Source organism: Rhodanobacter soli, from assembly GCF_040548735.1.
Classification (GTDB): domain Bacteria; phylum Pseudomonadota; class Gammaproteobacteria; order Xanthomonadales; family Rhodanobacteraceae; genus Rhodanobacter; species Rhodanobacter soli_A.
This window is the reverse complement of sequence record NZ_JBEPSD010000001.1, coordinates 1124798-1238735: the sequence shown is the minus strand read 5'-3', so window position 1 is coordinate 1238735 and position 113938 is coordinate 1124798. Positions and strand designations below refer to the sequence as shown.

The window sequence follows — 113938 nt, the reverse complement described above, 5'->3', positions numbered from 1 at the left end:
TCGATGTAATCGAGATCGAGCACCGGCACGCCCTGGTAGATGCCCACCGACACCGCGGCGACCGCGCCGACGATCGGGTTGCGCTTGAGGTTCTCGCGCTTCATCAGCAGGTTCACCGCGTCGACCAGGGCCACGTAGGCGCCGGTGATCGCCGCGGTGCGGGTGCCGCCGTCGGCCTGCAGCACGTCGCAGTCCAGCGTGATCACGCGTTCGCCCAAGGCCTGGCGGTTGACGCAGGCGCGCAGGCTGCGGCCGATCAGGCGCTGGATTTCCATGGTGCGGCCACCCTGGCCGCCACGCGCGGCTTCGCGCTGCATGCGGGTGTTGGTGGCGCGCGGCAGCATGCCGTATTCGGCGGTGATCCAGCCCTCGCCCTTGCCGCGCAGCCAGGCCGGCGCGCGATCCTCGATGCTGGCGGTGCACAGCACGCGGGTATCGCCGAAGCTCACCAGCACCGAACCCTCGGCGTGGCGGGTGTAGTGGCGTTCGATGCTGACGGCACGCAGCTGGTCGCTGGCGCGGCCGCTGGGGCGGGTGACGGGTTTCATGGGTTATTCCTGGCGTCGCTTGGCCGGATTGGGCAAGGCGGGACCGGAGAGTTTACCATTGCGCTCTTTCCCCACGTCCGGAAGGCGCCGATGATCCGCAGCATGACGGCTTACGCCAGTGCCGAAGCTACCGGCCCCGCCGGCACGCTCAGTTGCGAGCTGCGCACGGTCAACCACCGCTACCTGGAACTGAGCCCGCGGCTGCCGGACGAGTTGCGCGGTTTCGAATCGCAGTTGCGCGAACGCGTCGCGGCGAAGCTGTCGCGCGGAAAACTCGACCTGACCGTGCGATTGCGCGGCGGCGAGGCGCGTGGCGATTCGCTGCACGTCGACACCGCGCTGCTGTCGCGCCTGTCGGAACTGAACCTGGACATGGCCGCGCTGTTTCCCGGGCTGCAGGTGCAGTTCACCGAACTGTTGCGCTTCCCCGGCGTGATGCAGCAGGCCGAGGTCGATCCGGAAGCGCAGCAGGCCGCGCTGTTCGAGGTGCTCGATCGCGCGCTGGATGCGCTCACCGCCACCCGCGAGCGTGAAGGCGAAAAGCTGGGCGAGATCCTGCGCGACAAGCTGGACGCGATCGAACGCGTGGTCGCCGCCGTGCGCGGCTGGATGCCGGAGATCCGCGCCGCGCTGCGCGCCCGGCTGGAAACGCGTCTGGCCGATTTGAAGCAGCCGGTCGAGCCGGGCCGGCTGGAACAGGAACTGGTGCTGCAGATCACCCGCACCGACGTCGATGAGGAGCTCGACCGGCTCAGCACGCACATCGGCGAGACGCGCCGCGTGCTGGGCCTGGCCGAGCCGGTCGGGCGCCGGCTGGATTTCCTGATGCAGGAGTTCAACCGCGAGGCGAACACGCTGGGCTCCAAGTCCGTCGACGCGCGCAGCACCAATGCCGCGGTCGAGCTGAAGGTGCTGATCGAGCAGATGCGCGAGCAGGTGCAGAACATCGAGTGAGGTTCCGCGCCGCCCGGTGACCTACCGGCGGCGCATTCGTGGTTCAGGCTACGGCGTCGCCGCCTCGTTCTCCCAGCCACCACCGAGCGCGAGGAAGATGCGCACGCGATCGGTCGCGAGGGTGGCATCGGAGGCGGCGAGTGCGGCTTCGGCATTGGCGAGGCTGCGCTCTACATCGAGCGTTTCGAGGCTGGACACGGTGCCGCCGCGCAACAGCTGCTGCTGTAGCCCGGCCGCCGTGAGGCTCTCATCGCGGGCCACACGCAACTGCGTGTTTTCGTCGAGGTGACGCGCGTATAGCGTCAGCGCAGTTTCGGCTTCGCGCAACGAGCTCAGCACCACGCCGTCGAAGTTCGCCAGGGCGGCGCGCTGGGCGGCGCCGGCCTCTTCGATGCGGGCGTGGGCGACGCGGGTATTGGGGAAGCTCCACGAAATCAGCGGGCCGACGTTGAAGCGCAGGGCAGAGCGGTCGAGCAAGGTGCCGACCTTGCGCGAGGTGGTACCGAGCGACGCACCCAGGCTCACGCTGGGATACAGGTCGGCGGTGACCACGCCGATATCGGCGGTGGCGGCGGCAAGCTGGCGGTCGGACTGGCGGATATCCGGGCGACGGCGGATCAGCGCGCTGCCATCGCCGACCGGGATCGGCTGATCGAGTGTGGGAATCGTCGTGCAATTGGCCAGCTCGGCGGGAAACGCGGTCGGTGCGCGGCCCATCAAGACGGCGAGCCGGTATAGCGCGGTCTGCCGCGCGCCGTCGAGCGGCGGTAGCGCCGCGTTCAACTGCGCCAGCAGCGCACGCGAGCGACTGAGGTCGAGCGGCGAATACAGGCCGGCCGCGGCGCCGTGTTCGCTCAGGCCGAGGCTTTGCCGCTGCAGTGCGGCCGAATGCTGCGCCACCTGCAGGCGGGCGCCAGAGGCGCAGGCGTCGGTGTACGCACCGACCACGTTGGCGACCACGGTGATGCGCGCCAGATCGGCGGCGGCCGCCTGCGTTTGCGCATCCGCGCTGGCGGCTTCGATCTCGCGGCGTATGCGGCCGACCACGTCGACCGCATAGGACACGCCGAGGCCGGCGTCGATCGCAGGATGTGTGCCGCCGGAAGGGCCGACGCCGCCGGTGGACGTCTGGCCGAACGAGACGCCGCCGCCGAGCGAGGTCTGCACGCCGGCACTGGCGCGCGTGCCCTGCACCACGGCCTCGGCCCGTTCGAGATTGGCCACCGCCACGCGCACATCGGTATTGGCGATCAGCGCCTCGCCGATCAGCGCGTCGAGCCGGGGGTCGTTGTACAGCTGCCACCAGCGCGCTGGCAGCGGCGCGGTCGATAACGCCGCGGGGCGGTTTTCAGCGAACGCCCCCGGGGGATGCGCGGCGAGGCTGCCGGGCAAGGGGGGCGGCGCGTAATTGGGGCCGACACTGGCGCAGCCGGCGAGCAGGCCGAGCAGCGCCGCTGCCAGCGGACGCAGGTGCCGGTTCATAGTTCGCGGCCTACGCCGAGCACGTCGTCGGCGCCTTCAAGCGTTACCGTGACCGTGCGGCCAGCGATCAGGTCGAAGCCGTCCGGAACATGGTCGATCGCGATCCGCACCGGCACGCGCTGGGCCAGCCTGACCCAGTTGAAGGTCGGGTTGACGTTGGCCAACAGCGTGCCAGACGCGGTGCTGCGCTCGCGGTCGTCGATGCCGGCGGACATGCCGACGACATGGCCGGTGAGCGGCCGGGCTTCACCCATTACGTGGATCGTCACCTTCGCCCCGGCATGGATGCGCGCGAGCTTGGTTTCCTCGAAATAGCCGGCGACGTAGAAACTGTCGCGGTCGATCAGCGTCATTACCGGTTGGCCGGCGCTGGCATACGCACCCGGGCGCAGCGAAAAGTTGGTGACCACGCCATTGACCGGCGCACGCACGTCGGCGCGGTCGAGATTGATGTGGGCGAGATCGCGATCGGCGCTGGCCTGATTGAACTTCGCCCGCGCCTGCTCCGCGGCCGAGCGGCGGTCGTCCTGCTGCTGTTGGGGGACCACGCCGGCCAATGCGCGATAGCGGCGGTCCTCGCGCTCGGCGGCGTTCAACGTCGCCTGCGCGATGGCGACTGCGGCCTCGCCCTGCTCCAGCGCGTTCGCCAGCCGCGCGCGGTCGATGCGGAACAGCAGTTCCCCGCGCTGCACGTGCTGGTCGTCATGCACGTAAACCGCCTCGACGCGGCCAGAGACATCGGCGGCCAGCGGCACCACGTCGGCGCGGATCTTGCCGTCGCGCGTCTGCGGCGCGTAGGTGTAATAGCTGTAGAGGTGCCACAGCACCATCGCCCCCAGTACGGCAAGGGTGGTGGTGAGGGTAACTTTCGCGATGCGTGGCAGCGCTTTCCGGATCGAGGTCATGGTCGGTATCAAGGGGTTGTGGCGATGCGCAGCACGAGGAAGGCCGTGCCGACAAGAAGAAAAAGCAACGAGGTATCGAATAGCGGTCGCTGCCACACGAAGCGGTAGAAACCCACCGCCTGCAGCAGCTTCGAGAGCAACAGCCGCGCCACGAAACCGATCAGCAGGCATAGCAGCAGCGGCGAGATGAAGATGCCCGCGATATTGATTTCGCCGATCATGTCGCGGGCTGCCAGGCCGGAGCGGAGCCGAACAGCGCCAGGCGCAGGCCGGTCAGCGAACGCAGCAGGTCGTGATGGGCCGGATGCGGCGCGGCGCGCCACACGGTCGACAGCGCATGGTCAATCAAGGGCAGGATCCTCGGTGGCGAATTCGCGTCGATGTCGCGGCGGATGCCGTTCAGCAGGTCTTCGGAGGCCTCGCGCACATCGCCAGACAGGGTCGCCGAGGTCATGCGCAGGTTGGCGACATTGACGCCGGCGCGAAGTTGGATCAGCAGCCGCGCACTCTGGTCGACGTCGCCGTCCTTGAAGCGCAAGACCATCGCGGCGATGCGGTCGAGTGCGCGCTGGATATACGCGTCGCGGGCGTAAGGGCTGGCCTGGCGGCTGAGCCGGAGCACATCGGCCCGCTCGCGCCCGGCCAATCGGATCAGCGCATGGGCCGGGCCCAGCGTGCGGAACAGGTTGCAGCAAAAGAAGGCGACGTAGATGCCGACCAGGGAGCCGAACATGGCTTCGAGGTAGAAACCGAAATCGTACGGGTTGTAGAAACCCTGCAGGTTGATCGAGCTCAAGCCCATCGCCAGCAGCAACAGCGCCATCGGATTGGAGGCCGCCCAGAAACCCAGCGGCAGCATGAAGATGCCCATCGCGATCATGAACGTCGGAAAGTCGTGGGTGAGCGGCAGCAGTCCGTAGCAGAGGATGCCCACCGCCACATACGCCACCAGCACGAAGCTGCCGAACTTGGCGATGATCGGCCGCGGGTCGTCGCCGGCACCGAAGAACGCCAGCGCCACCGTGCCCAGCAGCACGGCGCCGGGGCCTTGGCTCCAGCCGGTCGCCCACCACAGGCTGCAAAGAATGACGTAGGAAACCAGGATGCCGCCGGCCAGACGCAGGGCGAGGCTCCAGTCGGGCACCAGCGGAAACGCGGCGGCGCGCTGCAACTGCTGCTCCAGCGCGGGTTCCAGCGTGCGGTCGTCGTGCAGCGCGGCATCGAGGCGGCGCACTTCGCGCCATAGCCGCAGCGCATCGGCGACCAGATCGGCCAGGGTGTCGCGCACCAACCGATGCCAGTGCGCCTGTTCATCCTCGGCTACCGGCAGTTGGCGCAGACGCGCGACCAGCTCGGCCGGGTCATAGGCCGCATCGTCGAGGCGCGCCTGCGCCTCTTCCAGCAGTGGGTCGATGATTGCCCGCTCGGCGGGCGCGGTATGGGCGATGCGGACGGCGATGGCGGAGATAGCGGGAATCAGCCGCAGCAATCGCTGCTGGATTGCCAGCGCGAGCTGCAACTCACGCGGCGACACCATCGGGTCGTAGCGAAGCTGGCCGGTCAGGACGGACAGCGCGGTGATGTCGGCAATGATCTTCAGGCGGTCGTGTTCGGCCTGCGCATCGACCAGCCGGCCGGTCAGCGCATCGTTCATCCAGGCCTCGACATCCGGCAGCCAGCCTTGCAGCCGGCGGCGCAAGGTGGGGCCGAGCGAGCGCGGCACGATCAGGCTGTCGACGATGGTGGTGACGATGATGCCCAGACCGATTTCGCAGACGCGGGCGACCGCGGTGTCGAACATCGCCTGGGCGTGGGTGGCGCCGGGCACGGCGACCAGCATCAAGGTGATGCCGAGCAGGCCGTAGCCGTAGCTGCGCGGCGTGCGGTCGAGCACCGAACAGGCGAAGGCCACCGCCGCCACCAGGCCGGAGGCGACGACGAGCAGCAGCGGAATGCTTGCGAACATCGCCGCCAGCACCAGGGCGACGATGCCACCGCAGATCGTGCCGACAAAGCGGTAGACCGCCTTGGAGCGCAGCGTGCCGGTGAGCGGATTCATCACCACGCAGCAAGTCACGACGCACCAATAGGGGTTGGGCAGGCCGATCTTGTCGGCGATGACAAAGGCAATCATCGCGGCGATAAACAACTTGACGGAGAACAGCAGCGGCAGCGCGACTTTCACTCGGTGTCGGCCGCGGATTCCCCGGCATGGTCGCGCGCGCGATCGCCCAGGGTGCGCAGGACGCAGGTGGCCGTCTCGAGGTCGTCGAGGGGAATATCGGCCAGCAGCGTTTCGCGTAACACCCCCACGGCGCGCTCCATCTGCGCGGCGAGCCGGCGCCCGTCTGCTTGCAGATGGATCGTCTTGATCCGTCGGTTGGCCGGCGCGTTGCGTCGCTCAAGCAACTGCAACTGCTCCGCCTGATCGAGCAGGCGTACCAGGGTCGCCGGATGCACGCCCATCTCGTCGGCGAGCACGCTTTGCTGCGCCCCGTCACCCAGTCGCGCGACATGCAGCACCAAGCGCGCCAGCGGCTGTGACACGCCCGGTTCGATCAACACCGTGCTAGCCGCCTGCTGCCAGGTGCGGCGCACCGGTTGCAGCGCATTGGTGAGGGCGTACAAGGCGTCGGATCGTAAAGTCATGAGGATTCTGGCGTATGCAGTCTATAAAGATAACTAGGCAATTGTTGTCTTGTCAACGATTATTCGTGCCGCCGCCGTGGCGGCAGACAAAACGGTCGGGATGGATCGGCCATGCAGGCCGTCCGAGGGGACAGCCTGCATGTACGCCGTGACAGGTGGCGCGCTGGCTTGCGGACTCAGGCCGGGTTGTCTTCCAGAATCCGGTCCGCCGCCAGCCATGCCAGCGCCATCGTCGGTGCGGTGGTGTTGCCGGCGGTGATGGTCGGGAATACCGACAGGTCCACCACGCGCAGCCGCTGCACGCCGCGCACGCGCAGCCGCGGATCGACCACGTCGTCGGCGTTCGGTCCCATCGCGCAGGTGCCGACCGCGTGATAAGCGGGCGAGCCTTGCGAGAACGCGGTGTCGAGCAATTGCGCCGGCGTCTGCACGCCCTTGCCCGGCACGCGCTCCTTCACGATCTGTTCGGCTAGCGGACTGCGGGCCATCCATTCGCGGATCTTCGGGATGATGCTGACGGTGACTTCCCGGTCGATCGTGCTGCTCAGATAGTTCGGGTCAAGCACCGGCGCGGCGTCGGGGTCGGCGCTGCTGATATGGATCGAGCCTTCGCTGGTGGGACGCAGCTGGTAGCCCACTGCCATCATTCCCGCCTCCTTGGCGAGCGCGACCTTTCCCTCGGTGAGGCCGGCGGCCGCGGTGGATTGCGGGGCCATCAGCACCATCACATCCGGGCGCTCGAGCTCGGGCGTAGATTTGAAGTACGCGATGACGTCGTACCCGCCCACGGCGAGCGGCCCGTTACGCTGCAGCAGGAACTTCGCGCCGGTGATCGCTTGCCGGAACGTCGTATTGAGCAGGTGGTTGTAGCCCAACCCGTCCTTGAGCACGGCTTGCAAGTTGACGCCGCGGTGTTCGCGCAGGCGCTCGCCGACGTTCGGGCTCTCGATCCGCAGCGGCACGCCGGCCTTGGCCAGCACCGGCCCATGGCCGATCCCCGAGCGCTCCAGCAGCAGCGGGCTTTCCAGCGTGCCGCAGGACACGATCACTTCCTTGCGCGCACGGAACTCGACCGGCTTGCCGTCGCTGAGGGCGAGTACACCGACGACACGATTGCCCTCGAACAGCAGGCGGTCGGCCTTGGTCTTGATCACGATTTTCAGGTTCGGACGATGCTCGGCCGGGTGCAGAAAACCGCGCGCCGCCGCGTCGCGGGTGCCGTGCTTGACGTTGGAGGCCACGTAGCCGATGCGCTCGTCGTCGCTACCGTTGGGATCGGCGACGCGCTTCCAGCCCAGCTTCTCGCCGGCGCTGATCATCGTCTCGCAGGTGGGCTCGCGTTTGGTCGCTACCTCGACCTTGATCGGGCCGCCGACGCCACGCACGTCCGAGGCACCCAACTGGTGATCTTCCATGCGCTTGAACACCGGCAGGAAATCCTTCCAGCCCCAGCCCGGATTGCCGGCAGCCTCGATCGCGTCATAGTCCTGCGCCCAACCACGGTTCCAGACCAGACCGTTGATCGCGGTGGAGCCGCCGATGACCCTGCCGCGCGCCCACTGTTCGACCACGTGGGTCGGGCCGACCGGCTGGGTCGCGTAATGCGTGGCGACGCGCTTGTCCTGCATCGTGAAGAAAAATCCCTTGGGGATCGGGATCATCGGGTGGCGGTCCTGGCCACCCCACTCAAGCAACAGGACCTGGTTGGCGGGGTTCTCCGAAAGACGATTCGCCAGTACACAGCCGGCCGCGCCGGCGCCAATGATGATGTAGTCGTATTCCATGCCAGTTACCTCGAATCAGGGGCACCTAGGCCATCGCCTGCGACGGCGACGCGTGGCGAGGTGGTGGGGGAATGGGATCAAATCGACGGGTCTGCTGCGGCCGCCGAGCGCTCGATCGCCTCCAGGGTTTCATGCAGTGCAACGGCGTCACGGAAGCTCGGTGCCGAGCGCGTGCCGTCGCGGATGTCACGGGCGATCAACCCGTAGATGCGCGCCACGTTGCCCACCACCACATCGTCCGGCCAGCCCTCATGGGCGCTGGTGGGCGGCATTAACGGCGCAAGCTCGGTCGCAGCGCCGGTGGCGCCGCGGACCGACAACTGCACCATCTGGGCATGGCCGCTGGCGCCAGTCACCTGGATGACACCCTTGCTGCCGTTGATCTCCCACAACAGGTTGATGCCGCGGGAGACGCCGCCGCGGTAGTGGATCGAGAACGCGGCGCCGCTCTCGAGGGCGCCGTGGACGAGGACCTGGTCGGGCGTGGTCCTCGGGATGGTTTCCCCGGTGTCGGTGATGTGCGCCGTCTTGCGGCGGTTGATCAGCCGCGCGGACAAACTCCCGAAGTCACCCAGCACATCGCGAAAGCCGGCCAGCGTATGTCCGAGCGGAATGCTGAGCATGGTCGCACCATTGCGGCGGTCGTCGAGATACGCGTGCGCGGCATCCGTCTGCCCGCCCCACTGCCCGCCGCTGCCCACCAGCGTGGTCGACAACACCTCGCCGACGTAGCCGCTGGCGATGAGGTCGCGCAGGTGTTCGATCTCCGGCGCAACCCGCATCTGCGTACCGACCGCGGCCACCACGCCACGTGCCTCGGCGAGATCGGCCAGCTCGCGCGCCTCGGCCAGGCCGTTGCCGAGCGGCCACTCGCAATAGACGTGCTTGCCGGCCTTCAGCGCCGGCATCACCAGCGCATGGTGGTGCGGCACCTTGACGGTGACCACCACCAAGTCGATATCGGGCGAGTCCACCAGCGCCTGGGCGCTCTCGAAGGCATGCGGCAGCCCGAACGCCTGAGCGGCACGCCCCGCGCTGGCAAGGCTGGTGTTGGCGACGCCGACCACTTCGTAATCGTCGGGCAGGGCCGCCAGTGCCGGCATATGGGCCGAGGCGGCCCAGTGGATGCCAGGGTTGAGGCCGATCACGCCGACACGGATGCGCTTGTTGCTCATGAAGTTCTCCTGATGGCCAGATGAAATGAGGATCAGCCGGCTTTGATGAGGTCGGCGCCCTTTTCAGCAATCATCAGGGTCGCGACATTGGTGTTGCCCGAAACAATGGTCGGCATGACCGAGGCGTCGATCACGCGCAGACGATTCACGCCGCGCACGCGAAGCTCGGGATCGACCACGGCCAGGTCGTCGACGCCCATCCGCGCTGTTCCGGAATAGTGGAAGGCGGTGTCGGCGTTGGTGCGGATATAGTCGAGCAGTTCCTCATCGTCGACCGGCCCAAGCGTGGTCTCCTTCAGGTCGAACTGGCGGAACGGTTCGGCCTCGGCGATACGCCGGACCATCTTCATCGCATCCAGGATGGTGCGCACATCGGTTTCGGTGCTGAGGTGATTGAATTGCACCGTTGGCATGACCTTCGCGTCAGGCGAGGTAATGCGCACATGGCCGCGACTCTCGGGGCGGCTCTGATAGGCGGACAGGCGGATGCCAGATCCCTTGCCAAGATCCCAGCCCTTGTCACCGGGCGTGAAGGGAATGAAGTGGAGCTGGATGTCCGGCGCGACGACGTCCGGGCGCGTCTTGAAAAAGGCTCCGCCGGCTGCCGCGCCGACAGTGAGCACGCCGTTGCGCGGGCCGAGATAATAATTCATCCCCGCCAGCGCCTGGGCAAAAACGTTACGCACCCGCACGTTGAACGTGTCCGGGCTGGACGTCGAGTAGAAGCGGCCTACCTGCAAATGATCCATCAGATTCTCGCCGACACCTTCCAGGGCGTGGACCACCGGAATGCCGTTGCGTGCCAGCAGGTCGGCCGGGCCGACGCCGGATAGCTGCAGCAACTGCGGCGTCAACAGTGCACCAGCGCTGAGAATGATCTCGCGCCGGGCGGCGGCGCGATGGGTTTGGCCGCTCCGCTCGTAGACGACGCCCGTGGCCTCGCGACCGTCGAATTCGATCTTGCTGACCGTGGCCTCGGCGAGAACATGAAGGTTGGGACGATGCCGATTGGGCTTGATCATCGCCTCGGCGGTGGACGAACGGCGGCCACGTCGGGTGTTCAGCGGCCAGTAACCGGCGCCTTCGCGGGTCGCGCCGTTGAAATCGTCGTTGCGGGGAATGCCCAGTGCTTGTTGGGCGGAAGCGATGAAGGCTTCGGCCAGCGGCGTCCGCCAGCGTGCATTTTCCACCGCGATCGGGCCGTCACCACCGTGCAGAGCGTTGGCGCCGCCGATCCAGGTTTCATTCTTGCGAAAATAAGGCAGGACATCGTCATAGCCCCAGCCCTTGGCGCCCTGACGCTCCCAGGTCTGGTAGTCGTAGGGATCGCCCCGGACATAGACCAGGCCGTTGATCGAACTGGAGCCACCGATCACCTTGCCATGCGGCAGGCCGACGCGCCGGTTCTTGAGGCCCGGTTCGGGCTCGGACTCGTGATTCCACATGTAGCGTGGATTGAAGATGATCTTGGCGAAGCCGAGCGGGATCTTCGTCCAGTAGCTGCGGTCCTCGGGGCCGGCCTCAAGCAGCAGCACGGTCGTGTCCGGGTTCTCGGACAACCGCGCGGCGACGGTGGCGCCCGCCGAGCCGGCGCCAATGATGATGTAGTCGTATTCCATGGTAATTGCCTCGTATCAGAGAGCCCTTACACGATGGCTGCCCGTGGCCGGGGGAGGGCTGTGGGAAGTGGTGCCGCGCGCTGCTGGCCGCGGCACCTACCGATGGCCTTATGCGGCCACCGGAAGCACGATCGACTTGATGTTGGTCAGCGTGAGATATCCCTCGCGGCTGCCGACGTAGCCCCAACCGGACTGCTTCATGCCGCCATACGGCGCGATCAGCATGGGAAAGGCGCCGCCGATGCCGAACGAGCCCGAACGGACCCGGTAGGCGACGTCATAGGCGAGCTTCTCGTCGTTGGTCAGCACTGCGCCATACAGGCCGAAGCGCGAGTCGTTGGCGATGCGCACGGCATCGTCGATGTCGTCGTAGGGGATGACGCAGTAAACCGGCCCGAATACTTCGTTCTGCGCGATCTCCATGTCATTGCTGACGTTCACCAGCAGGGTCGGCTCGATGTAGAAGCCGCACTCGAAACCTTCCGGGCGCTTGCCGCCGGTGGCGATCTTTGCGCCTGCGGCCACCGCCCGCTCGATAAAGCCCTCGGAGCGGGCGCGCACGCGTTCGCTAACCATCGGCCCGAACTCGGTTTTCGGATCCTGCGGCGGGCCGATACGCATGGCCGCGAGCGCCTTCGAAAGCTTTTCGACCAGTTCATCGTGGCGCTTGCGCGAGACCAGGATGCGGCTGGTGGTGACACAGACCTGGCCCATGTACGCTGTCATGCTGCGCACCAGCTTGGGCACAGTCTCGTCCATGTCGACGTCGTCGGCCACGATCGCGGCCGACTTTCCGCCCAGCTCCAGCGTCACTCGTGCCATGCGCTGCGCGCAAACCGCGCCGACTTCGGCACCAACCTCATTGCCACCGGTAAAATGCACCGCATCAATGTCATGGTGGGCGACCAGGTATTTGCTGACTTCGGCACCGGCGGTAATGATGGTCAGCACGCCTTCGGGGAAGCTGGCCTGCGCCGCCGCATCGGCCATGAAGTGGCCAATCATGCGGTTTTCCGGCGGCAGCTTGACCACCACCGGGTTACCCGTGAGTAGTGCCGGGAACACGCTCATGCCCAGTTCCGCGAGCGGACCGTTGTAAGTGAGAATCGCCAGCACTGGGCCCAGCGGCTCGTGCCTGACCTCGACCCGACCAGCGCGCGTTTCGCGGATCTCGCTCAGCGGAATCTCGGTGGCCAGCCCCAGCACGTCGTCGATGCCGAACATAGACATGCCGTACATGGCCTTGACCGTGGTGATCGGCATGCCGCCCTCGATCGCCCAGGCCTTCTCGAAGCCTTCCATCGACGCCAATGCGTCGCGGAAACGGGTGGCGAATTGCAGGCGCTGCTCTACCGTCAGGCGCGGCCACTCACCCTGTTCGAACGCGGCCCTTGCCTGTTCCACGGCGTGCGCGGCATCGTCGATGGACGCGTCCGGAAGCTCGCAGATGACATCTTCGCTGTGCGCGGAGATCACCTTCACCAGCGAGGCCTCGCCACGCGGTTGTTGCCACCGGCTGGCGATGAAAACTTCGCGTGCATGCGGTACCTTGACTTGTTCGTTCATTCTTTATGCGCCTCTGGGGTATGGGTCGCGGCGAGTGCTTCCGGTCCAGTCCGCTACCTGGGGGATGTACTTGGGGAGATGAGGCCGTTGTCCAACAGTCCGTTCTTCAACCTCGGATTTATGCAATTATGTTTACACCTCAATTATTGACTAGTCAACTTTGATGGATGACAAGACGACCTGGAATGAGACCCTGACCTGGATCCTGATGCCGGTCGGGCGGCTGTGGTGCCGCGCCGTGGGCAAGGCTTTCGAGAGCCTTGGCGTGTCGCTGTCGGCGGGTGCGCCGATCCTGGCGGTAGCGGAAATCGGCGATGGCGTGCGGCAGAACGTCGTGGCCGACGCGATCGGCGTGGACAACGCCGCGCTGGTGCGTTCGCTCGACAAGCTGGAGGCGGTGGGCCTGTTGGAGCGGCGGGCCGACCCGGTCGATCGCCGCGCGCGGACGCTTCATCTCACCAGGGAAGGGCGCGCCCTGGCCAAGAAACTGAATGCCGCGCTGGCGACGTTTCGTCAGCAGGTGTTGGCGCAGATCAGCGAGAAAGATGGCGCGGCAGCCGTTCGCGTACTGCGCGCGATCGAACTGGCGTCACTGCAAAGCCTGGGTGAGGCGGTCGACCCCAACGACTGAGGGTAGTCAGCGCGTCGCATGTGTGTCCAGCCATAAAATAGGTGGCTTGCCGGGCCAGCGCGCGAGTGTCGGCCGCGGTCCCGGTATACTGGCTCGATGAAGCTGATCGCCCCGTTCTGTTGCAGCCGAATTTTCGCCGACCTGCCGGGGCGAGCTCGAGAAACGTCATGCGTGAAGGTTGGCCCAGGTTTGCCATGACTGTTCCCATCGAAGGCACGCTGTTCGTGGTCGCTGCGCCCTCCGGCGCCGGCAAGTCCACCTTGGTCAACGCGCTGCTCGAGCGCGAGAGCGCGATCTCGCTGTCGGTGTCGCACACCACGCGGCCGCCGCGGCCGGGCGAGACGTACGGACGGCATTACTACTTCGTCGAGCGCGCCGAGTTCGAGCGCGAGATCGCCGAGGGCGTCTTCCTGGAGCACGCCGAGGTGCACGGCAACCTGTACGGCACCTCGCGCACCACCGTGCAGGAACTGCTGGGGCAGGGGCGCGACGTGCTGCTGGAGATCGACTGGCAGGGCGCCCAGCAGATCCGCCGCAGCAAACCCGACTGCGTCAGCGTGTTCATCCTGCCGCCGTCGCGGGCTGAACTCGAACGGCGCCTGCGCGGTCGTGGTTCGGACAGCGCCGAGGTGATCGAGCGCCGGCTGCGCAATTCGCGCGGCGAGATCGCCCACGCGCACGAGTTCGACTACATCCTGGTCAACGACGTGTTCGACGAGGCGCTGGGCGGGCTGCAGGCGATCGTGCGGGCGGTGCGCCTGCGCAGCGCGCTGCAGTGGCAACGGCACGAGGCGCTGATCGGCGAGCTGCTGGCCGCCGGGGCCTGAGTGACCGCCCATCCATCACATGGCCTTCGAACAGCGCTTCCGCTACCTTGTCCGCTTCCCCATCGCTGCCGCCACCCATGACCGAACCCGTTCGCACCACGCCTGACGACCCCGCCCTGGTGCGGATCCGTGGCCTGACCACGGTGCTCAACGGCAAGACCATCTTCGACGCGCTGGATCTGGACATCCCGCGCGGCAAGGTCACCGCGATCATGGGCCCCAGCGGCACCGGCAAGACCACCCTGCTCAAGCACATCACCGGGCAGATGCGTGCCGACGCCGGCGAGATCCGTGTCAATGGCGAGAACGTGGCCGAGCTGTCGCGCGAGCAGTTGTACAAGCTGCGCGAGGGGATCGGCTACCTGTTCCAGAACTCGGCCCTGCTGACTGACTTCGACGTGTTCGAGAACGTGGCGTTTCCGCTGCGCCAGCACACGAAGTTGCCCGAGGTGCTGATCCGCGACCTGGTGCTGCTGAAGCTGCAGGCGGTGGGCCTGCGTGGCGCCGCGCGGCTGACCCCGAACGAGCTGTCCGGTGGCATGGCGCGTCGCGTCGCGCTGGCCCGGGCGATCGTGTTCGACCCGATGCTGATCCTGTACGACGAGCCGTTCGTGGGGCTCGACCCGGTGGCGCTGAACCAGGTGCTGAAACTGATCCGCACGCTCAACCAGACGCTCGGCATCACCAGCGTGCTGGTGGCGCACGAGCTGGCCGCCGTGCAGCGGGTCGCCGACCATGTGTTCCTGATCGCGAACGGCAAGGTGGTGGCGCAGGGCGACCCGAAGACCATAGCGAACGACGGTTCGGCGTGGACGCGCCAGTTCTTCGGCGGCGAAGCCGACGGCCCGGTGCCGTTCCAGTACCCGGCCGGCGATCTGGCGCAGGCCCTGGGCTTTGCCGGAGCGGCGAAATGAACGTGCGCGAGCCGCAACGCAACAACGTGGTGAGCCAGTCGCTGGCGCAGATCGGCGCCTGCGGCCTGTTCCTGCTGACCCTGCTGGCGGCGGTTCCGCGCAGCTTCCGCTACGTGCGCGAGACGATCCGCCAGCTGTGGTTCGTCGGCGCGATGAGCCTGACCATCATCATGGTCTGCGGCCTGTTCGTGGGCATGGTGCTGATGCTGCAGCTGTACCACGTGCTGTCGATCTTCGGCGGCACCTCGGCCAGCGGCATGGTGGTGGCGTTGTCGGTGTATCGCGAGCTGGGTCCGGTGGTGACCGCGCTGCTGTTCGCCGGCCGTGCCGGCACCTCGATCACCGCCGAGATCGGCCTGATGCGCGCCACCGACCAGATCGACGCGATGGAGATGATGGCGGTCGACCCGATCGCCTACGTCGCCACGCCGCGCTTCCTGGCCGGGCTGATCGCGATGCCGCTGCTGTGCTGCGTGTTCTGCGCCATGGCGATCTTCGGCGGCCACCTGGTCGGGGTGACCTGGCTGGGGGTGGACAACGGCACGTTCTGGTCGAACATGACCGCCCAGGTCGACGTGCATACCGACATCGTCAACGGCGTGCTGCTGAAGAGCCTGGCATTCGGCGCGGTGGTATCGCTGATCGCCGTGTTCCAGGGCTTCACCACGCCGCCGACCAGCGAAGGGGTGGCCTACGCCACCACGCGTACCGTGGTCGCCTCGTCGATCGCGATCCTGGCGCTGGACTTCGTACTCACCGCTTTCCTGATGTGACTGCCATGACCTATCGTTTCCCGAGGATTCTGCCGTGAGCCAACCGAGAAGTTCGTATGCCGTCGGCACCGGCCTGTTCATCGTGCTGGGCTTCGCCGCGCTGGCCTACCTGGCCACCCAGACCAGTTCGGTGGCGAACGTGCACCAGGGCGACAGCTACACCGTCGAGGCGCAGTTCACCAACATCGGCCAGCTGAAGGAGCGCGCGCCGGTGAAGATCGCCGGCGTGCGGGTCGGCCAGGTGCAGTCGATCACGTTGAAGCCGGGCCACGACGTGGCCGACGTGAAGCTGTCGATCGACAAGAACTACAACCGGATCCCGCAGGACTCGGTGGCGACCATCTTCACCAGTGGCCTGCTCGGCGACCAGTACGTGGGCATCCAGTACGGCACCTCGAAGCAGTTCGTGACGGCGGCTGGCACGCTGGCGCGAACCAAGTCGACCGAGCCGCTGGAAGAGATGCTCGGCAAGTTCTTCGGCGCCGGTGGCGTGGTCGACAATGTCGGCGGCAGCTACGCGGTGAAGGCGGCCTTCACCAATGTCGGCACGCTTTCGGCCGGTGCGCCGGTGAAGATGGCCGGCGTGGTGATCGGCAGCGTGCAGTCGGTGCATGCCGATCCGGTCAAGCTGAATGCCGAGGTCGTGCTGTCGATCGACAAGCGCTACGACGCGATTCCCGACGATTCGTCCGCCGCGGTGTTCACCAGCGGTTTGATCGGCAGCCAGTATGTTGCGATCCAGCCGGGCGGTTCGCCCGACTCGCTCAAGGACGGCGACGAGATGATCCTGACCCAGTCCGCGATGCAGCTGGAAGACCTGATCGGCAAGTTCCTGGTCAACGGTTCGCCCAGTGACAAGAAAGATGCCGGCAACGGCAACAAATAGCCCGCTATCCCCACCGGCTCGCTGAGCCGGTTCTGCTGAAGGAGTTACCCATGTTGCGCAGACTGGCTCTTGCCACCGCCATCGCGTTTGGCGCCGTCATTGCCGTTCCGGCGTTCGCCCAAGCGGATGCTGCTGCCCCGGCCACCGCCCAGCAGGCCCCGGTGGAGGTCGTGCAGGCCATCGCCGACCAGCTGGCCACGGCGATCGAGGGGCATCGCGACGAATTGAAGAAGAACCAGGAAAAGCTGATCAGCGTCATCGACGAGGTGTTCCTGCCGCACTTCGACATCGACTACGCCTCGATCCTGGTGCTCGGCCAGCATGCCCGCGAAGCCACCCCGGCGCAGCGCGAGCGCTTCGCGCGGGCGTTCTACAACTCGATCACGCATCGCTACGCCGAGGGCCTGCTCAACTACACCCGCGGCCGGGTCAAGGTGTTGCCGTTCAAGGGCGACCTCAACGACAAGCGCACCGTGGTGCGCACCCAAGTGGTGCTGGACGACGGCAAGCTGGTGTCGATCGACTATGCGTTCCGCAAGGGCCGCAGCGGCGACTGGAAGGCTTACGACGTGATCATCGAGGGCATTTCCTACGTCACCAACTACCGCAACCAGGTGGACGCAGAAATCCGCAAGGTCGGCATCGACCAGTTGATCACCAACCTCGAGACCCAGGGCTCCAAGGCGCTGGAGACGATGGCCAAGGACAACAAGGACAAGCCGTGACGGCGGCGGCCGGACACGGGTTCCAACTGGACACCGGCACGCCCGGCACCTTGGGCGTGCGCGGCGAGCTGAGCTTCGACACCGCGGCAGCGGCGCTGCAGGCGATCCAGTCCGCCCTGGCCGGCGGTGCCGTGTCGCATCTTGATCTGGCCGGCGTGCGCCACAGCGACAGCGCAGGGCTCGCCTGCGTGCTGGCGGTTGCGGCCGAGGCTGCCCGGCGTGGACAGGCGCTGCAGGTCGTGCACATGCCGGCCGGCATGCAGGCGCTGGCGCAGGTCTGCGAGGTCGATCGCCTGATCGCCTGATCGCCCACGGAGGGCAGCAACGAAGAAGGGGCCTCGCGGCCCCTTCTTCATGTCGGTTCGGTACCCGCCTATGGCTGCTGGGTCGCCTTGCCCGGATGCTTGCTTTCCCACTGGTGCTGCTGGTCCAGCAGTTCCTCGGGGTCGAAGTTCTGCTCGTCCAGCCCCTGCATCTGCTGGATGATCTCGACCGGTGGGTTGCCGTCGTAGATCTTGTACAGGCGCTGCTGGCGGTACGCGTCGCGGATGAACACGTAGGGATCGTAGGCGGACTGCAGGAAGCCCTCCGCGTCGATCGCGCGCGAGCGGATCGTCACCAGGTACATCATCTGCGGCATGTACTGCAGGCCGTTGTAGTGGTGGTTGTTGGCGAACAGGGTCAGCGGATCGAAGAAGTAGCTGTCCACTGGACGCTGCCAGATGTCGCGCACGGTGCTGGGGCCGAGGAGCGGCAGCATCAGGTAGTCGCCTTCCGGGGCGCCCCAGCGCGCCAGGGTGACGCCGAAGTCGTTGTCTTCCAGCGGCAGGCCAAGCTGGCTGGCCGGGTCGAAGAAGCCGCCGATGCCCAGGGTCAGGTTCACCAGGAAACGGCCGGTGCTTTGCAGCGCCTGCTTCGGGCGTGCCTGCAGCAGGTCGTTGGCGACCGTGACCGGCATGCGGATGTTGGTGAAGAAGTCGCTGAACGAACGCCGTACGGGCGGGTTGGTCACCTTGCGGTAGCCCAGCGCAACCGGCCGGATCACCGCCTTGTCCACCGCGTCGTTGAATTTGTACGCGCCGCGGTTGTACTTCTCCAGCGGGTCGTCGGTGCGCGGCTTGGCGATGGTGCAGCCGGCCAGCAGCGCAATCGCGAGTACGGGCAACCAACGGCTCAATAAGGGAAATCGAAGCGGTGAGGGCATCGGTGCGGGGATTCGCGTCGGGGGGACAGTAAGTGTACTGTCTGGTTTTATATCGTGCACGGCTTTCAGCCTGCTTCCATGAGGTGCGTGCCGGCCCGTGGCCAGCCCACCATGATACGCGTCGCGCGCATTGCCAGCAAAGCACCCGCTGGCTACACTGTCAGATCATATAAGTCACTATTCCCTAAGGATTTCGCATGGCACGTATTACCGTGGAGGACTGCCTCGAGGTGGTCGACAACCGTTTCGAGCTGGTATTGATGGCGACCAAGCGCGCGCGCCAGCTGGAAAAGGGCGCCGAACCGGCGGTCAATCCCGATCATGACAAGCCGACCGTGCTGGCGCTGCGCGAGATCGCTGCCCGCCGCATCGACCAGGCCACGATCGACCAGATCGACAAGGCCGAACGCGAGCGCGCCGAGCGCGAAGCGCTGGAGTGGGCCGCGGCCGAGGTCGACGACGACCTGTCCAAGGGCGGCGACGACTGATGGACGGCGGTTGCTGTAGCACGCGTACCCGTCGCACCGGCACGTCCGGTGCGACGGACTGCGCGCATTTGGCAACCGTTGGAAGTTCCTGCAACGAGGTGAGCGCCTGACCAGGCGCAAGGCCCCGATGACTGCGGCCAGCCACCCCGCCACGGTCGACCTGTCCGCGCTGCCGCCGTACGCGCTGGCGCTGAAAGAACGTATTGCCTACCTGCCCGACGCGCAGGTCGAGCGCGTGCTGCGCGCGTTCCAGATCGGCGCACAGGCGCACGCCGGGCAGGAGCGCAAGAGCGGCGAGCCGTACATCACCCACCCGGTCGCGGTGGCCGGGATTCTGGCCGAACTGGGGCTGGATGCCGAGACGATCATCGCGGCGATCCTGCACGACACCCTGGAAGACACCGAGCTCAGCCGCGAGGCGCTGGCTGCCGAATTCGGCGAGGTCGTGGCCGAACTGGTCGACGGCGTCACCAAGCTGGACAAGATGCGCTTCGGCAGCCGCCAGGAGGCTGACGCGGAAAGCTTCCGCAAGATGCTGCTGGCGATGGCACGTGATATCCGCGTGATCCTGATCAAGCTGTCCGACCGCCTGCACAACATGCGCACGCTCGGCGCCAAGGATGCGCCCTCGCGCCGCCGCATCGCGCGCGAGACGCTGGAGATCTACGCGCCGATCGCACAACGTCTCGGCATGAACAAGTTCAAGGCGGAGCTGCAGGACCTGGGCTTCCGCGCGCTGTACCCGGACCGCTACCGGGTGATCAGCGAGCGCATCCGCGCCGCGCTGGGCAACCGGCGCGAGGCGATGGGCAAGATCGAGGCGGCGCTCTCCGCGCGGCTGGCCGCCGACCACCTGCCGGCGCGCGTGGTCGGCCGGATCAAGTCGCCGTGGAGCATCTATTCGAAGATGCGCGGCGATCACAAGAGCTTCGCCCAGTTGATGGACGTCTACGGTTTCCGCGTGGTCGTCGACAGCGCGATGAGCTGCTACATGGCGCTCGGCGTGGTGCACGCGCTGTACAAGCCGGTCGATCGCCGCTTCAAGGATTTCATCGCCATCCCGAAGGCGAACGGCTACCAGTCGCTGCACACCGTGCTGCTGGGTCCGTTCGGGGCGCCGATCGAGGTGCAGATCCGCACCGCCGAGATGGATTCGGTGGCCGAGCGCGGCGTGGCCGCGCACTGGGCCTACAAGACCGATTCGGGCCCGGCCAACAGCGCGCAGGCACGGGCACGCGAATGGTTGTCCTCGCTGGTCGACAGCTCGGCGAGTACCGTGTCGTCGTCGGAGTTCATCGAGAACGTCAAGATCGACCTGTTCCCCGACGAGGTCTACCTGTTCACCCCGCGCGGCGACATCCTGTCGCTGCCGCGCAACGCCACCGCCCTGGATTTCGCCTACGCCGTGCACACCGACGTGGGCGACCATGCGGTGGCCGCGCGGGTCGACAAGAAGCTGCTGCCGTTGCGCACCAGGCTGGAGTCGGGCCAGCTAGTGGAGATCATCACTGCGCCGTCGGCGGTGCCGAACCCGGCCTGGCTGGAAGTGGTCGTCACCGGCAAGGCGCGCACCGCGATCCGCCAATACCTGAAACACCTGCAGCACGAGGACGCGGTGGACTTCGGCCACCGCATGCTCGACCGCGCGCTGGACGCGCAGGGCAGCAGCCTGGACGGCATTCCTGCGGCGGTGCTGGACCGCTTCCTGGAAACCTCCAAGTTGAAGCGGCTGGAGGAGCTGCTGTCCGACATCGCGCTGGGCAACCGCATGCCCGACGTGGTCGCCAGCCAGTTGCTGGCGTCGCGCGGCAAGAAGGCGGGCAAGCCGCACGCGTCGGCGCACGCGCACGAGAAGATCCGCATCACCGGCGCCGAGCGCGGCGTGCTGAGCTTCGCCAACTGCTGCCATCCGCTGCCGGGCGACGACATCATCGGTTACCTGTCCTCGGGCAAGGGCATCGTGGTGCATCGCGAGGAGTGCCCGAACGTGATCGAGCTGCGCAAGTCGCCCGAGCGGTGCGTGGCGATCGAGTGGGATCGCGACGTGCAGGGCGACTACCGCGCCGAGCTGCGCATCGAGGTGATCAACCGCCCCGGCGTGCTGGCCACCGTGGCCGCCGCGATCGCCGCCGCCGACTCGAACATCGAGAACGTGGAATACGTCGAGCGCGATTCCGCCGCCGCGACCTTGCTGTTCGCGATGGAAGTGAAGAGCCGCAAGCACCTGGCCGACGTGATCCGCCGCGTGCGCCGCACCGGCGTGGTCAGCGGCGCCTACCGCTATCCCTTGTAGGAGTGAGTGGAAGGAAGCGGGAAACGGCAGACTGGTAACATACCCACTCGTTTTTCACTTCTCTTCACTGGCCACTCGAGGCAATACCATGTCCCGCAGCATCATCTCCACCGAGAAAGCCCCCGCCGCGATCGGTCCGTATTCGCAGGCCGTGCGTGCCGGCAATACCGTGTACTTCTCCGGCCAGATTCCGCTGGACCCGGGCACCGGTGCGCTGGTCGAGGGCGACATCACGGCGCAGACGCGGCGGGTATTCGACAACCTCACCGCGGTGGCCGCGGCGGCCGGCGGTTCGCTGGCGCAGATCGTGCGTGTCGGCATCTACGTCACCGACCTGACGAACTTCGCCGCGGTCAATGCGGTGATGGCCGAATACTTCCAGCAGCCGTATCCGGCGCGTTCCACCATCGAGGTGTCCGGCCTGCCGAAGGCAGCGCAGGTCGAAGTCGACGCGGTGATGGTATTGGACTGAGTCCGGTCGGCGCCCCACGCCGACAGCCGGTGTCGGCGTTCGGCTTACGACAAGAGACGGCGCTCGGTTAGGCTTGCAGGTCATGGCCACCCGCACCGCCCGTCCCGCTTCCGCCGTCGGTACCGATCCGGGCATCACGCCGGTTGGCGCGCTGCCGGGTGTCGGCCCGGCGCTGGCCGCATCGCTGGCCCGGCTCGGGCTGGAGCGGGTGCAGGACCTGTGGTTCCACCTGCCGCTGCGCTACGAGGACAAGACCCGGATCACCGCGATCGCCGACCTGCGCGTGGGCGAACGGGCGCAGGTCGAGGGTGTGGTCGAAGCGGTCGAGCGCGGCTTCCGCTATCGCCCGCAACTGAAGGTGGCGATCGGCGACGCCAGCCGGCAGACCCTGCTGCTGCGCTTCTTCCACTTCAACCGGGCACAGGCCGAGCAACTACTGCCGGGAACGCGCCTGCTCTGCTATGGCGAAGTACGGCACGGCGCGCAGGGCCTGGAGATGGTGCACCCGAACTACCAGCGCCTGAGCGGCGACGTGGCCGCCGCGGTCGACGAGTTGCTCAGTCCGGTCTATCCGACCACCGAGGGGCTGGGCACGAAACGGCTGGCCGGGGTGATCGGCAAGGCGCTGGCGTTGCTGCCGCCGGCCGCGCAACTGGAGCTGATCCCGCCCGAGCTGTGCGCCAGGCACGGCCTGACGTCATTGCGCGATGCGCTGCTGTACGTGCACCGGCCGCCGCCGGACGCCCACCTGGGCCAGCTCATGCTGGGCCAGCATCCGGCACAGCAGCGACTGGCGTTCGAGGAATTGCTGACCCAGCACCTGAGCCTGAAGCGCATGCGCGCGGCGCTGCGGCGTCGGCATGCGCCGAAGCTGGAGGGTAGCGGCGCTCTGCGCCAGCCGTTGCTTGCCGGGTTGCCGTTCCGCCTGACCGCCGCGCAGCAGCGGGTCAGCCGTGAAGTCGAGCGCGACCTGGCACAGTCCCGGCCGATGCTGCGGCTGGTGCAGGGCGACGTCGGTAGCGGCAAGACCGTGGTCGCGGCGCTGGCGGCGCTGGCGGCGGTGGAATCGGGACATCAGGTTGCGCTGATGGCGCCCACCGAACTGCTGGCCGAACAGCACCTGCACAATTTCCGGCATTGGCTGCAGCCGCTCGGCGTCGAGGTGGAATGGCTGGCCGGCAAGGTCACCGGCAAGGCGCGCAAGCAGGCGCTGGCCCGGGTGGCCGAGGGTGCGCCGGTGGTGGTCGGCACGCATGCGTTGATGCAGGAGGGCGTGGCGTTTGCGCGGCTCGGCCTGGTGATCGTCGACGAGCAGCACCGCTTCGGCGTGCAGCAACGGCTGGCGCTGCGCGACAAGGGCAAGGATGGCGAGATGGTTCCGCACCAATTGGTGCTGACCGCCACGCCGATCCCGCGCACGCTGGCGATGAGCGCGTATGCCGACCTCGACGTCTCGTCGATCGACGAACTGCCGCCCGGACGCACGCCGGTGCAGACCATCGCGATCTCGAACGCGCGGCGGATCGAGGTGATCGAGCGCATCCACGCCGCCTGCGGCGAAGGACGCCAGGTGTACTGGGTGTGCACGCTGATCGAGGAATCCGAGCAGCTGCGCGCGCAGGCGGCCGAAGTGGCGCACGCGGAACTCTCCGCGGCGCTGGCCGGCTTCAAGGTCGGCCTGATCCACGGCCGCATGAAGCCGAAGGAAAAGCAGGCGGTGATGGACGCGTTCAAGGCCGGCGCGCTGGCCGTGCTGGTGGCGACCACGGTGATCGAGGTGGGCGTGGATGTGCCGAACGCCAGCCTGATGGTGATCGAGAACAGCGAGCGGCTGGGGCTGGCCCAGTTGCACCAGCTGCGCGGGCGGGTCGGCCGCGGCGCGGTGGCCTCCAATTGCGTGCTGCTGTACCAGCCGCCGCTGGGCCAGCTGGCGCGCGAACGGCTGCAGGTGATGCGCGATACCAACGACGGCTTCCGCATCGCGGAGAAGGATCTCGAACTGCGCGGCCCGGGCGAGGTGCTGGGTACCCGCCAGACCGGCCAGCTCAGCTTCCGCATCGCCGACCTCACCCGTGACGCGCACCTGTTGCCGGCGGTGCAGCAGGTCGGCGAACACATGCTGGCCGAACACCCGCGGCAGACCGGGCAACTGATCGAGCGCTGGATCGGCGGCGCGGCGCGCTACGCGCATGCGTGATGGCTGGCTCCCATCGAATACACTGAGCGGCTAAACCCATAAGACACGCCCATGAGCAAACCGCAACTCCTGATCGATACCGACCCAGGCGTCGACGACGCGCTGGCCATCCTGATGGCCTACGCACATGCCGACATCGCCGGCCTCAGCATCGCCGCCGGCAACGTGGGCCTCGCCCATACCGTGCGCAACGCACGCACCCTGGTCGACCTGGCTGGCGCGGCCACGCCGGTATTCGCCGGCTGCGCCGCGCCGCTGGTGCGCGCCGCGGACGAGGACGCCGCGTTCGTGCATGGCCAGGATGGTTTTGGCGACATCGGCTTCGCCGAGCCGGCGGCTGCGCTGGCCGACGAGCCAGCCGCGCTGGCCCTGCTGCGGCTGACCCGCGAACGGCCGGGCGAGCTGACCCTGGTGGCGCTGGGCCCGCTGACCAATCTGGCGCTGGCGTTGCGGCTCGATCCGGGCTTGCCCGAGCGGGTGGCGCGGCTGGTGGTGATGGGCGGCGCGGTCACCGGCCACGGCAATACCGGCAAGGTGCCGGCCGAATTCAACATCGGCTTCGATCCGGAAGCGGCGCACGTGGTGTTCGAGGCGTTTCCCGCGTTCGATCTGGTCGATTGGGAGGCGACCCTGCGGCATGCCTTCGACGATGCCGAGTTCGATGGCTGGCTGGCCGCCGGCGATCGGCGCGCGGACTTCTTCGGCAAGATCATGGGGGCGGCGCGCCGCTACAACGCTAAGCACGACCGTCGTGGCGTGATCGCCGCCGACGCGCTGGCGATGGCGGTGGCGCTCGATCCTTCGATCGTCACCCGGCGCGAAACCCGGGCGGTGGCCGTGGAACTGGACGGCCGCCTGACCCGTGGCGCCACCGTGGTCGACTGGAGTGCGCGCTTGGGCCGGCCGGCCCAGGCGAACATCGTGCTGGAGGTGGACCAGGCCCGTTTTGCCGCGATGGTGCGGCGTGCGCTGGGCGTGCCTGGCTGACCGCCGACTTGCAGGGGCAGCCGGTTCCTCGTTACAATACCGCTCTTTTCACCACCGCTTTAGAGCCAGCCATGAAGCCTGATATCCATCCGAACTACATCCCGGTGGTGTTCCAGGACCTGTCGTCCGACTTCGCGTTCCTGACCAAGTCGACCATGTCCAGCAAGGAAACCATCAAGTGGGAGGACGGCAACGAGTACCCGCTGATCAAGGTGGATATCTCCAGCCATTCGCACCCGTTCTATACCGGCAAGCAGAAGACGCTGGACGTCGGCGGCCGTGTCGACAAGTTCCGTCGCCGCTATGCGGGTTCCGTCAAGGAATAAGTGACGGCAGCAGCCGGCGCCTGACGCCGGTCGCGCAGATCCGATTCAAGACACGGGGCAGGCGCAGGCTTGCCCCGTGTCTTTTCGTGCCCGGCATTCGACCATTCGCCATCGAATGCACACGGGACCTTGTGCGATAATGGTCAGTGAACTGACGTCACCGCGTCCGTTGCATCGCGTGTTTTCCCCGGCACGCCATGCCCAAGCATTCCTTCGCCGGCCGGCGCCGCCATCGCGGCTCCCGGCGACGACGACCCACATGTAAGGAGGTTTCCGTGTCCGATCCCAAGACCGTCAAGCTGGTGGATGAGTCGAACAACCGCAGCAGCGAACTGCCGCTGGTCAGCGGCACGCTCGGTCCGGCGTGCATCGACATCGCCACGCTGTACAAGGACACCGGCCACTTCACCTACGACCCGGGCTATGGCAGCACCGCCAGCACCAAGAGCGCGATCACCTACATCGATGGCGACAAGGGCGTGCTGCTGTACCGCGGCTACCCGATCGAGCAGCTGGCGGAGAACTCCAGCTTCCTCGAAGTGGCCTACCTGCTGCTCAACGGCGAGCTGCCGAAGCCGGCCGAGTTCGCCACGTTCGAGCACGACGTCGCGCATCACACGATGCTGCACGAGTCGCTGAAGAACTTCTTCCAGGGCTTCCACCACGACGCGCATCCGATGGCGATGCTGGCCGCCGCGGTGGCCTCGCTGTCGGCGTTCTACCACGACGACCTCAACGTGGACGATCCGGCCGACCGCAAGCTCGCCGCGATCCGCCTGATCGCCAAGATGCCGACGATCGCCGCCGCCTGCTACCGCTACTCGATCGGCTGGCCGATGCGCTATCCGCGCAACAACCTGGAGTACGTCGACCGCTTCCTGCACATGATGTTCGAGGTGCCGAGCGAGCCGCTGCAGATGAGCCCGGTCGCGGCCAAGGCGCTGGACCTGCTGTTCATCCTGCACGCCGACCACGAGCAGAACGCGTCCACCTCGACCGTGCGCCTGGTCGGCTCCACCGGTGCGAACCCGTACGCGTCGATCGCCGCCGGCATCACCGCGCTGTGGGGTCCGGCGCATGGCGGCGCCAACGAGGCCGTGCTCAAGCAGCTGCAGGAGATCGGCACGCCGGACAACGTCGAGTCGGCGATCCTGCGCGCGAAGGACAAGAACGACAGCTTCCGCCTGATGGGCTTCGGCCATCGCGTGTACAAGAACTTCGATCCGCGCGCGAAGATCATCCGCGAGATGTGCCACAAGGTGCTGGCCGAGCTGGGCGTCAACGACCCGCTGCTGGAAGTGGCGATGAAGCTGGAAGAGGCGGCGCTGAAGGACGACTACTTCGTCGAGCGCAAGCTGTACCCGAACGTCGACTTCTATTCCGGCATCATCTACAAGGCGCTGGGCATCCCCACCGAGATGTTCACCGTGATGTTCGCGATCGCGCGCACCGCCGGCTGGATCGCGCACTGGATCGAGCAGCACGAAACGCCCGGATCGCGCATCGGCCGCCCGCGCCAGGTCTATACCGGTGCCGACGTACGCGATTACGTGACGACCGCGAAACGCTGATCGCGGCATCCCGCGGGGATAAAAAAGCCCCGGCCATGGCCGGGGCTTTTTTGTGCGATGGCAGTCCGGCTCAGCGCAATGCCGCGCCCAGTCGCTGCTCGAACGCTTCGTCGGGGCCTTCGTCGAGCAGCATTTCCACCTGGGCCAGCGACGCGCGCCGCATCGGCCGGTCGTCGGCGCGGTCCAGCGGGGCCTGGCGCAGCGCATCGCGCGGCAGCACGGTGAGATCGAACGGCAGCTCGTCGGCGGCGAACAGCAGCACCGGGTATTCGGGCTGGTCGTCGCGGCTGTAGCGCAGTCGGCGCACCTGGGTATCGAACGGCACGCCATGTTCGCGCAGGTACAGCACGACCGCCTCCGGATCGTCGCTGTACACGTGCAGGCAGACTGCCGAATGCGCGTCGGCGGTGCCCTCGAGCACGGCGCCGACCAGGCGCGGTTCGAACGCGGCGAGGAAACGCATCGCCTCGACCGCCGCCTCGCGTCGCTGCCGCAGCAGCTGCGGCTGGCTGTCGGCGAGGAACAGGCGCTGGTGCTCGCGCAGCGCCTGCTCGATCTCCAGGTTGCGCGGCAGCGCCTGGGTGTCGAGGATGCCCAGCCGCTCGGCGGCCTTCAGCTTGGCGTGGTGGAAGTCGCGGATGCCGTGCTCGCTCATCAGCCGCGCGGCTTCCTGGGCCACGCGCAGTCGGTTGCGTTGCAGGCGGTCGTGCGCGTGGATGCGGTGGTGGTCACCTCGGGACATGGCGCGCTCCTCATCGATCGGTAACCGGCAGCTTCCTTGTGCCGGAAGCTGCGTCGAAGGCTCAGAAGATGTCGTAGGCGTGCTGCTGGTCCTGCTCCTTCTGCTGGGCGGCCTGGCTGCGCAGGCGGTCGACGTCTTCCACCTTGAACATCTCGTTGATGCCGTCCGGATCGCCCGACGCGGCGGGCAGGCCGCTGTAGCGGTTGATCAATACCGTACTGATTCCCGGCGGCATCGGCAACGTACTCGGCGGCGTGTCTTTCAGGACGCTGCCCATGTAGGACATCCAGATCGGCAGTGCGGCCTTGGCGCCGAACTCGCCGCGGCCGAGCGAGCTGTAGTCGTCGAAACCCATCCACACGGCGGTCGACAAGTCGCCGTTGAAGCCGACGAACCAGGCGTCGCGGTGATCGTTGGTGGAGCCGGTCTTGCCGGCCAGGTCGTCGCGCCCCAGCGCGCGCGCGGCCGAGCCGGTGCCGCGCAGGATCACGTCCTTCATCAGCGAGGTCACCAGGTAGTCGTTGCGTGCCTCGATTACCCGCGGCGCGAGCACCGGCGGGTGTGCGCCGTCGCCGTGCGCGTCGGCCGGCAGCACCGCGTCGCCGACGCCGTCGACGCTGCTGGATTCGGCGGGGGCCACGGATGACGCGCTGGCCAGGTTGTTGGCGGGGGTGGGGTTCATCTCGGCCGGCGGCGGGCCGGGTGGCCGCGTGTCGAGCAGGCGCTCCTGGCAGTTGCGGCAGGCGCGCGCGGGGTTGGCCACGTACACCGGCTTGCCGTTGCGGTCGTCGATCTCGTGGATGAAATACGGCGTGACCAGGTAGCCGCCATTGGCGAACACCGCGAAGCCGCGGGCCATGCCCATCGGCGACACCGAGGCGGTGCCCAGCGCCATCGACAGGTTGGCCGGGATCGCGTCCTGCGAGAAGCCGAAACGGGTGGCGTATTCGCGCATGTAGCGCACGCCGATGGCATCGAGCAGGCGCACCGAGACCAGGTTCTTCGATTGCACCAGCGCTTCGCGCAGGCGCATCGGCCCGGCGAACTTGTCGTCATCGTTGGAGGGCGTCCAGATGCCGTTCGGGCGCGACGGGTCGGGCAGGGCGAGCGGCGCGTCGTTGATGATCGAGGCCGGGGTGAAGCCGCGCTCGAACGCCGCCGAATACAGGTAGGGTTTGAAGCTGGAGCCGGGCTGGCGCGCGGCCATCACGGCCCGGTTGAACTTGCTGCGCACGAAGTTGAAGCCGCCGACCAGGGCCTGGATCGAACCGTCCTCCGGCTCGATCGAGGTCAGCGCGGCCTGTGCAGCGGGGATCTGCGCCAGCTGCCACTCGCCCTTGTCGTCGCGCGCCAGCCGGATGATGTCGCCGCGCTTGAGCACGCCGTCGACCCGGGTCGGTGCGGCGCCGACGCGGTCGTCATTGATGTGCGGGCGCGCCCAGCTGACCCCGGCCAGGTCGAGGATCGCGCTTTCATGGCTGGACAGGTAGACCGTCGCCTGCTTCGCGTCACTGGCCGTGACGATGCCCGGCTGCATGCCGGAGACGCTGCCGTAGTTGGCCAGCAGGTTGTCGAAATCCGCTTCGCCGGCGCCCGCCGGCAGGTCCTGGTGGGCTTCCGGTCCGCGCCAGCCATGCCGGCGGTCATAGGCGATCAGCCCGTCGCGCACTGCTTCCACGGCAGCCTGCTGGCGGCTGCTCTGCACCGTGGTCCTGACCACGTAGCCTTCGGTCAGCGCATCGTTGCCGAAACGGTCGAGCACCTGCCGGCGCACCATCTCGGCGAGGTAGGGGGCGTCCACCTCGATCGGCTGCTCATGCGGGTAGGCATGGTTCGGCTCGGCGATCGCCTGCTCGTACACGGCCTTGGTGATGTAGTCGTGGCGCAGCATTTCGCCCAGCACCCAGTTGCGCCGGGCGATCGCGCGCTTCTGTCCGTTGATCGGGTTGACCACCGACGGCAACTGGAAGGTGGAGGCGATCAGGGCGCATTCGGCCACGGTCAGCTGGTCCAGCGTCTTGCCGTAGTAGTACTCGGCGGCCGCGGCCACGCCGTACGAGCGGTGACCGAGGAACATCTTGTTGAGGTACAGCTCGAGGATCTGGTCCTTGGTGAGTTCGTGCTCGATGCGCAGCGCGATGAAGATCTCGGTGAGCTTGCGCGAATACAGCTTTTCCGGGCTCAGGAAGAAGTTGCGGGCGACCTGCTGGGTGATCGTCGAACCGCCGGGGCCCTTGTCGCCGCCGGTCACCACGACATGCCAGCCGGCCCGCACGATGCCGTGCCAGTCCACACCCGGGTGGTGGTAGAAGTCCGCGTCCTCGGCCGACAGCACGGCATGCTTGAGCCGGTCCGGCACCTTCTCGATGTCCACCGGGATGCGCCGGGTCTCGCCGAAACTGGCGATCAGCTTGCCGTCGGCGCTCAGCACGCGCAGCGGCACCTGCATCGGATAGTTCTTCAACTCGGCCACCGAAGGGAGCCTCGGGGCGATCAGCCAATACGCCACACCCACCGCGACAATTGCCAGGAGCAAACCGGAAAAGGCCAGGATCAGAGCCCAGCGCAACAAGCGTTTGAAAATTTGCATGGTGTGGGGATAGCGAGACCTGAGTCAAAACATGACAGAGTATAGATGTAGGAGTATTCCCCACATGAGCAGCGGTCGACCAATACAAAAACCGGCCTCCAAAGCAAGGGTCGGGCCAACAGGGGGTTTGCCTTAAATGTGGCGGGCATCACGCCAATCACATGAGAAAGTTCCCGTAGACCGTTGCCATTACGTTATTTTTTCGATTTAATGCCATTGCGCACCCCGCCAGGATTCTGGCTACGGGCGTCAGCGGCAAGGGGGAAACACCGTGGGGCTCTTTACACCGAAGAAGCCGGCGCTGATTGGTGTCGACATCAGTTCGACTGCCGTCAAGCTGCTGCAGCTAAGTCAGGCGGGCGGTCGCTATCGCGTTGAGCATTACGCGGTCGAGCCGTTGCCGCCGAACGCCGTGGTCGAGAAGAACATCGTCGAGATCGAGGCGGTGGGCGATGCGATCCGTCGCGCGCTGGCACGCTCGGGCTCCAAGCTCAAGCACGCCGCTGCCGCGGTGGCCGGATCGGCCGTGATCACGCGCATCATCCCGATGACTGCCGAGCTTTCCGACGATGATCTGGAAGGCCAGATCCAGGTCGAGGCGAACCAGTACATCCCGTACCCGATCGACGAAGTCAGCCTCGACTACGAGGTGCTCGGTCCGGTCCGCGACAACCCCGACATGAACAACGTGCTGCTGGCGGCCTCGCGTACCGAGAACGTCGACATGCGCGTGGCCGCGCTGGATCTGGGCGGCCTCACCGCCGCGGTGATCGACGTCGAGGCGTTCGCGATGGAGAACGCCTTTGCGATGATCGCCGACCAGCTCAACGTCGGTCGTGACGCTCTGGTGGCGGTGGTCGACATCGGCGCCACCATGACCACGCTGTCGGTGTTGCGCAACCAGCGCACGATCTACTCGCGCGAACAGGTCTTCGGCGGCAAGCAGTTGACCGACGAGATCATGCGCCGCTTCGGCCTCTCCTACGAGGAAGCCGGCCGCGCCAAGCGCAAGGGTGGCCTGCCCGAGTCCTACGAGACCGAGGCGCTGGAGCCCTTCAAGGAGTCGCTGATCCAGCAGATCAGCCGCCTGCTGCAGTTCTTCTTTGCCGGCAGCGAATACAGCAAGGTCGACCAGGTGGTGCTGGCCGGTGGCTGCGCCTCGATCGAGGGGCTGGGACCGATGCTGGAAGAGCAGCTCGGCGTGCCCTGCATCGTCGCCAATCCGCTGGCCCGCATGTCGCTGTCGCCACGGGTACAGGCACAGTCGCTGGCGCAGGACGCTCCCGCATTGATGATTGCGGTCGGCCTCGCCTTGAGGAGCTTCGACTGATGGCACACGTCAATCTACTTCCGTGGCGCGCCGAGCGGCGCAAGCAGCGCGAGCGCGAGTTCTACATGCAGCTCGTTGCCGCCTTCGTGGTGGCGCTGGGCGTGCTGCTGCTGTGGGTCTTCTGGATGGGCCAGCGTATCGACAACCAGAACGAGCGCAACGCCTACCTGCAGACCGAGATCAAGCAACTCGACGTGCGCATCGCGAAGATCAAGGACCTGGAAAAGGTGCGTGAGCATCTGCTCGCACGCAAGCAGATCATCGAGCAGTTGCAGGCCGACCGCTCGCAGATGGTGCATCTGTTCGACGAACTGGTGAAGACGATTCCCACCAGCGCGCGCCTGTCCGGCCTGAAGCAGAGCGGCCAATCCATGTCGCTCGACGGCGTAGCCCAGTCCAATGCCAGCGTCGCCGAATACATGCGCAACATCGAGACTTCGCCGTGGATGGGCCATGCCGATCTGCGCAAGACCGAAAACACGCATAACGGCACCCGCATGCCGTATGTGTTCGGCCTGAACGTGCTGCTGAGCAAGCCGAAGTCCGACGAAATCGACGGCAAGACCCCGGTGTTGCCGGCCGGCGCCAGCTCCGGCGCGGCTCCGGCGGTGCCGGCGGCGCTTGGTGCGGCAGCCAAGGCGGCCACCTCGCCGGCGAAGCCCGCGACAACGGCTACCCCGGAAGCCCATCCGGTGAGTGTGCCAGCCGCCACGGGAGGTGCCGGATCATGAGTTTCTTCAACGATCTCCAGAACCTCGACCGCAACAACGTCGGTGGTTGGCCGCAATCGGTCAAGATCTTCTTCACCGCCCTGCTGATGGGTTTTGTGCTGCTGATGGGCTGGTACTTCTTCGTCAGTGACCAGCAGGACAGCCTGAAGACGCTGGCCGGCAAGGAGGACCAGCTCAAGCAGGAGTTCTCCACCAAGCAGGCCAAGTCGGTCAACCTGGAGGCGCTGCAACAGCAACTCGACGAGATGCAGGACATGCTGCGTCAGCTGCTGCGCCAGTTGCCCAGCAAGACCGAGATGCCCGAACTGCTGACTGACATCTCGCAGACCGCACAGTCCGCCGGCCTGGAGACCGATCTGTTCCAGCCCGGTGCGGAAACACCGAAGGACTTCTACGCGGAGAGGCCGATCGCGTTGCGCTTCACCGGTACCTACCACCAGTTCGGCATGTTCATCAGTGGCGTGGCCTCGCTGCCGCGAGTGGTGATCCTGACTCTGCATGACGTCTCGCTGACGCCAAAAACGGCCAGCAAGGGCGATGGCACCTCGAACGGTCAGCTGGTCCTGCAGGGCACCGTGAAGACCTACCGCTATCTGGACGACGAAGAGAGCTCCACTGCTGGCGCCGGCAAGAAGGCGGGGGGGGCGAAATGATGAACAAGCTGACAACCATCAAGCCAACCCGTGTGGCGCGTGTCCTGCTGATGCTTGGTGCCGTGCTGGTGTTGGCCGGTTGCACCCGCGGCATGTCCGACCTGCGCACCTGGGTCGCCCAGGAAAAGGCCAAGAAGGGCGCGCCGATCCAGCCGTTGCCGGTGATCAAGACCTTCGAGACGTTCAAGTACGATGACCAGGATCGGCGTGATCCGTTCAGCCCGAGCACGGCCGAGCTGGACAACAACAACGCCACCAGCGGCCCGCGACCCGACGCCAACCGCGCCAAGCAGCCGCTGGAGCTGTTCGCGCTGGACAGCCTGAAGATGGTCGGCACGGTCGGTACCGGTGCGGGCATGGAGGTGCTGGTCAAGGACCCGGGTGGTGTGATCCATCGCGTCCATGTCAACGAATACATGGGCCAGAACTACGGGCACATCACGGCGATCAGCGAAGACCATATCGACCTAGTCGAGCTGGTATCCAACGGTAATGGTGGCTGGATGGAACGTCCGGCCAGCATCGCGCTTGACGCGAAATAGGTAGACAGGGGCTGATGCAATGACCAACCAAATCCAATCCGTCCGGGGCCGTGTCATGCGCCATGCGAGCCGTTACATGCTGATGGGCCTGCTGATCGCCGGCGCCACCTGGGCCAGCGCTGCGATGGCGGCCACCACCACGCTGAAGAACATCAGCTACGACGCGCTGCCTGGCGGCAGCGTCGAGTTGCACATGGACTTCGGCGATGGCCCGGTACCGGAGCCGAAGATCTTCACTACCGGCAATCCGCCGCGCATCGCGGTCGACTTTGCCGACACTGACAACGCGGCGGCCCGACACCTGGACATCGGCAAGGGCTCGACCTCCGGCGTATCCGCCGTATCGGCCGGCGGACGCACCCGCGTGGTGGTCGAATTGATGCGCGAGTCGAGCTACCGCTCGCGCGTCGAAGGCAACAGCCTGGTGTTGACCGTCAACAACGGCAGCACGGACCAGTCCGTGACCACCGCGTCCACGATCGACCCGACCAAGGCGCTGCCGTCGTCATCGGCCGGTCCGGCCATCTCCAACATCGACTTCCGTCGCGGCCCGAACGGCGAAGGCCGCGTGCTGATCAACTTCAGCGGCAGCGGCGCGAATGCTGAAATGACCCGCAAGGGCGACAAGGTGCTGGTCACCATCGACCACGCGAACCTGCCGGCCAACCTCGCCCAACGCCTGGATACGCTGGACTTCGCCACGCCGGTGCAGTCCATCGTCACTCGCGCCGGCAACGGCGGTGGTGCGCGCATGGAGATCGCGGTCAAGGGCGACGTGGAGACCTCGGCCTACCAGACCGCTGACCAGTACGTGGTCGAGGTGGCGCCGAAGAAAGCCGACGCCAAAGACGCCAAGCTGGCCAAGCTGGGCCAGGAGCCGAGCTACAACGGCAAGCGCGTCACCTTCAACTTCCAGGACATCCCGGTACGTTCGGCGCTGCAGCTGATCGCAGACATCTCCGGCCTCAACCTGGTCGCCTCCGACAGCGTCGGCGGCAGCGTCACCCTGCGCCTGGTCAACGTGCCGTGGGATCAGGCGCTGGACGTGATCCTGCGTGCCAAGAGCCTGGACAAGCGCCGCAACGGCAACGTGGTGTGGGTTGCGCCGCAGGCCGAGCTGGCCAAGTACGAGCAGGATGTGGCCGACGCCAAGCTGAAGGCGCAGGACACCGCCGAGCTGATCACCGACTACGTGCCGATCAGCTACGGCAAGGCGTCCGCTATTGCTACGTTGCTGACCAGTGGCAGTAAGCAAGGCGGTGGTGGTGCCGGCGGCGGCAACACCCAACGTGGCTTTCTGTCGCCGCGTGGCAGCGTGTCGTTCGACGAACGCACCAACACGTTGCTGCTCAACGATACGCCGGAGAAGATCAGGCAGCTGCGTGAACTGATCGCGGTGCTGGACAAGCCGGTGCAGCAGGTGCTGATCGAGTCGCGCATCGTGGTCGCCAGCGACGATTTCACCCGCGAGCTGGGTGCCAAGTTCGGCGTCAACGGCCGGGTCAACAATACCGAATTCCAGAATGCCGCCACGGCTACGCCGGCATTGACCGCGGGTATCGGCGGCGGCAACGTGACCTCGGGTGGCCTCAACGTGAACCTTCCGGTCACGCCGGCGGCCGGCACCTTCGGTCTGGCCATCCTCGGCGCCAACTACGCGATCGACCTGGAACTCTCCGCGGCGCAGACCGAGGGTCGCGGCGAAGTGATCTCCAGCCCGCGCGTGATCACAGCGAACCAGCAGGAAGCGGTGATTCGTCAGGGCCAGGAAATCGGCTACGTCACGTTCCAGAACAGCGCCGGCAGCGGCGCCGGAAGCGGCACCGCCACGGTGCAGTTCAAGGACGCCGTGCTGGAGCTGAAGGTGACCCCGACGATCACTGCCGACAACCGGGTCTACCTGATGATCAACGTCAAGAAGGACGCGCTGGCCGGCTACGTGGATGCACCCGGAAGCGGCAAGATTCCGACCATCGACACCCGCGAAATCAATACCTCGGTGCTGGTCGACAACGGGCAGACCGTGGTGCTGGGCGGTATCTACGAGATCAACAAGTCCAACACCATGACCAAGGTACCCGGATTGGGCGACATCCCCGGCATTGGCATACTGTTCCGCAAGACATCGCGGACGAATACCAAGGCCGAGCTGCTGATCTTCGTGACGCCGCGCATCCTCAGCGACACGTTGCAGTAATCGCGCAAGGTTGCAGTGAAAGGGGCGGCTTCGGCCGCCTCTTTTTTTATGTGCTTCGGCCAAGCTGCCGGAGGCCGATTAAACTTCCTGCGTTGCCGATGGTCTGTAGCACGCCATCCGGTCCGCTGCATCCTGCCGCGCACCGGGCTGCGCCGCTGTCACGTCAAGAACGGAACCCGCTCATGGATATGCCCGAAACTTCAACGCCGAGTCGTCTGCAGCAGTCGTTCGTGCAACTGCGCGATGACTTGCAGCAATGCATCATCGGCCAGCCGCACCTGATCGACTGCCTGCTGGTGGCCTTGCTGGCCGACGGTCATCTGCTGGTCGAGGGCGCGCCGGGCCTGGCCAAGACCACGGCGGTGAAGGCGTTGGCGGCGCGCATCGAGGCGGACTTCCATCGCGTGCAGTTCACCCCCGACCTGCTGCCGGCCGACCTCACCGGCACCGACGTGTTCCGCCCGCAGTCCGGCAGCTTCGAGTTCGAGCGCGGCCCGCTGTTCCACAACATCATCCTGGCCGACGAGATCAATCGTGCGCCGGCCAAGGTGCAGTCCGCACTGCTGGAGGCGATGGCCGAGCAGCAGATCACCGTCGGTCGCAGCACCTGGCAGTTGCCCGAGCTGTTCATGGTGATGGCGACGCAGAACCCGATCGAGCAGGAAGGCACGTTCACCCTGCCGGAGGCCCAGCTCGACCGCTTCCTGATGCACGTGACGATCGGCTATCCGGACGCCGCCGCCGAACTGGCGATCCTCAAGCTGGCACGCGAGCAGGCCAATCGTCGTGCCCATCCCGTCGCCGCGCCGCCGGCCTTGCTCAGCCAGGCTGACGTGTTCGCCGCGCGCGATGCGGCGATGGCGGTGCACATGGCGCCGGCACTGGAGGAGTACCTGACCCAGCTGGTGCTGGCCACCCGCGACGCCGGCCGCTACGGCTCGGAACTGAAGCGCTGGATCGCCTGGGGCGGCAGTCCGCGCGCCACCATCGCGCTGGACCGCTGCTCGCGCGCGCAGGCATGGCTGGCCGGTCGCGATTACGTGCTGCCGGAAGACGTGCATGGCATCGCCCACGAGGTGCTGCGCCATCGCGTGCTGCTCAGCTACGAGGCGGAGGCCGAAGGCGTGCGGCCGGACCAGGTGATCGACCGCCTGCTGGATCTCGTGCCGCTGCCGTGAACGCCGTTGCGCCACATCGTATGGACGGTGACGGCCGCAGCCAGGTTGCGCTGGCCGAACTGATCGCGCTGCGCGCGCGGGTCGGCCGTGTGCGCATGGCGCCGCTGCTCAGCCGTGCCGCGCGCAGCGGCCAGCAGTCCAGCCGTCTATACGGCCGCGGCATGGACTATGCCGAGTCGCGCGTGTACCAGGCCGGCGACGACGTGCGCCGGCTCGACTGGCGGCTCACCGCGCGCAGCGGCAAGCTGCATACCAAACTGTTCCAGGAAGACCGCGAAGGCTGTCTTCTGATCGTGCTCGATACCCACGCCAGCATGCGTTTCGGCACGCGGACGCGCTTCAAGTCGGTGCAGGCGGCGCGTGCCGCGGCCGCCGCCGCGTGGTACGCGGTACGCGCCGGCGAGCGGGTCGGGGTGATGGCGTTCGGCCACGCCGACCTGTTGTTGCGGCCGCAGGCCGGGCCGCGCGGTGCCCTGGCGGTGTGCGGCGCGCTGGCCGAATGGGATGCGCAGCCCGCGTCCGATCGAGTCGAGCCATTGTCCGATGCGCTGGGCCGCGCCAGCCGTGTGCTGCATGGTGCCAGCCGCGTGCTGCTGGTCAGCGACGGATTCAGCTGCGACGCATCGGCACGGCAGCGCCTGCTCGACCTGGGCCGGCACGCCGGCGTCAGCGTGCTGGTGGTGGCCGATACATTGGAACTGGCGCCGGCCCCGCCGGGGCGCTATCCGCTGGAGCATGCCGGCGAACGCTGTGAAGTGCTGTTGCAGTCCGAGCGCCAACGCAGCGATTTCCAGCGTGCGCTGGGCGCCGGTCCGGCCCGGTTGGGCGAACTGGCGCAATCGCTGGGCCTGCGCTGGAACAGCATCGACACCACGGTTGATGCGTTCGATGCGGTCAGCGGCCTGCTGGGTGCGCGGAGGCCGGCGCGATGAGACTGCCGCCTGTGCCATCACCCGGCCCGCAGCTGCGCGATATCCATCTGCCGCCGGCGCCGCCCTGGTGGCCACCGGCGCCGGGCTGGTGGGCGCTCGCCGTGCTGCTGCTGGCGCTGTTGCTAGCCGGCCTCTGGTGGTGGCGACGGCATCGTCGCGCGCTTCGCCAGCGCCGACAGGTGCTGCGCGAACTCGATCGGCTCGCACGGCAGCATCAGCGCGACGGCGATGGGCCTGCATTGGCGAGCGCGCTGCACCAGTTGCTGCGCCGGGTGGCACGCCAGCACGATGCGCGAGCCGCGCGACAACGCGGCGACGCCTGGCGGCAGACGCTGGCGCGGGTACCGATCGATGCCGCCACGCTGCAGCAACTGTTGGCGCTGGACCAGCAGATCTATCGTCCACCCGCATCGTTCGACCATGCAGCCAGCGTGACGGCCGTAAAGGCGTGGCTGCAACTGGCGTTGAAGCCGGCAAGCTGGAAGCCTTCCGCGACGGAGCACGCCGATGCCTGAGTTCGCCTGGCCCTGGGTGATCGTGCTGCTGCCGCTGCCATGGCTGCTGCGCCGCTGGCTGCGTCCGGCCGCACCGGGGCAGGCGCTGCACCTGCCGCAGCCGGGTGTGCGACTGGCTACGGTCGCCAGCAACCGCGCTCGCGGCGCCGCGCCGTGGCTGCTGGCACTGGCCTGGCTGTGCCTGCTCGCTGCGGCGGCGCGGCCGCAATGGGTGGGGCCGCCGCAGGCGCAGCAACGCAGCGGGCGCGCGTTGATGCTGGCGGTGGACCTGTCCGGCAGCATGCGCACCGGCGACATGCAGCTGGCCGGCCAGGACGTCAGCCGCTTCGGCGCGGTCGAGGCGATCGCCGGCGACTTCATCAGCCGCCGCAGCGGCGACGAGATGGGGCTGATCCTGTTCGGCAGCCAGGCCTTCCTGGTGACGCCGCTGACCTACGACCTCACCGCGGTGCGCGCGCAACTGCAGGGTGCGGCGGTGGGGCTGGCCGGCACGGAGACGGCGATCGGCGACGCCATCGCGGTGGCAGTGAAGCGGCTGGCCGCGCTGCCCGAGCAGGCGCGCGTGCTGGTGCTACTCACCGACGGCGTCAACAACGCCGGCAGCATCGCGCCACGCGACGCGGCGCGCGCGGCGAAGGCGGCCGGCGTGCGCATCTACACCATCGGCATCGGCGCCACGCGGATGCGCATCCCCGGTTTCTTCGGGAGCCAGCTGGTCAATCCGTCGGCCGACCTCGATGCCGACATGCTCACCGACATCGCCACGCAGACCGGCGGACGTTTCTTCCGTGCCACCGACAGCGGCGAGCTGGCCGATGCCTACCGCGCGATCGACGCGCTGGAGCCGATGCCGCAGCACGGGCCCTCGCTGCGTCCACGGCATGAGTTGTTCCGCTGGCCGTTGCTGGCCGCGATCGCGTTGCTGTTGCTGGTGATCGTGCCGCGTCGCTTCGCGCGTACGCGGGAGCTGCCCGCATGAACGAATTGCTGCAGCCATTCCATTTCCTGCGGCCGTGGTGGCTGGCCGCGCTGCTCCTGTTGCCGCTGCTGGGCTGGCTCGGCGTGCGCCGCAACGTGGCGCAGGTGGAACTGTCGCGGCTGGTCGACGCCGAACTGCTGCCGCATCTGCTGCGCGGGCGCGCCGGCAACCGCAGCCTGCCGCTGTGGCTGTTCGCGCTGGGCTGGACGCTGTGTACGCTGGCCTTGGCCGGGCCGACCTGGAGCCGCGTCGAGCAACCGCTGTATGCGAGCCGTGCGGCGCAGGTAGTGGCGATCTCGCTGTCGCAGCACATGCTGGCGCGCGACGTGACGCCGAGCCGGCTCGATCGCGCGCGCTACAAGGCGCGCGACCTGCTGCACGCCAACCAGGACGGACTCAACGCGCTGGTCGGCTACGCCGGCGAGGCATTCGTGGTGGCGCCGCTGACCTCCGACGCGCGCAGCCTCGACGATCTGCTCGAGGCGATGGCGCCGGACACCATGCCGGTGGACGGCGACAACGCAGCGGCGGCGATCGAGCGTGGCGTGGAACTGATCCGCGACGGCAAGGCCAGTGGCGGTTCGCTGGTGCTGATCACCGACCAGGCCGATGCCGCGGCCGAGGCGGCCGCGCACAAGGCAGACGCCGCCGGCGTGCAGGTGTCGGTGCTTGGCGTGGGCACGCCGCAGGGCGGTCCGGTGCCGTTGCCCGATGGCGGCTTCCTGCGCGACGCGCAGGGCGGCATGCTGCTGGCCCGTCGCGACGATGCCGCGCTCGCTGCGCTGGCCGCGGCCGGCGGCGGTCGCTACGCGGCGATGAGTGCGGACCAGCGCGACGTCGACGCGCTGCATGCGCAACTGCGCAATGCAAAGGCCACGCTGGCCGACGGGCAGGTCGGCGACGCCTGGCAGGATCGCGGCGCGTGGCTGCTGCTGCCGCTGCTGCTGGTCGTGGCGCTGGCATTCCGCCGCGGCTGGCTGCTGTTGCTGCCTCTGGTCGTGCTGCCGTCGTTATGGCCGGGTACGGCCTCGGCGACGACGTGGCACGACCTGTGGCAGCGCCGCGATCAGCAGGCCGCGCAGGCCTTGCGCGCGGGCGACGCGAAGCAGGCGCAACAGCTCGCGCGCGACCCCGCCTGGCGCGGCGCGGCGGCGTATCGTGCCGGCGACTACGCCGCCGCGGCGCAGGCCTTGCAGCAGGTGCCCGGCGGCGACGCGGCGTACAACCTCGGCAACGCGCTGGCGAAGCAGGGCGCGTACCAGAAGGCGCTCGCGGCCTACGACCATGCGCTGCAACTCGACCCGGCCAACGCCGACGCGAAGGCGAACCGCCAGGCGGTCGAGGACTGGCTGCGCCAGCAACAGCAGCCGTCGGACCAGAAGGAACACGAGGGCCACGGCGGCAAGCAGAACCAGTCGTCGCAGGGCGAGCAGGGCAAGAGCGGCAAACAGGACGCGAAGGATCAGTCATCCGCGGCGAACGATGCCGAGCCCTCCGGCCAGCCAGGCCAGGATGGCAAGTCGCAGGCGCAGGATCCCTCCGGCAAGAACGAATCGCAGCCGGGCAAGTCCGAGCAGGGCGGCGCCGATCAACCCCAACCGCAGACCGCGCAGCAGCAGGCCGAGCAGAAGGCGCAAGCGGAACAGGCACGGCAGGCGTTGAAGCAGCAGATGGACGCCGCGCTGGCGAAGCCGGGCGACGGCAAGGCCGAGCACCAGCTCGGCGCGCTGGCCAAGGACGATCCGCAGGCGAAGCTGCCGGCCGACCTGCGCCATGCCCTGCAGCGCGTGCCGGACGATCCCGGTGCCCTGCTGCGGCGCAAGTTCGAACTGGAATACCAGCAGCGCCACGGCGGCGCACCGAGCGAGGATCAACAGCCGTGATGTTTCGACATGCCATGAGCGGATGTTTGCTGATGCTGGCGCTGGTCCCGGCGCTGGCCAGCGCGGTCGAGGTAACCGCCACGCTGGATCGCGACCACGTGCAGCTGGGCGAGACGGTGACGCTCAACGTGCGCGTGGAGGGCGACACCGGCGGCGTCGCCGCGCCCGACCTGCGCGCGCTGAGCCAGGACTTCCAGTTGCTGGGCACCTCGCAGAACAACAGCCTCAGCGTGATCAACGGCAAGGCCAGCTCCGAACTGACCTTCGGTGTAGCGCTGCGGCCCCGTCACGTCGGCGTGCTGCAGATCCCCGCCCTGAGCGTGGGCGGCGAGCGCACGGCGCCGCTGCAGCTCACTGTGACGGCGCCGGACCCGGCCGCGGCCGCCGCCACGCAGCGCGACGTCTTCATGGAATCGCAGGTCGAGCCGGCGCACGGCTACGTCGGCCAGCAGCTGACTTACGTGGTGCGCCTGTACTACGCCAACCGCATCGGCGGCGACGCGCCGCCGCCGCCACAAGTCGACGGTGTGGAAGTCAGCGCACTCGGCAAGGGCCTGAATTACGATGCGGAGCGCGGCGGGCGGACCTATCACGTGCTGGAACAACGCTACGCGCTGATTCCGCAGCACGCCGGGAAGGTCGAGATTCCCCCGGTGGATTTCCAGGGCGAGGCCGCCGACCCGCGCGACCCCAACAGCTTCTTTGGCGCCACCGTGCCGGTCAGCGCCAGTGCGCCCGCGCAGACGATCGAGGTGAAACCGGCGCCCGCCGACTGGGGCGGCAGCGCGTGGTTGCCGGCACGCCAGCTGAGCCTGAGCCTGGACGGCTGGCCCACCGCGCAGGAGGCGCCGCCGCGGGTCGGCCAGCCGCTCAACCTCACCATGAACCTGCAAGCCACCGGCCTGTCGTACGAGGCGCTGCCGGCGCTGAGCCTGCCGCCGCTGGACGGCGCCACGGTGTATCCGGACAAGCCGGTCACCGGCAATCGCCAGGACGGCGAGTGGATCATCGGCCGGCGCCAGCAGTCGTTCGCGATCGTGCCCGAACGCGCCGGTACGCTGACCATTCCCGCCACCACGCTGAAGTGGTGGAACGTGCTGACCGACAAGATGGAAGTGGCGCAGATCCCGGCGCACAGCGTCACCGTGCTGCCGGCAGCCGGTGCGGCTGCCGCGCCACCGCCCGCACCGGTCGGGGCGGTGGACAGCGGTGTCGCCGGCAACGCCGCCCCGGCCGCGGCGACACCTACGCCATGGCGCTGGATCGCGCTGGCGAGCCTCGGCCTGTGGCTGCTCAGCGTGCTGGCCTGGTGGCTGTGGCGGCGTCGCCGGCGCGCGTCGTCGGTGACGCCGCGGGCCGCGGCGCGCACCTCGGCGCGCAGCGGCCAACTGGCCTTTCTTGCCGCGGCGCGCGGCAGCGATCCGGCCGCGCAGATGCGCACCCTGCTGGCTTGGGCACGCGCGGAGCGGCCGGCGATCCAGCATCTGGGCGAGTTGTCGGTGGCGCTGGGCGACGCGGCGCAGCGCGCGGCGATCGAAGCCCTGCAGCAACGCCACTACGCTGCCGTGCCGTCACACGATGCCGGCGCGAACCTGGCCGAAGCGTTCAAGCGCGGCTTCGCCTGGCGTGCCGCTGTTGCCGACGAGGAGTCCGGGCTGGCGCCGCTGTATCCGTTCAAGCTGCACTGAACGGACGGCGCCGCAGGGCCGGCCGGCTTTTGCTGCGAGGTGACGCAAGAGCGGTGGGCAGTGCCCGCCCTACGCCTGGTCCAGCGCGTGCTGGAACACCGCGCGCATGACGTCGCTGAAACAGCACAGCGTCACGTCGATGTCATCCGTAGTGGCCAGCGCGTCACGCAACGCAGCCACCGCCACCGCGGCGGCTTGCGCGGCGGGGTAGCCGTAGACGCCGCAGCTGATTGCCGGGAACGCGATCGTGTGCAGCCGCCGCTCGCGCAGCAGCTGCAGTGCATTGCGATGGCAACGTTCCAGCAACTGCGCCTCATCCTGGGTACCGCCATGCCAGACCGGCCCCACCGTGTGGATCACCCAGCGCGCGGGCAGGGCGAACCCGGGTGTGATGCGCGCCTCGCCGGTGGGGCAGCGTACGCCGGGTGCGATCTCCGGCAGCGCCCGGCAGGCTTGCAGCAGGGCCGGGCCGGCGGCGCGGTGGATCGCGCCGTCCACGCCGCCGCCGCCGAGCAGGCTGGGATTCGCCGCGTTGACGATGGCATCCACCGCCAGGCGGGTGATGTCGGTGTGGATGATCTGGATGGGCATGGGGTGGCGGCTTACCTTATGCTTCAGGCAGGCATTCGAGCCTGGTGAGGCGGCTACCGGTCATGGCGAAAACGGAAGACATTTCCTTCGGCTATCTGCTCAGCGACGTGACCTTGCTGTTCCGCAAGCACTTCGATCGGCGCGCGGTGAAATTCGGGCTGACCCGCGCGCAATGGCGCGCGACCAAGGTGTTGTACCACCGCGAAGGCCTGCGGCAAACCGAGCTGGCCGAGTTCCTGGAAATGGAACCGATCGCGGTGGGCCGGGTGATCGACCGGCTGCAAGCGGCCGGTTTCGTCGAGCGCCGGCCGGATCCGAAGGATCGTCGCGCCTGGCGGCTGTACGTCACCGACCAGGCGCGCGTGATCGTGGGCGACATGGAGATCATCGCGCGCGAGCTGCGCAAGGACGCCACCCGCGGCATCGGCCACGACGAGCTGCAGCAGGCGCTGGCGGTGATCGGCCGGATCAAGGACAACCTGCTGGCGCTGGAGCAGGGCGACGGCACGGCCTGATGCGTGCATGCGGCGGCACTGACCAGTGCCATAGGTCGGGGTCGTGCGCGGCGGAATCCGCGGCATAGTGGGCGCCTGGCGTGTCGTCCGACGGGTCAACCTGAAGCCGTCACACGCGTTGTAACGAGCTTGGTGCATGGTCACCGGCCCTGCGGTTCCCCGACCGCGCAAGAACCCCGCCATCGCCACCGCGCGTGGCGCGAAGATCGAGAAGCCCCCGCGCATGTCCTGGAAAAAAATCGTCCTCGTGGTGGCTGTCCTGCTGGCGATCGCGCTGGCCATGCATTTCGGGCGCGGTGCCGGCGACAACAGCAAGGCCGCCAAGACACCGGCAGAGGTGCCGGTCGAAGTGGCCAGCGCCAGCCAGGGCGACGTCGAACTGTCGCTGAAGCTGGTGGGCCGGGTCGAGGCGTGGTCGACGGTGAGCCTGCGCGCACGGGTCTCCGGCCAGCTCGAGTCGCTGTCGTTCACGCCTGGCGCGCTGGTGCGCAAGGGCAGCGTGCTGGCGCAGATCGATCCGCGATTGCTGCAGGCGCAACTGGACCAGGCGCGCGGCAGCGTGGCGCGCGACCAGGCGCTGCTGCAGAAGGCGCAGGCCGACCAGCGGCGTTATGCCGACATGCTGGCCAAGGGTTTCGTCTCGAAGGCGGACTACGACCTGTACCAGGCTAACCTGGCGGTGGCCCGGGCCACGCTGCAGAGCGACCGGGCCGCGCAGGAACTGGCGCAGACCCAGCTCGACTATGCGCGCATCGTCGCCCCGTTCGACGGCATCGCCGGCGCGCCGCTGGTGTGGCCGGGCGCGCAGATCAGCGCCGACAGCACCGATATCGTGGTGCTCAACCAGGTCGAGCCGGTGCGCGTGGCGTTCAACATTCCCGAGGACAGCCTGCCCGCCGTGCGCGCCGCGCTGGCCAACGGCGCGATCGCCGTGCAGGTGACCATCTCCGGCGACAAGGGCGCGCCGCTAGCCGGCACCCTGGATTTCATCGACAACGCGGTCGACGCCACGACCGGCACCATCGTGCTGAAGGCGCGCTTCGACAATGCCGGGCACCGGCTCACCCCCGGCCAGTTCGTGCAGGTGAGCCTGCCCACCACGCGCCTGGCCAACGTGGTCAGCGTGCCGGTGCATGCGCTGCAGAGTTCCAGCAGCGGCAACTTCGTGTTCGTGCTCGGTGCCGACGGCAAGGTGCAGCAGCGCTACGTCACCCCTGGTCCGACCAGCGCCGGGCGTACCGTCATCGACAAGGGCCTGAAGGCCGGCGAGCAGGTGGTCACCGAAGGCCAGATGCTGTTGGTCGACGGCAGCGCCGCCGTCGTCAAGGGGTGATCGGATGAACATTCCGGAGCTCTGCATCCGCCGCCCGGTGATGACCACGCTGCTGATGACGGCGCTGCTGGTGTTCGGCATCGTCGCCTATCCGCAGCTGCCGGTGAACGAGCTGCCGAACGTCGACTTCCCCACCATCAGCATCAGCGCCAGCCTGCCCGGCGCCTCGCCGGAGACGATGGCGTCGGCGGTGGCCACGCCGCTGGAGGGCCGGCTGTCGACCATCGCCGGGATCAGCTCGATGAGCTCGACCAGCGCGCTTGGCTCCACCTCGATCACGCTGAGCTTCGAGCTGGACCGCAACATCGACGCGGCCGCGCAGGACGTGCAGTCGGCGATTTCCTCGGCGCTGCGCCAGCTGCCGAAGGAGATGACCACGCCGCCCACGTTCCGCAAGGTCAACCCGGCCGACGCGGCGATCCTGTACCTGGCGATGAGCTCGTCGACGATGCCGCTGACCCAGGTCGACGAGTACGCCGAGACCGAGCTGGCGCAGCAGCTGTCGATGATCGACGGCGTGGCCCAGGTGAACGTGTACGGCTCGCAGAAGTACGCGGTGCGGATCAGCGTGGACCCGGACCGGCTGGCCGCCAGCGGCATCGGCATCGACCAGGTGCAGAACGCCATCGCCGACGCCAACGTCAACCAGTCCACCGGCTCGCTGTACGGCAAGCGCCAGCAACTGCCGATCCGCAGCGACGGCCAGCTGCTGCGCGCGGCCGCGTACAACGACGTGGTGGTGGCGTACCGCAATGGCGCGCCGGTGCACGTGGGCGACATCGGCACGGCGCGCGACAGCGTGCAGGACGATCAGCGCGTCAGCTCGTACAACGGCAAGCAGGCGATCGTGCTGGCGATCCAGCGCCAGCCGGGCGCGAACACGGTGGCGACGGTGGACCGGATCAAGGCGGTGCTGCCCAGCTTCCGCGCCGGGTTGCCGCCGTCGATCACGCTGGACACGCTGTACGACCGCTCGCAGTCGATCCGCGAGTCGGTCGACGACGTGCAGTTCACCCTGCTGCTGGCCGGCGCGCTGGTGGTGTTCGTGATCTACCTGTTCCTCGGCAACCTGTCCGCCACGCTGATCCCGGCGGTGGCGCTGCCGATCTCGGTGCTGGGCACGTTCGGCGTGATGTACGCGCTGGGCTACAGCCTGGACAATCTCTCGCTGCTGGCGCTGACACTGGCGGTCGGCTTCGTGGTGGATGACGCGATCGTGATGCTGGAGAACATCGTGCGCCACATGGAGGCGGGCGTGCCGCCGTACGAGGCGGCGCTCAAGGGCGCCGGCGAGGTTGGTTTCACCATCTTCTCGATGACGCTGTCGCTGATCGCGGTGTTCATCCCGGTGATGTTCATGGGCGGCATCGTGGGCCGGCTGTTCCACGAGTTCGCGGTGGTGATCAGCGTGGCGATCCTGATCTCCGGCATCGTCGCGATCACGCTGACGCCGATGCTGTGCAGCCGCTTCGTCAAGGCGCACGAGCACGAGAAGAAGAACTGGCTGATCGCCGGCTTCGACCGCGGCTTCAGCGCCGTGCAGCGCGGCTACGCGAGCAGCCTGCGCTGGTGCATGGATCGTCCGCGCCTGGTGCTGGCCGGTTTCGGGGTGAGCCTGCTGGCCACCGCGCTGCTGTTCTACGCGACGCCGAAGGATTTCATCCCGGCCGGCGACAACGGCCAGCTGCGCGTCAACACGGAAGGGCCGGAGGACGTGTCGTTCGAAGGCATGCTGGCGCGCCAGCAGCAGCTGGTCGACATCGTGGCGAAGGACCCGAACATCGCCGGCTACATGTCCACCGTGGGCGCGGGCGGCGCGCGCAGCACGATCAACAACGGCTCGATCCTGATGCTGCTGAAGCCGGCGCACGAACGCAAGCTCGGTCCGGACGGCATCATCCAGGAGTTGCGGCCGAAGCTGGCGACGGTGGCGGGCATCCGCAGCTATATCCAGAATGCGCCGGCGATCCAGATCGGCGGGCGGCAATCCAAGGCGCAATACCAGTACACGCTGCAGTCGGTGAACCTCGACCAGCTGTACGACTGGAGCGGCAAGGTGACCCGCGCATTCGCCGCGCTGCCGGGTTTCGAGGACGTCACCAACGACCTGGATCTCAACAGCCCGTCGATCGTGGTCAAGGTCGACCGCGCCAAGCTGGCGCCGCTCGGATTGACCATGGCGCAGGTGCAGACGGCGCTGGGCATCGGCTTCGGCGAGAACCAGGTTTCCACCATCTACGGTTCGGCCACGCAGTACTGGGTGATCCTGCAGGTCGAACGCAAGTTGCAGGACGATCCGGCGGTGCTGTCGCAGCTGTACGTCACCTCGAACAGCGGCAGCCTGGTGCCGCTCAGCGCGGTGGCCAGTTTCGCACGCGAGCCGCAGGCGCTGACGGTGAACCACCAGGGCCAGCTGCCGGCGGTGACGGTGTCGTTCAACCTGGCGCCGGGCGTGTCGCTCAGCGATGCGGTGACCCGCATCAACAGCGCGATGGACACGATGGGCCTGCCGGCGACCATCAGCGGCAGCGTGCAGGGCACCGCGCAGGCGTTCCAGCAGTCCATGCAGGGCATGGGCATGCTGTTGCTGCTGGCGGTGTTCGTGATCTACCTGGTGCTGGGCATCCTGTACGAGAGCTTCATCCATCCGCTGACGATCCTGTCCGGCCTGCCGGCGGCGGCGGTCGGCGCGCTGCTGACCCTGGTGATCTTCAACGCTTCGCTGGACCTGTTCGCCTTCGTCGGCATCGTGATGCTGATCGGCATCGTCAAGAAGAACGCGATCATGCTGATCGACTTTGCGCTGGAGCGACAGCGCGAGGAAGGCATGTCGCCCGCGCAGGCGATCTTCGACGCCTGCCGCGTGCGCTTCCGCCCGATCATGATGACCAGCATGGCGGCGATGGCCGGCACCCTGCCGATCGCGCTGGGCATCGGCGCCGGCGCCGAGGTGCGCCGCTCGCTGGGCCTGGCGGTGGTCGGCGGCCTGGTGTTCTCGCAGATCCTCACGCTGTACCTGACGCCGGTAATCTACATCTACATGGACCAGCTGCAGCAACGCTTCCAGCGATCGGGCAGGACATCGCCGGCGCGGTAGCTTGCGGCGTTCAGCCGTCCGCGACTAGGCTGGCCGCTTCGTCATCGAGGGAGCGGACATGCGCAGCCTGGCATCGGTCGTCACCGTATTCGCCGCCGTCGCCGGCATGGCCATCGGCGCCACCGCCTGCGCCGGCACCCCCGCGCAGATGGACGCCGCCGCCTTGCAGGCCTGGGCCGGCAAGCCGTGGGACAAGGCCGCGCTGATGAACACCACGGTGGAACTGGGCCGCTACCGCAACGTTCCGGTGGTCGCCGAATTCCCCTGTTCGGACGTCTGCCCGCAGTACACCGTGCGCATCATCCACTACCGGCTGCCGCCGGAGGCCTCGTGTGCCACCGTGGGCGGCGTCGAGAAGGAAGTGCTGGTGCCGATCGCGATCACCGTGCGGTCGAAGACGTTCTGCATCCCCGAACCGCTGGTGGCGTCGGGGCAGTATTACGCGAAGTGACGACGGACTCCGGGGAGGTTGGGAGGGGTGCTCCTGATCTTGCAGCGAAGAGCGACCCCTCACCTGAAGGACTCCTTTCAGTCGCCCAACCCTCCCCCGCAAGCAGGGGAGGGAGCAGAGTCCATCACTCGCCGGCGCCGTCCTTCGCGAACGCGCCGGGGGCAGAACCGAAGTCGCCGTGGGCCTGGGCGGCCATGTACGAGAACGCCGCGTACACCGCCACGTTCTGCGCCAGCTCGGCCGGATCGATCTTGTCCAGCGTGTCGTTGGGAGTGTGGTGCCAGTCGAAGTACTTCGTGCCGTCCTGGGTCAGCGACAGCGCGGCCATGCCCTTGGCGTGCATCTGCGACAGATCCGAACCACCGCCGCCGGGACGCGTGGCGTCGTAGGCCACGCCGACCGGTTCCAGCACCCTGGCGATCTGGCCGATCGCCTCGCGCGCCTCGGGCTTCACGCTGGCGCTCATGCGCCAGATCTTGCCGGCGCCGAAATCGGACTCGGTGCCGAGCTGGAACTTCGCCACCTCGGCGCCGTGCTTGTCGGCGTAGGCGCGGCCGCCCCACAGGCCCATCTCCTCATTGGCGAACGCGATCACGCGGATCGTGCGGTCGGGCCGCTGCGGCAGGTCGCGGATCAGCTTGCCGGCGGCCATCGCGATCGCCACGCCGGCGCCGTCGTCGATCGCGCCGGTACCCAGGTCCCATGAATCGAGGTGGCCGCCGATCGCCACCACTTGGTCGGGGTGCTTGCGGCCGGTGATCTCGCCGATCACGTTGGCGCCGGTGTATTCGCCGACCACGCCGCAGTCGAGATCGAGCTTCAGCGTGACCGGTTTGCCGTAGGCCAGCACGCGCTCGAGCTGGTCGGCGTCGGGGTTGGTCAGTGCGGCGGCGGGGATCGCCTTGGCCGGGTCGCGGAAACCGGTGACGCCGGTATGCGCGGCGCGCTGCTGCGCGTCGGTGCCGACCGAGCGCAGCAGGTAAGCGGCGGCGCCCTTGGCCTGGGCGATCACCGCACCCATCGTGCGCACGGCCGAGCCCATGCCGTAGCCGTGGCCGTCCTTCGCGCGCTCCATGCGGTAGCCAACGTAGACGATCTTGCCCTTGATGCTGGCCGGATCGGCCGCCTTCAGCGCGTCCAGCGTGTCGAACTTCACCACCTCGGCGGTCAGCCCGCCCTTCGGCGTGCCGGCCGAATAACCCAGCGCGGTCAGCACCAGCGGCTGCGGGAACGGCGCCACGATCGCGGCGTGCTCGCTGCGGCGCACCCACAGCGGGTACGTCACCGCTTCGGTGTAGACCTTGTCGTAGCCCAGTTCCTTGAACTTCGCCACGGCCCAGTCGACCGCGCGCCGATCGGCCTCGCTGCCGGCCATGCGCGCGCCGACCTCGGTGGTCAGCGATGCAGTGACCTTGTACGCGGTGTCGTCGTGCAGTGCCTGGTCGCGCAGCTGTTCGGCCGTCTTTACGGCCGTGGCGGGAATCGTGGTGGTGGCGGCGCTGGCGATGCCGCTGGCCAGCAGGCCGGCGGCGAGCAGGGTGAGGGGAAGACGGCGCATCGGGGGACTCCGCTGGGTAAACCCCGATTATGGCGTTGTTGCCGGTTGCCGCTTAGGCCAGAAGTCATGGTAACGGGGGAGCCGCTTCGTAGGGCGGGCAGTGCTGGCCCTACGAAGCCATGGCTTCTCTCGTTATGGCTTGTTCTTCAGCAAATCGCGGATTTCGGTCAACAGGGCCACGTCGGCCGGCGGCGCGGCGGGGGCCTCTTCCTGCTTGCGGCTGAGCTTGTTGATCCCCTTGATCACCATGAAGATCGCGAACGCGATGATGATGAACTGGATCAGCGTGTTGATGAACGCACCGTACTGGATCGCCACTTCCGCCACCTTGTGCGCCGGGTCGGTGACGTCGGCCGGCTTGAGCACCCACTTCAGCTGGCTGAAGTCGATGCCGCCGGTGAGCCAGCCGATCGGCGGCATGATGATCTGGTCGACCAGGGAGGTGACGATCTTGCCGAAAGCGCCGCCGATGACCACGCCGACCGCCAGGTCGATGACATTGCCACGCATGGCGAAGGCCTTGAACTCGCTGATCATGCTCATGCTGCTGGTACTCCCTTGGTTGGGCCGGATGGCGCGTCGAATGTAGCGCGACAAGCTAGGCGCGAACAGATGAAGGCTTCGTGGAAGATCAGACGATCCGGCCGCGCAGTTCCGCCACGCCGACCAGCTCGGCATAGAAGCGGTCGCCGCGCTGCAACGCAGCAACGCCGGCCGGCGTGCCGGTGAAGACCAGGTCGCCGGCCTTCAGCTCGAACAGCGTGGACAGCGCCGCCAGGATGTGCGGCACGTCATGCACCATCTCGCCCAGCGTGCTCTGTTGACGCAGTTCGCCATTCACGCTGAGCCGCAGCACGGTCTGTGCATCCACGGTCGCCGCGTCGGCCGGGCGCAGCGCAGAGATCGGAGCGGAATGGTCGAAGCCCTTGGCCACGTCCCACGGATGGCCCTTGGCCTTGGCCTGCGCCTGCAGGTCGCGGCGGGTCAGGTCCAGCCCCACCCCGTAGCCCCACACCAGCGCCTTGGCCTGCGCGGGGCTGAGGTCGTGGCCGCCGGCACCCAGCGCCACCACCATCTCCACCTCGTGGTGCAGGTCGGCCGTGGCCTGCGGATACGCCACGTCGGCGCCGTCGCCGACCACCGCATCGGCCGGCTTGCAGAAGAACATCGGCGTGGACTTGTCCACCGTGGCGCCCATCTCGCGCGCGTGCTCGGCGTAGTTGCGGCCGATGCAGAACACCCGACGGATCGGAAAACGCTGGTCGGAACCGATGACCGGCAGGCTGGGAATGGCGGGTGCGTCGATGATGTAGTTCATGCGCGCAAGCCTAGCAAAGCCGGGGTTACAGTAGGAGCCGGGTCGACGCGGATGACAGCTGTCACCGACGATGGCTGATGCTGCACCCTGATCGCCCTGTCTTCGATCAGCCAATCTTGTACTCATCAAACAGCCGGCAAGTGCCGGGCGGGGAGCACGAGTGGATAACGCGGGGTTGCTGAAAGAACTGCGCATCGAACGCCACCAGCGCGAGGACCACGGGCGCAACCCGGGACGCTGGCTGTGGATCGGTGGCGCGATCGTCGTGCTGCTGTTGCTGCTTGGCGGCGCCGCGCAGCTGTTCTTCGGCCATCGCGCGGTGACCGTGCAGACCGCCACCGCGGTGGCGCCCGGCGCCGGCAGCGAGGCGGGCGCGGTGCTGCAGGCGACCGGCTACGTCACCGCGCGGCGGCAGGCCACGGTGTCGGCGCAGATCACCGGCACGCTGACCGCGGTGCTGATCGAGGAAGGCGACCACGTCACCCGGGGCCAGGTGCTGGCGCGGCTGGACGACAGCGGCTACAAGGCCCAGCTCCAAGCGGCGAAGGCGCAGGCCGACTCGGCGCATGCGCAGGTGGCGCAGATCCGGACGCAGCTGACGCAGGGCAGCCACGACGCCGCGCGGTTGGAATCGCTGGCCGCCCGCGGGCTGGTGTCGAAGCAGGCCGCCGAGCAGGCGCGTACCCAGGTCGACAGCCTGCGTGCGCAGCTCAACGCGCAGCAACAGCAGGCCAAGGCGGCCGACGCCCAAGCCGCGGTGGCCCAGGTGAACTTCGACTATTGCGTGGTGCGCGCGCCGTTCAGCGGCGTGGTCACCACCAAGGACGCGCAGGTCGGCGAGATCATCTCGCCGCTGTCCGCCGGCGGCGGCTTCACCCGCACCGGCGTGGGCACCATCGTCGACATGGATTCGCTGGAGATCGACGTCGACGTCAACGAGGCCTACATCGGCCGGGTCAAGCCGGACATGCCGGCCGATGCGGTGCTGGATGCGTATCCGGACTGGAAGATTCCCGCCCGTGTGGTCGCCATCGTGCCCACCGCCGACCGCGGCAAGGCCACCATCAAGGTGCGCGTGGCGCTGGAGAAGAAGGACGCCCGCGTGGTGCCCGACATGGGCGCGCGGGTGTCGTTCCTGGAAGAAAAACCGAAGGCCAGCGCCAGCGTGCCGCAAGGCGTGCTGGTGCCGGCCACGGCGATCGTGCAGCGCGACGGCCACAGCGTGGTGTTCGTGCTCGACGGCAGCAGGGTGCGCCAGCGCATGGTGAGCCCGGCTGCACAGACTTACGGCGACCTGCGCCTGCTGCCCACCGCGGTGAAGCCGGGCGACAGCGTGGTGGTGTCGCCGCCTGCCGAACTGCGCGACGGTTCGGACGTCCAGATCAAGGCGCCATAGGGCGCCCCCACACATTCACCGGAGAGCCTGCCATGTCCACACTGATCGAGATCAGGGACCTTGCCAAGACCTACGAGCGCGGCAAGCAGAAAGTCGAAGTGCTGCACCACGTCAACCTGGACATCGCCGAAGGCGATTTCCTCGCGCTGATGGGTCCGTCCGGATCGGGCAAGACCACCTTGCTCAACCTGATCGGTGGCCTCGACACGCCGAGCGCCGGCAGCATCAGCGTGGGCGGCCAGCGCATCGACCAGCTCGGCGGCGGCACGCTGGCGAAATGGCGCGCCTCGAACGTGGGTTTCATCTTCCAGTTCTACAACCTGATGCCGATGCTGTCGGCGCAGCGCAACGTGGAACTGCCGCTGCTGCTGACCAGGCTGTCGGGTGCGCAGCGCAGGAAGAACGCGGCCATCGCGCTGCAGCTGGTCGGCCTGGCCGACCGCGGCAGCCACAAGCCGGGCGAACTTTCCGGTGGCCAGCAGCAGCGCGTGGCGATCGCCCGCGCGATCGTCTCCGACCCCGAGCTGCTGGTCTGCGACGAGCCCACCGGCGATCTTGACCGGCAGTCCGCCGAGGATGTGCTCGGCCTGCTGCAGCAGCTCAACCGCGAGCACGGCAAGACCATCGTGATGGTCACGCACGACCCGAAGGCGGCCGAGTACGCCAGCCATACGCTGCACCTGGACAAGGGCACGCTCGTCGAGCAGGCGCTGGCCTGAGGAGGCAACGATGAAATACCTCCACTTGATCTGGGCCGCGCTGTTCCGGCGCAAGACCCGCACGATACTTACCCTGGTGTCGATCATCGCCGCGTTCCTGCTGTTCGGCATGCTCGACGCGGTACGCACTTCGTTCGACCAGGCCGGCAAGAGCGCGAACGGTGCCGAGCGCCTGCAGACCGGCTCCAAGCTGTCGTTCATCCAGACCCTGCCGTCGTCGCTGGAGCTGCCGATCGGCAGGGTGGCCGGGGTCAAGGCGGTGGCGTATGCGAACTGGTTCGGCGGCGCCTACCAGGACCCGCACAACCAGATCTTCAGCTTCGCGGTGAGCCCGAACTACATCGATCTGTTTCCCGAGATCGAGGTGAGCGCCGAGCAGCGCAAGGCGTTCGACGCCACTCGCACCGGCGTGCTGGTGGGCGAGGAGCTGGCGCGGAAGTACCACTGGAAGGTGGGCGACCGGCTGCCGTTGCAATCCACCATCTTCCCGACCCGTGACGGCAGCAAGAACTGGAGCTTCGACATCGTCGGCATCCTGCATCCGAAGGACAAGAGCGCGGGCGGCATGTTCAACCAGTTGATCCTGCTGCACTGGAAGTACTTCGACGACAGCACGCCGTACAACCAGGGCGCGGTGGGCTGGTATGTCAGCCGCGTCACCGACGTGAACCAGGCCGACCGCGTGGCCAAGGCGATCGATGCGATCTCGGCCAACTCCGACCACGAGACCCGCACGCAGACCGAACAGGCCGCCACGGCGAACTGGATCAAGCAGCTCGCCGACATCGGCCTGATCGTGGGCTCGATCATGGGCGCGGTGTTCTTCACCCTGATGCTGCTGTCGGGCAACACGATGATGCAGGCGGTGCGCGAACGGACGTCCGAACTGGCCGTGCTCAAGACGATCGGCTTTTCCAGTCGCAGCGTGCTGTGCATGGTGCTGGCCGAATCGGTGCTGCTCTTGCTGATCGGCGGCGTGGTGGGGCTGGGCATTGCCACGGCGCTGATTCCCGCCGTCGGCGCCAACAGCGGCCTGTCGCTGCCGCCGGTGGGCGCGGGCAACTGGGTGCTGGGCATCGGCCTGATGGTGCTGATCGGCCTGGTGGTCGGCGTGTTGCCGGCGCTGCGCGCGATGCGCCTGAACATCGTCGATGCACTGGCCGGTCGCTGAGGAGTACGCCATGAACAAGTTCAAGAATTTCATGATCGGTCTGGGCCTGATGGTGCTCCTGGTCGTGGCGCTGGCGATCTGGGTCAAGCTGACCTGGCCGCTGGTGCTCGCTGCCGCCGCGCTGTTTGCCGTGTGGATGGCGCTGACCCGCCAGGGCCGCCAGGCGGCGTCGGTGACGGCGGTGGGCGTGAGCACCTTGCGCCAGCGTCTGGGTTCGTCCTCGGTAATCGTGATCGGCATCGCCGGCGTGGTCGGCGTGCTGGTCGCCCTGCTGGCGATGGGCGAGGGTTATGCCGAAACCCTGCGCAAGACCGGCAACACCGAAACCGCGATCGTGATGCGCGGCGCGTCAGCCTCGGAAGTGATGTCGGTGCTCGAGCGCGACAGCGTGGTGGTGATCCCGCAGGCCGCCGGCATCGCCCGCGATGCGCAGGGCAAGCCGATCGCCTCGCCGGAGATCGTGGTTGCCGCCAACCTTCAGTTGAAGGGTGGCACGGCAGACGACGTGGGCAGCGTGCAGCTGCGCGGCATCGGCGACGAGGCGTGGACGGTGCGGCCGAACGTCAAGTTGGTAGCCGGGCGCAAGTTCAAGCCTGGCATGCACGAACTGATGGTGGGGCAGGGCGCGCAGCGCGAGTTCGCCGACCTGGGCGTCGGCCATCAGATCAAGCTGGGCAACCAGTTGTGGACCGTCGTCGGTGAGTTCGCCTCCGGCGATGCCTTGGACTCGGAGCTGTGGGCCGACGCGAACGTGGTCGCCGAGGCTTATCGCCGTGGCGGCAGCCGCAACTCGGTGACGGTGAAGTTGGCCGACCCGCGCGGCTTCGACGCGTTCAAGGCCACGCTGCAGGCCGACCCGCGTTTGAAGGTCGACGTCAGTACCACCATCGACTACTTCAGCAAGCAGTCCGAGGGCACCTCCAAGATGATCAAGGCGATCGGCATCACGGTCGGCGTGATCATGGCAATCGGCGCGATCTTCGGCGCGCTCAACTGCATGTTCGCCGCCGTCGCCGCTCGTGCGCGCGAGATCGCCACCCTGCGCGCGATCGGCTTCCGCGGCATCCCGGTGGTGGTGGCGATCATGCTGGAGACGATGCTGCTGGCCCTGCTCGGCGGTCTGCTCGGCGGTGCGCTGGCGTGGCTGATCTTCAACGGCTACACGGCATCGACGCTGGCCGCGGGCTCCGTCGGCAAGCTCAGCTTCGAGTTCAGCGTGACCCCCGCGCTGCTGTGGAGCGGCCTGAAATGGGCACTCGCGATCGGCTTCATCGGTGGCTTGTTTCCGGCCGTTCGTGCAGCACGGTTGCCGGTGACCGCGGCCTTGCGGGAACTGTAGTCTTGCGATGTACGCGCAGGAGCCCGCTGGCGGGCGATGCTCTTGATCCAGGGCGTCGCCCGCCAGCGGGCTCCAGGTATTAGGGCATCACCGGCGGGACGTAGGTCAGCGTCATGCCCAGCAGCCACAGCATGCCCAGCACCAGCGGCACGTGCACCACCAGCTGGATGAAGGTGTAGCCGACCACGTCGCGTGCCTTCAACCCGAGCACGCCGAGCAGCGGCAGCATCCAGAACGGGTTGATCAGGTTCGGCAGTGCCTCGGCCGCGTTGTACACCTGTACCGCCCAGCCCAGGTGCACGTGCAGGTCGTTCGCCGCCTGCATCACGTACGGCGCCTCGACCAACCACTTGCCGCCGCCGGACGGCACGAAGAAGCCCAGCACCGCCGAGTACGCGCCCATCACCGCGGGGAAACTCTCCTGGCCGGCCACCTGCACGAACAGGTTCGACAACCGGTGTGCCAGGGTTGCGCCATCGGCGCCGGGCACGTGGGTGAGCAGCGCGGCGATGCCGCCGTACAGCGGAAACTGGATCAGCACGCCGGAGGTGCTCGGCACCGCGCGGCTCACCGCGTCGAGGAAGCTGCGCGGGCGCCAGTGCAGCAGGATGCCCAGGGTGAGGAACAGGAAGTTGTAGGTGTTGAGGTTCGCGATCGCGGTGACCGCCGGCTTGCTGGCGAACTCGTGGCCGAGCCAGCCCAGGCCCAGCAGGCCGATCGCCATCGACAGCAGCGGGCTGTATTCCAGCCATTCGCCCGGCCGCGTGCGCGGCGGCAGCACCGGGGTCGAGGTTTCGCCCACGTCGAAATCTTTTGAAGTGCGCGCATTCGCATCCGACGGCGCCGTGGTCCAGCAGATCAACAGCGACACCACGATCAGCACCGCGGTCAGCACGATCGACTGCCACAGGAAGATGGTCTGGCTGAAAGGCAGCACGCCGGTGATCGCCAGCAGCCCCGGCGGCATGCTGGCCGGGTTCGCCTGCAACTGCGCCGCCGACGACGACAGGCCCATCGCCCAGATCGCGCCTAAGCCGAGATACGCCGCCGCGCCGGCCGCGCGGTAATCCATGCGCAGGTCCTCGCGGCGCGCCAGCGCACGCACCAGCAGCCCGCCGAACACCAGCGAGAAACCCCAGCTGAGCAGCGAGGCCAGCATGCTGACCAGCGCGATGTACACGATCGCGCCGCGCCCGGTGCGCGGCGCGCGCGCCAGCACGTCGATGAAGCGCGCCACCACCGGCGCGGTGGCCAGCACGTAGCCGCCGATCACCACGAACGCCATCTGCATGGTGAACGGGATCAGGCTCCAGAAGCCGTCGCCGAACGCGTTGACCGTCGCCGTCGGCGTGGCGCCGAAGGCGAATGCCGCCAGCGCCACCACCACCACGCCCAGCGCGGCAAACACCCACGCATCCGGAAACCAGCGCTCCGCCCACGCCGCGCTGCGCAACGCCGCGCGCGCCATCCAGCCGTCCTGCCTTGCGTTCATGCTGCCTCCGCCGGTGATCGCGACATGGTCGCGCCCAACCGACGGCTCAGGCAAGCCGACCAAGGTCGAAGCCCCGCTTCAATAGCGTGGAACCAGAGTTGCCGTCGGGGCGGCGCTACGTTTGCGCCCTGCAAGGCAGGGGAGGGAGCGAAGCCGCTCTGCTCCTCCCCCTGCTTGCAGGGGGAGGTTGGCGACCACAGGGAGTCCTTTAGGTGAGGGGGTAAGGCTTCTGACCTAGCGCCGCCGCTTCGCCAGCGTGATGACCGCCACGCCGAACAGGATGATCGCCATGCCGGCCAAGTCGTAGGGTCCCACGTGCTCGCCGGCCAGCAGTACGCCGAACAGCACCGCCACCGGCGGGTTCACATAGGCGTAGCTGGTGGCCAGTGCCGGCCGCGCGCGCTTGAGCACGTACAGGTACGCGCTGAACGCGATGATCGAACCGAACACCGCCAGATAGACGATCGCCAGCGTGGAACGCAGGCTCGGGTGCGCCGGCAGCTGTTCGCCGCTGAGCAGGGCGAAGCCGAGCAGAGCGATGCTCCCGCAGATCATTTGCGCGGCGGTGTTCATCGGGCCGGGCGGCATTTCGCGGCGTCGGCTCCACGCCGATCCGAAGGCCCATGCGGCGGCCGCGGCCAGCAGCGCCAGCGCGCCCAGCCGCGAACCGGACAGGCTGCTGCCGAGGTTCAGCACGATCACGCCGGCGAAGCCGACCACCAGGCCGACGCTTTCGTGCCGGTTCGGCCACTCGCCGTACATGCCGGTGAACAGCGCGGCGAACAGCGGCATGCTGGCCACCGCCACGGCGGCGATGCCCGAGCTCACCTGCTGTTCGGCAAAACACACCAGGCCATTGCCGAGGCCAAGCAGGAACACGCTGGTGAATGCGGCATTACGCCACTGCAGTGGCGTCGGCGGGGCGACCCCGCGCAGGCGCAGGAAGCCGTACAGCGCCACGCCGGCGCACAGGAAACGCATGCCGGCGAGCAGGAACGGCGGGTAGCTTTCCAGCGCGAAGCGGATACCCAGGTACGTCGAACCCCAGATCACGTACAGCGCGAGCAGCGCCAGCGGGATCAGGAAGCGGGGATCAGTCAGGCTGCGCGGCGTTTCGACCGCGACGGAGGCAGGGATATCGGACATGGGGGTGGATCGTGTGGGGACGGCGCATTATCGCGCGTCCGTCCAGGTTGTCCGCAGCGGGTTGCCGAAGAGACGATCAGTGCGCGACGGGCCGGCCCTGGCGGATCACCACGAACTCGCCTTCCAGCACGGCCGGCTGCGCGTTGGGCGCCATCGGCTTCGCCGGCGCGCGCCCCTGCTTCCACTGGCGCACGGCCAGCAGCACGACGCCGCCGACCAGCAGCACGCCGGCCACCACCAGCCCGAACACCAACAGCACGCCAAGCACCGCCACGCCGAGCAGCAGCGACAGGGCACGGGCCAGCGGATGACGAGGACGACGCATGGAAGGCATGGCGAAATACATGTGTTAAAAATCCGTGTGGTAAAATCAACAACTTACGCCGCAACCATGGGGCCATCCGGCCCACGAGGCAAGTGCCGATGGATACATTTATCCCCGTCGAATCGCTGGACCGGCAGTCGCTGTGCCGGCTGGACGATATCCCCGACGGCGGCGCCACCGCCGTCGACGCCAGCCTGGCCGACGGTGACGAAAGCCTGATCCTGCTGCGCCGCGGCGACCACGTGCGCGGCTACCTCAACGTCTGCCCGCACGCGGGCCGTCGCCTCGACTATGCCCCGGGCAAATTCCTGCTGAAGAACGAAACTTTGATCTGCGCCGTGCACGGCGCCACCTTCAACCGGGACGACGGCCTGTGCATCGCCGGCCCGTGCCGCGGCGAACATCTGCGCGCGGTGGCGGTGCAGGTGGAAGCAGGCGAGGTAAAGCTGGCGCAGGAAGCATGATGCGAGTGGACGGCAGCAAGCACGCCTCCCCATTCACGCCGACCGTGCCAGATGCAGCGGGTTGTTCCTACAGTCGCCCGTCAACAGCGGCCACGGGCAGCAGGCTCTTGATGTCGAACACGGCGCAGTTCTCGCGGCCGTAGCGGCGGATGTCTGCGTCGCCGCGGCCGAGGAAATCCCTGTGCGCCACGGCCAGCACGATGGCGTCGTAGGCGTGTTCGGCGGGCGCATCGACCAGGGTGACGCCGAGTTTCTGGCGGCTCTCGAGCGGATCGGCCCAGGGGTCGTACACGTCCACCTGCGCGTGCGTGGCTTCGAGTTCGCGGACGATTTCCACCACGCGGGTGTTGCGCAGGTCGGGGCAGTTTTCCTTGAAGGCCAGGCCCAGCACCAGGATGCGCGAGCCGACCACGTGGATGCGCTTGTTCGCCATCAGGCGGATCACCTGGTGCGCCACGTACAGCCCCATGCGGCTGTTGATGCGGCGCGCGGCGAGGATCAGCTCGGGGTGGTAGCCGAGCACGGTGGCCTTGTGCGTGAGGTAGTACGGATCCACGCCGATGCAGTGGCCGCCGACCAGGCCCGGCTTGAACGGCAGGAAGTTCCACTTGGTGGCGGCGGCGTCCAGCACGTCCTGGGTGTCGATGCCCATGGTGTTGAAGATCATCGCCAGCTCGTTGACCAGCGCGATGTTGACGTCGCGCTGGGTGTTCTCGATCACCTTGGCCGCCTCGGCCACCTTGATGCTGGACGCCTTGTGCGTGCCCGCGGTGATGATGCGGCGGTACAGCGCGTCGACGAAGTCGGCGGTTTCGGGCGTGGAGCCGGAGGTGATCTTGGTGATCGTGGGCAGCCGGTGCTGCTTGTCGCCGGGGTTGATCCGCTCCGGGCTGTAGCCGCAGCTGAAATCGTGGTTGAAGCGCAGCCCCGAGACCCGCTCCAGCACCGGCACGCAGATCTCCTCGGTGGTGCCGGGGTAGACGGTGGATTCGTAGATCACCACGTCGCCGCGCTTGAGCACGCTGCCGATGCTGGCGCTGGCGCTTTCCAGCGGGCGCATGTCCGGCCGGTTCGCCTCGTCGACCGGGGTGGGCACGGTGACGATGAAGACGTTGCACCCGGCAAGGTCGCCGATGTCGGTGGTGAAGCGCAGCTGGCTGGCGGCAGCCAGTTCCTCCGGCGGGGTTTCCTGCGTGTGGTCGCGCCCCGCGCGCAGCTCATCGACGCGCTCGCCGCTGATGTCGAAGCCGGTGGTATCGAACTGCCTGCCGAATTCCACCGCCAGCGGCAGTCCCACGTAGCCGAGCCCGACAACCGCAATTTTCGTGGATGGCAACGTAGGTATCTGCATGAGCCTGTCTGGATTCCCCCGGGTGGCCGACAGTCTAATGGGCTGGTATGGGTTGCATATAGCGCGCCGTGCTCTCCTTCTCCTGCACAGCAGGCGAGGGGCGGCGACCGGAGGGAGTCCTTCGGGTGAGGGGGCTCTTCGCCACAGAGTCAAAAGCGCACCCCCTCCTGACCTCCCCCTGCAAGCAGGGGGAGGGACCGAACCTGCGCCGCGCGCTCTGCGGAGCTGGGGGGAGGGACGAACCGAAGCCGCACGCTCTGCTCCCTCCCCTGCATCGCAGGGGAGGGTTGGGGTGGGGTTGCTCTTCGCTCGCCTCAGCCCTCGATCAGCGCCGCTATCTCGGCCGTGCGTTCCCGCATCAATGCGCTGTCGCCGCGCGATTCCACGTTGAGCCGCAGCAGCGGTTCGGTGTTGGAGCTGCGCAGGTTGAAGCGCCAGTGGCCGAAGTCGGCGCTGATGCCGTCGGTATGGTCGAGTGCGGGGGCGAGGTGGGCGTAGTGCGCCAGCACGCGTTCGGTGGCGGCGCGGGCGTCGGCGACCTTGAAGTTGATCTCGCCGCTGCACGGGAAGGCGCGCATGCGGTCTTCCACCATTTCGGCCAGCGACAGTCCGCTGGCGGAGATCAGGTCGGCGATCAGCAACCACGGGATCATGCCGGAGTCGCAGTAGGCGAAGTCGCGGAAGTAATGGTGGGCGCTCATCTCGCCGCCGTAGATGGCATTCTCGGCGCGCATGCGTTCCTTGATGAAGGCGTGGCCGGTCTTGCTCAGCACCGGGATGCCGCCGGCTTCGCGCACCATCTCGATGGTGTTCCAAGTGAGCCGCGGGTCGTGGATGATCTTGCCGCCCGGGTGCCGCGCCAGCAGCGCCCTGGCCAGCAGGCCAACCAGGTAATAACCCTCGATGAAGCGGCCGTCGGCGTCGAAGAAGAAACAGCGGTCGAAGTCACCGTCCCAGGCCACGCCGAAGTCGGCGCCATGTGCGCGCACCGCATCGGCGGTGGCGGCGCGGCATTCGGGCAGCAGCGGGTTGGGGATGCCGTTGGGGAAGTTGCCGTCCGCCTCGTGCTGGATGCGGATGAACTGGAACGGCAGGTGCGGGGCCAGTTGGTCGACCACGAGGCCGGCGCCGCCGTTGCCGGCGTTGACCACGATCTTCAGCGGCTGCAGCCGGTCGCGATCGACGTAGCCAAGCAGGTGCGCGACGTACGCGGACTTGTCCGTCATCCGACGGGGCGTTGCGCTGGCGGTCGGGATCGGTGCGTCGTGGCTGGCGGCGAAATCGCGGATCGCGAACAGTCCGCTGTCGCCGCTGATCGGCCGGGAGCCCTCGCGCACCAGCTTCATGCCGTTGTAGTCCATCGGGTTGTGGCTGGCCGTGACCATCACGCCGCCGGCTGCGCCGAGATGGTCGGTCTGGAAATAGACTTCCTCGGTGCCGCCCATGCCGATGTCGATCACCTCGCGCCCGGCCGCCTGGAAGCCTTCGGTCAACGCCGCCTGCAGTGCGGGGCTGCTCAGGCGTACGTCACGCCCCACCACCACCGGTCCCGGGCCGAGCAGGCCGGCCATGCCCAGGCCGATCTTGCGGGCGAGGGTTTCATCGAGCTCGTCGGGCACGCGCCCGCGAATGTCGTAGGCCTTGAAGCAGGGGAGTGGGGGCATCGGGGTGTTCCTGGTTCATGCGGTAAACCGTGAATGATAGCGGGCAGGCGGGGATCAGAAGCCTTACCCCCTCCTGACCTCCCCCTGCTGCGCAGAGGGAGGGACCGAACTGAATCCGCATGCTCCCCCTGCAAGCAGGGGGTGAGGGGTCGCTCTTCGCTTCAATGGAACAGCAGGTTGATCGCGAGCAGGGTGACGACAAGCACCAGGAAGGTCAGCGGCAGGCCCACGCGCAGGAAATCCTTGCCCTTGTAGCCGCCGGGGCCGGTGACCATCATCAGCGCCGGGTGGCCGGAGCTGAGCAGGAAGGTGTTGGACGAGGACACCGCCACGATCAGCGCGTAGGCCGACGGGTTGCCGCCGGTGGCGACGGCCACGCTGATCGCGATCGGCACCATCATCACGGTGGCGCCCACGTTGGACATCACCTGCGAGAACAGCAAGGTGAGGATGGCCAGGCACAGCTGCAGCAGCCACGGCGACGCGCTGCCCAGGTGGTCCAGCACCACCTGCGCGATCCACGCGGCGGTGCCGGTGGCGTCCATCGACCAGCCCAGCGGGATCAGGCAGGCGGTGACGAAGATCGTCTTCCAGTTGATCGCCTTGTACGCCTCGTCCATGTTCAGCACGCCGGACAGCAGCATGCCGATCGCGCCGGTCATCATCGCCACCGACAGGTCGAGGTTGGTGAACAGCGCCAGGCACTTCGCCAGCAGGAAGAAGCCCACCGCCTGCCATATCTTGCCCGGGCGCTGCTGTTCCTTCGGAATGTCGGTGACGACGACCAGGTCACGCTCTTCCGCGGCCAGCGACAGGTCGCGCCAGTTGCTGTGCAGCACCACGGTGTCGCCGGCGCGCAGGCTGACCGAGCGCACGTCGTCGCGCAACACCTGGTCGCCGCGGTTCACCGCCAGCACCGAGATGCCGAAGCGCTTGCGCAGGCGCAGCTCGCCCACGGTGTGCTTGATGAAGCGCGACACCGGCGGAATCACCACTTCGGAAATGCCGGCGCGGGTGGGATTGAACAACTCGCCGAGCTGGCGCATGCGGGTGGACAGCCGGCACAGCTGGTTGTTGGCGAACTGGTTGAGCTGCTCGCGCGGGCCGAGCACGCCGAGCACCGAGCCGACCCAGATCACATGGTCGGCCGGCGGCGCCATGCGCGCGTCGTTGCCACTCTTGATCGCCAGGATCAGCGGTGCCTCATACAGCTGCTCGACCTCGCCGATGCTCATGCCGACCAGCGGGCTTTCCGCGGTGACGGTGAGCTCGGCGGTCTCGCCGACGATGCCATAGGTTTCGGCGAAGTAGCTCTCGGTGCGTCCCGGCGTCACCTTCAGCCGCTCGTCCTCGTGCCCGGGCAGCAGCTTGCGGCCGAAGAAGTAGAAGTAGCCCACGCCCAGCAGTGCCAGGGTCAGGCCGACCGGCGTGACGCTGAACAGGCCGAACTTCGGGATCGTGTGCGCGCCCGGCGGCAGGTTCACGTTGGCGCTGGCGATCAGGTCGTTCAGCACGATCAACGGCGAATTCGCGATCAGCGTGGTGTTGGTGGCGGTGAGGATGCAGAACGCCATCGGCAGCAGCAGCTTCGACAGCGGCACGCCGGTGCGCGCGGCCAGCCGGCTGCTGACCGGGATCATCAGCGCCGCCAGCGCCTGGCTCGGGATCACCGCGCTGAACAGGCTGGCAACCAGGTTGATCACCACGCCCAGGCGCGACTCCGCACCACGCGCCATGCGCATCACGAAGTTCGCGGTGAGGTTGAGCACGCCGGCGCGGTCCAGTCCCTCGCCCATGATCATGATCGCGATGATCGCGATCACCGCGTTGCCGGCGAAGCCGTTGAACACCCGCTCGGACGGGATCAGCCCGGTCAGCCCGATCACCACCACCACCAGCAGCGCCACCATGTCGGCGCGGATCCACTCCAGCACCAGCATCAGCATGGTGAAGCCCACCAGCCCGAGTACCAGGATCATTTCGGGGGTGAGCGAGAGTGCCACTAGCTGACGTCCCTGCGGAACAGCTGGCTGCGGTGGATACGATGGGGCAGTGGAAGCTTCACGCTGCGACGATTCGTCCCTGGGTGGATGGGCGTGAGTATAAGCGGCTGAGCATGGTTGCTGGTGAACCGCAGGCCAAGAGCGCCACTCGCGCCTAAAGGAGTCCCTTCAGTCGTTCAGCCCCTCCCCTACTTCGCAGGGGAGGGAGCGTAGCCGGCTTTGCTCCTCCCCCTGCTGGCAGGGGGAGGTTGGGAGGGGGTCAGGCTTTTGACTCTTCTTCCAGCGCCCGAAAAATCTCTGCCAACACGTCATCCGTGCGCAACAGCACATCGTCGTTCCAGAACCGCAGCACGCGATAACCCGCGCGCTGCAAGGCCTCGGTGCGCCGCCGGTCGTACGCCAATGCATCGAGATGCTGGCCGCCATCCAGCTCGATCACGAGCTTCGCCGGCACGCAAACGAAATCCGCGATATAGCCGGCCAGCGGATATTGGCGGCGAAACTTGTGGCCGTCCAATTGCTGCCGGCGCAGGAAATACCACAAGCGGCGCTCGGCATCAGTGCTTTCGTTGCGGAGCTGGCGGGCGCGGATCCATATGCGCTGCATGGCGAGTCCTTTCGCTTGGCTTGGGCGAAGAGCTAACCCCCTCCCAGCCTCCCCCTGCAAGCAGGGGGAGGAGCAAAGAGCTGCAAGCTTTCTCCCTCCCCTGCGAGCAGGGGAAGGAGTGAAGCGAGCTCTGCTCCCTCCCCTGCGAAGTAGGGGAGGGCTGGGGTGGGGTCGCTCTTCGCTCAAACCTTGCGGTAAAGCAGATCCCAAACCCCGTGCCCCAGCTTCAGCCCGCGCCGCTCGAAGTGCGTCTCGATGCGCCACTCCGGCTTCTCGGCGTACTGCCCGGGGCCGAGCTGGTTGCGCCAGGCGGGGGCGGATTCCATCACCTCGAGCATGTGCTCGGCATACGGTTGCCAGTCGGTGGCCAGGTGCAGCAGGCCGTTCGGAACCATGCGCGAGGCGAGCAGGGCGACGAACTCGGGCTGGATCAGGCGGCGCTTGTTGTGGCGCTTCTTGTGCCACGGGTCGGGGAACCAGATGCGCGCTTCGGACAAGGCGGCAGGGGCGATCTCGTGCTGCAGCACTTCCACCGCGTCGTGCTTGTACAACTGCACATTGCCGGCGTCGCGTGCTGCCAGCGCGTTCATCAGCCGGCCCACGCCGGGGCCGTGCACTTCAACGCCGATGAAGTCGCGCGCCTGGTCATGCTCGCTGGCCCAGGCCAGCGCCTCGCCGTTGCCGAAGCCGATCTCCAGCACCAGCGGCGCCGAGCGGCCGAAGCTCGCCGCGAAGTCGTGCGGGGTGCCCTGGTAGTCGATGCCGAAGCGCGACCACAGCGTGTCGAACGCACGTTGCTGCGCCGGCGTCATGCGTCCTTCGCGCAATACGAAGCTGCGGATACGGCGCATGTATTCGGGGGCAGGGGAATCGGTCGTGGGCATCTGCGTATTGTAGAGCTTTACCCCACCCCGGCCCTCCCCTGCGTGCAGGGGATGGAGAACAGCTAGTCGGCTTACGCTCTGCTGCCTCCCCTGCACGCAGGGGAGGGTGGGGGTGGGGTCAGGCTCTCGCCTCAGTGCTGCCTCTCGTCCTCGCGCACACGCTCCGCATTCTTGCGGTTGGACGGCCGCGCTTCGCTGCGCTGCGGCCGTGGCGTTTCGGCGCGCGGTGGTGGCGCGGCGCGCGGCTGCGGCATCGCGCGCGGCGGTGGCTGGTAGCGTTGCGGCATCGGTTCGCCGCGGTCCGGATTGGGCATCGGCCGTGGCTGCTCGCGCACGTACGCGCGCGGCGCGGGTTCGGGTCGCTGGAAGCGAGGCGCGGCCGGCTCGCGTGCCGGTGCGGTTGGCTGCGGCCGTTCCCGCTGCACGACGCGGTCGGGCTGGTAGCGCTGGAAGCGGTTGTCGTCGGCCGGCATGCGGCGAGGTTCGGCACGGCGGATCTGCGGGACCTCCGACGGCATCGGACGGTTGCCGGGGATCGCACGCGACCTGTCTTCGGCGGCGGGAGCGATGTAGCTGACACCCGGACGTGGCGTCGCCACGCGGCGGTCCGTGTCATCGCGGCCGCGCGGGTGGGCGAAGCGGGCGGAGCGCAGTTCGCCGTCGTCACGCACCATGTCCGGCCTGCGGCTGGGCGTGGCCGGTGCGATGCGTGGAACGGCAGGGAGCTGCCCGGCCGCGGTGACTGGCCGACGCGGGACGTTGTCGTTGCGGTCCGCCATGGACGGGCGTTCGCCGCGGCCTTGGCCGCCCTGGTTATCCAGCACGCGCACGTTGCTGCGCGGCTTGGCGGCGAACCTGTCGCTGCGGCCGGGAACGGGCAGGTCGTGGATCACGGGTGGCGCACGGCGCGCCACCACCTGGCGGTTGAAGCCGCCGGCAGGCAGGTCGCGTGCGTGCGTGTTGCGCGGCGGCCTTGCGGCGTCGGCGATCGGGCGCGCTCGATCGACGCCACGCGGCAGCACCGGCGCATCGGCGAGTTTGCGTGGGTCGATCCGCATCATGTCGCGCTGCACGTGGCGGCCGCCGGCGAAGCTGCGGCCGGGCACGGCGGTGAAGCCGCGCGGTGCGTCGCGGTTGACGTAGCGGTCGCCGCGACCGGGCTGACCACGGCGGTAACGGTTGTAGTGGTCGTCGATGTCGCGGCGCGGATCGTAGCCGCGGCGCCCGCGGATATTGCGGATGTTGACGTTGGCGTAGTAGTTGCGGCCGCAGCGGTACCAGGGGTTGTAGAACTCGCCTGGGCCGAGCGGGAACCAGCCCACCGGCGCACCGCCGATGCCGACCGACCAGCCACCGCCGCCGACGAAGGCGACCAGCGCCGGCGCGTAGATCGGACGCACGTCGCGCGGCCCCGGGATCCAGCCCCAGCCGCCGCGTACGTAGGCCCAGCGGCCGTAGTGGTACGGCGCGAAACCCCACGGCGCATCGTCCACCCAGGTCCAGCCCCATGGCGCGATGTACGCCCAGTGGCCGTCGCGGTATGGCGCCCAGTTGGCGCCGACGTCGCGCGGGAACCACACCGCGCCGTACTCGCTGGTGTCCTGCCAGGCGCCGTACTGGTCGAGGTCCTGGTAGCCGACCACGTCGTCGGAAACGTACTGGCTGCTGTCCGATTGTGCGTAGCGGCGGTCGCGTTCGCTGGCCCAGGCGTCGAACGCGTCGCCGCCATCGATGTCGGTGATCGTCACCATGTCCAGGCTGGGGTCGACGAAGCGGTAGCTGCGCCCGGGGTTGATCGAGCGCTGCGCATTGTTCTCGCCGAACACGGTGGCGCCGCCGTCAAACGCGGTGACGCGTGTGCTGCCGTCGCGCTCGTCGATGTCGACGCGGAACGTGCCGGGCTGGTCGACCACCAGCGCCACGGCCGGGGTGTCGATCTCGTAGCTCTGGCCGTCGTCGAGGCGGCGTACGGTGAGGCTGAGCGTGCCCTGGGTCAGCTCGATCTGGGCCAGCTGGTCGTTGAGATCGAGCAGGCCGAAGTCGGTCCGCCCGTCGATGCGCAGGGTGCCGCCGCCGAACTCCAGCTCGGCGCGGGCGCCCTGGGCGGTGGACAGCTTGTCGCCGGTGGTCAGCGGACGGTTGATGTTGGCGTCGCTCCAGTCCTTCGCGCCGGCGGGCAGGAAGCCGAGGTCGCCGGCGATGTACGACAGCCGCGCCACCCGGCTCGGCGGATCGGCGCTGTCGTCGACGCCGGACTGCGCCTGCGCCAACCCCGCCGCCATGCACAGCAAGGTGATGGCCAATGCTCGCCAGTGACGGCGCCACGACGTGGACAACTCGACAAACCTGGGCATGGTGCTCTCCTTGGGAGTGAGCGCGGGTGGCACGGGGCTTCCGTTCGACACCCTCGCCTCAACGTGCATTGTCAGGCCGGCGATGACCGTCGCCGGATTATGCGCAGGCGCTTGTTCAGCACGCGTTGGGCCGCGCGGCCCGGCTTCGGCTCTGCTCCCTCCCCTGCAGGCAGAGGGTTGGGGAGGGGGTGCTCTTCGCCAAGGCAGGATCAAAAGCTCACCCCCTCCTGACCTCCCCTGCTGCGCAGGGGGAGGGACCTGGCGTGCGGTCGCCGGCGAGGGTCAAGCTTTTCAACCACGCGAATCCCGGGTTACCATCCGCCGGCCAAGGCGGGTGTAGCTCAATGGTAGAGCTGTAGCTTCCCAAGCTACTGACGAGGGTTCGATTCCCTTCACCCGCTCCACTCCCCGGTCCCCCGAGCAATCCCGAATCCTTATGGCGGATCTGATCACCCTCGGCTGGCGGGAGCGGCTGGCGTTGCCGCAGCTGGGTATCGGCGTGCTCAAGGCGAAGCTCGATACCGGTGCGCGCAGCAGTTCGCTGCACGTGGACACCCTCGAGACCTTCCAGCGCGCCGGTGCGACCTGGCTGCGGTTCACCATGCATGCGGGCCGTCGCCAGCCGTTGGAGATCTGCTGCGAGGCGCCGGCGCTGGACCGCCGCGCGGTGACCGACACCGGGGGACGGCGCACCGAGCGCTGGTTCATCCGCAGTGAAGTACAACTGGCCGGGCAGCGGTTCAGCGTCGACATCAATCTGACCGATCGTCGGCATATGCTGTTTCCGCTGTTGCTGGGCCGCAGCGCGCTGAGCGGGCGCTTTGCGGTGGACCCGGCACGTTCCTACACCCAGCCGCGGCCGCTGACGGCGGCCACGGACCTTCGATGACGGCCATTCCATGAAGATCGCGATCCTATCGCGCAATACCCGACTCTATTCGACCAAGCGCCTGGTCGAGGCCGCGCGCGTGCGCGGACACGTGGTGCGCGTGTTCGATCCGCTGCGCTGCTACGTGCGCATCGCGCCGGGCGCATCGTCGATCCGCTACAAGGGCAAGGAGCTGCGCGACATCGATGCGGTGATCCCGCGCATCGGCACCACCAGCACGTTCTACGGCACCGCCGTGCTGCGCCAGCTGGAGATGATGGGCGTCTACACGCCGAACCCGTCCGATGCGGTGCTGCGCGCGCGCGACAAGCTGCGCTGCCTGCAGATCCTCGCCGCGCAGGGCATCGACATGCCGGTGACGGTGTTCGGCGACAACCCGGACGACACCGAGGATGTGCTGGGCCTGCTCGGCGATCCGCCGCACGTGATCAAGCTCAACGAGGGCAGCCAGGGCACCGGTGTGGTGCTGGCGGAGAAGCGCGCCGCATCGCAGAGCGTGATCGAGGCGTTCCGCGGCCTGTACGCGAACTTCCTGGTGCAGGAGTTCGTGGCCGAGGCGAAGGGCAGCGACCTGCGTTGCTTCGTGGTCGGCAAGAAGGTGGTGGCGGCGATGCAGCGCGACTCCAGCCCGGGCGACTTCCGCGCGAACCTGCACCGCGGCGGCACCGCGATGGCGGCCACGCTGAGCACCGAGGAAAGGCGCATCGCCGTGCGTGCGGCCGGTGCGCTGGGGCTCGGCATCGCCGGCGTCGATCTGTTGCGCTCCAACCGTGGCCCCTTGCTGCTGGAAGTGAACGCCTCGCCCGGCCTGGAAGGCATCGAGGCCGCCACCGGCGTCGACGTGGCCGGCGCGATCATGGACCTGCTGCAAGCGCAGGCCCACGATTCCCACGCCGAAACCCGCCCGCGCCGCAAACCCGCCAAGGCCTGAGTCGCCAGCCTTCCATGCGGCGGCTTTCCAGGGTAAGGGCAGCATTCAGCCAGGTGAGAACGGGTTAACTGCAGCGTAACCACCGACCCCCTATAAAGCAGTCACTGTTTTTTGCGGCACGTTGGCCTGAACGGCCGGGTGACGGCAGACGATGGTATCGGGGCAGTAGTTTGGGCCCAGGTGGGCGACGGCGAGTCGCGCATCTGGGCCTTTTTCTTGCCCGGGCGATCTCTCGTTCAGTTTCACGGCGCGGCCGGTGCGCCGGCTTCACACAAGATTGTTAAGCTTGCAACTCCAGCCGGCCCGTGCGCCGGCTGCGCAGGAGTGACACATGCGCGTACTGGTGATCGAAGACAACAGCGATATCGCGACCAACATCGGCGATTATCTGGAAGACCGGGGCAACGTGGTCGATTTCGCGGGCGACGGCGTGACCGGCCTGCACCTGGCGGTGGTGCACGACTTCGACGTGATCGTGCTCGATCTCACGCTGCCCGGCATGGATGGCCTGGAAGTGGCGCGCAAGCTGCGCCACGAGGCGCACAAGCAGACGCCGATCCTGATGCTGACCGCGCGCGATGCGCTGGAGCAGAAGCTGACCGGCTTCGAGTCCGGTGCCGACGACTACATGACCAAGCCGTTCGCGCTGCAGGAACTGGCCGCGCGGCTGGAAGTGCTGGCGCGGCGCGGCAAGGGCCCGCAGAGCCGCGTGCTGAAGGTGGCCGATCTCACGTTCAATCTCGACACGCTCACGGTGAACCGCGAGGGCAAGTCGATCCAGCTGAACCCGATCGGCCTGAAGCTGCTGCAGGCGCTGATGGAAGCGAGCCCGTCGGTGGTCACCCGGCAGGACCTGGAACAGCGCGTGTGGGGCGAGGAGCTGCCCGACAGCGATTCGCTGCGTGTGCATATCCATGGCCTGCGCGCGGCGATCGACAAACCGTTCGACAAGCCGCTGATCCACACGCGGCACGGCATTGGCTATCGGATGGTCGAGCCGGATGCAGTCCAGGCGTAAGCTGCGGTTCCGCCTCATCGTCTCGTTCGCGCTGTTCGGCTTCGGCCTCAGCGCGTTGTTTGCTGTGGCTGCGCTGAACATTCGCGCCAAAGTCGAAAGCCAGCTGGTTACCGCATCCTTGCAGCAGGACGTGGATCAGGCTGTCGAGAAAGTGCACAGGGATCCCACCAAGCCAGCGGGTTCCGACCTCATCGAGGCCTGGATGCGCAGCGATCGCACGCTCTACAACATGCCGCTTTCCTGGCAGGGGCTCGACAGCGGCGTGCACGACATTTATGAGACGGGGGCAGACGGCACGAGGCACCACTACAAGCTTGCCGTACGCAAGAAGTACGGGCTGATCGGGTTCATCCGCTATGACGTTACCCGTGACGAACTCGGCAAGCAGCAGTTGTTGTTCAGCGTGATCGGCGCGGTATTCCTGTTCGGCCTGCTCTCATTGGTGTTGGGCTTGTGGCTTTCGCGCAAGGTACTGAAGCCGGTCAGCGAGCTGGCCAACCGCCTGCGCGATTTCCGCAAGGCGGGCAAGGCCGAGCCGCTGGCGCCGCATTTCGCCGACGACGAGGTGGGCGAGCTGGCGCACGCGCTCGACGAGTATTCGGCGCGGCTCACCGCGATGGTCGAGCGCGATCGCGAATTCAACTCCGACGTCAGTCACGAACTGCGCACGCCGCTGGCGGTGATCTCCAGCACCACCGAGCTGCTGCAGGGTTCGCCCGATCTCACCGAGAAGCTGAGCGAGCGGTTGAAGCGGATCGAGCGCGCCTCGCGCCAGGCCACCGAGCTGATCGAGGCGCTGCTGCTGTTGTCGCGCGCCGAGCGGCGCGGCCCCACCCGCGGAGAGACCACCGAGGTGGGCAAGGTCGCCGCCGACGTGATCGAGAGCCAGCGCCCGCAGATGCGCGGCAAGCCGCTGAGCATCGAGCTTGCCGTCAACGAACCGGTCAACGTCAACGCGCCGGCCTCGGTGCTGTCGGTGGCGCTGACCAACCTGGTCGGCAACGCGATCAAGTACACGCTCGAAGGCAGCGTGCGCGTCGAAGTGGGCGACGGCCGCATCGAGGTGATCGACACCGGCCCCGGGATCAAGCCGGAAGACGCCGAGCGGCTGTTCCAGCGCGGCGTGCGCGGCGAAGGCGCCGGCGGCAGCGGCGCCGGCCTCGGCCTGGCGATTGTGCGTCGCTTGTGCGAGTTGTACGGCTGGGATGTCTCGATGCGTCCGCGCAGCGATGCGAATGGTGCGATCGCCAGCATCAAGTTCAGCTGACGCCTATGACTCCTCCCCCTGCTTGCAGGGAGGTTGGGAGGGGGTTGCCCGAGCTTGCGGGAAGATCAAGAGCTGACCCTACCCCGGCCCTCCCCTGCAAGCAGGGGAGGGAGCAAAGCAGGACGGAAACGAAAACGCCCCGCATCGCGGGGCGTTTTCGTTTCCGCGAGTGGCCGTGGCTTCACACCTGCTCCAGCCAGCCCCACTTGTCGTGGGTGCGGCCGTCGAACAGACCGAAGAACAATTCCTGCAGGCGCAGGGTCACGCGGCCGGCCTTGCCGGTGCCGACCTGCTTGCCGTCGACCGAGCGGATCGGGGTGATCTCGGCAGCGGTGCCGCACATCAGCACTTCCTCGGCGAGGTACAGGTATTCGCGCGGGATGTCGCGCTCGACCACCTCAATGCCGTCCTCGCGGGCCAGCGTCATCAGCGTGTTGCGGGTGATGCCGGTGAGCAGCGAGGCGCTGGCCGGCGGGGTGTGCAGCACGCCGTCGAAGACCAGGAACAGGTTCTCGCCGGCGCCTTCGCTGAGCAAGCCGGTGGAGGCCAGCGCGATGCCCTCGCCGAAGCCGAGGCGGCGCGCTTCACGCGCAATCAGCTGGCCGGACAGGTAATTGCCGCCGGCCTTGGCGCCGGCCGGAATGGTGTTCGGCGCGAAACGCTGCCAACTCGACACGCAGGCGTCGATGCCGTTCTGCAGCGCCTCGGCGCCGAGGTACGGACCCATCGGCCACGCCGCGACGGCGACGTCGATCGGGGTTTCGGCGGACAGGCCGAAACCGCCCAGGCCGCGGTAGGCGACCGGGCGCAGGTAGGAGGCACCCAGGCCGTTCTTGCGGATCACTTCACGACACGCCACTGCCAGTTCGTCGGCCGAGTACGGCAGCACCATGTCGTAGATCTTGGCGGACTGGTACAGCCGGTTCAGGTGGTCGGTGAGGCGGAAGATCGCGGCGCCGTCGGGCGTGGCGTAGCTGCGGATACCCTCGAACACCGATGAGCCGTAATGCAGTGCGTGCGACATCACGTGGGTGGTCGCTTCGGCCCAGGGCTTGATGCTGCCGTTCTGCCAAATCCATTCGGGGTATTGCTGCGCCATGTCGATTCTCCAATGGGGACCGCCCATGATAACTGCTGGGCACCGGGTCGGCGTCAATTCGCGTTGCGCAACCACAGGCAGCCGGCCTGGCGCACGATGTCGAATCGCAGTTCGCGCGGGGCGCCGCTGCCGTCGTTGCCGGCGATATGCAATACCAGCTGGTTGCCGGCCGATGGCGGAGCGGGCGGGGCGGGCGGGGCGAACGGGTCGTCGATGCTCGCGGCTTGCGCCGGCGCGCTGCCGTTCGGGATGTCCACGTCCAGCAGCGGTTGCCTCATCAGTTCGGCCAGCGAGCGGATGTCCGCGATCGCCGCGCCGCGACCGTAGCCGTCCCACAGCATCAGGCCGGCCATGCGGTTGGCGTCGCGGCTGGCGAAGGCGTCGATCACGCTCTGGCGCAGTTCGCCGGTGCTGGCAGCGCACAGGATCGGCGGCGGCGCGGCCAGCGGGGCGGTGGCATTGCCAGGCTGGGTGCCGGGACTGATTGGGGTGGCCTGCAGCGCGGCGCAGGGCTGGTCGGTGAACACCGCGCCGCCGTTCGCGCCGATGCAGCGATGGATTTCCGTCTGCGCCGCAGCGGGCGCGGCACAGGCGAGCAGGATCAGGCAAAGCAGGGTGGGCAACCGGTGCATCGCACCAGCATACCCGCCGTGCGAATCAGAAAAGTTGCTGCAGCACCGCCTGCGTGGCACGAGCCCGGTTCAGCGTGTAGAAGTGCAGGCCCGGCGCGCCGCCGTCGAGCAGGCGCCGGCACAGTTGCGCCACCACTTCGGCGCCAAGCGCGCGCACCGAGTCGGCGTCGTCGCCGTGCGCCTGCATGCGTTTGGCGATCCAGCGCGGGATCTCCGCGCCGCACATGTCGGAGAAACGTTTCAGCTGGCTGTAGTTCGCGATCGGCATGATGCCCGGCACGATCGGCACGCTGACGCCGAGTCGGCGCACGTCGTCGACGAAGCGGAAATACGCGTCGGGATTGAAGAAGTACTGGGTGATCGCGCCGTTCGCGCCGGCGTCGACCTTTGCCTTGAAGTGCTGCAGGTCGCGCAGCGCGTCGTCGGCCTGCGGATGGGTTTCCGGATACGCCGCCACCTCGATGTGGAAGTGGTCGCCGCAGTGCTCGCGGATGAAGCGCACCAGTTCGGCGGCGTAGCGGAAGTCGCCCGCGGTGGCCATGCCCGAAGGCATGTCGCCACGCAGCGCCACGATGCGCCGGTAGCCCGCCGCGCGGTAGCCGTCCAGCAGCTCGGCGATCTCCGCCCGGGTGCCGCCCATGCACGACAGGTGCGGCGCCACGTTGAGCCCGTGCCGCGTGTGCAGCCGCGCCACGGTGTCGCCGGTGTAGCTGAGCGTGGAGCCGCCTGCACCAAAGGTAACCGAGGCGTATTCCGGCCGGTGCGCCTTCAGCACCTGCGCCGCCCGGTCCAGCTGCGTGCGCTGCTCGTCGGTCTTGGGCGGGAAGAATTCGAAGCTGATCGAAGGCATCGCACGGGTTCCTGGTCGGGATGTCGGCGAGTATATATCTTTGTGTCGCGATGGAGCGATAGATCGAGAGCGGGCCCCACCCCAACCCTCCCCTGCCTGCAGGGGAGGGAGCACGGCTTTGCTCCTCCTGCAAACAGGGAGGAGCACGGCTTTGCACCCTTCTGCAACTAAGGAGGGCACGGCTTTGCTCCTCCCCCTGCTTGCAGGGGGAGGTGGGGAGAGGGTTCGCTTTTGACTTTGCGGCGAGGAGCCAACCATCCCGAGCACAACAGGCACAAAAAAACGGGGCGCATCGCTGCGCCCCGTCCGTGCCCGGGTGAGAAGCCGGGTCGTGATTCCCGACTTCCCTCTCCGGCAATCAGTAGCGGTAGTGATCCGGCTTGTACGGGCCTTCCACCGGCACGCCGAGGTAGCCGGCCTGCTCCTTCGTCAGCGTGGTCAGCTTCACGCCGATCTTTTCCAGATGCAGGCGGGCGACTTCCTCGTCCAGCTTCTTCGGCAGGATGTAGACCTTCGCCTCGTACTTGTCCTTGTTCGCCCACAGGTCGATCTGCGCCAGGGTCTGGTTGGAGAACGAGTTGGACATCACGAAGCTCGGGTGGCCGGTGGCGCAGCCCAGGTTGACCAGGCGGCCTTCGGCGAGCAGGAAGATCGCGCGGCCGTCCGGGAACACGTACTTGTCCACCTGCGGCTTGATGTTGATCTTCTCGACGCCGGCCATCGCGTTCAGCGCGTCGACCTGGATCTCGTTGTCGAAGTGACCGATGTTGCAGACGATCGCCTGGTCCTTCATCGACTTCAGGTGATCGAGCGTCAGCACGTCCTTGTTGCCGGTGGTGGTGACGTAGATGTCGCCACGGCCCAGCGTGGACTCAACCGTGTTGACCTCGAAGCCTTCCATCGCCGCCTGCAGCGCGTTGATCGGGTCGATCTCGGTCACGACAACGCGCGAGCCGTAGGCACGCAGCGAATGCGCGCAGCCCTTGCCGACGTCGCCGTAGCCGCAGACCACGGCGACCTTGCCGGCCAGCATCACGTCCATCGCGCGCTTCAGGCCGTCGGCCAGCGACTCGCGGCAGCCGTACAGGTTGTCGAACTTGCTCTTGGTGACCGAGTCGTTGACGTTGATCGCGGGGATCAGCAGCGACTTCGCCTCGGCCAGCTGGTACAGGCGGTGCACGCCGGTGGTGGTCTCCTCGGAGACGCCCTTCCAGTCCTTGACCACGGTGTGCCAGTAGCCCGGACGCTCGGCATGCACGCGCTTGAGCAGGTTCTTGATCACCTGTTCCTCGTGCGAGGACGCCTTCTCGTCAACCCACTTCGAGCCGTTCTCCAGGTCGTAGCCCTTGTGGATCAGCAGCGTCACGTCGCCGCCGTCGTCGACCACCAGCTGCGGGCCGAGGAAACCGCCCTTGCCGTCGGGGAAGGACAGCGCGTCCAGCGTGCAGTCCCAGTATTCCTCCAGCGTTTCGCCCTTCCAGGCGAACACCGGCGTGCCGGTCGCGGCGATCGCGGCGGCGGCGTGGTCCTGGGTCGAGAAGATGTTGCACGAAGCCCAGCGCACGTCGGCGCCGATGTCCTTCAGCGTCTCGATCAGTACCGCGGTCTGGATCGTCATGTGCAGCGAGCCGGTCACGCGCACGCCCTTCAGCGGCAGGGTGGCGGCGTGCTTCTTGCGGATCGACATCAGGCCCGGCATCTCGTGCTCGGCGATATCCAGTTCCTTGCGGCCCCAGTCGGCGAGCGACAGGTCGCGGATCTTGTAGTCGTGGTGGTTTTCTTTGAGTGCGGCGTTCATGCGTATCTCCGGTTAGTGCGAGGCTCTTTCGAAGAGTTCGGCCATGGATGGCCGGTTTCCGCGAAGGGACTCGCGTGCAAACAACCGGGCGCCGTTGTGGAACGTGCCGCGCCGAGCCTGGCCGGTTCTGACCACGGACGGATCCGCAGTTGAACGGTCGCAGCGCCCCTCGGCGGGCAGTACAAGCCCGGTATTGTAGCGGCAGACGCCGGCGGATGCCGCCGCCGCCGCAATTCGTTTAGGCTGGCCATTCATCCAGCCCGGAGCCCCGCATGGAATCAAGCCGCGAACCCGAATTCCTGCCGCCCGACGGCCCGCTGCGCGAGGACGTCAGCCGGCTCGGCGCGATGGTCGGGCGGATGCTGGCCGAGCAGGGCGGCACGGCGTTTTTCGAGCGGGTCGAGCAGGTGCGCACCGCGGCGATCCGCCGCCGCCGCGAGGGCGCCACGGTGGACGATCTGGCCGCCTCGCTGGCCGGTCTCGACGCCCACGACGCGGAGGCGCTGGCGCGTGCGTTCGCCACTTATTTCCAGGCGGTGAACACCGCCGAGCGGGTGCACCGCATCCGCCGTCGCCGCGACTACCAGCGCGAGGGCAGCGCACCGCAGCCGGAATCGCTGCTCGACGTGCTGGGCCGGCTGAAGGCCGCGGGCGTGGGCGCCGACGAACTGGTGGGCTGGCTCGACCGGCTGTGGATCGAGCCGGTGTTCACTGCGCATCCGACCGAGGCGGTGCGCCGCTCGCTGCTGGAGAAGGAACAGGCGATCGTGCGTTCGCTGATCGACGGCTTCGACCAGCAACGTACGCCGCAGGAGCGCAAGGAGGACGACGACCGCATCTACATGGCCCTGTCCGCCGGCTGGCAGACCGCCGAGGCCTCGCCGGTGCGGCCCAGCGTGCAGGACGAGCGCGAACACGTCGACTTCTACCTGGCCAACCCGCTGTACCGGATCGTGCCGGCGCTGTACGAATCGCTGGCGCAGGCGCTGCAGGCCACCTACGGCGTGGCGATCAAGCTGCCGCGACTGCTGCGCTTCGCCAGCTGGGTCGGCGGCGACATGGACGGCAATCCCAACGTGGGCGCCGACACCATCGCCGCCTGCCTCGACTCGCAGCGCGCGCTGGTGCTGGAGCGCTACCGCGAGGACGTGGCGACGCTGGCGCGCCAGCTCAGCCAGACCGAGGGTCGGGTTGCCGCATCGGCGGCGCTGCGCGCACGGCTGGCGGACTACCGCGAGCGTTTTCCTGCAGCCGCGGCGCAGATCCGTCCGCGCCACGCCGACATGCCGTACCGCTGCCTGCTGCAACTGGTCGGCGCGCGGCTGGCGCTGACCGGTGACGAATCTTCGGACGGCTATCCGTCCAGTGACGAATTGCTGGACGACCTGCAGCTGATCGCCGACAGCCTGTTCCAGCATCGCGGCGTGCACGCCGGCGCCTACGCGGTGGAACGCCTGCTGTGCCGCGTGCGCAGCTTCGGCTTCCACCTGGCGCGGCTGGACGTGCGGCAGGATTCGCGCGTGCACGACGACGCGCTGGCGGCCCTGCTGGCCGATCCGGATTGGTCCTCCCGCGACGGCGCCGCACGTGCCGACCGGCTGCGCCCCTACGCCAGCGGCGAAGCCGCGTTTGCGCACAGCGGCGACGCGAATGCCGAAGCCCTGCAGGCGGTGTTCACCACCTTGCGCGACAGTCGCCAGAGCCACGGCCACGACGCCACCGGCCTGTACATCATCAGCATGGCGCGTTCGGCCGCCGACGTGCTGGCGGTGCTGGCGCTGGCGCGGCGCGGCGGGATGGTCGACGAGGCGCAGCACGTGCCGCTCAATATCGCCCCGCTGTTCGAAACCGTCGACGACCTGAAGAACGCGCCGGCCACCTTGCGCGCGCTGCTCGACGACCCGGTCTATCGCCGCCATCTGGCTGCGCGCCACGACCAGCAATGGGTGATGCTGGGCTACTCCGACAGCGGCAAGGACGGCGGCACGCTGGCCTCGCGCTGGGGCCTGCAGCGCGCCCAGGTGGAACTGCTGGACGTGGCGAATGCCGCCGGCATCCATCTCGCGTTCTTCCATGGCCGCGGCGGTTCGGCCAGCCGTGGCGGCGCGCGCATCACGCCGGCGCTGATGTCCTCGCCACGCGGCGCGGTGGCTGGCGTGCTGCGGGTGACCGAGCAGGGCGAGGTGATCCATCGCAAGTACGGCATCCGCGCGCTGGCGCTGCGCAACCTGGAGCAGACCGTGGGCGCGGTGCTGCGCGCGTCGCTGCGTCCGCGCGAAGACGAGCCGCGCGAGGCGCGCTGGCGCGAACTGATGGACACACTGTCGGCGACCAGCCGGCGCAGCTACCGCGACTTCGTCGAGCGCGCGGGCTTCGTCGACTACTTCCGCAGCGCCACGCCGGTCGACGTGATCGAGCAGATGACCCTGGGTTCGCGCCCGGCCAGCCGCCGCAGCATGCGCGGCGTGCAGGACCTGCGCGCGATCCCGTGGGTGTTCGCCTGGACCCAGTGCCGCTCGATCCTGCCCGGCTGGTACGGCCTTGGCAGCGCGCTGGAGCAGGGCGTGCAGCAGTTCGGCGAAGAAGCGCTGGCGGAGATGGCGCGCGACTGGCCGTTCTTCTGCAACCTGCTGGACGACGTGGAGATGGTGTTGGCCAAGTGCGACCTGGACATCGCCGAGGCGTTCTCGAAACTGTCCGGCCCGCTGCACGACGAATTCTTCGGCCTGATCCGCGACGAGTTCGCGCGCACCCGCCACTGGCTGCTGCAGTTGAAGGGCAGCGACGTCCTGCTGCCCGGCGAGCCGCGCCTGGCCGCTTCGATCCGCCTGCGCAACCCCTACGTCGACCCGATGAGCCTGCTGCAGGTCGACCTGCTGCAGCGCTGGCGCGCCGGCGAGCGCAGCGACGATGCCGTGCTGCAAGCCCTGGTCGCCTGCGTCAATGGCGTGGCGCAGGGTTTGCAGAACACCGGCTGACCGTCTCCTGCAAGCGTACGACTCCGGACAGCACTGCCCGGCAGCGAACGGCGGCATCGCCCTCGGCACTGGCCTGATCCCTTGCGCGACAATGGCTTGCACGCATGGCACGGGCCTTGCTCTGACCGGCTCATGGATATCGCCAACCCCCTCGCCGCCCAGCGCAAGCGCCGCCGCAAACGGATCGCCATCGGTGCCAGTGCGTTGCTGCTCACCGGCATTGCCGTCGGCGCGGCCAGTCTCGGCCCGGCCCTGCCCACGGCGGAGCGCTCGAGCCTGTGGATCGACAGCGTGCAGCGCGGCGACATGCTGCGCGAGGTGCGTGCGCCGGGCACCCTGGTGCCGCGCGATATCCACTGGCTGGCGGCGCAGACCAGCGCGCAGGTAGCGAAGATCGAAATGTGGCCAGGCACCCATGTGGAGCCGGACACGGTGCTGCTGCGCCTGAGCAGCCCGCAGGTGGAGAACGACCTGCGTAACGCCGAGGCGCAGGTCGCGGCGGCGGAGGCGCAGGTCGTCGCCAAGCACGCCGAACTGCAATCGCAGTTGCTCGACGAACGTTCCTCGCTGGCCCAGGCCCAGGCCGACTACGCCTCGGCCAAGGTCCGCAGCGACGCCGACGCCAAGGCGGTGGCGAAGAACCTGATTCCCCGCGTGCAGTACGAGCAGGAACTGATCGCGCTGAACCAGCTCATGCATCGCGCCGAAGTCGAGCAGCAGCGCGTGCAGACGTTCGGCGCCGGCATCGCCGCGCAGATGGCTGCGATGCGCGCCCAACTGCAATTGCAGCGCAGCAACCTGACCTTGCGCCAACGCCAGTCCGATGCACTGGACGTGCGCGCCGGCATCGCCGGCACGCTGCAGCAGGTCGCCGTGCAGGAAGGCCAGCAGGTCGCTGCCGGTACCGACCTGGCGCGGGTCGCGCGCGGCGACGTGCTGATCGCGCGGCTGCGCGTGCCCGAGGTGCAGGCCAAGGACGTGGCGCTGGGCATGTCCGCACAGGTGAACACCTACAACGGCATGATCGACGGCACCGTCACGCGCATCGATCCGGCGGTGGTCGACGGCAGCGTGCAGGTGGACGTGACGCCGATCGGCGCGCTGCCGGCTGGCGCACGCCCGGATCTGTCGGTCGACAGCCGCATCCGCATTGCGAAACTCGACCAGGTGCTGTCGCTGGGACGGCCCGCCCAGGTCGAGGCGAACAGCGAGGTGAGCCTGTTCCGCCTCGATGCCTCCGGCGACACCGCCACTCGCGTGAAGGTGCGTGTGGGCGCTACCTCGGTCGACCGCGTGCAATTGCTGCAAGGTCTGCAGCCGGGCGACCGTGTGATCCTTTCCGACACCAGCCAATGGGACAAATATGACCGCCTGCGCCTGCGCTGACCCCCGCCGACCCACTGCAGGAGCGCGCCCTGTGCGCGATGCTCTTGCTGATGGCCACCCAAAAGCATCGCGCACAGGATGCGCTCCTGCACGCAGATCCACCGGACCACTTCGAACAGGGACAACCGCATGAACGAACCGACTTCCGTCATCGCCCTCGGCGGCATCCGCAAGGTATTCCAGACCGACGAGGTGGAAACACACGCACTGGCCGACGTGCACCTTGACATCCGCCGCGGCGAATACGTGTCCATCTCCGGCCCGTCCGGTTGCGGCAAGACCACGCTGCTGTCGATCCTCGGCCTACTCGATACCGCCAGCGCCGGCAGCTACGTACTGAACGGGCACGACGTGGCCGCGCTCAACGCCGCCGAGCGCGCGCGCATCCGCAACGCCGAGATCGGTTTCATTTTCCAGGCGTTCAACCTGATCGGCGACCTGAGCGTGCAGGAGAACGTGGAACTGCCGCTGACCTATCGCAGCGGCATCGGCGCCGGCGAGCGACGCGAGCGGGTGCAGGAGGCGTTGGAACGCGTCGGCATGGCGCACCGCATGCGGCACTACCCGGCGCAGCTTTCCGGCGGCCAGCAGCAGCGCGTGGCGGTGGCGCGTGCGCTGGTCGGCAAGCCGGCGATCCTGCTCGCCGACGAACCCACCGGCAATCTCGATTCGCGCAACGGCGAGGCGGTGATGGCCCTGTTGGACGAACTGCACAAGGGCGGCGCCACCATCTGCATGGTCACCCACGACGCCCGCTACGCCGAACTGGCCCAGCGCAAGATCCGCCTGTTCGACGGCCGCGTGGTCGACGAGGAAACCTACGACCGCCTGCGCCGCGAAGACGAGCAGCGGCTGGATGCGCTGATCGGTGGCCATGTCGAGGTCGATGCATGAACGTCTGGCTGGCCGAAGTCTGGCGCGCCTGGCGCACCTGCCTGCGCCGGCCGGGTTTTTTTCTGCTGGCCAGCGGTGTGCTGGCGCTGGGCGTCGGCGCCAGCGCGGCGGTATGCGTGCTGGTCGACGACGTGCTGTTGCGGCCCTTGCCTTATGCCTCGCCCGAGCAATTGGTCGCGCTGGGCTCGCTGGACGAGGGACATCGGTTCAATGGCATTACGCCCCAGCAATACCAGCACATGCAGCCCGTCGGCGGCATGACGTCGATGGGCCTGATCAAGGGCGAGTTCACGGCCGTCAATGTGGCCGGCGACGGCGAGCCGGAGCAGGTGAACGCCTTCTTCGCCGATCGCGGCCTGCTGCCCACGCTCGGCGTACGGATGCGGCTCGGGCGAGGCTTCTCGGAACAGGAGGACCGCCCGGGCGGCCCGAAGGCGGTGATTCTCGCCGAGGGCTACTGGCGCCGCCGCTATGGCGGCGCGTCGGCGGTGATCGGCCGCAACCTGCGGGTCGAGGGCGTGGCGCATACCATCGTCGGTGTGCTGCCTGCCAGTTTCGATCAGTTCGGCCAGGGCGACATCATGTTGCCGCTGGCGTTGCAACCGAACACTTACGACGACGGCACCAACTTCATCGCGGTCGCGCGATTGGCGCCGGGGGCCAGCGCCGCGGTAGTCGATGCCCGGGCGAACGCCGCCATGCAGGCCATGTATGCGGGCCTCGCCGATGCGAACGCCGACTACTGGAAGCACGTGCGTTTCGGCAGCGTGCCGCTGTCGGCGGCGCTGCACCAGCAGCAGCGCCCGGTCATGCTGCTGTTCCTGGCCAGCGCGCTGGGCGTGCTGCTGATCGCACTGGTCAATCTCGGCAATCTCATGCTGCTGCGCACCTTGTCGCGCCACCACGATGCGACCGTGCGCCATGCCTTGGGCGCGCCGGTGTGGCGGCTGGCGCTGCCGGCCTGCGCCGAGGGCGTGCTGGTCGGCACCAGCGGCGCCCTCGTCGGCGCGGGGCTGGCGGCGGCGGGGTTGTCCCTGTTCAGTCATTACGTCCCGACGGCATGGATGCATGGTGAAGCGGCGCGCATGTCGGCCGGGCTGGTGCTGTTGACGCTGGCGATCGCCGTGCCGGGGGCGCTGCTGGCGGCGATGTTCGGTGCGTGGCGCGGGCTCTCCTCGGCGTCGGTGCAGGAGGCGTTGCATGAAGGGGGCCGCACGCCGGGGCGCCATGGCGGCCGCCTGGGGCGGGTGCTGGTGGTGGCGCAAATGAGCCTGGCGACCTGCCTGATGTGCGGCACCGGCCTGTTCCTGCATGCGCTCTACGATGCCGCGCGCACGCCGCTGGGTTTCGCCAGCGACCACATCCTGACCTTCGACCTGGCGCCGGTGCGGGCCAGCAACCCTGATGCCGCGTCGACGCAAACCCTGGTCCGGGGACTGCTGCGGCGCCTGCGTGCATTGCCCGGCGTCGAGCACGTCGCCGTCACCAACGGCCTGCCGGCGGGAGACTTCGGGCAGCAGTTCAACATGGGCGGCGTGCACGCCCCAGGCAAGGACTATTTCGATCCGAATCCGCAGATTCGCGGAGTGAACGCCGACTTTTTCTCCGTGTTTCGCATCCCCATGCGCGAAGGGCGCTCCTTTGACGCCACCGACACCGCGGGCAGCGAGCCGGTGGCCATCGTGAACCGGACGCTGGCCGAGCGGGAATACGGTGGCCACGCGCTGGGCAAGGGCATCGTCGTCAACGATTACAGCGGATACTCCGCCGGCAAGAAGCTCTCTGGCGACCCGACCTTTCGCCCGGTGACGGCGCGCATCGTCGGCGTGGCCGGCGATACGCGGCAATTCGGTCCGCTGGATGACCAGAAGCGCGCGTTCCTCTATCTCCCTCTTGTGCAGATGCCCGAGCACGTCGTGCGGGTGTTTCGTTCCTTCCAGCCGCTGCGCTTTGCGCTGCGCGTGCAAGGCAACCCCGACAATTATCGTCAGGCCGTCCGCGCAGCAGTCGCCGACGTGGCGCCGCAACAACCCATCGCCAACCTGCAGACAATGGCTGGGATCGTGCACGCGACCACCGACGACACGCGGCGCAACCTGTTCCTGGTTGGCTTGTTCGCGCTGCTGGCGCTGGGGTTGGCTGCCGCCGGGATGTACGCCGTGATGACGGTGGCAGTCGCGGCGCGCCAGCGCGAATTCGGCGTGCGCATGGCACTGGGCGCATCGTCGCCGGGCCTGGTGCGCATGGTGCTGCAGGGAGGGTTGCGGCAGATCGCGATGGGGCTGTTCCTCGGCATGGGCATCACGCTGGCTCTGTCGCGCGTGCTTGGTGCCGTGATGGAGGAGATCGACCGCAGCGTCTTCGATCCTTTCGCCATGGCTGGCGTATGCCTGGTGCTGGCCGCCGCCGGCCTGCTGGCCTGCCTGCTGCCGGCGCTGCGCGCGGCACGCGTGCCGCCGATGCGCGCCTTGCGCGGGGAGTAGGGCGATGGAGAGGATTTCATGCGGGAGTTTCCCATGAACATCTGGCTCGCCGAAATCTGGCGCGCATGGCGTACCAGCTTGCGCAGGCCCGGCTTCCTGCTGCTGGCGAGCGGCGTACTGGCGCTGGGCGTGGGGGCCAGCGCGGTGGCGTTCAACCTGATCGACCAGGTGCTGCTCAAGCCCTTGCCGCTGCCGCAGGCATCGCGCCTGGTGGCCGTGGGCAAGCTGGTCCCCAGGTGGCCGCCGCGGGTTTCCACGCGGCAGTACGCGGCGCTGCAGGACCTGGATGGCGTGCGCTCGATCGGCCTGCTTGCATTCGCCACGCCGATCGTCAATATCGAGCGCGACGGCGTGCCGCAGCGGGTGGAGGCGACCTACGCCGACCACAACCTGCTGCCCACGCTCGGCATGCGGCCGCAGCTCGGGCGCAACTTCGCTGCGGGCGAGGACAGTCCGCACGGGCCGCCGGTCGTCATGCTCACCCACGATTTCTGGCAGCGCCAGTACGCGGGCAATCCGGCCGCAATCGGTCGGACGCTGAAAGTCGAAGGCACGCCGCACACTATCGTCGGCGTGTTGCCCGAGGCATTCGTTGCGGCGGGCACAGGCGGCGACATCGTGCTGCCGGCCATGCTGACGCCCGATGGTGCCGACGGCCAGCCCCTCTACCTCGCGATCGCACGCCTCGCCGATAGCGCAACTCCCGACGCGGTGGGTGCGCAGGTGGAAGCGCGACTGCAGGCGGACGCCGCCCGTTCCGCTGCAAACCGCGACAACCACGCCCGCTACGGTGCCAGCGACTACCACGCCGCCTTGCATGTGCAGGGCGCCCGTGTGCTGGTGCTGTTCCAGGCCAGCGCGCTGCTGGTGTTGCTGATCGCCCTGGTCAACGAGGCGAACCTGTTGCTGCTGCGAGCACTGGCGCGGCAGCGCGACACTGCGGTGCGCACGGCGCTGGGCGCGCAGCGCTGGCGCCCCGGTGCGCCGCTGCTCGCAGAAAGCCTGCTGGTGGGCCTGCTCGGCGCCGGCTTCGGCATCCTGCTGGCGCTGGCAGGCGTGGCGGTACTGCGCAGCATCATTCCGCCCGAGGCCATCGGCGGCGAGCTGCATCTGGGGACGCACACCTTGCTGCTGGTGGTGCTGGTGTCGCTGCTGGCGACGCTGGGGTCCGCGGTGCTGGGCCTGTGGCGGGCCCGCGCCATCGTTTCCTTCGACGAGTTGCGCGAGGGCGGCCGCAGCGGTGGCACGCGTTACCAGGGCCGGCTCAGCCGCGTGCTGGTGACCGCGCAAGTGACGCTGACGGTGGTGCTGCTGTGCGCCTGCGGGATCTTCCTGCGCAAGTCCTGGGACGATGCGCGCGCGCAGTGGGGTTTCGACTATGCCGACGTGGCGACGGTCGCGCTCGCCCCGGTGCAGGCCGACTACCCGGACGTGCAGGCGGTGACGGCCCTGTCGCAACGGCTCGTCGAGCGCATGCGCCAGCTGCCCGGCGTGCTTGACGCCGCAGCGTCCACCAGCCTGCCGCTGGACGGTTTCCTCGGCTCCTTCGGCGTCGCCGCGCACGCGCAGGGTGACGAGCCGACGTTCGTTCTCTATCGCGCCGTGGGCGCGGATTATTTCCGGCTGTTCGGCATCCGCCCGCAGCGTGGTCGGCTGTTCACGCCGGAGGACGGACGCGGCAGCGAAGCGGTGGCGGTCATCGGCCGGACCATGGCCGAGCGGATGTATGGCGGGCAGGCGCTGGGCCGGCAGGTGCAGATGGACGATACGGCCCATCCGGGCAAGCCGTGGACGGCGCGCATCGTGGGCGTGGTCGACGACACCTACCCGAGGCAGGCCTCTGGTTCGAGGCCCGCGGAACTTTACGTGCCGCTGGCGCAGATGCCCGATGCGCTCATGGCCGGCTTCCGCAGCATCGAATCGATGCATTTCGCCTTGCGCGTGCACGGCGATGTTGCCGGCTATGGCAAGGCGCTGAGCGAGATCGTCGCCGCGGTGGCGCCGCAGCAACCGGTCGCGCAGGTGCGCAGCATGCGCTCGATCGTCGCCGAGGCATCGGGTGGCGCGCGGACCGGCATCTGGATCTGCGGCGTGTTCGCGACGATGGCCTTGCTGCTCGCTGGAGCCGGCCTCTACGCGGTGATGTCGGTCGCGGTGGCGGCGCGCGAGCACGAGCTGGGCGTGCGCTCCGCCTTGGGCGCATCGCCTGCACGACTGGCCGCGCTGGTGCTGCGCGGCGGGATGGCCCAGATCGCGGTCGGCCTGGCGCTGGGGCTGGCCTTGGCGGCTGCCTTCCCGCGGGTGTTCGCGGCCTCGTTCGCGCAGCTCGGGTCGCATGCGATGTTCGGACCGTGGGTCGCGGGCGGTGTCTGCGTGCTGTTGCTGGCCTTCGGCCTGCTTGCCTGTCTCGCGCCCGCCGTGCGCGCGGGCCGGGTCCAACCGATGCGCGTCCTGCAGGGAGATTAGTCCATGGTTGTCATGCCGCAAGACGGGAAGCTCTTTCGCCGGCAAGTCGCCGACGGCTTGCACAGCAAGGTGGCCGCATGAGCATCTGGCTTGCCGAAATCCTTCGTGCCTGGCGCGCCAGCCTGCGTCGCCCCGGCTTCCTGCTGCTCGCCGGCGGCGTGCTGGCGCTGGGCATCGGCGCCAGCGTGGCGGTGTTCGTGCTGATCGCGAACACCTTGTGGCGACCGCTGCCGGCACCGCGGGCGGATCGGCTGGTGGTGATCGGTGCGCTGCACGACAACGGCCACGTCGGTGGCATCTCGCCGCACGAGTACCAGTCGCTGGGCTCTCCGGCGGGGCTGGCGTCGATGGGGCTGGTGCATTTCGGTACGGTAGTGAACATCGCGGGAGCGGGTGCGCCGGCGCAGGTGCCGTTGATCGAAATGGATCGCGGCCTGCTGCCCACGCTGGCACTGCGGCCCGTGCTGGGGCGCAACTTCAGCGCACAGGAGGATCGCTCGGACGGACCGAAGGCGGTGCTGCTGGGCCATGGCCTGTGGCAGCGCGCCTACGGCGGCGACCCCGGCGTGGTCGGTCGCACGCTGAAGGTGGAAGGCGTGACGCACACCATCGTGGGCGTGTTGCCGGCGGCGTTCAGCATCCTGCTGGGGCCGGGCGACGTGGTGCTGCCGACCGCGCTGCCGGCGGTGAGCCGCGATTACTACCACAACGGGCATGAGGCGATCGCGCGACTGGCGGAGGGTGTGGACATCGCCACCGCATCGGCGCAGGCGGATGCGGCCGAGCGCACGATGTTCCGCGACATGGGCATGGGCGGCAACTGGAAGAAGCCGCGCTTCGGGGCGGAAGGCTACGCCTCGGCCTTCCAGCAGGACACACGGCCGATGCTGCTGCTGTTCCTCACCAGCGCGGTGCTGGTGTCGCTGATCGCCCTGGTCAACCTGGCCAACCTGATGCTGTTGCGTGCGCTGGCGCGCCAGCACGATGTCGCGGTGCGGCATGCGTTGGGCGCGTCGCAGTGGCGGATCCTGCTGCCGGCGCTGGCCGAGGGCCTGCTCATCGGCGCCGTGGCGGCACTGGCCGGCATGGCGCTGGCCGCTGCAGGACTGGCCTTGTTGCGGGGGTCCATCCCCTCGTTGTGGCTGTGGGGCGGGCGCGTGCAGACGGGCGCCATGGCGTGGCAACTGGCCTTCGGCATGGGCTTGCTGGGCGCGGTGCTGGCGGCCGTGTTCGGCCTGCTGCGCAGTCGTGGCGCGGCGGGGGCGGAGGCCTTGCGCGAAGGCGGGCGCAGCGGCGCCGGCGTCCGCGGCGGTCGCCTGAGCCGCAGCCTGGTGGTGGCGCAGGTGAGCCTGGCGGCGATGCTGCTGTGCGCCGCGGGGGTGTTCATGCACGCCATCGGCGAGGCCTCGCGCCAACCGCTTGGCTACACGGAAGCCGGAGTGCTCACCTTCGAGTTGGCGCCCGTGAAAGGCCACTACCCGGACACGGCCTCGATGCTGGCCATGACCCGGCAACTGGTCGAACGCCTGCGCATGATCCCCGGTGTGACCGATGCCGCCGTGACTACCAACCTGCCCACCAGCGACGACCTCTTCGGCTCGTTCAACAACGGCATGCACACGCCCGAGGGCAATGAATTCGAAGCGCAGATGAAGGGCATCGACGCGGATTACTTCACGGTGTTCGGCATGGCCCTGCGCGAGGGGCGCGGTTTCACGCGCGAAGACAGACAGGGCGGCGCGCCGGTGGTGATCGTCAGCCAGGATCTGGCCGACCGATGGTATGGCGGGCATGCGCTGGGCAAAGAGCTGGATGTGGAAGTGAACGATGCGCCGCACCTGCCCGCGCGCATCGTCGGCGTGGTGGCCAGCACTTGGCAGCGTGGGCCTTTGCATCCGCTGCTGCCGGTGGTGTACCTGCCGCTGGTACAACTGCCCGCGCCGACGATGGCGATCTTCCGCGATCTGGAGCCTCTGCGCTTCGCCCTGCGCGGCCACGGCAATCCGGACGATTGGCGTGCCGGCGTGCGCGCGGCGGTGGCCGAAGTGGCGCCCGAGCAACCCATCGCCAAGCTGCGCAGCATGCGCAGCATCGTCGAGCGGACTACCGCCGACGCGCGCCTCAACCTGCTCCTGATCGGCGTGTTCGCCGCATTGGCCGTGCTGCTGGCCGCGGCCGGCTTGTACGCGGTGATGGCGGTGGCGGTCGCCGCGCGCGAGCGCGAATTCGGCGTGCGCATGGCCTTGGGTGCCGCACCGTCGCGGCTGTTGCGGCTGGTGCTGCGCGGCGGCTTGTGGCAGATCGCGCTGGGGTTGGCGCTGGGTGTTGCGATGGCGTGGCTGATGGCACGCGCGGTGTCGCAGGTACTGATGACGCTGATTGGTCGCAGTGGTGCGCTCGATCCGCTGGTGATGGTGGGCGTGGCGGTGGTGCTGGTTGCCGCCGGGTTGCTTGCCTGCCTGCTGCCGGCGCTGCGCGCGGCGAACGTGGCGCCGATGCGTGCCTTGAAGGGAGAGTGACGATGGTCGTGCGCGAATTTCGCGAAGCGTGGCGGCGGCTGGCGCGGCGGCGTGGCTATGCGCTGCTGTCGGTGGCGGTGCTGGGCGTGGGGCTGGGCATCGGCCTCCTGCTGGCGTGGCCGTGGTCGGGCCTGCTGGCCGATCCCGGCTTGCATACGCAGGCGCACGACATGCGGGTATTCGCGCCGGTACTGCTGACAGTGTTGCTGGTGGCGCTGATCGCCTCGCTGATGCCGCTGGCCCGTGCACTGCGCGTCGATCCCGCGATTGCCTTGCGCTACGAGTAGGAGCCCGCTCGTTTGAGGCCAATGAGAAAGCGAAAGCATCGCCCGCGAGCGGGCTCCTACTATGCTGCGATGGCTGCATGGACAGACGGAACCATATGACGCGCGAAACCAACCCCACCGTGCTGCTCGCCGACGACCAGGCCGACGTGCGCGAGGCGCTGCGCCTGCTGCTGAAGTCCGAGGGCATTGTCAGCGTCGGCGTGGACGGTCCGGCTGCGGCGCTGGAAGCCGTGCGCCAGCGCGATTTCAGCTGCGCGCTGGTCGACCTCAACTACACCCGCGACACCACGTCCGGCGAGGAGGGTTTGGTCCTGCTCGACCAGTTGCGTCAGCACGCGCCGGAGTTGCCGGTGGTGGTGATGACGGCGTGGGGCAACGTGCCGCTGGCGGTGGATGCACTGCGCCGCGGCGCCGGCGACTTCATCGAGAAGCCGTGGGACAACACGCGCCTGCTGAGCATCGTGCGCACGCAGATCGCGCTGGGCGAAGGCGCGCGGCGGCAGCGTCGGCTGGAGGCGGAGAACGCGCTGCTGCGCGGCGGCAGCGACGAACTGATCGCCGAATCGCCGGCGATGCGGCGGGTGATGGAGCTGGTGGCGCGGGTCGCGCCCAGCGACGCCAACGTGCTGGTGCTGGGCGAGAACGGCACCGGCAAGGGGGTCATTGCGCAGCAGCTGCACGCGCAGTCGCGACGCGCGGCGAAGGCGCTGGTCAAGGTCAACATGGGCGGCATCGCCGAGAACGTGTTCGAGTCGGAGATGTTCGGCCACGTGCGCGGCGCCTACACCGACGCCAAGAGCGAACGCATCGGCCGCTTCGAGCTGGCCGACGGCGGCACGCTGTTCCTCGATGAGGTAGGCAACGTGCCGCCGTCGCAGCAGCCGAAGCTGCTGCGCGTGCTGGAAGATGGCGAGTTCGAGCGGCTGGGTTCGTCGCGCACGCAGAACACCGATGTGCGGCTGGTCTCGGCGACCAATGCCGACCTCGCGGTCGAAGTGGAAGCGGGCCGGTTCCGCAAGGATCTGCTGTACCGCCTCAACACGCTGGAGGTCCGTTTGCCGCCGCTGCGCGAGCGCAGCGCCGACATCCTGCCGCTGGCGCGCAGCTTTCTGGAACGCAGCGCGGCGCGCTACGGCCGTCACGGTCTGCGCTTGGCGCCGTCGGCCGAGCGCGCGCTGCTGGCATGGCGCTGGCCGGGCAACGTGCGCGAACTGGGCCATCTGATGGAACGCGCCGCGCTGCTGGCCCAACACGACTTGATCAGCGACTCGGCGCTGGCGTTCGGCCCCGGTGCGGCGGGGGGGGGCATCCGTGCAGGACATCGACGGCATGACCATCGACCAGGCCGAGGCGCACCTGGTGCGGCGCGCGCTGGAGCGCCACGACGGCAACCTGCAGCATGCCGCCGACGCGCTCGGCATTACCCGCCAGACCTTGTACCGGCGCATGGAAAAATACGGGTTGCGCGATCCCTCGTCCGATGCCGACTGATTCCGCCCGCCGCAGCGGCCGCATGCCCGCCTTCGAGCGGCGCGTGCTGCTGGGTAATTGGCTGGTGGCCTTGCCGGCGCTGCTTGGCGTGGGCGGGCTGTTGCTGGCCGGCGTGCCCGAGCGCGCGCTGTGCTGGCTGCTGGCCGTCGCGGTCGTCGTGCCCACCGCGTTGATCGCGCGCTGGCAGCATCGGCGCGTGGTGTATCCGCTGTACACCCTGGCCGGCTTGCTGGAAGCGCTGCGCGAGGGCGACTACAGCATGCGCGGCGTGCAGGGCGGCGTGCTCGGCGATGCGATCTACGACATCAACGCACTGGCCGACCGCTTGCAGAAGGAGCGTTTGCAGTTCGAGGATTCCGCGCGCCTGCTCGGCAAGACGCTGGCTGCGCTGGACAGCGCCGTGCTGGTGTTCGACCACGACGCGCGGTTGCGCCTGCTCAATCCCGCCGCGCAGCGCCTGCTCGCCGGCGAGCGGCACGCGCTGATCGGCCGCCGTGCCGGCGAGCTGGAACTCGACGCGCTGCTGGCCGCGCCGTCGGCACAGGTGGTTCGGCACACATTCCCCGGCCGCAGCGGCCGTTTCGACATACGCCATGCGCCGCTGCGCAACGAAGGCCGCAGTGGCCGCTTGCTGGTGATCAACGACGTCGGCCGCGTGCTGCGCGAGGAAGAGCGTCAGGCCTGGCAACGCCTGCTGCGCGTGCTCGGCCACGAGGTCAACAACTCGCTGGCCTCGATCCACTCGCTGGCCGGTACGCTGGCCACCGTGATTGCGCGCGAGCCGTTGGCCGAGGACTGGCGCGAGGATGCGCGCGGCGGCCTGCAGGTGATCGGCAATCGTGCCGAGTCGCTGGCGCGCTTCCTGGCCGGCTACAGCCGGCTCGCCGCGCTGCCGCCGCCGCAAAAACGCGAGCTCGACCTGGCTACGCTGGTGCCAGCGGTGGCGCGGCTGGAACAGCGCCTGGCCGTGCAGGTGGAGGCGGGCGCACCGCTGCAGGTGCAGGCCGACCCCGACCAGCTCGAACAGGCGCTGATCAACCTGCTGCGCAATGCCGTCGAGGCGAGCCTTGCGACCGCCGGCCAGGTCATCATGCGCTGGCGCATCGAAGGCGAACGCGCTGTGATCGACGTGCTCGACGATGGTCCAGGCCTGCCCGGCAGCGACAACCTGTTCGTGCCGTTCTTCACGACCAAGCCGGGCGGCTCCGGCATCGGTCTCGCCCTGGTGCGACAGATCGCCGAAGCGCATGAAGGCGGTGTCAGCCTGAGTGCACGCGGCGACACCCCCGGCGCCGTGGCCCAACTCTGGCTGCCGCTGGAGTCCCCGTGACGCCGCTCCCACGGCGTCGGGTCAGGGCGCCATGTTTTCGTGCAATGCGGCGATGCGTTCATCGCGCGGCAGTCGTTTCCACGCCATCTCCAGCTTGAGCGCCGCGCTGCGGTCGGCGACCCAGACCCAGCCCAGCAGTTGCCGCGGCGGGTTGGAGCGGGTGAAACGGGCGCCCTTGCCGGCGAGGTGTTTCGCGTAGCGCTGTTCGGGGTCGCGGGTGATGCCGGTGTAGACGCGGCCGTCGGCGCATTCCAGCAGGTAGACGGCCCAGGCGTCGGCGCCGACGTCGCTCATGGGCTCAGGCCCACTCGACCAGGCCTTCGGCCTCGCACACGCGTTTCCACGACGGGCGCGCCTTCAGTCGCGCGGCCAGCGCGGCCAGCTGCGGCCATGCCGTCGCCGGGCGCGGCATGTTGCGCGACCAGCGCATCAGCATCAGCGCGTACAGGTCCACCATGCCGAACGTGTCGCCCAGCATGTACGGGCCGTGCGCGGCCAGCTGCGCATCGATGTGCGACCAGCACTTCTCGATGCCGATGCGCGCCGCTTCCTTGATGCTGTCGGCGGCGCCGGGCAGGTGGTCGCCGGGATAGAACCACTGGCGGAACAGCGGCTGCAGCGAGTTGGCCAGGTACAGCATCCACTGCAGGTAATCGGCGCGTTGCGCGCTGCCGGTGGCGGGTGCCAACGCGGCTTCGGCGTGCCGCTCGGCCAGCAGCATCGCCAGTGCCGCCGCCTCGCCGTGCGGCACGCCGTCGATCACCAGGGTCGGCACCACGCCGTTCGGATTCAGCGTCAGGTAGGCCGCGCTGCGTTGCTGGCCGGCGTCCAGGTCGACCCGCTCCAGCGTGTGCGGCGCGCCGATCTCGAGCAGGGCCAGGTGCACCAGCAGGTTGGCCGAACCGGGGGCGTAGTAGAGCGTGTACATGGCGATCATCCGCAAGGGCAATCCACGGATGATACGCCGCCATGTCGGCATCCCGGCGACGCGACGGCCGAAGGTCAGCCGTCCAGTTCCGCCCAGCGTGCATAGGCCGCGTCGAGTTCGGCTTGCAGCGCCACCAGGGCTTCGTTCGCCTTGACGATGGCGGCGCCGTCCTGCTGGAAGAAGGTTGGCTCGGCCATCGCGGCAGTGCGCGCGGCGATGTCGCCTTCCAGCTGCTCGATGCGTTTCGGCAGCTGTTCCAGTTCGTGCTGTTCCTTGAAGCTGCGCTTGCGCTTTGCCGCAACAGGCGCCGCAGGTGCCGGAACCGGCGCGGCGGATTTGCCGGTGGCAGGGGTGCTGCGCGCGTCGGGGCGCTGGCGCAGCCAGTCCGTATAGCCGCCCACGTACTCGCCGATCTGGCCTTCGCCTTCCAGCACCAGCGTGCTGGACACGACGTTGTCGAGGAAGGCACGATCGTGCGAGACCAGCAGCAGGGTGCCCTGGTAGTCGGTCAGCAGTTCTTCCAGCAGCTCCAGCGTCTCGACGTCCAGATCGTTGGTCGGTTCATCCATGACCAGCAAGTTCGACGGCTGCGCGAACAGCTTGGCCAGCAGCAGGCGGTTGCGCTCGCCGCCGGACAGGCGGGTGATCGGCGCGCGCGCGCGGTCGGGCGAGAACAGGAAGTCCTGCAGGTAGCCGATGATGTGCTTGCGCTGGCCGTTGAGCTCGATGTACTCGCGGCCCTCGGCCACGTTGTCCAGTGCATTGAGCTTGTCGTTGAGCTGCAGGCGATGCTGGTCGAAGTAGGCGACCTGGATGCCGGTGCCCAGCTCGGCCGTGCCGCGCAGCGGGGTCAGCTCGCCCAGCATGATCTTCAGCAGGGTGCTCTTGCCGGCGCCGTTGGGGCCGATGATGCCGATGCGGTCGCCGCGCATGATCGTGGTGGAGAGATCCTCGATCAGCACGCGTCCGCCATAGGCCTGGTGCACGTGCTGCAGGTCGATCACCTTCTTGCCCGAGGCCTGCGCGTTCGCCGCATTCATCTTGACGTTGCCGCTCAGGTTGCGCCGCTCGGCGCGCTCGTTGCGCAGCGCCTTCAGCGCGCGCACGCGGCCCTCGTTGCGGGTGCGCCGGGCCTTGATGCCCTGGCGGATCCACACTTCCTCCTGCGCCAGCTTCTTGTCGAACAGCGCGTTCGCCTGTGCTTCGGCGTGCAGGCGTTCCTCGCGGCGGCGCAGGTAATTGTCGTAATCGCCGGGCCAGTCGGTAAGCGCGCCGCGGTCGATCTCGACGATGCGGGTGGCCAGCGCGCGCAGGAAGCTGCGGTCATGGGTGACGAACAGGATGCTGCCGGCGAACTGCTTGAGGAAGGTTTCCAGCCAGCCGATCGCCTCGATGTCGAGATGGTTGGTCGGCTCGTCCAGCAGCAGCACGTCGGGCTTGCGCACCAGCGCCTGGGCCAGCAGCACGCGGCGCTTCATGCCGCCGGACAGGGCGGCGAAGTCGGTGTCGCCCGGCAGTTCCAGCTGGGTCAGCACGTCGCTCACGCGGCGGTCCAGGTCCCAGCCGTGTTGCGCCTCGATCTGGTGCTGCACATCGCCGAGCGTGTCGAAGTCGCCCTCGGCCAGCAGGTGGTGGTAGCGGGCGAGCAGGCGACCGAGATCGCCCAGCCCTTCGGCGACCACGTCGAACACGCTGCCGGCTGTGCCATGCGGCACTTCCTGCGCCATCCGCGCCACCACGACGCCGTTCTGGATGCGCACCTCGCCGTCGTCGGCCTGCAGCTCGCCGGCGATCAGCTTCATCAGGGTGGATTTGCCTTCGCCGTTGCGACCGACGATGCACACCCGCTCGTTCGCCTCGATCGACAGATCGACATGTTCGAGCAGGAGTGGGCCGCCGATGCTGAAGTCGACGCGTTGCAATTGGATAAGAGACATCCGCCCATTGTAGCTGGTGCGGCAGGTATCGCTGCGTCTGGAGTCCGCTTCGCAAGACGGGTGAAAAACAAAACGGGCCGCACAGGGCGGCCCGTTTCGCTTGCGGCGTTGTGACGCCGGCTTACTTCAGCTTCGCATCCTTGCGCAGCGCCTCGGCGCGGTCGGTCTTTTCCCACGAGAACGCGGTGAAGGCCTTGTCGTCCGGACCCTTCATCTGGTGCGGGGTGCGGCCGAAGTGGCCGTAGCTGGCGGTCTGCTGGTACATCGGGTGGATCAGGTCGAGCATCTGCAGGATGCCGTACGGACGCAGGTCGAAGTGCTTGCGGATCAGCTTCTCGATCTTCTCGTCGCTGATCTTGCCGGTGCCGAAGGTGGTGACCGAGATCGAGGTGGGATGGGCCACGCCGATCGCGTAGCTCACCTGCACCTCGCAGCGGTCGGCGATGCCGGCGGCCACGATGTTCTTGGCCACGTAGCGCGCGGCGTAGGCGGCCGAACGGTCGACCTTGGACGGGTCCTTGCCGGAGAACGCACCGCCACCGTGACGGGCCCAGCCGCCGTAGGTGTCCACGATGATCTTGCGGCCGGTCAGGCCGCAGTCGCCCACCGGGCCGCCGATCACGAACTTGCCGGTCGGGTTGATGTGGAACTTGGTGCCCTTGTGCAGCAGCTTGGCCGGCAGCACCGGCTTGAGGATGGTCTCGCGCACGGCCTCGATCAGGTCTTTCTGCTTCACGTCCGGATCGTGCTGGGTCGACAGCACCACGGCGTCGATCGCCGTTGCCACACCGTGCTCGTAGCGCAGGGTGACCTGGCTCTTGGCATCCGGGCGCAGCCACGGCAGCGGCGAGTTCTTCCGCTTGCGGACCTTCGCCTGCTGCTCGACCAGGCGGTGCGAGTAGTAGATCGCCGCCGGCATGAAGTCCTTCGTCTCGTTGGTGGCGTAGCCGAACATCAGGCCCTGGTCGCCCGCGCCCTGTTCTTCCGGCTTCTTGCGGTCCACGCCCTGGTTGATGTCCGGCGACTGCTTGCCGATCAGGTTGATCACGCCGCAGGTGGCGCCGTCGAAGCCGACGTCGCTGGAGTCGTAACCGATGTCGAGGATCACCTTGCGGGTGATCGCCTCGAGGTCGATCCACGCATTGGTGGTGATTTCGCCGGCGACGATCGCCACGCCGGTCTTGACCATGGTTTCGCAGGCCACGCGGGCGCGCGGATCCTGCGCGATGATCGCGTCGAGCACGGCATCGGAGATCTGGTCGGCGACTTTGTCCGGATGGCCTTCGGAGACCGATTCGGAGGTGAACAGGTAGTTGGACATCGCGGTTTATATCCCTTCGTACGGATAGAAAGATAAATGAAGTCGGGCATCATACATCCCCGCCCCCGGTTTTGCAGCCCGCCGTCGTTCAGCTTGCCCGGGGGTTGCCGCGCATTCAGCCGTATGGACGGCTGTTCCGGTTTTCGCCTGCATCAGGCGGCCAGGCGCTCGCCGCTGGCCAGCGCGGCGAAATAGTCGCGGGTCAGGCGCAACTGTTCGCTGGCGGTTTCGGCGCGGTTGACCACCTGCCGGAACGCGGCGTTCTCGGGACGGTCCTTCGCGTACCAGCCCAGGTGCTTGCGCGCGATGCGCACGCCGGCCGGTTCGCCGTAGAACGCGTGCAGGTGTTCGAGGTGGCCGAGCAGGATCGCGGCGACTTCGGCCGGTTCCGGTTCGGGCAGCAGTTCGCCGGTGGCGAGGTAGTGGGCGATCTCGCGGAAGATCCACGGCCGGCCCTGGGCGCCGCGGCCGATCATCACCGCGTCGGCGCCGGTGACGGCAAGCACGTGCTTCGCCTGCTGCGGGGTGCAGACGTCGCCGTTGGCCAGCACCGGGATGCGCACGGCGGCCTTCACCGCGGCGATGGTGGCGTACTCGGCCTCGCCTTCGTACTTGTCGGCGCGGGTACGGCCGTGCACGGCCAGCGCGGCGATGCCGGCGTCCTCGGCGATGCGCGCGATGTTCAGCGCATTCCTGTTGTCGCGGTTCCAGCCGGTGCGGATCTTCAGCGTCACCGGCACGTCCACCGCGTCCACCACCGCCTTCACGATGCGTGCCACCAGCGGCTCGTCCTGCAGCAGCGCGGAGCCGGACCACACGTTGCACACCTTCTTGGCCGGGCAACCCATGTTGATGTCGATGAGCTGCGCGCCGTTGGCGACGTTGAAGCGTGCCGCCTCGGCCAGCATCGCGGGATCGTAGCCGGCGATCTGCACGCTGACCGGCTCGGGTTCGCCGGCGTGGTCCATCCGGCGCAGCGACTTGCGCGTCTGCCACAGGGTCGGGTCGGCGGTGGTCATCTCGGACACGGCCAGGCCCGCGCCGAGCCGCTTGCACAGCAGGCGGAACGGCTTGTCGGTGACACCCGCCATCGGGGCGAGCACCAGCGGCGGGTCGATCAGGTAAGGGCCGATTTGCATCCGCCCATTGTAAGTGAATCGCGGGAACCGACGTGCCGTCGGCTTCCGGGATCGCTTATCGGCGGTGGCGCCGTTGGCGCGTGCGCCAGAACAGGAACCCGGTCACCAGGAAGAATGGCGGCAGCAGGCCGCACAGCAGCACCAGCAGCTTCCCGGCCAGGCCGCCCACGCTGCCGGCGTGCAGCGGATAAACCGCGTTGCTGATGCGCGCGCCGGTGCCCTCGGCGGTGGCGTCGACGGCGCCCAGCACCTGGGCCTGGTAAGGATCGAGCCACACCTGGCTGCGCCCGACCGGATGCCATTCGCCCGGCGCCCGTGCGCGGATCGTCACGCGGCCGTCGTTGGCCGAGGGCAGCGCGATGCGGCGCAACTCGGCGCCCGGCAGCGCGTGCTGCGCGGCGTCGAGTACCGCCGCCCAGTCGATCGCCTGCGGGCGCGGTGCGATGCGGGCCGGCGTCGGCGTGGCCGGCGCGTCCGCGAACAGCGTCTGCAAGACGTGTCGGGTGCCTGCGCTGTAGACCATCAAGGTGCCGGTCAAGGTCACCAGCAGCAGCAACGGCAGGCTGAGCGCGCCGATGCTGCGATGCCAGCTGACCCAGCGCCGTGCCGGTGGCTGCGTATGGATGCGCAGGCTGCCGCGCAGATTCCGCCGGCCCGGCCACCACAGCCACACGCCGGAAAGCAGCAGTCCCAGCGTGAGCCAGCCGAGCACGCCCAGCACGGCCTCGCCGGTTTTCCCCGCGAGCAGGTGGGTGTGCCAGTCGCGCAGGGTCAGCAACAGGTCGCTGCCGGGTGCGCGCGTCAGCAGCAGGCTGCCGTCGGAGGGATCGAGATAGCGCCGTGAGCCGTCGGAAAAATACAGCTGCCATACCGGCAGCTCGGCGGTCGGCAGATCGGCGCTGCGCAGTCCCCTGGACGGCCATTCGTGCGTGATGCGCGTCAGCACGGCCGCGTGCGCGGCGGCGTCGGGCAACGCATGCGCGGCCAGCGGCGGGTGCAGCAGGCGCAGCAGCGGACCCTGCAGCACCAGCACGCTGCCGCTGAGCGCGATCAGCGCGTAGACCAGCCCCACGCTGAGGCCGACCCACAGATGCAGGCGCTTGAGCCAGTACCGCACGGCGCCGGCACGGCGGACGGATGCCTCGATCGTGGTCGCGGAGGCGGACACTTCAGAAGGCCTGCTGCCAGGTCAGCGAGACCACGCGGCCGCGGCCGGCGAAGTACGAATCGTCGTCGCCGACGGTCTGCGCGACGTAGTTGATGTATTGCTCGTTGGCGAGGTTCTGCACGCCCAGGGTCCAGTCGCCGGCGCTGTCGGTGTGCCACTTCAGGTAGGCGTCGGCGGTGCTGTAGCCGTCGAAGTGCGCGCTGCGCCGGCCCAGCGTGGCGAAGTCGCGGCTGTAGGCGTGGCTCAGCTGCAGGTAGCTCGACCAGGCGTCGTTCCAGCGCTGCGTCCACGACAGGTTGAGCCGGTTCGGCGCGATGTTGGCGCCGTCGAGGTCGGAGTCGACCTGGCCGTCGCCGTTGCGGTCCGAGCGGCCGCGGTTGATCGCGAAGGAGGCGTCCAGGCGGGTGCCGTCGAACGGCTGCCAGTTCGCGCGCGCTTCCCAGCCGCTGATCGCGGTGCGCTGGCGCATCACGTTGTAGACCTGGTTCGGCGCGTCGAACACCAGTACCGAGCCCAGCCGCGAGCGCGAGACGTAGTAGCTCACCCGGGCGCCCGCGCGGTCGCCGGCGTACTCGGCGCCCGCTTCACGGTTGTCCGAGACCACCGGTTTCAGGTCGAGGAAGCTGGCCACGTCCTGGCCCGGCTTGTTGATCGCGCGCAGCACGCGGCCCACGTCGGGCAGGGTGTAGCCCTCGGCGTAGCTGGCGAACAGGTTGATCCGGCCGGTGAGGTACCAGACCGCGCCGAGGTTCGGCAGCGTCTTGCTGAAGCGGGTGGAGCCGCCCTGCACGGTGACGCCGTTGTAAGCGGCCAGCGTCTGGAAGGTGGGCACGTCCAGCGTGCCGTGCTCGTGGCGCAGGCCGCCGGACAGCGACAGCGACTCGAGCGGCCAGTACTCGGCCTGCAGGAACGGTGCCCAGCCGGTGTAGGTACTGTCCGGCACCCAGTGGCGGCCGGTGTGGGTCAGTTCCTGGAAGGTACGGTCGCGGTAACCGTCGGCGCCGGCCAGCACGGTGAGCTTGCCGTCGAGCAGGCCGCGCCGCGCCCACGACAGCCGCGCGCCGTCCTTGGTTGAGACGTTCTGCGACTGGTCGAAGACGTTCGGACCGTAGGCCGGGTCCTGGAAGGTGGCGAAGCGGCCGCCGCCGAACAGTTCGCGGTTCTTCTGGTGATACAGCTGCGCGCGCAGTTCGCCGCCGGCCAGCGCCGGGTCGCGGTAGTCGAGGCTGCTGGTCAGCACGCGGTTGCGCGGCGCATCGCCGGGTTGTTTGCCGTGGACCGAGGTGGTCGGCAGGTTGCTTGCCATGTCGCCCGGCACAGCGGTGTAGTCGCCGTTGCCTTGCAGGTCGAAACGATTGACCGTCAGCTGCAGCCGGCGCGCGCCGGCGAAATCGTAGCCGAGCTTGGCGAAGCCGTCCGTGCTGCGCGAATCCATCAGGTCGCCCTGGGTGCCGTCGACGCCGATCAGCCGCCCCTTCGCGTCGGAGTACATGCCGCGCTTGCGCCACGACGCGCCGGCGACCAAGTCGAAGGCGCCGCTGCGCAGGCCCAGCAGGTACGCCGCGCCGTAGCCCAGGCCGTTCGCGCCGCGGGTCGGTGCGCTGGTGTTGACCGTGACTTCCTGGCGCACGCCGTCCTGCTTCGGCGCCTGCTTGGTGATGATGTTGATGATGCCGCCGGCGGCGCCGAGGCCCTGCATCGAGTTGGACCCCTCGACGATCTCGATGCGCTCGATCATTGCCGGGTCGATCGTGTAAGCATCGCGCGAACCGTTGCGCAGCGGGCTCGATTGCGGCACGCCGTCGATCATGTACAGCGGGTTGCGCCCGCGCAGGGTCTGCCCGCGCGAGCTGAGCTTCTGCGTCGAGGGGGCGAACGAAGGCAGCAGGTTGCCGATGGCGTCGGAGAGGTCCGGATTGATCGCGAGCTGCTGACGCAGGTCCTCGGCGGTGATCACCGTGATCGTGGTCGGCAGCGCGCCCTGGCTCTGCGGCATGCGCAGCGTGCTTTCGGAAACCTCGATGCGCCTGAGCTCGACGGCGTCCTTCTGGTCGGCGGCATGGGCGACGCCGGCGCAGGCGAACACGATGGCAAGGGCGAGCGGGCGAGCGGGGAACGACATGAAGGCCTCCAAGTTGAGGAGGCGCATGTTAAATGAAAATGATTCGCAATAACAATCATTCCGCCGAACCGACCGGCCCGGCGGAGCGCGATGCCGGGCTCAGCCGTGCAGCGGTCCGCCCGCCGGCAGCGTCGCGACGCGCACGTGCCTGTGCTTGAAGAAGATCGCGAACAGCACCGCCACCACCAGCGAGTACAGCGCGAAGGTGGTCCAGATGCCGTGCCAGTCCTTGCTGCCGTCGGCGTGGGTGAACCAGAGGTCGATGATCACGCCACTGATCGAGCTGCCCAGGATCGCGCCGATGCCGTTCGTCATCAGCATGAACAGGCCCTGCGCGCTGGCGCGGATCGCCGGGTCGCTCTGCTCCTCGACGAACAGCTGGCCGGAGATGTTGAAGAAGTCGAACGCCATGCCGTACACGATGCACGACAGCACGATCATCCAAAGGCCGGGGCCCGGGTCGCCATAGGCGAACAGGCCGAAGCGCAGCACCCACGCGACCATGCTGATCAGCATCACCGTCTTGATGCCGAAGCGCTTGAAGAAGAACGGGATGGCGAGGATGAACAGCGTTTCGGACACCTGCGAAATCGACATGATGATCGCCGGGTAGCGCACGGCGAGCATGCCCTTGTACGCGTCGACCTTGGCGAAGTCGTGCAGGAACGTGTCGCCGTAGGCGTTGGTCAGCTGCAGCGCCGCGCCCAGCAGCATGGCGAAGATGAAGAAGATCGCCATCTTGCTGTTCTTGAACAGCGCGAACGAGGTCAGCCCCAGCGTATCCAGCCACGAGGTATGGGCCTGTCCACGCAGGCGCGGCGGACACTTCGGCAGGGTGAACGCATACAGGCCCAGCAGGAGCGCCGCGCCGGAGGCCACGTAGAACTGGCCGCCGGAGGTTTCCAGATGCAGCAGGCTCACCATCCACATCGCGGCGATGAAACCGATCGTGCCCCACACGCGGATCGGCGGGAATACCAGCACCACGTCGGCACCGTCGGTCTTCAACGCGTTGAACGCCACCGCGATCGCCAGCGAGATCGTCGGCATGTAGCACATCATGTTGAGCAGCATCACCCAGAACAGGGTGGCCGGATTGTCGATCATCGGCACGATGAACAACACGATGGCGCCACTGATGTGCAGCAGGCCGTAAAGCTTCTCCGCGTTGAGCCACTTGTCCGCGATCACGCCCATCAGCGAGGGCATGAACAGCGAGGCGATGCCCATGGTCGAGAAGATCGCGCCGAACTGCGCGCCGGACCAGTGCCGGTACTGGAACCAGTAGGCGCCGATGGTGATCAGCCACGCGCCCCACACGAAAAACTGCAGAAAATTCATCGCCACGAGGCGGAGCTTGATGCTCATCGGCCGGTATCCAGCATGTCGGGTTCCCCAGGAGAGGCCGAGGGAACTGCCCCGTGGCCGTGAAGCCCGGGCAGGTTAGATGAATCGGCAGGCGGGCGGCAAGGCGCGCTGCGGCGCCCGCTCAGTCCGCTGCATGCAGCGCCGCGGCCACGCGTTCGCGCAGCACCGGCAGCAGTTCGGTCTCGAACCACGGGTTGCGCGCCAGCCACAGCCGATTGCGCGGGCTGGGATGCGGCAGCGGCAGGCGGCCGTGGGCGAGATGGTCGCGCCATGCCTGCACGGTGTCGGTGAGGCGCGTGCCGCGCGCCACGCCGAGCAGGCCGGCCTGCGCGTACTGGCCGATCACCAGGGTCAGTTGCACCTGCTTCAGCAGCGGCAGCAGGCGCGGATGCCAGGCCGGCGCACATTCGGGTCGCGGCGGCAGGTCGCCGCCGCGACCGGTGCCGGGGAAACAGAAACCCATCGGCACGATCGCGACGCGGCCGGTGTCGTAGAACATGGCCTTGTCGATCCCCAGCCAGTCGCGCAGCCGGTCGCCGCTGGGGTCGTTGAACGGAATGCCGGTCTCGTGCACCTTGCGCCCCGGTGCCTGGCTGACGATCAGCAGCCGCGACGTCGCCGATGCCTGCAGCACCGGTCGTGGTCCCAGCGGCAGATGCGCCGCGCAGATCCGGCACGCGCGGATCTCGCCGAGCAGTTCATCCACCCGGTCACCCTTGGTCATGGCGTTCTCCGATGTCCGTCCATCAAGGCAGCAACTTGCCCGGATTGAGGATACCGTCGGGGTCGAAGGCGGCCTTGACGTTGCGCATCAGCTCCAGCGTGGCCGGCTCCAGTGCCAGCGGCATGAATTCGCGCTTGACCATGCCGATGCCGTGTTCGCCCGACAGCGTGCCCTCAAGCGAGAGCACCAGCGCGAACACGTCGGCGAGGCAGGCGTGTGCGCGCTCGCGTTCGGCGTCGTCGCGTGGCAGCAGGTTCACGTGCAGGTTGCCATTGCCGGCGTGGCCGAAGCTGACGATCAGCACATCGTGTTTCGCCGACAATAGCCTGATGCCGTCGACCAGCGCGGGCAGGTGGCTGACCGGCACCACCACGTCTTCGTTGATCTTGTGCGGCGAGATGGTGCGCTGCGCCGGTGACAATGCCTTGCGTGCGGCCCACAGCGCGCGGGTTTCCTCGGCGGTTTCGGCGACGCGAAGTTCTTCCAGACCGTCGCCGCGCGCCGCTGCCGACACCGCGTCGACCGCCGAAGGCAGCGTGGCCGGCTCGCCGTCCACCTCGATCATCAGCATCGCGCCGGCCAACGGCACGCGGTCGCCGCCATGATCGTGCGCGAGCTTCAGCGCCGCGTCGTCGATGAATTCCAGCGCGCACGGCGTCACCGGCTGCGCCATGATCCGCGCCACCGCGCGCGCCGCCGCGCCGACATCGCGATAAGTCGCGCGCAGCGTGCGCACCGCCGACGGTTTCGGCGTGAGTTTCAGGGTGGCTTCGGTGATCAGCGCCAGCGTGCCTTCCGAACCGATCAGCAGGCGGGTCAGGTCGTAGCCTGTCGCGCCTTTGCTGGTGTAAGTGCCGCAGCGGAAACCTTCGCCGCTGCCGGCCACGGCGCGCAGGCCCAGCGTGTTCTCGCGCGGACTGCCGTATTTCACCGTGCGTGGTCCCGCCGAGTTGCAGGCGAGGTTGCCGCCGATGCTGCACCAGGGCGCCGAGGAGGGATCGGGTGGCCAGAAGAAGCCATGGGCGGCAAGCGCCTGCTGCAAGTCGCCGTTCAATACACCAGGCTCGACCACCGCGAGGCGGTTGTCCGGATCGATACGCAGGATCCGGTTCATCCGTTCGAAACTCACCACCACGCCACCCGCCACCGGCACCGTGGCGCCGGTGGTGTTGCTGCCGCGCCCGCGTGCGATCACCGGTACCTCGTGCGCACGACAGGCCTGCACCAGCGCCTCGACCTGGGCGTGCTCCGTGGGAAACACCACCGCGTCGGGCAGCGCCTGCCGGCGCGAATTGTCGTACGAGTAGGCGATCCGCTCCGCTTCGCCGGTGGCGAGTGCGTCGATGGGGAAGATCTCGCGCAGGCGGAAGAGCAGTTCGGCAGGCAGGTGCATCGGCAAAGCGTAATCCACTCGCGGGGAAAATTTGCTGCGCCAGATCAGCCGGGTCGGCTCAGCCGGCCTCGAATGCGCCGCGCAGCCAATCGCGCCGGATGGCATCGGGCGGGCCGTCGTAGCTGACCACGTCGAAGCGGCAACTGCGCCGCGCGTGTTGCGGGTGCGCGGCCAGCCAGTGCTGCGCGGCGAGGATCAGTTTCGCCTGCTTGGCCGCGGTGACCGAAGTGGCGGCGTCGCCGTGGCTGGCGCTTCGGCGATAGCGCACTTCGACGAACACCACGCTGTCGCCGTCGCGCATCACCAGGTCCAGCTCGCCGTGGCGGGTGGTGTAGTTGCGTGCCAGCAGCTTCAGGCCGGCGCGCTCGAGTTCGCCGCAGGCGCGCTGTTCGAAGCCGTCGCCGGCGACGCGCATCAGTCCGCCGCGGGCTGGAAGGTCCCGCCCGACGAGGAGCCCGCCGGCGATGGCTCGGTCGTGGCCGGAGGCGCGTTCGACGGCACGTCGTCCATCTGCAGGCTGCCGCCCAGCGGGCGCGCCAGGCCGTTCTGGAATTGCGCCCAGATCAGCACGCGGCGTACGCGGCCGAACTGGTCGGCGGCGAGCTGGCCGCTGGCGCCGGGCACGTAGCTGCCCGGGTGCGCGCGCAGCCAGTCGAGGTAGGGCACCAGGTTCCACGCATCCATGCCGAACGCGAACAGCCGCGCCGCGCCTCCGCGGGCCGCCGGCAGGCGTGCGGCGACCCCGTCACGGTTCGGCAGGCCCGGCTGGGCATCGAACAGCCACGGCGCATCGCAGAACTCGACGCCGTCCAGGTCGCGATTGGCGGCGACGTCGTCGCTGCCTTCATAGACGTGCGAGGTGGCGAACACCGGCAGGTTCACCTGTGCAATGCGCAACTGCGGCAGCAGCACACGCGCTTGCGCCGGACGCATGCTGATGAAGATGCCGGCATCGTTCACGACGCCGTTTTCGGCGGGAGCGGCGGTGCCGCTGGCGGCGGGTGCGGAAGCGGCGGGCGCGGTAGGAAGCTTCAGCCCGGTGATGATGTTGGCGTAGCTGGTGACACCCGGCGGCAGGGTGATCATGCCGGCGAGCTGGCCGCCACGCGCCGCCAGTTCGGCCTTGAAGGCCCCGGCCGCGCGCTGCGCAAAATCGTCGGTGGAGACCAGCACGTAGACCTGGCGCAGGCCGCGCTCGACCATGTGGTCGGCGGCCTGGGCACCTTCGGTTTCCGGCAGCAGGCCGAATTCGCTGGCATCGGTCGCCGGCAGCTGCTTGTCGTCGGGATGGTTCAATGCCAGCACCGGCACCGGCAGTTGCGCCTGGCTGAACACCGCGGCGACTTCGCCGCGGGTCAGCGGGCCGACCACCAGCCGGGCGCCATCGCTGACTGCCTGCTGGTACGCCTTGACCGCGCCGTCGGCGGTGCCCTGGCTGTCGTAGACGCGCACCGACGGACGCGGCGCGTGGTTGCGCCCGGCGTCGAGATAGGCCGCGAAGAAGCCTTCGCGGATCGCCGTGCTTGCCGCGGCGTAATTGCCGTCGTTGGGCAGTAGCAGGGCAACCTGGGCGGGCACCTTGTAACCTTCGCGCACATTCGCGTCGGCGCCGGGCAGCAGGGTGCCGACCGGCTGCTGAAGGTCCGGCGGCGGTTGCGCCACGGCGACGCCGAGCTGGCTCAGCGCTTCGTTCACCCATGGCAGCATGCGGTCGCCGCGTTGCATCGCGGCGGCGCGCTGCTTGAGCGAGTCGACGCCGACCTGGTTGAGCAGTTCGAGGATCTGCTGGCGGTTCTGGGTGTGGTCGAAACCGCTCAATTGGCCGTCCATCTGCACGCGGGTTCGTGCGGCGCCCCAGCGGTCGCCGCTGGCGGCCATGGCGCGGGCACGCCATTCCAGCAGGCGCAGTTGCAGTGCGGGCGGCGCCACCACGTTCGGTTGCGTGGTGAGCCGCAGCGCGGTGGCGGCGTCGTGTCGACCGAGCGCGAGCTCGGCCAGCAGCAGGTCGAAGCGGAGCGGCTCGTCACCGCTCAGACGCTGGCGCTTGATGGTGTCCAGCACCGGGGCGGCGCGATCGAGTTGACCTTCCTCGCGCCAGGCCTCGGCGGCGAGCAGGCGGTAGCTGTCGGCGTGGCCGCGCGATTGTGCAGCCAGTGCCAGCCATGCCTGGGCGGCCTGGTCGAACTGGCCCTGCCGGGACAGCGCCTCGGCGCTTTGCGCGGCGGCGAGTTCGGCCGGCGAGCGCGGTGCATTCGCCGGCACGCAGGCGGCCAGCGCCAGTGAAAACAGCAGTCCGATCGCGGCGACGCGCGAGAGGCGCATGAAGCGCATGGGAAATCCCTTGTTCGTCATGGTCGTCAATGCGCGATCATAGCGGATCGACTTGCCGGCTTACGGCGCAGGAGTTCTCAGATGTCATCTGTTCAGCCAGGCTGCCTGTGGGTGGTGGCTACCCCCATCGGTCATCGTGATGACCTGTCCGCCCGCGCGATCGAAACCTTGCGCGCGGTGGCGGTGATCGCCGCCGAGGACACCCGGCACAGCCGGCCGCTGCTGGTGCATCACAACATCGACACGCCGCTGATCGCGCTGCACGACTACAACGAGCGCGATGCGGTGGAGGCGATCGTGCGCCGGATGCAGGGCGGTGATGCGGTGGCGCTGATTTCCGATGCGGGCACGCCGCTGATCAGTGATCCGGGTTTCCGGCTGGTGCGTGCCGCGCGCGCGGCCGGCATCCGCTGCATTCCGGTGCCGGGTGCCTGCGCGGCGATTGCGGCGCTGTCGGTGGCCGGCCTGCCCAGCGACCGTTTCGTGTTCGAAGGCTTCCTGCCGCCGAAAGCCGCCGCACGGCGCAGCCGGCTGCAGGAGCTGGCGGGCGACGCGCGCACGCTCATCTTCTATGAGTCGTCGCATCGGGTCGGCGAGAGCCTGGCCGACATGCGCGACGTGTTCGGCGCCGACCGCGAGGCGGTGCTGGCACGCGAACTGACCAAGCTGTTCGAGACCGTGCTGGGCGCGCCGCTGGCGGAACTGGCGGCGCGCGTCGTCGCCGATCCCGACCAGCAGCGCGGCGAGCATGTGATCCTGGTCGCGGGGCGCGGCGAGGAAGCGGACGCGAAGCTGGCCGAGGGGCAACGCGTCTTCGCGATCCTGCGCGAGGAGCTGCCGCCGGCGAAGGCGGCGAAGCTGGCGGCGGCGATCAGCGGCGCGCCGCGCAAATCTCTCTACGAGGGCGAGAAGTGAGTGGAGAGGAGTGAGAAGTGAGGTAGGCAAACATGCATGCAGCGACTTTTCTCTCGTTTCTCACTCCTCTTCACTCACTCCTGTATTCTTCTCCATGGAGTCGGCCGGACAGTCGCGTCGCGCGCAAGCGCATCGAGGAAAGTCCGGGCTCCGCAGGGCAGAGTGCCAGGTAACTCCTGGGCAGCGTGAGCTGACGGCCAGTGCAACAGAGAGCAGACCGCCGATGGCCCGCAAGGGCACAGGTAAGGGTGAAAGGGTGCGGTAAGAGCGCACCGCGTACGGGGCCAACGCCGTACGGCACGGTAAACCCCACTCGGAGCAAGACCAAATAGGGGAACGATAACGCGGCCCGCGTTGTTCCCGGGTAGGTTGCTGGAGCCAGGCGGCGACGCCTGGCCGAGAGGAATGACTGTCGCGTCGCAAGACGTACAGAACCCGGCTTACAGGCCGACTCCACCTCTTTCGTGCCTTCCTTCACCACCGCGATTCGTCGTCGCCGTGGTGAGGGAGGCGTCTGTGTGAACGGTGATTCATCCCCGAGTGGCCTCACGGCGCCGATTCGGCCGGATTTCACCCGGTTTGGGCGCAAAGCAGCGCATTTGAATTTATAAAAAATTCCCTGCTTTCAAACACCTTGCCCGCGTTCCTGAGAATATGCTGCATGTACGGTCAGCATTCTGCCTTTACTCCTTGATTCACAAGCGAAATTCCCTTGACAGTCTCATGGGGCGAGATTATCGTGGGCCTCAGTGTGAAATTGTGGGTTTTAGTGGAGTCTGCTGATCGTGTTTCAGGGCGAAACCGCCATCACCATCGACGACAAGGGTCGCCTGACCATTCCGACGGCATATCGGGAGCAGGTGGCGGGCGAGTGCGCCAATCGTCTGGTGATCACCTACAACCCGTTCGAGCCGGGTTGCCTGTGGCTGTTTCCGCATGGCGAGTGGGAGCAGGTACGCGACCAGGTGAACGCCTTGCCCAAGGTCAAGGCCGCCCATCGCGACATGCAGATGAAGCTGGTGGGTGCCGCTGCGGTGGTCGAGCCTGACGGCGCGGCGCGGGTTCTGCTGCCGGCAAGCCAGCGCGCCGCGGCGGGCATCGAGAAGAAGGCGGTGTTGCTGGGCATGGGCAACAAGTTCGAGCTGTGGAGCGAACAGGCCCACCTGGCCAAGATCCGCCAGGTCATCGGCGAGGACGACATCACGGAACACATGGCGGATCTTCGCCTTTAACCGGCAACGGTGAGGCAGTCGAATTTGGCGGGACGGGAGCGGGAGTGCGGCATGGCCGAGCAGCAGTTGCGGCACATCCCGGTGATGCTGGGTGAAGCAGTGGAGGGACTCGCCGTGCAGGCTGGCGGGCGCTATCTCGATGGAACCTTCGGTCGCGGCGGTCACGCCCGCGCGGTTCTGTCGCGCCTTGGCCCCGACGGCCGCCTGCTGCTGATGGATCGCGATCCCGCTGCGATCGCCGCAGCCCGGGCCGAATTCGCCGGCGATCCGCGCGTCGCGATCCGGCATGCAAATTTCTCCAGCCTGGCCGAGTGGGACGAGACCGCGGCCGGCCTCGACGGCGTGCTGCTCGACCTCGGCGTGTCCTCGCCACAGCTGGACGAGGCCGCGCGCGGCTTCAGTTTCATGGCCGATGCGCCGCTGGACATGCGCATGGACACCACCCAGGGCGAAAGCGCCGCGGATTTCCTGGCCCAGGCCAGCGAGCGCGAGATCGCCGACGTGCTGTGGAATTACGGCGAAGAGCGCCACAGCCGGCGCATCGCCCGCGCCATCGTGGCCGACCGCGACGCCACCCCGTTCACCCGTACCGGCCAGCTGGCCGCGCTGATCGAGCGCGTGGCGGGCCGGCGCGAGCCGGGCAAGCATCCGGCCACGCGCAGCTTCCAGGCGCTGCGCATCCGCGTGAACGGCGAGCTGGACGCCCTGCAGCAGGGGCTGGACGCGGCGCTGGAACGGCTCAAGCCCGGTGGGCGGCTGGCGGTGATCAGCTTCCACTCGCTGGAAGACCGCGCGGTGAAGCTGTTCATCCGCGATCACTCCGGCCGCGTGCAGAACAGCCGCCGCGGGCCGCCGGTGCAGGCCGCCCCGGCGCGGCTGGCAGCGGTCGGCAAGGCGCAGTTCCCGTCCGACGCCGAGCTGGCGGTGAACCCGCGTGCGCGCTCGGCCGTGCTGCGCGTGGCGGAGAAGTTGTCATGAAGGCGATCGGCGCCCTGTGCCTGCTGACCCTGCTGGTCGCCGTGCTGGCCAGCGCGCTCGGCGTGGTGTGGACGCGTCACGAGAGCCGCGTGCTGTTCGTCAACCTGACCGCGCTGCAGAACCAGCGCGACGAGCTGAACATCGAATACGGCAAGCTCGAACTGGAGCAGGCCACCTACGCTGAACCGCGGCGCATCGACGACGAAGCCCGGCAGAAGCTGGGCATGGTCGATCCGCGCCCGCAAGACATCCGGTTGCTGCGATGAGCTGGCGCAACCACAACACTCCCCCTCAGTCCGGTCGGCGCCGCAGCGCCGGCCCCAGCGCGCGCCGGCGCATGGTGGTGGTGGTCGGCCTGCTCGGACTGGCCTCGATCGGCCTGGTCGCGCGCGCGTTCGACCTGCAGGTGGTGCGCAAGCAGTTCTACCAGCGCCAGGGCGACGCGCGCTTCCTGCGCGAGATGCCGATCCCGGTGTCGCGCGGCACCATCTTCGACCGCAACGGCGAGCCGTTGGCGGTATCGACGCCGATGATGTCGATCTGGGCGAACCCGTCCGAGGTGCTCGACAACGACGAGCGTATCCCCGCGCTGGCGCAGGCGCTGGGCGTGGATGCGGACGGCCTGAAGGCGCAGCTGGCGCAGCGTTCCGACCGCGAGTTCGTCTACCTGCGCCGGCAGATGGCGCCGGCCGCGGCGCAGGCCGTGCTGGACCTGGGCATTCCCGGCATCAACGGCCAGCGCGAATTCAAGCGCTACTACCCGTCCGGCGAAGTGACCGCGCACGTGCTCGGCTTCACCAACATCGACGACCGCGGCCAGGAAGGACTGGAACTGGCCTATGACGACTGGCTGGCCGGCAAGCCGGGCGCCAAGCGCGTCATCCGCGATCGCATGGGCCACGTGGTGGAGGACATCGAGCAGGTGCGCGCGCCGAAGCCGGGACAGAACCTCACGCTCAGCATCGACCGGCGCATCCAGTTCCTCGCCTACAGCGAGCTGAAGAACACGCTGGAGAAATCCCAGGCCGACTCCGGCTCGATCGTGGTGCTCGATGCGAAGACCGGCGAAGTGCTGGCGATGGCCAACCTGCCGACCTACAACCCGAACGCGCTCAGCGGCAGCAAGCCGGGCCAGCGGCGCAACCGGGCGATGACCGACGTGCTCGAGCCGGGCTCCACCGTGAAACCCATCCTGATGGCGGCGGCGCTGTCCAGCGGCAAGTACACTCCGACCAGCCCGCTCATCGACACCACCGGCGGGCACTGGTATTTCCAGGGCCACGACATCCACGACACGCACAATTACGGGGTGCTGACGCCGACCGGCGTGATCACCAAGTCGAGCAACGTGGGCGCCGCGCGCATCGCGATGACACTCGATACCGGCCTGATGTACGACACCTATCGCGCGTTCGGTTTCGGCAACAGCACCGAGAGCGGCTTCCCCGGCGAGGCCTCCGGCTACCTGCGGATCGGGCGCGACTGGCGGCCGCTGGAAAAGGCCATCCTGGGCTATGGCTACGGACTCAACGTGACCGTGCTGCAGCTGGCCAACGCCTACGCCACCATCGCCGACGGCGGCGTGATGCACAGCCCCACCTTCATCAAGGGCAACGACAACGCCGCCAAACAGATCATCTCGCCGCAGATCGCGCACGAGCTGGTGCAGATGATGGAGACGGTGACCGGCCCGGGCAGCACGGGCACACCGGCGCGCATCGCCAACTACAGCGTGGCCGGCAAGACCGGCACGGCGCACAAGGCGAGCGTCGGCGGCTACGACAAGAACAGCTATACCTCCGCATTCGCCGGCGTCGTGCCGGCGTCCAATCCGCGCCTGGTCGGCGTGGTCGTCATCGACAATCCGCAGAAGGGCAGCTATTACGGCGGCACGGTATCCGGGCCGGTGTTCGCCAAGGTGATGGAGGGTGCGCTGCGCCTGCTCGATGTGCCGCCGGACAACATCGGCCGCTGGTATGTCGGCGGCCCGTTGCAGAGTCCGGATGGGCTGGTCGGCAGCAAGCCGCCGGTCGATGCGCCGCTCGACGATGCACCGGTCGACGAGGACACGCCATGAGCACCGGCCATCTCGACCAGTTGCTGCTGGGCATCGCCGAAGCGCCGATCGCCGCCGCGCCGGAGACCGGCCGCATCGTGGTGTCCGGACTGACCCTTGATTCGCGCCAGGTGCAGCGCGGCGACGCGTTCTTCGCCTTGCGCGGCAGCCAGGCCCATGGCATCACCTTCGCCGCCGGCGCCGTGCAGCGCGGTGCCCGGGTGGTGCTGGCCGAGGCGCCCGCGCCAAATGAATCCCTTCCCCTGCTTGCAGGGGAAGGTGCCGAAGGCGGAAGGGGTCGACTGCCGCAGGCAGTCGGTGAGGTTCCCGTTCTGTGGATCGACGGCTTGCACGGCCAGGTCAGCGAAATCGCCGCGCGTTTTTACAATCGTCCCAGCGAGTCGATGCGGATGGTCGGCGTCACCGGCACCAATGGCAAGACTTCTTGCGTGCAGTTGCTGGCGCAGGCGCTGACCCTGCTCGGCCATCGTGCGGCCTCGATCGGCACGCTCGGCGCCGGCGTGCATGGCCAGTTGCGCGAAGGCGAGCGCACCACGCCGGATGCAATCAGTGTGCAGGCGCTGCTGGCGGAATTCCGCGACGCCAGGGTCGGCCATGTGGCGATGGAGGTATCGTCGCACGCGCTGGAGCAGGGCCGCGTGGGTGCGGTGGATTTCGAGGTGGCCGCGTTCACCAATCTCACCCGCGACCACCTGGACTACCACGGCAGCATGGAAGCCTACGGCGCGGCCAAGGCGAAGCTGTTTGCCTGGCCGGGCCTGCGCGGCGCGGTGATCAACATCGACGATGCGTTCGGCCGCGAACTGGCGACGCAACTGTCCGCCGGCGTGCAACGCCTGCGTTTCAGCATGGCCGACGACGGCGAGGCGGAGATCGCCGCCAGCGCGATCGTCACCTCGGCCGAAGGGCTGGCGTTCCAGCTGCGCACGCCGTGGGGCACGCGGGCGATCCGCAGCCATCTGATCGGCCGCTTCAACGTGGCCAACCTGCTCGCCGTGGTGGGTTGCCTCGGCGCGCTGGGTGAGCCGTTCGCGAGCATCGTCGAAGCGGTCGAGCAATTGCAGCCGGTCAACGGGCGGATGAGCCGGCTCGGTGGTCTGCGTGGCCAGCCGCTGGTGGTGGTCGATTACGCGCATACGCCGGACGCGCTCGAGCAGGCGCTGACCGCGGTGCGCGCGCATTGCGCCGGCAAGCTGATCTGCGTGTTCGGCTGCGGCGGCGAGCGCGATGCGGGCAAGCGTCCGTTGATGGGCGAAATCGCGGCGCGGCTGGC

General features: G+C 68.1%; 96 protein-coding genes, 1 tRNA gene, 1 other RNA gene and 1 riboswitch (2 of these 99 cut by a window edge). Of the genes, 56 read left to right on the top strand and 42 right to left on the bottom strand.

Features of this window, described 5'->3' with window-relative positions:
• Positions 1–548, bottom strand: the 5' portion of a protein-coding gene (rph, locus tag ABIE04_RS05795; protein ID WP_113723483.1) for a ribonuclease PH. Its footprint begins 184 nt before the window's first position; only the first 548 of its 732 coding nucleotides appear in the window; it begins with the start codon at positions 546–548; the stop codon falls past the left edge of the window.
• Positions 549–638: 90 nt separating this feature from the next.
• Here rph and ABIE04_RS05790 point away from each other — a divergent pair, with 90 nt between their 5' ends.
• A complete protein-coding gene (locus tag ABIE04_RS05790; protein WP_354547609.1) occupies positions 639–1502 on the top strand; it encodes a YicC/YloC family endoribonuclease in 864 nt (287 codons plus the stop codon).
• A 48-nt stretch (positions 1503–1550) separates the two neighbouring features.
• On the opposite strand, the gene ABIE04_RS05785 is transcribed toward ABIE04_RS05790, so the two are convergent.
• The 9 genes from ABIE04_RS05785 to ABIE04_RS05745 form a co-directional block, all read right to left on the bottom strand.
• On the bottom strand, positions 1551–2984 hold the full coding sequence (locus ABIE04_RS05785) for an efflux transporter outer membrane subunit (RefSeq protein ID WP_354547608.1): 1434 nt from the start codon (positions 2982–2984) through the stop codon (positions 1551–1553).
• Positions 2981–3889, bottom strand: a complete 909-nt coding sequence (locus ABIE04_RS05780; protein WP_354547607.1) for an HlyD family secretion protein — start codon at positions 3887–3889, stop codon at positions 2981–2983. The genes ABIE04_RS05785 and ABIE04_RS05780 overlap by 4 nt, the downstream gene beginning before the upstream one ends.
• Positions 3890–3897: 8 nt before the next feature.
• Positions 3898–4110, bottom strand: coding sequence for a DUF1656 domain-containing protein (locus ABIE04_RS05775; RefSeq protein ID WP_354547606.1), 213 nt, complete (start codon positions 4108–4110; stop codon positions 3898–3900).
• Positions 4107–6074, bottom strand: a complete 1968-nt coding sequence (locus tag ABIE04_RS05770; RefSeq protein WP_354547605.1) for an FUSC family protein — start codon at positions 6072–6074, stop codon at positions 4107–4109. Before ABIE04_RS05770 ends, ABIE04_RS05775 begins: the two co-directional genes overlap by 4 nt.
• Positions 6071–6517: a MarR family winged helix-turn-helix transcriptional regulator gene (locus ABIE04_RS05765; RefSeq protein WP_354547604.1), complete on the bottom strand. Its 447-nt coding sequence runs from the start codon at positions 6515–6517 to the stop codon at positions 6071–6073. The genes ABIE04_RS05770 and ABIE04_RS05765 overlap by 4 nt, the downstream gene beginning before the upstream one ends.
• Positions 6518–6714: 197 nt before the next feature.
• The gene (locus ABIE04_RS05760) at positions 6715–8322 is read right to left on the bottom strand and encodes a GMC family oxidoreductase (protein WP_354547603.1); all 1608 of its coding nucleotides are present in this window, start codon (positions 8320–8322) and stop codon (positions 6715–6717) included.
• A gap of 77 nt (positions 8323–8399) precedes the next feature.
• Positions 8400–9497: a Gfo/Idh/MocA family protein gene (locus tag ABIE04_RS05755; RefSeq protein ID WP_354547602.1), complete on the bottom strand. Its 1098-nt coding sequence runs from the start codon at positions 9495–9497 to the stop codon at positions 8400–8402.
• Between the two features lie 32 nt (positions 9498–9529).
• A complete protein-coding gene (locus tag ABIE04_RS05750; RefSeq protein ID WP_354547601.1) occupies positions 9530–11116 on the bottom strand; it encodes a GMC family oxidoreductase in 1587 nt (528 codons plus the stop codon).
• 108 nt (positions 11117–11224) lie between these two features.
• Complete coding sequence (locus tag ABIE04_RS05745) at positions 11225–12682, bottom strand: aldehyde dehydrogenase family protein (RefSeq protein WP_354547600.1); 1458 nt, start codon at positions 12680–12682, stop codon at positions 11225–11227.
• A 163-nt stretch (positions 12683–12845) separates the two neighbouring features.
• Between ABIE04_RS05745 and ABIE04_RS05740 the strand changes: the two genes are divergently transcribed.
• The 7 genes from ABIE04_RS05740 (at position 12846) to ABIE04_RS05710 (ending at position 17743) form a co-directional block, all read left to right on the top strand.
• On the top strand, positions 12846–13313 hold the full coding sequence (locus ABIE04_RS05740; protein ID WP_354549790.1) for a MarR family winged helix-turn-helix transcriptional regulator: 468 nt from the start codon (positions 12846–12848) through the stop codon (positions 13311–13313).
• A gap of 194 nt (positions 13314–13507) precedes the next feature.
• Complete coding sequence (gmk, locus tag ABIE04_RS05735; RefSeq protein WP_354547599.1) at positions 13508–14140, top strand: guanylate kinase; 633 nt, start codon at positions 13508–13510, stop codon at positions 14138–14140.
• Between the two features lie 77 nt (positions 14141–14217).
• Positions 14218–15054, top strand: coding sequence for an ABC transporter ATP-binding protein (locus ABIE04_RS05730; protein ID WP_354547598.1), 837 nt, complete (start codon positions 14218–14220; stop codon positions 15052–15054).
• A complete protein-coding gene (gene mlaE, locus ABIE04_RS05725) occupies positions 15051–15827 on the top strand; it encodes a lipid asymmetry maintenance ABC transporter permease subunit MlaE (protein WP_354547597.1) in 777 nt (258 codons plus the stop codon). Before ABIE04_RS05730 ends, mlaE begins: the two co-directional genes overlap by 4 nt.
• Before the next feature lie 34 nt (positions 15828–15861).
• Positions 15862–16713 carry an outer membrane lipid asymmetry maintenance protein MlaD gene (mlaD, locus tag ABIE04_RS05720; protein WP_354547596.1) on the top strand — a complete coding sequence of 284 codons (852 nt, stop codon included), beginning with the start codon at positions 15862–15864 and terminating at the stop codon, positions 16711–16713.
• Positions 16714–16763: 50 nt separating this feature from the next.
• On the top strand, positions 16764–17438 hold the full coding sequence (locus ABIE04_RS05715) for an MlaC/ttg2D family ABC transporter substrate-binding protein (protein WP_354547595.1): 675 nt from the start codon (positions 16764–16766) through the stop codon (positions 17436–17438).
• A complete protein-coding gene (locus tag ABIE04_RS05710; protein ID WP_354547594.1) occupies positions 17435–17743 on the top strand; it encodes an STAS domain-containing protein in 309 nt (102 codons plus the stop codon). The genes ABIE04_RS05715 and ABIE04_RS05710 overlap by 4 nt, the downstream gene beginning before the upstream one ends.
• 68 nt (positions 17744–17811) lie before the next feature.
• On the opposite strand, the gene ABIE04_RS05705 is transcribed toward ABIE04_RS05710, so the two are convergent.
• Complete coding sequence (locus tag ABIE04_RS05705; protein WP_354547593.1) at positions 17812–18642, bottom strand: MlaA family lipoprotein; 831 nt, start codon at positions 18640–18642, stop codon at positions 17812–17814.
• A 197-nt stretch (positions 18643–18839) separates the two neighbouring features.
• Between ABIE04_RS05705 and rpoZ the strand changes: the two genes are divergently transcribed.
• The 7 genes from rpoZ (at position 18840) to ABIE04_RS05670 (ending at position 26976) form a co-directional block, all read left to right on the top strand.
• The gene (gene rpoZ / locus ABIE04_RS05700) at positions 18840–19130 is read left to right on the top strand and encodes a DNA-directed RNA polymerase subunit omega (RefSeq protein WP_007509529.1); all 291 of its coding nucleotides are present in this window, start codon (positions 18840–18842) and stop codon (positions 19128–19130) included.
• 127 nt (positions 19131–19257) lie between these two features.
• Positions 19258–21423, top strand: a complete 2166-nt coding sequence (locus ABIE04_RS05695; protein WP_354547592.1) for a RelA/SpoT family protein — start codon at positions 19258–19260, stop codon at positions 21421–21423.
• An 88-nt stretch (positions 21424–21511) separates the two neighbouring features.
• A complete protein-coding gene (locus ABIE04_RS05690) occupies positions 21512–21895 on the top strand; it encodes a RidA family protein (protein ID WP_214555763.1) in 384 nt (127 codons plus the stop codon).
• An 82-nt stretch (positions 21896–21977) separates the two neighbouring features.
• Positions 21978–24092: an ATP-dependent DNA helicase RecG gene (gene recG / locus ABIE04_RS05685; RefSeq protein ID WP_354547591.1), complete on the top strand. Its 2115-nt coding sequence runs from the start codon at positions 21978–21980 to the stop codon at positions 24090–24092.
• 51 nt (positions 24093–24143) lie between these two features.
• On the top strand, positions 24144–25079 hold the full coding sequence (locus ABIE04_RS05680) for a nucleoside hydrolase (protein WP_354547590.1): 936 nt from the start codon (positions 24144–24146) through the stop codon (positions 25077–25079).
• 71 nt (positions 25080–25150) lie between these two features.
• Positions 25151–25405, top strand: coding sequence for a type B 50S ribosomal protein L31 (locus tag ABIE04_RS05675; protein WP_108471973.1), 255 nt, complete (start codon positions 25151–25153; stop codon positions 25403–25405).
• Between the two features lie 275 nt (positions 25406–25680).
• Positions 25681–26976, top strand: coding sequence for a citrate synthase (locus tag ABIE04_RS05670; protein WP_354547589.1), 1296 nt, complete (start codon positions 25681–25683; stop codon positions 26974–26976).
• A gap of 70 nt (positions 26977–27046) precedes the next feature.
• On the opposite strand, the gene ABIE04_RS05665 is transcribed toward ABIE04_RS05670, so the two are convergent.
• Both ABIE04_RS05665 and ABIE04_RS05660 read right to left on the bottom strand, forming a co-directional pair.
• Positions 27047–27718 (bottom strand): hypothetical protein, encoded by a 672-nt coding sequence (locus ABIE04_RS05665; RefSeq protein ID WP_354547588.1) that lies wholly within the window; start codon positions 27716–27718, stop codon positions 27047–27049.
• 61 nt (positions 27719–27779) lie between these two features.
• Entirely contained in the window at positions 27780–30308 is a 2529-nt protein-coding gene (locus ABIE04_RS05660; protein ID WP_354547587.1) for a penicillin-binding protein 1A, read from the bottom strand.
• A 271-nt stretch (positions 30309–30579) separates the two neighbouring features.
• Here ABIE04_RS05660 and ABIE04_RS05655 point away from each other — a divergent pair, with 271 nt between their 5' ends.
• The 11 genes from ABIE04_RS05655 to ABIE04_RS05605 all read left to right on the top strand — a co-directional run bounded on the left by ABIE04_RS05655 (position 30580) and on the right by ABIE04_RS05605 (position 42936).
• A complete protein-coding gene (locus tag ABIE04_RS05655) occupies positions 30580–31638 on the top strand; it encodes a pilus assembly protein PilM (protein ID WP_354547586.1) in 1059 nt (352 codons plus the stop codon).
• On the top strand, positions 31638–32369 hold the full coding sequence (locus ABIE04_RS05650; protein WP_354547585.1) for a PilN domain-containing protein: 732 nt from the start codon (positions 31638–31640) through the stop codon (positions 32367–32369). The genes ABIE04_RS05655 and ABIE04_RS05650 overlap by 1 nt, the downstream gene beginning before the upstream one ends.
• The gene (locus ABIE04_RS05645) at positions 32366–33022 is read left to right on the top strand and encodes a type 4a pilus biogenesis protein PilO (RefSeq protein ID WP_354547584.1); all 657 of its coding nucleotides are present in this window, start codon (positions 32366–32368) and stop codon (positions 33020–33022) included. The genes ABIE04_RS05650 and ABIE04_RS05645 overlap by 4 nt, the downstream gene beginning before the upstream one ends.
• On the top strand, positions 33022–33564 hold the full coding sequence (locus tag ABIE04_RS05640; protein WP_354547583.1) for a pilus assembly protein PilP: 543 nt from the start codon (positions 33022–33024) through the stop codon (positions 33562–33564). The genes ABIE04_RS05645 and ABIE04_RS05640 overlap by 1 nt, the downstream gene beginning before the upstream one ends.
• 55 nt (positions 33565–33619) lie before the next feature.
• The gene (gene pilQ, locus ABIE04_RS05635) at positions 33620–35761 is read left to right on the top strand and encodes a type IV pilus secretin PilQ (RefSeq protein WP_354547582.1); all 2142 of its coding nucleotides are present in this window, start codon (positions 33620–33622) and stop codon (positions 35759–35761) included.
• A gap of 182 nt (positions 35762–35943) precedes the next feature.
• Positions 35944–36939: an AAA family ATPase gene (locus tag ABIE04_RS05630; RefSeq protein WP_354547581.1), complete on the top strand. Its 996-nt coding sequence runs from the start codon at positions 35944–35946 to the stop codon at positions 36937–36939.
• Positions 36936–37871 carry a DUF58 domain-containing protein gene (locus ABIE04_RS05625; RefSeq protein ID WP_354547580.1) on the top strand — a complete coding sequence of 312 codons (936 nt, stop codon included), beginning with the start codon at positions 36936–36938 and terminating at the stop codon, positions 37869–37871. Before ABIE04_RS05630 ends, ABIE04_RS05625 begins: the two co-directional genes overlap by 4 nt.
• A complete protein-coding gene (locus ABIE04_RS05620) occupies positions 37868–38386 on the top strand; it encodes a DUF4381 family protein (protein ID WP_354547579.1) in 519 nt (172 codons plus the stop codon). Before ABIE04_RS05625 ends, ABIE04_RS05620 begins: the two co-directional genes overlap by 4 nt.
• Positions 38379–39365 (top strand): VWA domain-containing protein, encoded by a 987-nt coding sequence (locus tag ABIE04_RS05615; protein WP_354547578.1) that lies wholly within the window; start codon positions 38379–38381, stop codon positions 39363–39365. The genes ABIE04_RS05620 and ABIE04_RS05615 overlap by 8 nt, the downstream gene beginning before the upstream one ends.
• Complete coding sequence (locus ABIE04_RS05610; RefSeq protein ID WP_354547577.1) at positions 39362–41248, top strand: tetratricopeptide repeat protein; 1887 nt, start codon at positions 39362–39364, stop codon at positions 41246–41248. The genes ABIE04_RS05615 and ABIE04_RS05610 overlap by 4 nt, the downstream gene beginning before the upstream one ends.
• 32 nt (positions 41249–41280) lie before the next feature.
• A complete protein-coding gene (locus ABIE04_RS05605; protein WP_354547576.1) occupies positions 41281–42936 on the top strand; it encodes a BatD family protein in 1656 nt (551 codons plus the stop codon).
• Between the two features lie 69 nt (positions 42937–43005).
• On the opposite strand, the gene ABIE04_RS05600 is transcribed toward ABIE04_RS05605, so the two are convergent.
• Positions 43006–43527, bottom strand: a complete 522-nt coding sequence (locus ABIE04_RS05600; protein ID WP_354547575.1) for an O-acetyl-ADP-ribose deacetylase — start codon at positions 43525–43527, stop codon at positions 43006–43008.
• 62 nt (positions 43528–43589) lie between these two features.
• On the opposite strand from ABIE04_RS05600, the gene ABIE04_RS05595 reads away from it, so the two are divergent.
• The 4 genes from ABIE04_RS05595 (at position 43590) to ABIE04_RS05580 (ending at position 48923) form a co-directional block, all read left to right on the top strand.
• Positions 43590–44042, top strand: coding sequence for a MarR family winged helix-turn-helix transcriptional regulator (locus ABIE04_RS05595; protein WP_354547574.1), 453 nt, complete (start codon positions 43590–43592; stop codon positions 44040–44042).
• A 223-nt stretch (positions 44043–44265) separates the two neighbouring features.
• Positions 44266–45375, top strand: coding sequence for an efflux RND transporter periplasmic adaptor subunit (locus tag ABIE04_RS05590; RefSeq protein ID WP_354549787.1), 1110 nt, complete (start codon positions 44266–44268; stop codon positions 45373–45375).
• Positions 45376–45379: 4 nt separating this feature from the next.
• Entirely contained in the window at positions 45380–48472 is a 3093-nt protein-coding gene (locus ABIE04_RS05585; RefSeq protein WP_354547573.1) for an efflux RND transporter permease subunit, read from the top strand.
• Between the two features lie 58 nt (positions 48473–48530).
• Positions 48531–48923: a hypothetical protein gene (locus tag ABIE04_RS05580; protein ID WP_354547572.1), complete on the top strand. Its 393-nt coding sequence runs from the start codon at positions 48531–48533 to the stop codon at positions 48921–48923.
• 124 nt (positions 48924–49047) lie between these two features.
• Here the strand turns inward: ABIE04_RS05580 and ABIE04_RS05575 are convergent, their stop codons facing one another.
• The 3 genes from ABIE04_RS05575 to ABIE04_RS05565 all read right to left on the bottom strand — a co-directional run bounded on the left by ABIE04_RS05575 (position 49048) and on the right by ABIE04_RS05565 (position 51799).
• Positions 49048–50481: a M20/M25/M40 family metallo-hydrolase gene (locus ABIE04_RS05575; RefSeq protein WP_354547571.1), complete on the bottom strand. Its 1434-nt coding sequence runs from the start codon at positions 50479–50481 to the stop codon at positions 49048–49050.
• Between the two features lie 132 nt (positions 50482–50613).
• The gene (gene mscL / locus ABIE04_RS05570) at positions 50614–51024 is read right to left on the bottom strand and encodes a large-conductance mechanosensitive channel protein MscL (protein ID WP_354547570.1); all 411 of its coding nucleotides are present in this window, start codon (positions 51022–51024) and stop codon (positions 50614–50616) included.
• Between the two features lie 88 nt (positions 51025–51112).
• Positions 51113–51799 (bottom strand): fumarylacetoacetate hydrolase family protein, encoded by a 687-nt coding sequence (locus ABIE04_RS05565; protein ID WP_354547569.1) that lies wholly within the window; start codon positions 51797–51799, stop codon positions 51113–51115.
• Positions 51800–51959: 160 nt separating this feature from the next.
• Here ABIE04_RS05565 and ABIE04_RS05560 point away from each other — a divergent pair, with 160 nt between their 5' ends.
• From ABIE04_RS05560 to ABIE04_RS05545, 4 genes are read left to right on the top strand one after another with little or no spacing between them, the layout of a single operon-like run.
• A complete protein-coding gene (locus tag ABIE04_RS05560) occupies positions 51960–53195 on the top strand; it encodes an efflux RND transporter periplasmic adaptor subunit (protein ID WP_354547568.1) in 1236 nt (411 codons plus the stop codon).
• Between the two features lie 32 nt (positions 53196–53227).
• Positions 53228–53914 carry an ABC transporter ATP-binding protein gene (locus ABIE04_RS05555; RefSeq protein ID WP_354547567.1) on the top strand — a complete coding sequence of 229 codons (687 nt, stop codon included), beginning with the start codon at positions 53228–53230 and terminating at the stop codon, positions 53912–53914.
• Positions 53915–53924: 10 nt separating this feature from the next.
• Positions 53925–55085, top strand: coding sequence for an ABC transporter permease (locus ABIE04_RS05550; protein ID WP_354547566.1), 1161 nt, complete (start codon positions 53925–53927; stop codon positions 55083–55085).
• Between the two features lie 10 nt (positions 55086–55095).
• Complete coding sequence (locus ABIE04_RS05545) at positions 55096–56424, top strand: ABC transporter permease (protein ID WP_354547565.1); 1329 nt, start codon at positions 55096–55098, stop codon at positions 56422–56424.
• A 79-nt stretch (positions 56425–56503) separates the two neighbouring features.
• Here the strand turns inward: ABIE04_RS05545 and ABIE04_RS05540 are convergent, their stop codons facing one another.
• The 3 genes from ABIE04_RS05540 to ABIE04_RS05530 all read right to left on the bottom strand — a co-directional run bounded on the left by ABIE04_RS05540 (position 56504) and on the right by ABIE04_RS05530 (position 59408).
• Positions 56504–57892, bottom strand: coding sequence for a short-chain fatty acid transporter (locus ABIE04_RS05540; RefSeq protein ID WP_354549785.1), 1389 nt, complete (start codon positions 57890–57892; stop codon positions 56504–56506).
• Positions 57893–58150: 258 nt separating this feature from the next.
• Complete coding sequence (gene yedA / locus ABIE04_RS05535; protein WP_354547564.1) at positions 58151–59062, bottom strand: drug/metabolite exporter YedA; 912 nt, start codon at positions 59060–59062, stop codon at positions 58151–58153.
• Between the two features lie 76 nt (positions 59063–59138).
• On the bottom strand, positions 59139–59408 hold the full coding sequence (locus ABIE04_RS05530) for a hypothetical protein (protein WP_354547563.1): 270 nt from the start codon (positions 59406–59408) through the stop codon (positions 59139–59141).
• Between the two features lie 77 nt (positions 59409–59485).
• Between ABIE04_RS05530 and ABIE04_RS05525 the strand changes: the two genes are divergently transcribed.
• A complete protein-coding gene (locus ABIE04_RS05525) occupies positions 59486–59851 on the top strand; it encodes a Rieske (2Fe-2S) protein (RefSeq protein WP_354547562.1) in 366 nt (121 codons plus the stop codon).
• A gap of 67 nt (positions 59852–59918) precedes the next feature.
• On the opposite strand, the gene ABIE04_RS05520 is transcribed toward ABIE04_RS05525, so the two are convergent.
• From ABIE04_RS05520 to ABIE04_RS05495, 6 genes are all read right to left on the bottom strand, one after another.
• Positions 59919–61202 (bottom strand): nucleotide sugar dehydrogenase, encoded by a 1284-nt coding sequence (locus ABIE04_RS05520; RefSeq protein WP_354547561.1) that lies wholly within the window; start codon positions 61200–61202, stop codon positions 59919–59921.
• A gap of 314 nt (positions 61203–61516) precedes the next feature.
• Positions 61517–62866 carry a phosphomannomutase gene (locus ABIE04_RS05515; protein WP_354547560.1) on the bottom strand — a complete coding sequence of 450 codons (1350 nt, stop codon included), beginning with the start codon at positions 62864–62866 and terminating at the stop codon, positions 61517–61519.
• Between the two features lie 161 nt (positions 62867–63027).
• On the bottom strand, positions 63028–64845 hold the full coding sequence (locus ABIE04_RS05510) for an SLC13 family permease (RefSeq protein WP_354549783.1): 1818 nt from the start codon (positions 64843–64845) through the stop codon (positions 63028–63030).
• 283 nt (positions 64846–65128) lie between these two features.
• Positions 65129–65476: an endonuclease domain-containing protein gene (locus ABIE04_RS05505; protein ID WP_354547559.1), complete on the bottom strand. Its 348-nt coding sequence runs from the start codon at positions 65474–65476 to the stop codon at positions 65129–65131.
• A 182-nt stretch (positions 65477–65658) separates the two neighbouring features.
• On the bottom strand, positions 65659–66360 hold the full coding sequence (trmB, locus tag ABIE04_RS05500; RefSeq protein WP_354547558.1) for a tRNA (guanosine(46)-N7)-methyltransferase TrmB: 702 nt from the start codon (positions 66358–66360) through the stop codon (positions 65659–65661).
• A gap of 131 nt (positions 66361–66491) precedes the next feature.
• Complete coding sequence (locus ABIE04_RS05495; protein WP_354547557.1) at positions 66492–68714, bottom strand: DUF6600 domain-containing protein; 2223 nt, start codon at positions 68712–68714, stop codon at positions 66492–66494.
• 330 nt (positions 68715–69044) lie between these two features.
• Between ABIE04_RS05495 and ABIE04_RS05490 the strand changes: the two genes are divergently transcribed.
• The 5 genes from ABIE04_RS05490 to ABIE04_RS05470 all read left to right on the top strand — a co-directional run bounded on the left by ABIE04_RS05490 (position 69045) and on the right by ABIE04_RS05470 (position 72819).
• Positions 69045–69118 (top strand) — tRNA-Gly (locus ABIE04_RS05490).
• Between the two features lie 32 nt (positions 69119–69150).
• A complete protein-coding gene (locus ABIE04_RS05485; RefSeq protein WP_354547556.1) occupies positions 69151–69603 on the top strand; it encodes an ATP-dependent zinc protease family protein in 453 nt (150 codons plus the stop codon).
• A 10-nt stretch (positions 69604–69613) separates the two neighbouring features.
• Entirely contained in the window at positions 69614–70534 is a 921-nt protein-coding gene (gene rimK, locus ABIE04_RS05480) for a 30S ribosomal protein S6--L-glutamate ligase (RefSeq protein ID WP_354547555.1), read from the top strand.
• Between the two features lie 331 nt (positions 70535–70865).
• A complete protein-coding gene (locus tag ABIE04_RS05475) occupies positions 70866–71552 on the top strand; it encodes a response regulator transcription factor (protein WP_007509416.1) in 687 nt (228 codons plus the stop codon).
• Positions 71536–72819, top strand: coding sequence for a sensor histidine kinase (locus ABIE04_RS05470; RefSeq protein WP_354547554.1), 1284 nt, complete (start codon positions 71536–71538; stop codon positions 72817–72819). Before ABIE04_RS05475 ends, ABIE04_RS05470 begins: the two co-directional genes overlap by 17 nt.
• A gap of 181 nt (positions 72820–73000) precedes the next feature.
• On the opposite strand, the gene ABIE04_RS05465 is transcribed toward ABIE04_RS05470, so the two are convergent.
• The 4 genes from ABIE04_RS05465 to ahcY form a co-directional block, all read right to left on the bottom strand.
• Positions 73001–73918: a branched-chain amino acid transaminase gene (locus ABIE04_RS05465; RefSeq protein WP_354547553.1), complete on the bottom strand. Its 918-nt coding sequence runs from the start codon at positions 73916–73918 to the stop codon at positions 73001–73003.
• A 53-nt stretch (positions 73919–73971) separates the two neighbouring features.
• Positions 73972–74550, bottom strand: coding sequence for a DUF4124 domain-containing protein (locus tag ABIE04_RS05460; RefSeq protein ID WP_354547552.1), 579 nt, complete (start codon positions 74548–74550; stop codon positions 73972–73974).
• A 25-nt stretch (positions 74551–74575) separates the two neighbouring features.
• Positions 74576–75400 (bottom strand): methylenetetrahydrofolate reductase [NAD(P)H], encoded by an 825-nt coding sequence (gene metF, locus ABIE04_RS05455; protein WP_354547551.1) that lies wholly within the window; start codon positions 75398–75400, stop codon positions 74576–74578.
• 358 nt (positions 75401–75758) lie between these two features.
• On the bottom strand, positions 75759–77198 hold the full coding sequence (ahcY, locus tag ABIE04_RS05450) for an adenosylhomocysteinase (RefSeq protein WP_354547550.1): 1440 nt from the start codon (positions 77196–77198) through the stop codon (positions 75759–75761).
• Positions 77199–77277: 79 nt separating this feature from the next.
• Positions 77278–77375: riboswitch (S-adenosyl-L-homocysteine riboswitch) on the bottom strand.
• 95 nt (positions 77376–77470) lie between these two features.
• On the opposite strand from ahcY, the gene ppc reads away from it, so the two are divergent.
• The 9 genes from ppc to ABIE04_RS05400 all read left to right on the top strand — a co-directional run bounded on the left by ppc (position 77471) and on the right by ABIE04_RS05400 (position 93032).
• Positions 77471–80176, top strand: coding sequence for a phosphoenolpyruvate carboxylase (ppc, locus tag ABIE04_RS05445; protein ID WP_354547549.1), 2706 nt, complete (start codon positions 77471–77473; stop codon positions 80174–80176).
• Between the two features lie 132 nt (positions 80177–80308).
• Positions 80309–81562, top strand: coding sequence for an efflux RND transporter periplasmic adaptor subunit (locus ABIE04_RS05440; RefSeq protein ID WP_354547548.1), 1254 nt, complete (start codon positions 80309–80311; stop codon positions 81560–81562).
• Positions 81563–81691: 129 nt separating this feature from the next.
• A complete protein-coding gene (locus tag ABIE04_RS05435; RefSeq protein WP_354547547.1) occupies positions 81692–82456 on the top strand; it encodes an ABC transporter ATP-binding protein in 765 nt (254 codons plus the stop codon).
• Positions 82453–84939 (top strand): ADOP family duplicated permease, encoded by a 2487-nt coding sequence (locus tag ABIE04_RS05430; protein ID WP_354547546.1) that lies wholly within the window; start codon positions 82453–82455, stop codon positions 84937–84939. Before ABIE04_RS05435 ends, ABIE04_RS05430 begins: the two co-directional genes overlap by 4 nt.
• 33 nt (positions 84940–84972) lie before the next feature.
• Positions 84973–87405, top strand: coding sequence for an ABC transporter permease (locus ABIE04_RS05425; protein WP_354547545.1), 2433 nt, complete (start codon positions 84973–84975; stop codon positions 87403–87405).
• Positions 87406–87482: 77 nt separating this feature from the next.
• Entirely contained in the window at positions 87483–89924 is a 2442-nt protein-coding gene (locus ABIE04_RS05420; protein ID WP_354547544.1) for an ABC transporter permease, read from the top strand.
• Between the two features lie 2 nt (positions 89925–89926).
• Positions 89927–90211, top strand: coding sequence for a hypothetical protein (locus tag ABIE04_RS05415; protein ID WP_354547543.1), 285 nt, complete (start codon positions 89927–89929; stop codon positions 90209–90211).
• Between the two features lie 95 nt (positions 90212–90306).
• A complete protein-coding gene (locus tag ABIE04_RS17745) occupies positions 90307–91875 on the top strand; it encodes a sigma-54-dependent transcriptional regulator (RefSeq protein ID WP_436410353.1) in 1569 nt (522 codons plus the stop codon).
• Positions 91767–93032: a sensor histidine kinase gene (locus ABIE04_RS05400; RefSeq protein ID WP_436410372.1), complete on the top strand. Its 1266-nt coding sequence runs from the start codon at positions 91767–91769 to the stop codon at positions 93030–93032. Before ABIE04_RS17745 ends, ABIE04_RS05400 begins: the two co-directional genes overlap by 109 nt.
• Positions 93033–93053: 21 nt before the next feature.
• Here ABIE04_RS05400 and ABIE04_RS05395 read toward each other — a convergent pair whose 3' ends face one another.
• From ABIE04_RS05395 to ABIE04_RS05340, 12 genes are all read right to left on the bottom strand, one after another.
• A complete protein-coding gene (locus ABIE04_RS05395; RefSeq protein WP_354547541.1) occupies positions 93054–93326 on the bottom strand; it encodes a GIY-YIG nuclease family protein in 273 nt (90 codons plus the stop codon).
• A gap of 4 nt (positions 93327–93330) precedes the next feature.
• Positions 93331–93960 (bottom strand): glutathione S-transferase family protein, encoded by a 630-nt coding sequence (locus tag ABIE04_RS05390; RefSeq protein ID WP_354547540.1) that lies wholly within the window; start codon positions 93958–93960, stop codon positions 93331–93333.
• A 74-nt stretch (positions 93961–94034) separates the two neighbouring features.
• Positions 94035–95897, bottom strand: a complete 1863-nt coding sequence (locus ABIE04_RS05385; protein WP_354547539.1) for an ATP-binding cassette domain-containing protein — start codon at positions 95895–95897, stop codon at positions 94035–94037.
• Between the two features lie 121 nt (positions 95898–96018).
• Positions 96019–97218 carry a methionine adenosyltransferase gene (metK, locus tag ABIE04_RS05380; protein WP_354547538.1) on the bottom strand — a complete coding sequence of 400 codons (1200 nt, stop codon included), beginning with the start codon at positions 97216–97218 and terminating at the stop codon, positions 96019–96021.
• A gap of 152 nt (positions 97219–97370) precedes the next feature.
• Complete coding sequence (gene dusB, locus ABIE04_RS05375; protein ID WP_354547537.1) at positions 97371–98357, bottom strand: tRNA dihydrouridine synthase DusB; 987 nt, start codon at positions 98355–98357, stop codon at positions 97371–97373.
• Positions 98358–98412: 55 nt separating this feature from the next.
• On the bottom strand, positions 98413–99525 hold the full coding sequence (locus ABIE04_RS05370; protein WP_354547536.1) for a PepSY-associated TM helix domain-containing protein: 1113 nt from the start codon (positions 99523–99525) through the stop codon (positions 98413–98415).
• 1 nt (position 99526) lies between these two features.
• Positions 99527–101647 (bottom strand): TonB-dependent receptor, encoded by a 2121-nt coding sequence (locus ABIE04_RS05365; protein ID WP_354547535.1) that lies wholly within the window; start codon positions 101645–101647, stop codon positions 99527–99529.
• A 99-nt stretch (positions 101648–101746) separates the two neighbouring features.
• Positions 101747–103015, bottom strand: coding sequence for a nucleoside permease (locus tag ABIE04_RS05360; RefSeq protein WP_354547534.1), 1269 nt, complete (start codon positions 103013–103015; stop codon positions 101747–101749).
• A 121-nt stretch (positions 103016–103136) separates the two neighbouring features.
• Positions 103137–103739 (bottom strand): uracil-DNA glycosylase family protein, encoded by a 603-nt coding sequence (locus ABIE04_RS05355; protein ID WP_354547533.1) that lies wholly within the window; start codon positions 103737–103739, stop codon positions 103137–103139.
• Positions 103740–103761: 22 nt separating this feature from the next.
• A complete protein-coding gene (locus tag ABIE04_RS05350; protein ID WP_354547532.1) occupies positions 103762–105132 on the bottom strand; it encodes an FAD-binding oxidoreductase in 1371 nt (456 codons plus the stop codon).
• A gap of 58 nt (positions 105133–105190) precedes the next feature.
• Positions 105191–105547: a YraN family protein gene (locus ABIE04_RS05345; RefSeq protein ID WP_354547531.1), complete on the bottom strand. Its 357-nt coding sequence runs from the start codon at positions 105545–105547 to the stop codon at positions 105191–105193.
• Entirely contained in the window at positions 105547–107463 is a 1917-nt protein-coding gene (locus tag ABIE04_RS05340; protein WP_354547530.1) for a penicillin-binding protein activator, read from the bottom strand. The genes ABIE04_RS05345 and ABIE04_RS05340 overlap by 1 nt, the downstream gene beginning before the upstream one ends.
• Positions 107464–107544: 81 nt before the next feature.
• On the opposite strand from ABIE04_RS05340, the gene rsmI reads away from it, so the two are divergent.
• The 7 genes from rsmI to ABIE04_RS05305 all read left to right on the top strand — a co-directional run.
• Positions 107545–108378 carry a 16S rRNA (cytidine(1402)-2'-O)-methyltransferase gene (gene rsmI, locus ABIE04_RS05335; RefSeq protein ID WP_354547529.1) on the top strand — a complete coding sequence of 278 codons (834 nt, stop codon included), beginning with the start codon at positions 107545–107547 and terminating at the stop codon, positions 108376–108378.
• 96 nt (positions 108379–108474) lie between these two features.
• Positions 108475–108837, top strand: an RNA gene (gene rnpB / locus ABIE04_RS05330) — RNase P RNA component class A.
• 326 nt (positions 108838–109163) lie between these two features.
• The gene (gene mraZ / locus ABIE04_RS05325) at positions 109164–109610 is read left to right on the top strand and encodes a division/cell wall cluster transcriptional repressor MraZ (protein WP_436410352.1); all 447 of its coding nucleotides are present in this window, start codon (positions 109164–109166) and stop codon (positions 109608–109610) included.
• A gap of 51 nt (positions 109611–109661) precedes the next feature.
• Positions 109662–110588: a 16S rRNA (cytosine(1402)-N(4))-methyltransferase RsmH gene (rsmH, locus tag ABIE04_RS05320; protein WP_354547528.1), complete on the top strand. Its 927-nt coding sequence runs from the start codon at positions 109662–109664 to the stop codon at positions 110586–110588.
• 5 nt (positions 110589–110593) lie between these two features.
• Positions 110594–110854, top strand: coding sequence for a cell division protein FtsL (gene ftsL, locus ABIE04_RS05315; RefSeq protein ID WP_214556654.1), 261 nt, complete (start codon positions 110594–110596; stop codon positions 110852–110854).
• The gene (locus ABIE04_RS05310) at positions 110851–112665 is read left to right on the top strand and encodes a peptidoglycan D,D-transpeptidase FtsI family protein (protein ID WP_354547527.1); all 1815 of its coding nucleotides are present in this window, start codon (positions 110851–110853) and stop codon (positions 112663–112665) included. The genes ftsL and ABIE04_RS05310 overlap by 4 nt, the downstream gene beginning before the upstream one ends.
• Positions 112662–113938 carry the 5' portion of a UDP-N-acetylmuramoyl-L-alanyl-D-glutamate--2,6-diaminopimelate ligase gene (locus ABIE04_RS05305; RefSeq protein ID WP_354547526.1) on the top strand. It continues 286 nt past the right edge of the window, so only the first 1277 of its 1563 coding nucleotides appear in the window; its start codon is at positions 112662–112664; its stop codon lies off the right edge, out of view. The genes ABIE04_RS05310 and ABIE04_RS05305 overlap by 4 nt, the downstream gene beginning before the upstream one ends.

Coding starts and splice junctions, on each gene's coding strand:
- dusB (WP_354547537.1), bottom strand. CDS start 98,357: ATGCAAATCGGCCCTTACCTGATCGACCCGCCGCTGGTGCTCGCCCCG.
- ABIE04_RS05390 (WP_354547540.1), bottom strand. CDS start 93,960: ATGTACACGCTCTACTACGCCCCCGGTTCGGCCAACCTGCTGGTGCAC.
- ABIE04_RS05660 (WP_354547587.1), bottom strand. CDS start 30,308: ATGCAAATTTTCAAACGCTTGTTGCGCTGGGCTCTGATCCTGGCCTTT.
- ABIE04_RS05420 (WP_354547544.1), top strand. CDS start 87,483: ATGAGCATCTGGCTTGCCGAAATCCTTCGTGCCTGGCGCGCCAGCCTG.
- ABIE04_RS05580 (WP_354547572.1), top strand. CDS start 48,531: ATGCGCAGCCTGGCATCGGTCGTCACCGTATTCGCCGCCGTCGCCGGC.
- ABIE04_RS05785 (WP_354547608.1), bottom strand. CDS start 2,984: ATGAACCGGCACCTGCGTCCGCTGGCAGCGGCGCTGCTCGGCCTGCTC.
- ABIE04_RS05695 (WP_354547592.1), top strand. CDS start 19,258: ATGACTGCGGCCAGCCACCCCGCCACGGTCGACCTGTCCGCGCTGCCG.
- ABIE04_RS05705 (WP_354547593.1), bottom strand. CDS start 18,642: ATGCCCTCACCGCTTCGATTTCCCTTATTGAGCCGTTGGTTGCCCGTA.
- ABIE04_RS05585 (WP_354547573.1), top strand. CDS start 45,380: ATGAACATTCCGGAGCTCTGCATCCGCCGCCCGGTGATGACCACGCTG.
- ABIE04_RS05510 (WP_354549783.1), bottom strand. CDS start 64,845: ATGATCCTGGTACTCGGGCTGGTGGGCTTCACCATGCTGATGCTGGTG.
- ABIE04_RS05550 (WP_354547566.1), top strand. CDS start 53,925: ATGAAATACCTCCACTTGATCTGGGCCGCGCTGTTCCGGCGCAAGACC.
- ABIE04_RS05730 (WP_354547598.1), top strand. CDS start 14,218: ATGACCGAACCCGTTCGCACCACGCCTGACGACCCCGCCCTGGTGCGG.
- ABIE04_RS05515 (WP_354547560.1), bottom strand. CDS start 62,866: ATGCCCCCACTCCCCTGCTTCAAGGCCTACGACATTCGCGGGCGCGTG.
- ABIE04_RS05525 (WP_354547562.1), top strand. CDS start 59,486: ATGGATACATTTATCCCCGTCGAATCGCTGGACCGGCAGTCGCTGTGC.
- ABIE04_RS05465 (WP_354547553.1), bottom strand. CDS start 73,918: ATGGCGCAGCAATACCCCGAATGGATTTGGCAGAACGGCAGCATCAAG.
- ABIE04_RS05475 (WP_007509416.1), top strand. CDS start 70,866: ATGCGCGTACTGGTGATCGAAGACAACAGCGATATCGCGACCAACATC.
- ABIE04_RS05600 (WP_354547575.1), bottom strand. CDS start 43,527: ATGCCCATCCAGATCATCCACACCGACATCACCCGCCTGGCGGTGGAT.
- ABIE04_RS05545 (WP_354547565.1), top strand. CDS start 55,096: ATGAACAAGTTCAAGAATTTCATGATCGGTCTGGGCCTGATGGTGCTC.
- ABIE04_RS05595 (WP_354547574.1), top strand. CDS start 43,590: ATGGCGAAAACGGAAGACATTTCCTTCGGCTATCTGCTCAGCGACGTG.
- rimK (WP_354547555.1), top strand. CDS start 69,614: ATGAAGATCGCGATCCTATCGCGCAATACCCGACTCTATTCGACCAAG.
- ABIE04_RS05555 (WP_354547567.1), top strand. CDS start 53,228: ATGTCCACACTGATCGAGATCAGGGACCTTGCCAAGACCTACGAGCGC.
- ABIE04_RS05755 (WP_354547602.1), bottom strand. CDS start 9,497: ATGAGCAACAAGCGCATCCGTGTCGGCGTGATCGGCCTCAACCCTGGC.
- ABIE04_RS05590 (WP_354549787.1), top strand. CDS start 44,266: ATGTCCTGGAAAAAAATCGTCCTCGTGGTGGCTGTCCTGCTGGCGATC.
- ABIE04_RS05365 (WP_354547535.1), bottom strand. CDS start 101,647: ATGTCGTTCCCCGCTCGCCCGCTCGCCCTTGCCATCGTGTTCGCCTGC.
- ABIE04_RS05690 (WP_214555763.1), top strand. CDS start 21,512: ATGTCCCGCAGCATCATCTCCACCGAGAAAGCCCCCGCCGCGATCGGT.
- ABIE04_RS05430 (WP_354547546.1), top strand. CDS start 82,453: ATGAACGTCTGGCTGGCCGAAGTCTGGCGCGCCTGGCGCACCTGCCTG.
- ABIE04_RS05355 (WP_354547533.1), bottom strand. CDS start 103,739: ATGACCAAGGGTGACCGGGTGGATGAACTGCTCGGCGAGATCCGCGCG.
- ABIE04_RS05310 (WP_354547527.1), top strand. CDS start 110,851: ATGAGCTGGCGCAACCACAACACTCCCCCTCAGTCCGGTCGGCGCCGC.
- ABIE04_RS05395 (WP_354547541.1), bottom strand. CDS start 93,326: ATGAGCGACGTCGGCGCCGACGCCTGGGCCGTCTACCTGCTGGAATGC.
- ABIE04_RS05715 (WP_354547595.1), top strand. CDS start 16,764: ATGTTGCGCAGACTGGCTCTTGCCACCGCCATCGCGTTTGGCGCCGTC.
- ABIE04_RS05350 (WP_354547532.1), bottom strand. CDS start 105,132: ATGCACCTGCCTGCCGAACTGCTCTTCCGCCTGCGCGAGATCTTCCCC.
- ABIE04_RS05530 (WP_354547563.1), bottom strand. CDS start 59,408: ATGTATTTCGCCATGCCTTCCATGCGTCGTCCTCGTCATCCGCTGGCC.
- ABIE04_RS05385 (WP_354547539.1), bottom strand. CDS start 95,897: ATGTCTCTTATCCAATTGCAACGCGTCGACTTCAGCATCGGCGGCCCA.
- ABIE04_RS05435 (WP_354547547.1), top strand. CDS start 81,692: ATGAACGAACCGACTTCCGTCATCGCCCTCGGCGGCATCCGCAAGGTA.
- ABIE04_RS05610 (WP_354547577.1), top strand. CDS start 39,362: ATGAACGAATTGCTGCAGCCATTCCATTTCCTGCGGCCGTGGTGGCTG.
- ABIE04_RS05340 (WP_354547530.1), bottom strand. CDS start 107,463: ATGCGCTTCATGCGCCTCTCGCGCGTCGCCGCGATCGGACTGCTGTTT.
- ABIE04_RS05675 (WP_108471973.1), top strand. CDS start 25,151: ATGAAGCCTGATATCCATCCGAACTACATCCCGGTGGTGTTCCAGGAC.
- rsmI (WP_354547529.1), top strand. CDS start 107,545: ATGTCATCTGTTCAGCCAGGCTGCCTGTGGGTGGTGGCTACCCCCATC.
- ABIE04_RS05485 (WP_354547556.1), top strand. CDS start 69,151: ATGGCGGATCTGATCACCCTCGGCTGGCGGGAGCGGCTGGCGTTGCCG.
- ABIE04_RS05650 (WP_354547585.1), top strand. CDS start 31,638: ATGGCACACGTCAATCTACTTCCGTGGCGCGCCGAGCGGCGCAAGCAG.
- ABIE04_RS05745 (WP_354547600.1), bottom strand. CDS start 12,682: ATGAACGAACAAGTCAAGGTACCGCATGCACGCGAAGTTTTCATCGCC.
- rsmH (WP_354547528.1), top strand. CDS start 109,662: ATGGCCGAGCAGCAGTTGCGGCACATCCCGGTGATGCTGGGTGAAGCA.
- ABIE04_RS05470 (WP_354547554.1), top strand. CDS start 71,536: ATGCAGTCCAGGCGTAAGCTGCGGTTCCGCCTCATCGTCTCGTTCGCG.
- ABIE04_RS05740 (WP_354549790.1), top strand. CDS start 12,846: ATGGATGACAAGACGACCTGGAATGAGACCCTGACCTGGATCCTGATG.
- ABIE04_RS05415 (WP_354547543.1), top strand. CDS start 89,927: ATGGTCGTGCGCGAATTTCGCGAAGCGTGGCGGCGGCTGGCGCGGCGG.
- recG (WP_354547591.1), top strand. CDS start 21,978: ATGGCCACCCGCACCGCCCGTCCCGCTTCCGCCGTCGGTACCGATCCG.
- ABIE04_RS05495 (WP_354547557.1), bottom strand. CDS start 68,714: ATGCCCAGGTTTGTCGAGTTGTCCACGTCGTGGCGCCGTCACTGGCGA.
- ABIE04_RS05425 (WP_354547545.1), top strand. CDS start 84,973: ATGAACATCTGGCTCGCCGAAATCTGGCGCGCATGGCGTACCAGCTTG.
- ABIE04_RS05605 (WP_354547576.1), top strand. CDS start 41,281: ATGCTGGCGCTGGTCCCGGCGCTGGCCAGCGCGGTCGAGGTAACCGCC.
- ABIE04_RS05680 (WP_354547590.1), top strand. CDS start 24,144: ATGAGCAAACCGCAACTCCTGATCGATACCGACCCAGGCGTCGACGAC.
- mlaE (WP_354547597.1), top strand. CDS start 15,051: ATGAACGTGCGCGAGCCGCAACGCAACAACGTGGTGAGCCAGTCGCTG.
- trmB (WP_354547558.1), bottom strand. CDS start 66,360: ATGCCCACGACCGATTCCCCTGCCCCCGAATACATGCGCCGTATCCGC.
- ABIE04_RS05540 (WP_354549785.1), bottom strand. CDS start 57,892: ATGGCGCGCGCGGCGTTGCGCAGCGCGGCGTGGGCGGAGCGCTGGTTT.
- ABIE04_RS05760 (WP_354547603.1), bottom strand. CDS start 8,322: ATGGAATACGACTACATCATCATTGGCGCCGGCGCGGCCGGCTGTGTA.
- rpoZ (WP_007509529.1), top strand. CDS start 18,840: ATGGCACGTATTACCGTGGAGGACTGCCTCGAGGTGGTCGACAACCGT.
- ABIE04_RS05360 (WP_354547534.1), bottom strand. CDS start 103,015: ATGAGCATCAAGCTCCGCCTCGTGGCGATGAATTTTCTGCAGTTTTTC.
- ABIE04_RS05565 (WP_354547569.1), bottom strand. CDS start 51,799: ATGAACTACATCATCGACGCACCCGCCATTCCCAGCCTGCCGGTCATC.
- ABIE04_RS05775 (WP_354547606.1), bottom strand. CDS start 4,110: ATGATCGGCGAAATCAATATCGCGGGCATCTTCATCTCGCCGCTGCTG.
- yedA (WP_354547564.1), bottom strand. CDS start 59,062: ATGTCCGATATCCCTGCCTCCGTCGCGGTCGAAACGCCGCGCAGCCTG.
- ABIE04_RS05640 (WP_354547583.1), top strand. CDS start 33,022: ATGAACAAGCTGACAACCATCAAGCCAACCCGTGTGGCGCGTGTCCTG.
- ABIE04_RS05620 (WP_354547579.1), top strand. CDS start 37,868: ATGAGACTGCCGCCTGTGCCATCACCCGGCCCGCAGCTGCGCGATATC.
- ABIE04_RS05440 (WP_354547548.1), top strand. CDS start 80,309: ATGGATATCGCCAACCCCCTCGCCGCCCAGCGCAAGCGCCGCCGCAAA.
- ABIE04_RS05790 (WP_354547609.1), top strand. CDS start 639: ATGATCCGCAGCATGACGGCTTACGCCAGTGCCGAAGCTACCGGCCCC.
- ABIE04_RS05630 (WP_354547581.1), top strand. CDS start 35,944: ATGGATATGCCCGAAACTTCAACGCCGAGTCGTCTGCAGCAGTCGTTC.
- ABIE04_RS05615 (WP_354547578.1), top strand. CDS start 38,379: ATGCCTGAGTTCGCCTGGCCCTGGGTGATCGTGCTGCTGCCGCTGCCA.
- metF (WP_354547551.1), bottom strand. CDS start 75,400: ATGCCTTCGATCAGCTTCGAATTCTTCCCGCCCAAGACCGACGAGCAG.
- ABIE04_RS05665 (WP_354547588.1), bottom strand. CDS start 27,718: ATGTCCCGAGGTGACCACCACCGCATCCACGCGCACGACCGCCTGCAA.
- metK (WP_354547538.1), bottom strand. CDS start 97,218: ATGTCCAACTACCTGTTCACCTCCGAATCGGTCTCCGAAGGCCATCCG.
- gmk (WP_354547599.1), top strand. CDS start 13,508: ATGACTGTTCCCATCGAAGGCACGCTGTTCGTGGTCGCTGCGCCCTCC.
- ABIE04_RS05520 (WP_354547561.1), bottom strand. CDS start 61,202: ATGCAGATACCTACGTTGCCATCCACGAAAATTGCGGTTGTCGGGCTC.
- ABIE04_RS05460 (WP_354547552.1), bottom strand. CDS start 74,550: ATGCACCGGTTGCCCACCCTGCTTTGCCTGATCCTGCTCGCCTGTGCC.
- ahcY (WP_354547550.1), bottom strand. CDS start 77,198: ATGAACGCCGCACTCAAAGAAAACCACCACGACTACAAGATCCGCGAC.
- ABIE04_RS05505 (WP_354547559.1), bottom strand. CDS start 65,476: ATGCAGCGCATATGGATCCGCGCCCGCCAGCTCCGCAACGAAAGCACT.
- ABIE04_RS05780 (WP_354547607.1), bottom strand. CDS start 3,889: ATGACCTCGATCCGGAAAGCGCTGCCACGCATCGCGAAAGTTACCCTC.
- ABIE04_RS05750 (WP_354547601.1), bottom strand. CDS start 11,116: ATGGAATACGACTACATCATCATTGGCGCCGGCTCGGCGGGCGCCACC.
- ppc (WP_354547549.1), top strand. CDS start 77,471: ATGGAATCAAGCCGCGAACCCGAATTCCTGCCGCCCGACGGCCCGCTG.
- ABIE04_RS17745 (WP_436410353.1), top strand. CDS start 90,307: ATGACGCGCGAAACCAACCCCACCGTGCTGCTCGCCGACGACCAGGCC.
- mscL (WP_354547570.1), bottom strand. CDS start 51,024: ATGAGCATGATCAGCGAGTTCAAGGCCTTCGCCATGCGTGGCAATGTC.
- ABIE04_RS05645 (WP_354547584.1), top strand. CDS start 32,366: ATGAGTTTCTTCAACGATCTCCAGAACCTCGACCGCAACAACGTCGGT.
- ABIE04_RS05345 (WP_354547531.1), bottom strand. CDS start 105,547: ATGCGCGTCGCCGGCGACGGCTTCGAACAGCGCGCCTGCGGCGAACTC.
- pilQ (WP_354547582.1), top strand. CDS start 33,620: ATGCGCCATGCGAGCCGTTACATGCTGATGGGCCTGCTGATCGCCGGC.
- ABIE04_RS05575 (WP_354547571.1), bottom strand. CDS start 50,481: ATGCGCCGTCTTCCCCTCACCCTGCTCGCCGCCGGCCTGCTGGCCAGC.